Origin of the sequence: Bacillus sp. EB01, from assembly GCF_000613125.1 — a bacterium.
GTDB lineage: Bacteria > Bacillota > Bacilli > Bacillales > Cytobacillaceae > Bacillus_D.
Genome location: NZ_HG964497.1, coordinates 1,001,746 through 1,100,678, shown reverse-complemented (window position 1 = coordinate 1,100,678; position 98,933 = coordinate 1,001,746). Strand labels below are relative to the sequence as shown.

Sequence of the window (98,933 nt, the reverse complement as noted above, 5' to 3'; positions counted from 1 at the left end):
AGCCAACGTACCTTTTCCAAAGAATGTGCAATCCTGCGAATAAGCGAGTATTCGGGAGAAAATTGAATTAAACCGAGGGAGATTAATCGGCACCTGGAGAAAGCAGATTAATCCAAGAGAACCCGTCTTATAGATTAATCGGTGGCTGGAGCAAGCAGATTAATCTGAGAAAACCCGTCTCATAGATTAATCGGTATCTGGAGAAAGCAGATTAATCCAAGAGAACCCGTCTCATAGATTAATCGGCACCTGAAGCAAGCAGATTAATCCAAGAGAACCTGTCTCATAGATTAAACGGCTTCTGGAGCAAGTGGATTAATCCAAGAGGTTTGATTGGCTGTTCCCGTCCCCACAAGATGCAAAAAGGGTGTCCCAATTTACTGGGACACCCTCAATATGTTATTTAAATGACGCCTTGTGCGACCATGGCATCGGCAACTCGTAAGAAACCGGCGATGTTTGCGCCGACTACGAGGTTGCCTGGATGGCCGTATTCTTCTGCGGCCAGAACAGATTTTCTATAAATGTTTTCCATGATTTGATGCAATTTGGCATCGACTTCTTCGAACGTCCAGGACAGGCGGGCGCTGTTCTGAGACATTTCCAGTGATGAAACGGCTACGCCGCCTGCATTGGCAGCTTTTGCCGGTGCAAACAGAATATCGCTTTCTAGGAATACCTCGATTGCTTCAAGGGTGGAAGGCATATTTGCCCCTTCACCAACGGCTTTGACTCCATTAGAAACCAGAACTTTAGCCGATTCTTCGTTTATTTCATTTTGTGTTGCGCATGGGAGGGCAATGTCACAAGGAATTGACCAGATGCCCGTTGAACCCTCAACGTATTGGGCATGCGGGTGTTCTTTTACATACTCGCTGATTCGCTTGCGATCGACTTCTTTGAGGCGTTTAACTGTATCAAGGTTAATGCCTTCCGGATCGTAAACATAGCCATTGGAGTCGCTGCAGGCTACAACCTTCGCGCCAAACTGCATAGCTTTTTCAATCGCATAAATAGACACATTTCCGGATCCGGAAACAACCACTGTGCTGCCATTGAAGCTGTGTCCTTTGTCTTTTAGCATTTCCTCTACAAAATACACAGTCCCGTAGCCGGTAGCTTCAGTTCGGCCCAGGCTGCCGCCGTATCCAAGTCCTTTTCCTGTAAGGACACCTGCTTCATAAGCTCCTGCAATCCGCTTATATTGGCCAAACATATAGCCAATCTCTCTTGCGCCAACACCAATATCTCCAGCTGGCACATCAATATCAGGCCCAATATGTCTGTAAAGTTCGGTCATGAAGCTTTGCGTAAATTTCATGATTTCCATATCGGACTTTCCTTTAGGATCGAAGTCCGAGCCTCCCTTGCCTCCACCAATTGGCTGGCCAGTGAGGGAGTTTTTAAAAATTTGCTCAAATCCAAGGAACTTAATGATGCTTGCATTTACAGAAGGATGGAATCGCAGGCCGCCTTTATACGGACCAATCGCGCTGTTAAACTGGACGCGGAATCCACGGTTCACTTGAACTTTTCCCTGGTCGTCGACCCAGGGAACCCTGAAGGTAATTAGTCGTTCTGGTTCAACGATTCGCTCAAGGATGCCGAGATTTCTGTATTGAGGATTTTTTGCAAATACTGGTGTTAACGAATCGAGGATTTCCTTAACTGCTTGGTGAAACTCGCTTTCATATGGATTACGCTTTACTACCGTTTCAAAAATCTCATTTATATACTCTTTTGCAGCTGTTTCAGCTTCGTTCAGTTTCAGTGATATCGTCATGCTGAGTTAACACCCCTTTGTTTCGGCTATTGGACACTTCCTATTATTTTCATTCCTGATTTTTTTATTTTATAATGGAATAATTAATCGAAACAATATGAGTATTAGATTAAATCGATGCCGAAATGAGATGAATTGGAGATAGAGGAATGGAATTGAGGCAAATTCAGTATTTCATCGAAGTGGCCAAACGGGAACATGTAACCGAGGCTGCAGTTTCTTTGCACGTTGCTCAGTCCGCTGTCAGCAGGCAGATCGTTAATTTGGAGGCTGAACTCGGGGTTGATCTTTTTATAAGAGAAGGAAGAAATGTGAAGTTAACCCCAATCGGGAAAACCTTTCTGGAGCATATGGAGGAAGCGATGAAGGTAATCGATAACGCGACGCGGGAGGTCCAGGAATATCTCGATCCTGAGCGTGGAGTAATCCGGATTGGTTTTCCGAGCAGCCTTGCAGCATATACACTGCCTACTGTTATATCTGAATTTCGGGAACAACATCCTCACGTCAAGTTTGAGCTGAAACAGAACTCCTATACAGAATTGATAAATGCGGTAGTTAAAGGCGATCTTGATATGGCACTGGTTGGACCGCTGCCAAGGCACGAAAAAAAGGTCAAAAGCCATATTTTATTTACAGAAAGTATCGTTGCCTTGCTGCCAGCTGGCCATCCACTTGCAGGCCAGCGTTCCCTTACTTTGAATCAATTACGAGATGATTCATTCATCTTGTTCCCACAGGGTTATGTGCTGCGGCAAATTGTTGAGACTGCTTGCAAACAGCTCGGCTTTCAGCCCAAGGTCTCATTTGAAGGCGACGATATTGATGCAATTAAAGGGCTGGTTTCTGCTGGCCTTGGGGTGACGCTCATTCCGGAGATTACGTTGATTGACAACCTGCCGCGCTCGACGGTCCGGCTGCATGTGGTAGAGCCACAGGTCACCCGTACGGTAGGTGTGATTATTCCAAGCGAACGACAACTTCTCCCCGCGGAGAACCTATTCTTCGAGTTCATCCGGGACTTCTTCAAAGTGTTGGATCGGTATCAGGATTAGCGGGTGCATCCACATTACTCAGGGATTCTTGATGACCCTGAGAGTAAAAATATAGGGGCTGCGGTCGTCAATAGAGGTTCTTAACGACCCGGCGAGTAGAAAAATAGAGGCCGCGGTCGTCAATTAGTATTGTACAACTCCCTTTTATTGGTTAATATGGAAGTCTAGGTTATTCCATGGGGGATGAGAAAATAATGAAAAAAGCGATGCCAATTATTTTATCTGCTGGACTGGTCTTTGGATTCTCTTTAGCTGCCGTAGACAGCGTTGAAGCAAAGCCGAAGGTCTACAAGAATTGCACGGAGCTAAATAAGGCGTATAAAGGCGGAGTTGCCAAGTCTTCCTCCGTTAAGAACAAAGGCGGAAAGACAAAGTACAAGCCGTATGTTTCCAAGGCGCTTTATGATGCCAATAAAAGCAAGGACCGCGATAAAGACGGAATCGCATGTGAACGTTAATCGTGGCTGACTTAAAGACCCACAAGATGAACGGGTTCTGTCACAAACTTAATTTTTAAGACAAATAGACCATCAAAGTGCAAAGGCATTTAATGGTCTTTTTTTATTGATAAGGCACATTAATTCCACTATATAAAGATTTGATATCCATTTAATTAACCCCTAATTTACTTTTTAGCTTGCCTTGTTTCTCCAATAAGATTTCTTCGCCTTCAAAGTTGAACTCTATATAATCACGAACAAAAGTTACTTGGCCCAGTTCAGATTTTTTTATCATATTCAAATACATAATGATCTATCGTCCCTTCAGCAAAAGTTATTAACCAACCCCTGCGTAAATAAAATGAAGTGAGCCGAACTAAGTTAGCCGGATCAGAAGCTTTTGCCCAACTATTAATGCAAAAGGAAATATGTTGTACAATTCCAATGTTTTGCACCCGTTCTCCTTTTGCCTGTCCAACCTTTTTTCTGCAATTCTTTTGCTATTAGCATATTAAAAAAGCCGTGTCCTACTAATGCTACCGATTTATATTCGTCTGCATATTCAACTAATAGCTGGGCTGCATTTTTTACCCTTGATTTCGCATCAGTAAAAGACTCACATTCGTTAGAATAACCACAGAACCATAATAATCTTAATATAAAAGACCACATACTTGGACTTAATTTAAGACCTAACTTTTTTGAACAAGTTGGGAGTTCTACCTCTCGAAATAATGGTGAAGAAATGGTCCCTTTTTCTGTGTTTATATACATAGCTGACTGAACAGACCTTTTTAAATTACTAGTAATAACTATTCTTGCATTTGTTACTTTTTCTACTGTCCCAAAAGGATATGCTGTCTCTTCAAATACTCCATTATAATCATATTTTTCTATCCACTTCTTAAAATCCGAACAAGTTATTCGACCATTTTCAGTGTGTCGTGATTTTCCGTGTCTTATCAACGAAATTTCCATGAAAATCTCCTTGGCTCTACCAATAACTTTAATTTAAACTCAAAAATTAATAATCCTTCATACCCCTAAACTGCACCGTTTGTGAACAGGAAAAGTCACTCTAAATACTCCTCACTTAGATCTGGATTTAAATAACGCGCCATTCCAGTTTTAAGCTTTTTCAAACCGAGTTTTTGATACAATCCTTCATTTCCTGTTGTAGATTTTAAACGAAGACAAGAAACAGTACTTAGCTTATCAAGTAAAAACTCCATTATTTTTTTAGCTATACCTTGCTTTTGAAAATCCCGATGAACTATTACATCATAAATTGCGGCATTAAAAACGCCATCTGTTATCCCTCTTCCAATCCCAATAATTCTGCCATTCACTTAGACTAGTGCTATGACATTACTTATTTCGAATACTTGTGTAATTATTTCATTTGTATGCTTAGTCCACCCAACAGAAGTATATACTTCCTTTATTTCATCCAGATTTGGTTCAGAGAAATCGCTATGAATTTCTATATTCATATATCCACCTGCTAAAAAACACATAACCAACGTCCTCGTTGTTTTATTAGGAATTCAACATTAAGACTCTTAATCCTCCTTGAATCAATCCGCCTATTTTTTCTCTATTAAACTTAAAACTCAACCATCTGAAAAAATCTAGTAATCATATTACCAAATGATAATTATTGATATGTAAGGACTATGTCTTTATAATAAAACCATAACGTTATAGTTTGGAGGGGTTGCATTGGGAACGAGAAACTAAGAATTGGGAAATTAGCTGAGTTAACAAATGTTACTAAAAGAACCATCGATTATTATACAACTCTTGGTCTTTTAAAAGCAGAACGTTCCCCTTCCAACTATCGGTACTACGATAGGGATTCAATTGAACGCATTGAGTATATTGAACAGCGTAAAAAGCAAGGCATTCCTTTGGAAGAGATAAAGAAAGAGATTATAAATAAATATTCCGAAGAAGTTGATATCCTTGAAATTCGTTTAAAGATCAAGGATTTAGATGCAGATTTAACAAAAGCTATATCTAAACTTCAGGAATCTGACCACGTTAAACCAGAGGATATAAAAAGAAATCTTTCTCAGGAAAGTATATCTTTAATCCAGTCATTGCTTTTATTACTCAATAACTCTTAGGGGAATATGTTAAATCTCAGCCTATAAATTTGGGCTTTATCACATTTAACAAAAATACTAGGAGGTGTATGTCTTACTTCGGTAAGACTGCTCGTTGACAACCATTAACTTACTGCTCATTACTTTATTGATTGCTTTAACTGCTTTTTTTGTTGCCACAGAATTTGCGATGGTAAAGGTAAGAACTTCAAGGATTGACCAGCTTATTGCTGAAGGGCGAAAGGGTGCCGTAGCAGCAAAAAAGGTAACAACCCATCTTGATGAGTATTTATCTGCCTGCCAGCTCGGGATTACCATTACTGCATTAGGACTAGGCTGGCTTGGGGAACCGACGGTGGAGAGAATCTTGCATCCCGCGTTCGAGTATTTCCATTTAAGCGAAACACTTACAGGAATCTTGTCATTTGCAATTGCCTTTGCACTTGTTACCTTCTTGCACGTAGTAGTTGGTGAATTGGCTCCTAAAACAGTTGCGATTCAAAAGGCCGAAGTCATAACCCTGGCGTTTGCAGGCCCAATTATTTGGTTCTACAAAATCATGTATCCTTTTATCTGGGTATTAAACGGTTCTGCCCGTGTCCTTGTAGGTGTATTTGGTTTGAAGCCGGCATCTGAACACGAAACCGCCCATTCGGAAGAAGAGCTTAGAATTATATTATCCGAAAGCTATGAGAGCGGTGAAATCAACAAGAATGAATTGAAATACATGAACAACATTTTTGAATTTGATGAAAGAATTGCAAAAGAAATTATGGTTCCCCGTACAGAAATGGTGACCATATCTATTGATAACTCCTTGGATGACATTCGGACGTTAATTGAAAAAGAAAATTACACCCGTTATCCCGTTGTAGATGGGGACAAGGATAACATCATTGGTTTTATTAACATGAAGGAATTTTTAACAGCAAACTTCACGCAGAAATTAAATCCGGAACAAATCAATCTTCAAACGTTCGTAAATCCGGTCATCTATGCAATTGAAACGATACCGATCCACGACTTACTCTTAAAGATGCAAAAGGAACGGACACATATTGCCATACTTGTAGATGAATATGGCGGTACATCAGGTGTTGTGACTTTAGAGGACATTATTGAAGAAATTGTAGGAGAAGTCAGGGATGAGTTTGATGAGGATGAAATCCCGGAAATCCGGAAACTAAGTGAAGACCATTATGTTTTCGATGCCAAGCTCTTAATCGAAGATGTGAACAAGCTGTTATTAACAGACCTTGCTCATGAAGATGTTGATACCATTGGCGGCTGGTTCCTGTCTCAAACCACCGATACGGATAGCATAACCGAAATTGAATCAGAAGGATTTAAATTCAAAATCCTCGAAATGGATGGCCATCAGCTTCGCTATTTAGAAGTTGTAAAAGTATAAAACTTTGTGATGAGCAATCCCAAATATAAAGCAAAAAACGCCCAGAACCCTGGGCGTTTTTTATTTTTCTTAGATTAAGGAATAACCGGGATTAAAAACTCGTTATCCACCCATCTTAACCTGCTACCATTAAAATCAACACTTTTTCTTATCCCCAATTCTTATAAACTTTCGCATGTATTTACCGATATTAAAAGGGTCAATAACTAGTTTGTTTTGTTTTTCAGTTAGTTACTCAGCAATGAGGTAACTCCATCACGAAACGGAGGATAACAATGTCAGAAATCCTGCAAGACGAAGATACTCAAGCAGGAATGTATTTAACGTTCATGTTGGGAAGTGAAAATTTCGGTCTTGATATTAAGTATGTTAGGGAGATTATCGGAATTCAGAAGATAACAGAGGTTCCCGAGGTACCGGATTATATCCGCGGAATCATTAATCTTCGCGGCAAAATTATACCGGTTACGGATGTACGTCTGCGGTTCAAAAAGGAACTCAAAGAGTATAATGACCGGACGTGTATTATTGTCATTGAAGTCCAGGATTATTCGATTGGGCTAATAGTTGACAATGTATCAGAGGTTTTGACCATTGAGCCGGAAAACATCGTAACACCACCTGACTTTGGCCATCATTTGAATAAGTATGTAAACGCCATTGGCAAGGTTGGGACTGAAGTAACTCTATTGCTTAACAGTGAGATGCTGCTGAATAAAGATGCTGTAGATGAACTAGTACATAAATAATAAAGATAAAACAATACAAGGAAAACAACAGGAGGATATAAACATGAAATGGATTCACAATATGAAGATTGGCCGCAAGTTACTCTTGGCTTTTATGATCGTTTCGCTTTTCACAGGAGTTGTCGGCTCAATTGCTATTTTCAATATGAAATTGATTAATAACGATTATACAGAGTTGTATAAGGATTATGGTGTTGCCACGGCTGATATCGCAAATGTCGGTATTGATTGGAATGATTTTCGGGCAACAGCACGGGCATTGTTATTGGCAGATAACCAAGAGGCTAGGGAAACAAATAAGGCTAGATTGGATGAATTGATGGTTTCCATCGAGCAAAGCGCAAAAGAGTATGGGAAATCAATAGATAATGAGGAAACGCGTCAAACATATGATGCACTTCTCGTTGCAATCGATAATTATAATGCGTGGTATCCAAAGTTAATTGCCCTTGGAATGGGAGGTAAGGTTGCGGAAGCGAAAGTAATCAATTCTGCTGAAGGAGTTCCACTTGCAAACGAAATTGACAAGAATATTGATGAATTATTTACACAATCCAAAGAAAATGGTCAGAAGAAAGCAAATCTAATAGAAAAACAGACAAACCAAACTGTCACCACTCTTATTTTCACCGTAATTGGTACTGTAATTGTTGCTATGTTACTGGGTTATTTTATGTCTATGCTAGTTAAAAAACCAGTAATAAAAATGGTTCATGCCGCCGAACAAATAGCAGCTGGAAATCTGGATATTACTATAGACATTGATACCAAGGATGAAATTGGTTCCCTTGCCAGCGCTCTTCGTAAAATGAATGACAAATTGAATGAGCTGATCCATGAAGTTCGATCTGCATCTGAGCAGGTTGCTTCTGGTGCAAAACAGATATCAGAGACTAGCATAACGTTATCTCAAGGTGCTACAGAGCAAGCGAGTTCAATTGAACAATTGTCTGTTACTGTGGAGGAAATTTCGACACAAACAAAACAGAACGCCGATAGTTCGAATAATGCTAACCTGTTGGCAAAGGAAGCCATGAAGCGAGCTGGTGAAGGAAATTCCCAAATGACCGATATGCTAAAAGCTATGGACGATATTAACGTATCCTCCGAAAGCATTTCAAAGATAATTAAAGTAATTGATGAGATTGCTTTTCAAACAAATATCCTTGCCTTAAATGCAGCAGTCGAAGCCGCACGGGCAGGTCAACATGGTAAAGGTTTTGCGGTTGTAGCTGAGGAGGTACGCAACTTGGCAGCGAGATCGGCAAATGCTGCCAAAGAAACGACTGAAATGATTGAAGGATCAATCCGCAAGGTAGAAGGCGGTACTAAAATTGCCAACGAAACGGCAGCGTCCCTTACTAAAATCGTTGAGGATGTAGCCAAGGTAGCAGAGCTTATCAATGATATATCTTTTGCATCGAATGAACAATCCGTTGCCATCAGCCAAATTAATCAGGGAATCGTCCAAGTTTCACAAGTAGTTCAAGCCAACTCCGCAACCTCGGAACAAAGTGCTGCGGCGAGCGAGGAACTATCCAGCCAGGCAGAGACCCTGAAAAATAAGGTAAGCCAGTTTAAGCTAAAAGACTCTCCTTCTTTAAGCAGCTTAAATCTTGACCAGAATGTACTTGAAAAACTGGCACAGGAACAATTAACAAGCTCTTACTCCCAAGCGGCAGCATCCCGCCAGCAAATCGTATTAAGTGATGACGAATTCGGTAAATACTAAGTAAAAATTAGGCGTATTATCACCCAACTCAATATCCATTCAAAAACGGCCCTCGTTCTTTATTTTTTGGGGCCGTTTTTTTACGTTTCTGTGTATGACCAATACTCATGAACAACAATAAAATAAATTCTATTGTTGTTCATGAGTAGTGTGTTTAATAAGTTTTAGTAAGAAAAGCTTGATAATATTCTTTCTAAGAAGTGCTGTTTTAGTAAATGTTGCTTTTAAGTATAGTTTTCTTACCCGTTAAGTAGTTCTAATATTGGGGCTGTAACGTTATCAAATTTACCCTTATCATCCACTGGAATCCAAGCTACATCAATAATGTCTGCGTTAGCTTCATTATCCGAATCGAGGTAAAGTTCTCCGCCAATAATTTCCCCAACGAAAGTATATTTAGTAGAGTTTTTAAATAGTAATCTATTTATTTTCACATCGTATCCAGTTTCTTCTTTAAATTCTCTAATACAAGCTTGTTCAGGAGTTTCGGTTTCTTCAATTCCGCCACCAGGATAGTTCCAAACGATATCTCCCCTTTGAACGTATTGTTTGACCATTAAAATTTTGTTTTCTTGAATTACAAGGGCTTGCGCAATCATTACTTCACCTCCAATTAGCAAGTACACTAACCATGTATGATGGGGGATTGTTCATGTTCTTCCAAAGAAAACAGTAGACCTACAAGTTCTTCCCTAAGTAAAAAGGTTTTGCTTTTTCTTATCCCGGGTATATTTAGTAACGTATGATTATAATCGATCGATCTTGCAAGAAATCATATATAGGCGGATAGCATGCGTGGCTATCACGGTATTTGGCGTAGGTGGGGCCAAATACCTTTTTTGTGCAATTAGAGCTTTTCTTACTTGCCTGTTAAAAGATAAAATTTTTTAATAACAGAAAACCAACTAGTAAAACACTACCAATCACAATAAACAACCCAACCAGTATAAATCCGTAAACAAAGCCTTTCCCCATTGCAAATAAATCTAAAAACATGTTTCTGAAGGTATCAATCACTTTATACATAGCTCTCCCCCGACCAATTTTTTGCCGCAAAAAAACACATATAATTTGTCCATATCTTATCTAGAACTCCAGAAAATTGGTTATATCTGTATTATAAATGATTCTTCGTCTTTGGAACAAATTTACATAAACTTTTTTGTTGTTACCATTCTTCATTACTTATTGTGGTGAATGTCTGTAATATTCCCCTACCAGTTTTACAAAATTTTTGGCAGGCTTAGAGACAAAATGATGTTCAAGCCAAATGACTCCTAAAGAAGAGTTCATATTGCCATTGGTGATTGGCGCCCCGTAAAGTGTTTTTGCCCCATACACATCAAAAACAGATTTTGGTACAATCGTTACCCCCATTCCAGCGCTAACCAATTCCATCAATACATGCATATCAGAGCATTCAGCAATCTTTGTCAGTTGAAGCTTTTGACTAGTAAATGCTTCAAGAATAGTGTTGTATATCCCCAAGCCTTCTGTGCTAGGAATAATAAGAGGCATGCGTGAAACTTCTTCCAAGGATATAGTGTCTACCTCCATTTTGCTCACGAAAATGAAAGGCTCATTAATAAGAGGATGATATGTCAAATCTTGATGTTCCAGTGGAAGACGTACAAATGCGATTTCAATCGCCCGCTTTTTAACCATTTCAGCTAAATAAATTGAATCATTTTGAACAATTTTTAATGACACAAGGGGATAATTTTGGTGAAAGGATTGAAGCATTTCCGGAAATCCTGAAACCGATAATGTATTAATTCCTATGTTTAGCGCGCCCTTTTTCCCCTCTTCTGTATCCTCTATTTCATTTTTAATTTCTTCAAAACTATTCACTACTTGCCTAGCCCGTTGATAGAGTATATGTCCCTTATCGGTTAACTCCATACTCTTTCCATTTCTCTCAATCAATTTCACACCCAGTTCATCCTCTAATTGCTTCAACACTATGCTTAGAGGCGGCTGAGACATATGAAGTCGATTTGCAGCGGCTGTTATGTTCCTTTCTTCAGCTATCGCTATGAAATATCGTAATTGCTTAATATCCATCGTCTTCCTCCACTATTTAAAAAATATATAGTTTTTATATAAATTATATATTTTTCATATAGAGATGTCCATGTTACGATTACGAACGGAAAACAATTAAAGGAGACAAACATGGAACGTCTATTTAAATTTCAGCAACATGGCACGACACTTTCAAAAGAATTTTCTGCTGGTTTTATTTCGTATATAACCGTTGTCTACATTATTATTGTCAATGCTACGATTTTGGCTGAAGCGGGTATTCCGCTGGAGGCAGGAATCATTGCGACAATATTAACTAGTTTCTTCGGGTGTTTACTTATTGGGTTTTGGAGTAACACTCCTATTCTTCTGATTCCTGGTATGGGGCTCAATGCGATGTTTACTTATACAATCGTTCAATCAGGGGGATTTACTTGGCAGGAAGCATTGGCGATGGTTTTCGTGACAGGGTTGATTTTCGTGGTCATTGCCTTTACACCGATAGCAAAAGTGATAACAACCTCAATTCCTAATTCCTTAAAGGAAGCCATAAACATTGGAATCGGAGTCTTATTGATATTAATTGGGTTTGACAATGCTGGTATTATCACGAGTTCCGAGCACACCCTGCTGGCAATTGGAGATTTAAGCAGTCCCACAGCAATTTCTACAATTATTGGTTTGATCATCACGGTACTATTATTCATCAAAAATGTACCTGGAAACCTTCTTTTAAGTATTTTAATTACATCGGTGTTATCAATTTGGATGGGACAATCCAACCTCGAAGGCATTTCCCTTACAACGCCATCGTTTGAAGCATATTTTGGCGTGTTTGGACAACTATCTTGGGCACAAGCAGGGAATATAGTCTTTTGGCTAACTTCACTATCTCTTGCCATGGTGGTTGTGTTTGAAAATATTGGTTTAATCCATGGACACACCAAGATGCTAAACAGATCTCAGGGAAGTAAGAAATCACTACAGGCGACAGGCATTTCGGTTCTAGCTTCCGGAATATTTGGTACAAGTCCCACTGTTGCATCAGTAGAATCGGCAGCTGGTATAACAGCCGGTGGAAGAACAGGGTTAACTTCCATAGTGACCGGACTATTGTTTCTTGTCTCGGTTTTGTTCATCCCAATTATTAAAATTGTTCCATCAAGTGCAGTTTCGCCGATTCTGATTTTAATAGGTGTTATTATGCTGCAAAACATTGTTCATATTTCAATGGAAGACTTATCAGAGAGCTTTCCGGCACTTTTAATTATTGTGCTGATTCCTTTAACTTATAGTATTGCAGACGGTATGGCAATCGGCTTTGTCCTATACCCATTGTTGAAGCTTTTGTTGGGAAAAGGAAGGGAAGTTCACCCAGTGCTTTATTGTATTGCCATTCTGTTTTTTAGCAATTTTGTTATTCAATACGTGCTTACTTAAGAAAGTAGAGACAGATCGTTCGTAAGTTTGAAGGGAGGCTTGAATAGTGTACGAATATAAATTCGTTCAAGTTAAACTAAGTAGATGGAACAATGCACCGAAAGAGAATTATCATGAGATTATTGCCAGCCATGCAAAAGATGGGTGGAGATTCGTTCAATTATTTGCGCCGGTTACTTCAGGAAACGGTTATTCTTCTTTTTTTGAAATTATCTTTGAAAAATCCTTAAATTAATCAGGCAATTAGAAAGCCCCTCCCATTCACTTCACAGGGAGGGGTTTTTCATTATTCTTAATAAAGCCTCTTTGAATAACCCTCTTGAAGCCTTTCCTGAATGGATTCTACACTTATATTAGGGAGTTTAGCGTGCTCAAATATTGCTTTGGCAGCCGATGGCAACACTGCTTTATCTAGCCAGGAATCCCATTCCCATAACCCCGATCGTTTAAAGGCTTTTGCACAATGAATAAAGCACTCTTCTACCTCGACACCAATACCCAAAAGTGGTTTTTTTCCATTGAATGCGATCTTCTGAAGTAGATCATCATCTGTTACCAAAGTGGCTTTACCATTCACTCTCAATGTTTCACCCAGCCCGGGAATAAAAAAGAGAAGGCCGATTCTTGGGTTGGATAAGATATTCCGCATTGAATCGATTCTTTTATTTCCCGGTCTTTCGGGTATCACTAACTGATTCTCGCTTAAAATATGTACAAATCCAGCCTGATCACCTCTTGGAGAAACATCGCAATAACCGAATTCATCCGAAGTTGATATAACCAAAAAGGGTGATTTCAATATAAACTCCACACAATTTTTATCAAGATATGTAATGGCTTTGTTATTTACCAATTCACTCGGAAAACCAATAAGTGCTCGTAATTCGTCTTCTGTTTTAATCGTATTTTTAAAGCTCAAGTGTAGACCTCCACTTATTGTGAAAACAGGGTTATTAACAACTTTCTTGCCTGATCAAAGATTTTATATTCCTGAAAAAACTCGTTATAGTCTTCAATTTTATTCTCCAAAAACTTGTATTGATTATAGAAATCAAAAAAAGACTCCCTCAGCATCTCAATTTGACCTTGTGGGATTTTATTTATTTTACCTCCTAAAACATAACTTAGAGTTCCAGCTATATTCATTAAATAACTATTAAAATCACCAATTAGAAAGTCCTCGTCGTCAGATAAAGCCAAAAATTCCTTTTCAAAATCTTCTAGTATTTTATAAATATCGCTATATGGAAAGGGATTGCCTAATTCATTTTTTATTTCAGCTAGCTGATTTAAGATAGTTTCCATCTCTTCACACCTTTAGGTGCCTGTCACTCCCCGATTTTTCTTGTTTCACGATGAGTTGTTCCACGCTCGCGGCAGGTGAACGCTACATTTATAGCCCTGAACAAAAAATTTATCGCCCTTATCTGCAAATTTATCGCCCATAACTAAAATTATATCGGACTTAACTAAAATTATATCGCCCTTATTCACAATACTGCCACATTTATAAACCCTACAACTAGATAGAAAGATTTATAACAAGTAGGACATTTACTAATATTACGGATATCCCACTCGTTTATTTTTCAATATATCTAGTATTATCTAAATAGAAATGAAACCACTTTAACCCAGGGACAGAAGTTCTTGAAACATAGCCCGAAAATTGCACTTGGCCGTTTTCATATAAAAGAGGACCGACAACTTCTATATCGTGGCCTAATTGATTAACCAAAACAAGAGCTTCAAATATTGCTTTCTCTGGCTCACACACTTGAAACGAAGACTCACAAATCATCTCAAAGAGTGTGTCATCTTTCCAATATCGCTCTACTGAACCGACTTTTTGCCAGTGATTTTTTCAATTCTTTTTATGACAATCTGAGCTTTTTCTTTACTGGTTGCATTTATGTAAAACCGCCAACTAATAGTCTCAAACATTAGCAAGTTCGCCTTGTTTGCATTTACACTTAACACCTTCGATAAGAAAATACTAGTAATAAAAAAAGCGAAAATATAGCGCAATGAAATAATTGAGAATAAATACTACACAGTAAATTTTGGGGATTAAAAATAAGCATCCTTTGTCTTTGCGGGAATAGATTAAAAAGCCAATACAGAATATTAGTTTTATAATATACAAGGGAGCTACCGCAAGATGGTAGTATAATTCAGGAAACGACATGTCCATAGGATCCACTTTATTTCCTCCTAGCTGTTTAGCTACTGGCCTTGCCGCCACTGTTTCAGTAACAATTTCAGGAGATTGGCGTACTCCAATTCTTTAAATTGAAAGTTTTTTAGAGATCAAGAGATTAATCTAAATTCCGATTTGTTTCATTGAACCGGAACCCATATTTCCATCTCATATTCTTCGCTTTCTTCTTTTCCAATCATATTGGTTTTCACAATTTCAATTTCAGGCATGCCCTCTTTTATTTTATATCCTTCCTCATCGAAAACCTTCCACAACTCCCAATAGGTGTTTGGAATTTTTTTGGAGGGACCCATATGTTTAAATACAACATATTTTTGTTCGGGAAAGGTATGAACTGTCATCCCCTTCTCTATTTTGAAGAAATCAACAGATTCAATTTCAATTCCACATGTATAAAAGTAATGATCACTTCTTGGAGGCAGGCACACCCCAACTATTTCATTGATATTGTCATTAATAAAGTTTTTAGCCATATCCCATAATTGCGGAATCGGATAGACAATATCACCATCCCACTTTCCCGCCGCACTGTAACCTACTATTACAAATGAACTCTTTATAACTTCCTTAAACTCCATAGGACCCTCCCTTTTTTTATAAAACTCTAGGCCACTATATGGTCGAGTATAGGAAAAAAATTCGACCTATCTTTTACTAATCAAAAGTTAATACAACTACGATCAACGAAAATATTGCTGCTGTTATTGCATCGTGTTTTGATGAAGTTTTTATAATTGGCATCCAGCTAATTTTACTAGCTAAACTAACAAGCCTTGCAATAATAAAAAAAATAACAAAATAACTTTTAAAGGTAGCAACCATAAAATCCCCCTAATTAATTTATACTCCTTATCAACAAACCTCCCCAAAAACAAAGCATTGTTAGTTTGATAATGCAGGAAGATAACCTCGCCATTGTTTCCAAGCTTCCATATAACCACTTAAATCGTGCGGATGAACTTTAATACATACTCCAATACGTGTATATAACTGAAAAAGAACTTCATCCAAAAGCCGCTCCTTAGTAAAAGAAGCATCACTGTTCCATGATGAAAACAATGAAAAAAGTGTGTGCAAATCAAGACTATCTGGGGAAGAACAAAACGCATAGGTGAAATCGTATATTTTGGGACCTATTAATGGCGAGGGGTCAATAACACCCTTTAATTGGTTATCTTTAAATACGAAGTTATGAACACCAGTATCTCCGTGCAGATAATACTTCTTCTCTTGGAGATGGTAAGAATTTAATTTAGTTACCAATCTCTCAATCCTTTTGTGGTCCTCGCTTGGCAATAAATCGGCAATGTTTTCTTGGGCAAACCCCAAGCTCGCCTGATTAAAATCCACCCAGGTATTTCTTTGAATTCCGTTCACTCTACCCCAGGAAATGTCCGAGACCGCGCTTTTGTATTTATTGAACAGCTCTCGTATAAAAATTGTCATCCATTCTAATTTTTGCCCTCGATTAAAATGGGTCTCTCCTGAAATGTAAGAGTAAACAATAAACTCTTGTTTTTCGTCTGTATAAAGAACATCGGGCAGCAACGTTACATCTTGATAAGCCAGTAGGAAGTCTTGAGTCGGCTTTATAATCTTAGGACTATCTACTTTTATTACATAAGCAGGTATTTTCCTGATTAGGAGGGTATATAAAACACCACTGGTAGTCCCCTTTTTTATTTCCTTTAATTCTAGGTCATCATTCAATAACAAGCCGTTAGTAATAAGTAAATCGATAATCTCATCTATCTTTTCCATCTTTTCAATCCTCTTTAGTCTAATTAAAATTACACATTCTTATAAGTTTAGTTCGCCCCTTTCTTCCAGTATCCTGCAGCGGTTTGGACAATAAAAGAAGCTGTCTTCACCACAGCTAGGTTTTTGCGCCAGCTAGTGCAAAATTAAAGACAGGTAAAATTAAATTCTTCACCTGCCTCTGTTAGCATTCACCCGTTCGGATTAAATCTCTACTTTACCTAGAATTGTATCAATCCGATTACTTTCTTCCTTCTTGTCTATGTACTCAAATAAACCAATACGATTTCCCCAGGGATCAGAAAAGGTGCACCACTTTACTGGAACTTCCTCCCGAGAAAAAACTTCAAAGTCTTCAACTTTTAACTCACGAACTAACCTTAACTTTTCCGCTTCTAAATCCTTAACGGCTAAGCGGAGAGGACCACTGCCTGAAGAAGGTGTTCCTTCCGCCACCTGTAACCAACATCCAGGCACAACTTCCCATTCCACAAATCCATCGTGCGGGATAAAATCAGGTGCCTTTTGCAAAAATGTTTGATACCACTTATGTCCTTCTATCATATCTGTAACCCGAACCTGATAAGTCATTTCAAAAAACATAATAATCCTCCCTAAACTGACTTGGGATTAAACTTCTATATAAAGTTATTTTTGTTATTTTAACAGATGAATAAAATTGACTCTCACTCAAATCTATTTCTGATGTAACCGGTCTTTACACTCTTTCCAAGTTGGAATAGTTTCTGCTTCCCAATTAATTAATTCTAATTTATCTGCGATATTTCGTGATACTTTCATTGCTTTTAAATGATCACCTTTATTTCGATAGACTTTCATATGTTCCGTGCTTTCCCATACTGTCAGAGTCCAGTATGTATCGCCATCCTTCTTTGTTAAAAGAAGAAAATTTTAATCCTTCTGCTTTTTTTGACTGATTAATTGATTTAATTGTATGAAAAAAAAGCTAGGTAACTTTCGCTTTCCTTTTAAATGCAGCCTAGTAACTGAAATAAACATATCGTATTCGTCCTCTCACATAAAAACTATGATAGTAATATTCCATTTAAGGTAAGCAATACCTTCTGCCCCGTTAGTTTAATAAGTAAAAGTCGCCATGTTCGGCAGCACATCGGAGTGCTAGCACCCGTTAGTCAAATCATTTATTAAGGACAGTATTGATTTATTATGTCTAAAAGTCGTTCTGGGTTCTCAGACGGTACAATTTCCGACAGCCTTGCCGCCGCAATAATTGGTGCCCATTGCAACACTTCATCTTTTACCAAACCACTTTTTCCACAATAAAGACCCAGATACATCTCAGCTAACTCATTTGAAAACTGGGAATATAAAAGATATGTACGATAAACATCAGCACGAAAATCCCCCGCACTGGCATCCACCCAATCAAGTATGGTTACGTTGTTATCCGACAAGATCAAATTAAACAAATGGAAGTCTCCATGACACAACTTACTCTTAAATGTCATCCTATTCAATTTTTGTATTAAAGCCGACTTATATCGATTATCCAAACTAGTAGCTGAATCAATTTGACGGCTTAGTTTTTCAGTCATGTGTTCAATAGAATCAGCCTTAGCCTCAACATCATGTATTTTTTGTTGAATATCAACGGAAATATTCAAGTAGTATTCTGCTTGGTCCATGTTTTCAGAAAGAATATCACCTATTGTTCTACCCTTGATAAATTCCATGATAATTGTTTGTTTACCATCTATTTTAGTAACATCTATTATTTTGGGTACAGAAAGCCCACATGAATAAGCATATTTATGCTTTTTGGATTCAATGAAAGATACTGTATCGGGCAAGTAGTCATTAAATACTTTGTAAATCCTGTTATTATAAAGATAAATTTTTGCTGTATTTCCTATTGCTATCGGAGTACCTAAATTCATTAGTTTCTCTCCTTAATTTTTTCCCTAAACTGTAGTAACCTTGATACTAATATTCGCCTTCCTATCTTTGGAATCTTTGTTCGACTAAACTCCCGTTTGTTCAATATGAAAAGCAGCGTATTCAAATTTAGAAGTGTTTAAAACCAACTAAATTAATTTAAATAATTCCATACTGTTTTAATGCGTATTCGATCCCATCTTCACTTGATGGTTTGGTAACAAAATCTGCAACATTTTTCAATTTTTCATTTCCATTCCCCATTGCTATACCTAACCCTACTAATTCCAACATATCAATATCATTTTCACCGTCACCAAAAGCGATTGCTTCCGACTTATCGAAACCAAAGAAATCTAAAGTTTTCATAATAGCTAAAGACTTTGAAACATCCTCCTGCAAAACATTCAACACATAACTATGCCATCTTTTAAATGCTAGGTGCGGAAACTTTTGTTTATACTTTTCAACTGTTTCATCATTTGCAAACAAACACAATAAGAATACGTCTTCGTTATGGATAAAAGGATAAGTCTCGGGATACTCATTTAGAGACAACGTTTCTTTTAAGGCCGTTAAAATCTCTGCCTCTGTTACGCCATTCATACTAAAACCTTCTGTATAAAATGACAAACCGTTATTCTCTAATTTTGCATATTCTACAACTTCTTGAATTATCGTTTTATCCATCGGTACTTTATGAATAACCTCTTGAAGATGTTTCACGTAACCGCCATTCGCTGTAATAAATGTTTCAATTCCTAACTCTTGCAGTTCCTTACACATTGAGAGCGGCCGTCCTGTTGCAGCCACAACCTTTAACCCTTTACGTTTTAAAGTTTTTATAGCTTCAATTGTAGAGAAAGGAATGCTACCATCCTTGTGATTTGTAATAGTCCCATCCACATCGAAAAACACAATTTTATAACTCATATAATCTCCCAAATTACTACCAAAATAATTAGTACCTTTTTAATATTCAACCTTCAGACAGGGAATCCTTCTTTAACCTGCCCCGTTAAACAAAAACGGCATTAATCCTTTTTGGATCAATGCCGCTGTTAGTTCAGAAACAACAATTAAATATCGACCTTCTCAAAATGTTCAACTATCGGAAATGGGTCATAAAAATGATGTAATTGTTTTTTCCATTCTTGATACTCATTTGATTGTCTAAAACCAACTGTATGGTCTTCTAATGATTCCCATTGAACCAGAAGTAAATATTTCCCCTCTTCTTCAATACAACGTTGTAAATCGTGGGATATGTACCCTTTCATTGAAGAAATAATTTTTGAGGCCTCACAAAACGCTTTTTCATATTCCGCTTCCATTCCTTCCTTAACTTGCAGCATAACAGCTTCTAATATCATTTAACTTCCCCCTTTTTAAAAGTATAACAGTAATACCCTTCCAGATACTTTTGTTGAACTCAAATTAATCAATACCAACCTATTGTTAAGTCACCATCATGAAAGTTTTCAATTACATATTTTGATTTAGGGCAATAAATGAATTGATCCCAGCCAATCCAAGACAGTTCGGGGAGGTTTGAAAGAATTCTTTGAACACTTGTTTTCACAAAAGGGTAATCTCCGGATGAGTATAATAAATAAGCCTCCTGAGTGAGATCACAACCTTGGGATCTTAAAACATTACTGATTGCCTCTGGAGTCCAATCATCAACTTTAACTTTGTTCTTCATCTTTTCCCAATCAATTCTACCCCACCACGCTACTGGAAACATTTGAACAAATTCATCCATAATCTGATCTCCTTCCTCTTTTGTTAAAGGAAAGACATCTTCTCTTCTATCAAAACAATTTAAAACCTCAGCTTCTGAACGCATTCGGTCTAGTTCTTCAATTTTCTGTTTTTGTTTTTGTAATAACATGGCCAACCTAGCCTTTTGTTGCTCGTTCATTGTTCTTCGATCTTTATTCACCCTGGCTCACCGCCCCAGACATTTATATACGCAACAAATTTATTTAGTATTCACCCAGTCCGGAATTAAGACACCGAAGTATTTGCCTATCTTCTCCACTTCAGTCATAGTTCGGCTTATTCCTACTTCAGATAAAAACCAATTTTCTTTAGTAATTCCATACCTATCTATAACAGGAGAAACAAGAAACTCTGTTTCTATCGGAAACTCATGCTGATAACATAATAACGCTCTCCTTGAATGTCCTGCTTTACAAACGATTATAGCTTTTTTAAAAGGAATTTCCTCTTTATTAAGAATAACCAATGAAAAACGGGCATTTTCTAATGTGTGTTGTGCTTTGTCTTCCTTTAAGATTGCTTCCTCAGGCACTCCATTTTCAATGGCCAAATTCCTTAAGTACTCCCATTCGGTAGTACCTACGTGCGGTTTATACCCACCCGATGGGAGTATGTACGGTGCTAATCCTTGATGATACAGAGCTGCTGCTTTTTCCATTAGTGGCGGATGGTTCGCTCCAGGAACCAAAATCACGTCAGCTGGGGAGAGTTCAGATTCTACGAAAATAAAGTCTGTAATACAATCAAACGGATAACTCATAAGATATCCCCTTTTTTTTCAGGTACTTTTTAATTGTTTGGAGGCGACACGGGTGTGTTTTGACCGATAAAAATTTTATTGGACTGATATATTTTTTATTAGACCGATAAACTAGAAAATTGTTCTATTAAAAGAACAAACAGAACCCTGAAGGCTATTAGTCCTTCAGCAAAAGCCAACCACAGAGTAACCCATAATTATTACTCCATACCACCATTCTAATTAAGCCTTTCTTATAATAGCAAAGGAAATTTGACGTATTCCACTGGGACTAAATATGCCCACCGTAAAAATTTTATAAAAAACGCATTGTTTTTCTACAAGAATAGATACTAAAAAGAATTAATCAAATGAAGGTGATTGACAATGAATTATCAAAGTAAGGTTGAAAGCATTCTTGGTGTGGATATCCGTGTTCGGTCCCGAATTTGTGATAAGGAAAATGGAACTTATGACCCTTTTAGCAAACCCTTAATTCATAAAAAAATTAATGGGCAAGTAATTACCCCGCTGGATGTAGGAAGGTTATGGAGAAATAATTATTAAATGGACTTTTAATGCTTCACATGTAACACAAACTTGTCCGACCAGTTCAGATAGTCTGATTTGTTTTCCGTCGAAATAATGTTGTTTGGGAATGAACAAAGTAAAATGGCTTCAACAAAAAAGCGTCAATCCTGCTTTGGACCAACGCATCTGTTTCAATTAAGAACATTACTTATTCAGCTCTCAATCACCTTACTCTTTTCATATTGTTTCAAGCTGCTTTTTATACTCATCTTTTAGTTGTCCCTTTTCATAATGGGACAATGGATGAAATGAGAGTACTGGTTCATTCGGAATATTTAACAGCTTTTCTCGATACTCATTAAAAAGTTCTTCTTTTATATCATCCTTTGCACTTGCATGGAATATGAACGGTTTAATCACATCCATTCCACAAAAGAATAATTTTTCATGCTGGATATTAAAAAGCCGCTCGTCCAAATCGCCTTTTAAGCCATGTATACCGTAATTGGCCAAACTGGATGCACCATGGGTGATTGATAACATTGCTTTTTTTCCACGTAGGTTTCCCTGGTCATAATGCCCTGGCCCATAAGCAAAGTTATACGCTAAAACCCTATCAAACCAGCCCTTAAGAATGGCAGGGGACTCTGTCCACCAAATAGGGAATTGAAAAATAACAATTTCTGCCCAGAGCAAGTTGTCTTGTTCTTCGAGTATATCGTTTGTAAAGGTCCTGTTTTTTGATGCGTGGTATTGTTCCATTATATAATTCAGTTGTTCTGGATTATGTAATACAGTGAAGTCATTCCGGTCGGCGACAGCTTTAAAATTTTTCCCATAAAGGTCCGATACAATCACATCATGTCCCGCTGCTGAGAGCGTTTCGACTGCGAAGTCTTTTAAAAAGCCATTCAAAGACTTGGGCTCCGGATGGGCAAACACAATTAAGATGTTCAATGGGTTTCCTCCTAATACAAATCTGCTGACTAATCCCCGGTAATAAGGATACTCTCTACTCCTTCCGTACTTAGGCTATCAATTAAGAATTTAATGGCTGCAAGTATTCTTTATCTATATGTATTCTGTAATTTTTTAAATCCTGAATAAAGCCATTAAGCTCTTCTGTCTGCCAGTATATATTGGACGTATAATAGTCCTTTACGTTTCTTAAATATTTATAAGTTCCCCAATTTTTCGTATCAAGAAAAATAGCATGGTGCAACTGGGGCTCGATTTCAACTATACGAAGCTCATTTCCATCTCGATCAAAAAGCTGTACGTCTAACATTTTTTCGTTCCCCTTTAAGAAAGCACCCTCCAGCAAGAGCTGCGAAATCTCTCTCAGAAGGGTGCCTTTTGCATTTATTGAACTTTTACAGTAGCTGGTTTGCTTTTGTTTTTCGATGCGTCGACGGCGTAGACTGTCAGGATTGTGCCTAGTTTTTGCTTTGGAATCGCGATTTTGAATGTACCTGTAGTTGTTGCTTTTCCTGAAGCAATTTGTTTTGTCCCGACATTGACCAAAATCGTGGCACTCTTTTCGGCGGTCCCAGTTACATACACACTGGAAGTTGTAACCTTATTGACGACTGGAGTGGCTGGCGCTATTTTATCCGATACCTTCACTGGAAGGCTTGTGAAATTCTTGCCGCTGACCGATGTCTCGACTACCTTCATTATTTTTCCTGCGGCCTGCCTCGGAATGGTGATTTTATAGTTTCCATAGGAATCTGCGTATCCAGTCTTGATTAGCACTCCATTAGAGTAGACTTTTATCTTGCTTTTTGAAAATGATTTTCCAGTCACATAGGTTGAAAGATTGCTGACTGGATCCAGGCCTGGCACATACAGCACTGTTTTTACAGAAGCGCTGCCGACGTTTCCTGCCCGGTCGGTTGCCTGGACGGAGATTTTCGTTCCGTACCGCTGTTTAGGGATGCGGACCGAGAACTTGCCGGTTGCGTCCGCTTTGCCTTGGGCGAGATACACACCATTTTTTGAAATCTTCACAGTCGAGTAGGCCTCGGCTTTTCCAGTGACCGCTACGGATTGACTGTACACGTTATTGAGGACAGGTGCGGCTGGCGCGATTTTATCCGACACCGTGACCGGAAGGCTTGTGAAGTTCTTGCCGCTGGCCGAAGTCTCGACTACCTTCATCACTTTTCCCGCAGCCTGCCTTGGAATGGCGATTTTGTAATTTCCGTAGGAATCTGCGTACCCCGTCTTGATAAGCACGCCGTTTGAGTAGACTTTTATTTTACTTTTTGAAAAAGATTTCCCAGTCACGTAGGTTGATAGATTGCTGACTGGATCCAGGCCGGGCACATAGAGCACTGTTTTTACAGAAGCGATGCCGGCATTTCCGGCCCGGTCGATTGCTTGGACGGAAATCCTTGTTCCGTACCTTTGTTTGGGGATGCGGACCGAGTACTTCCCGGTTGCGTCCGCTTTGCCTTGGACGAGATACACACCATTTTTCAAAATCTTCACAGTCGAATAGGCTTCAGCTTTTCCACTGACCGAGACTGACTGACTGTAGACGGTGTTTAGAACAGGTGCTGCTGGTTTTACCCGGTCGATTATGAACTTTACCGTTTTCCTGGCTGCACCCGGCGTGCCGCCTGTGTTTGTCGTTAGTTGATACGTTCCGTCCTTTGTCACAGTTGTTGCCGTGAAAATGGTCTTGATTGTGCTGCCGTCCCAGAGGCTGACCGAGCTGTTTGGCGGAAAATCGATTTTCACGTTTTCGTTAAAATAAGTTGGATCGGATGCCTGGTGGTCATTGACGGTCATCCACCTGTAAGCACTGTAGGTATCCATCGAATATGTCAGCAAGTAAATTCCGTTAGTATTGATGTCGAGCGGGCTCTTCACAGCGATGTCCTTTGTCCTGTCGCCCTCTAGATTGGAAAAAAATTTAATCCCTGCCATCGGGTCAAACGCAGCGCCCTTTTTAATTGCTCCTGCAGTAATCCCAGTAAACACTGGCAACACTTTTACCGTCGGCAAATTGTCAGTAACCTCAATATTAGTTGTATTCCCAACTCCATCTCGCAGGGAAATTAATTCGATATAATAGGTGCCTTCTGTCGCACTTTTGGGAACCTGCAATGTTCCTTCCCATTGATTAGTGGAGGTGGTGGGAGTCAAGTTACCCCAAAATATATCATGTGCGTTATGAAATTCTTTTCCTGTGAATTGCACCTGTACACGCGCAATGCCAGATCCAGAATCCGACCCATTCACAACAACATTCAAGGAATCGCCAGGGTAAAGCTCTTTCTTGTCGACAGTAATAGAATGGAATACCGGTCGGGTAGTATCTGTACTTGCACCTGAAATCGTCAACTGGGCTTCAGCAAGCACGGGGAATGATGGAGCCCAATAAGTTCTCTTGTTGCCGGCATTATCTGCCAGAGACAGATTTCCGATATCGTAAACGCCGTTCTTCGTATACTTCGGAATAGTTATTTCTGCCTCATATTTGCCAGTCGCACTGTTCAAATAAATATCACTGGAAAGGTTATAATCCAATGTTTCAATGTGTCTAAGAGTTAAAGTACCATGAGACAAACCGCTTCCTTCTTCTTTATACCCGATGGTGACAATGACTTTGTCCCCGGGCTTGGCGGCCGTTGTGTTGAGGTTTACCGAGGTAAGTTCTGGGGCAGTGGTATCGGCACCTCCTTCAAGCATCCGGAAGCGCAATTTGGATATCAAAGGTGAACTGGTGTCATAGGTTTGTAAATTGCCTGCTTTGTCATACAGGCTTATGTCCGATACATACCAGTCTCCCTGGAGGAGAGAATTATCGGCACGATACGAAAATTCATACGTATTATTTTCGCCGGTATAGCGCATCATGCTGTTGATTTCCTGGCCGGAGCTGTGCATTAAATTAATATTGGCATCATCCGCAGGGCCCGACTCAAAATCGTCTTCAACCGTAAACTGCATTGTGATGATGTCCCCTGTGCGGAACTCCGTGCCAGTAATTGAGGCATCTTTTAAAATAAGCGGCGTTGTATCATTATCCGCCTTAGCCGGAACCACACCGGCCAGACATACTATAAGCACCAACAGCCCTATTAATCCCCTTTTCACCATTTACCTAAAACTCCCCCTTCAGATAAATTTTCCCTATTTTCCTAATTTTATAGTAAGCGATGAGGAAGGAAAAATATAGAGGGTAAAACGCAGATATAAATAGTATTTATTTCCGATTTAGAGGATGTTTACCATCTCATTTACATATCATACGGTTCACCGTTCTTACTTAGGTAGCCAGCAAAAATAAACGAAGATTTTCCGTTTATTTTTAAATTGGAGCTTGACTTGAGATAAATAAGGGGAGTTTTTCCGGAAGCCAAAGCAGGTTTCCCCATATTATCGTTTTTTGATACAATAGCCGGAATTTCTCCGTCTATTTAAGCTATTTTTTATCCTACTTACTCATTAAACGGAATTTTTCCGTCTAAATGAGTTAATCTAATGAGTTTCTGAAGAAAGAATCCTTTATTGATTGGAGCGGAAATCAAAGAAGAACTTTAGTTTAATCTATATAGTAATGCGATCACATATTCATCAAGTTCCTTCTGGTTAACCTTATTGTATCTATCGGATCCAGATATCCAAGCCTTAACTAGGTTTCCTCGCCATTGCTGTTTTACTAAACCCCTATAGGCCTCACTTTTTATGGACTATTTCTTCTGATTAACCTAGATTCCTCGTTTTTTCATTTTCGGCCGGGCCTACTATCCGATAAGGGTTTATACAAAAACAAGCCAGGAACAAGTCCTGGCTGAAATTTTTATATAACAGATTATTTTAGTCTTCATGTTTGGTTACATGGTTCATTTGTTGTCATGGTCGCCTGCTATTACCTCAATTTGACTTATTTACCATTGTAAACATCTCTTACATTCCAATTTTAACAACATTATACATTCCTCCGCTAGTCCACTTTCTAAAACCATAAATAGTTTTAAGACTGTAGCTCCCAATTAAACCGTTAGGAAATTGGAGAACATTTGCAACACTACTATTGGAAACCTTATATTGGCAGTCGTAGTTTCAAGACAGGGTTCGATTTAAGTTCATTTCCATCTCGGCCAAAAAGCTGTACGTCCAATCTCCCTTTAAGAAGGCACCCTTCCGCAAGGGCTAAAGAGCTCTCTCCGAAGGGTGCCTTTTGATTATTATTGTACTTTTACAGTAGCTGGCTTGCTTTTGTTTTTCGATGCGTCGACGGCATAGACTGTCAGGATTGTGCCTAGTTTTTGCTTTGGAATCGCGATTTTGAATGTACCTGTAGTTGTTGCTTTTCCTGAAGCAATTTGTTTTGTCCCGACATTGACCAAAATCGTGGCACTCTTTTCGGCGGTCCCGGTAACATAGAGACTGGAGGTTGTAACCTTATTGACGACCGGGGCGGCTGGTGCGATTTTATCCGATACCTTCACTGGAAGGCTTGTGAAATTCTTGCCGCTGACCGATGTCTCGACTACCTTCATTTCTTTCCCCGCGGCCTGCTTTGGAATAAGGATTTTGTAATTTCCAGCGGAGTCTGCATAGCCAGTCTTGATGAGCGCCCCATTGGAATAGACTTTTATCTTGCTTTTTGCAAAAGATTTTCCGGTCACGTAGGTGGAAAGATTGCTGACAGGATCCAGACCAGGTACATACAGCACTGTTTTTACAGAAGCGCTGCCGACGTTTCCTGCACGGTCGGTTGCCTGGACGGAGATTTTCGTTCCGTACCGCTGTTTAGGGATGCGGACTGAGAACTTGCCGGCTGTGTCCGCTTTGCCTTGGGCGAGATACTTTCCATTACTCAAAACTTTCACAGTCGAATAGGCTTCCGCTTTGCCGGTTACCGCTACCGATTGGCTGTAGACTGTATTCAGGACTGGTGCTGCCGGTTTTACCCGGTCGATTACGAACTTCAGTGTTTTCTCGGTTGTGTTTTGAGAAAGCGTACTTTTCTGGGTCAAAGACAAGAGACGGTTGGCGCTCGATGTTTGGGTTGTACCTGTGCTGATTTGATAGGAGCCATCCTTTGTCACGGTTGTCGATGTTGAAATAGTTTTCACGGTGCTTCCATCCGACAGGCTGACTGGGTTATTGGCCGGGATTCCTATTTTCACATTTTCATTAAAATAAACCGGGTCCAACGCCTGCTGGTCGTTTACGGTCATCCATCTGTAAGAGTTGTAATAAAGGGTGCCGGACCCATTGGAACTAGGAAATTGATTACTTTTAACCGAGTAGGAAAGCAAATAGAGACCATTGGTTCCGGAATCAACTGTACCCTTCATTACTATATCCTCAGTCCGGTCTCCTTCTGCATTTGAAAAGGCTCTGACTCCTGCTTTCGGATCAAAAGAAGCTCCTTTTAAAATCGAGCCTGATGCAACACCGGTGTAAAACGGCAGGACTCTTACAGTTGGAAGGGTTTCATTATCCAGGACAAACTTGCTATTCCCGACTTGGTCGGCCAAATAGATTTGTTTGATCTCGTATATTCCCTCTTGGACATGGGCAGGAACTTGCAGAGTCCCCTTCCATTCCTTATTTGAGCTTCCTTCTGAGAGGTTGTCCCAAAAGTAATTGAACGTGTTCTCGGAACCTTTCTGCCTGAAAGAGATCTGTGCTTCTTTAATACCCGACCCGCTGTCATATCCCTTCACCACAACGTCAATTGTGTCACCGGGATAAAGTTGGGTTTTGCTAAGGGTCACTTCTTGGAATACAGGTGCAGTATAGTCAGAACTGGCTCCTGAAATTGTCAGCTTAGTGTTTGCGAGCAGCGTATCTCGGACAGCCCAATAACTGATCTCGTTTTCTTTTTTGTCAGTAAGAGAAACATACCCCACATCGTACGTACCGTTTCGTACATACTTCGGAATCGTTATTTCGGCCTGGTACTTTCCAGTCGTGCTATTGAAACGGATGTCTGAAAATAATGGATAATCATCGGTTTGGATATGGCGTAGGCTCAGGGAACCATGGGAAAGCCCGCTGGCATCTTTATATCCGATTGTTACAATTACCTTGTCGCCAGGAACGGCGGTCGTTTTGCTTAGGTTTAGAGATGTAAGGACTGGAGGATCCGTATCAATCGTTGTTTCCCCGTCCAACATACGAAACTTCAGTTTGGATATCAGAGGTGAACTAGTGTCATAGGTCCTGCTATTCATGGCATTGTCATACAGCCTGATATCTTCAACATGCCAGTCCCCGTAAATAAAATGGTCTGCCAGCGCTGAAAACTCATATGTGTTATTACCGATATAGCGCATCATGCTGGGAAATTCTTTCCCAGAACTATGCCTTAGATTAATATCGGCATCCTCAAACGGCCCCGACTCATAATCTTCTTCGACTACAAATCGAATGTTAATTCTCTCTCCAAAATGTAATTCTGTCGCGCTTATAGAAGTGCTTTTCAGAATAAGCGGAGTTGTATCATTATCCGCCTTCGCTGGTGCGACACCCGCCAAACATAAAATGACGACAAACAGCCATACCCAACCCTTTTTCATCACGATGTGAAAACTCCCCTTGTTTGATAATTTTTTACTGTTTTTACTATTTTTATAGTAATCGATGAGGAAGGAAAAAAATAGAGTCTAAAATGAAGAATGAAGTAGTATATATTTCCATTTCCTAGGTTGTTTTAAGTTTGTTTTTTGATATGTCGAAGATTTTAAATACGGGGTGGAAATTTCTATTTGGCAAGGGTTTTCACTAAGGGCTTCATAAGCCGGATTTGTTGTGTTCTTAGAAAATTAAAAAGGCGAAGTGGTTTCATAACCTCGATGGGTGACATTTTTACAAATAATAGAGGCGACTGTCATTCATAACCTCGATGAGTGACATTTGGACAAAATTAAAGAGACGAAATGTCATTCATTTACCTGATGAATGTCATTTTTCACAAACTTATAGAGGCAAACTGTCATTCATAAGCCGGATGAATAACATTTCCATAAACTTATTAAGGCAAACTGTCATTCATACGGTTCTCGGTTGCCGACTTTGTCGATTACATATTGATTGGGCAGACGAAAACCACCCCTAGTTTGCCTGTTTAAATTTTTCGTAGTTTTGTTTAAATTCTTCTTCCGTTACAGCGTAAAAGTCTAGTTTTTTCTCTGTTGTCCAAAGTGACAGGGTTAAGCTGGTGGCTTCGTTATTAAAGTCACCTTTTAGCCGGAACCTTTTTCCGTCTACATAGGTGTATAATTCCAGCATATTTCCGTCTGTAATGCCGTTTAGAGCATAATTGGTTTCTTCATACGGGGTCCCTGCATTACCTGTGTCAGACACTATGAGAAGTGAGGCTGACAATTCGCCTTCTAGAAGCGCTTCGTCAATTTTAATGAACAATAACTGATCGCCGTCAAGCGGAGTATGAAGATATCCGTAAACATTACGGATTTCAGTTAACTGTTCCCTGATTCGGTCTTTTTCATTTTTTTCAACGTTATAGTCTAGTAATGCGGTCACATATTCATCAAGTTCCTTTTGCTTAACTGGATTGTATAAAATAGCTTCTTTCTCTCCGTGTCTTTGCACTGAAAGATGTGGTCCGGAAAACGCTACCTCATATGTGATCTTGTTTCCATCTTTGTTTACGGTTAATTCATATCCGTTCTTGGTCTTCTTTCCAGTCAGAGGATATCTCTGCCTCTCAACTAAAGGCGGTTCATCGTCCTCCTCGATGAGTTTTCCTTCGTGAAAGTACCCTTCCACCTTCCCTTTTCGGCTATTCAGCTCAAACCAATGTATCATAGCGTTGTTACTGTAAACATAGGCGTCATGCTGATTCAGCGGTTCGCTGCTGACCTTCGCCTCGGTTGTTGCCCACCAGGCTGTAAAACCAATCAATAAGCCTATTAGTACAACAGCCATCCCCTTAAATTGGGACTTGTTCATTATTGGTAGCCCTCCTTACCATATACTTATCGCCCTAATATTTGATACCTTACGGAAAGAGATTACTAATTTCATCGTAAGGGATAAGGAGAAAGAAATATAGAATGTTTACGGAAAAGGATTTGAGATTTATTGAAAGATATTGTCGGATTAAAAGTTTGGTTTTTAGAGATGTACATCCTATTCCAGACTCTTCTCTAAAGATTATGTAAACGCAGCTCAAAAACTGTAGCATCTTACTTGTTTATGGGATACGCTTTTAATACTGATAATTTTTGGGAGGCGAGAAAATGCTAGCTAAAATTAAAGCATTACCTGAGAAAGTGGCATTCGCAGTCGGATTAACCTTACTATTAGTTAGTGGAGTTTTGTTGTACTTGTTGCAACTTTTCTTACATATCGGTAATTGGTTTACGATAATTGCTGGAGGCATTATTTGGTTTATTGCTTTCTTATTTATTGCAAGTGCAGCTGATAAAAGAAATACACGAGTTGAAAAGAACTAATAATTTCACTTCATGTTATAGACCATTTTCTAACCTATCCGATTGGTTTTTTACCATCTTAACATTAAACTTGTTCAATTTTTTAAAATTCCATAGTAACGACTAAAGAGGTAATGAACAGGAGGCGATTCTCACGGAAACGGTCAATTTTATTAATAGTAATGATCTTACCAAAAAGGCTGAAGAAGCTTTTTTGCGCCACAAGGCTCTAATCACAAAGGTACTCCCAGAGGCAGATATTCAGCATGTTGGCAGTTCAGCTATTCCAAATAGCATGACAAAGGGAGATTTGGATTTGCAAGTTCGAGTTGATGCTGAAAACTTTCCTAACGCAGTCCACGAACTTTCAAGGTTATATGAGCTTAACGAAGGGAGTACAAAAACCCAATCGTTCAGAGCTTTTAAAGATGATTCGGAAACCCCTCCTTTAGGTGTACAACTAACCGTCATAGATTCGGAATTTGATTTCTTTTGGGAAATACGTAATGTCTTACTATCGAATGAGAAGTATAGAAAGAAATACGATGAATTAAAAAGGAAATATGAAGGAAAAGATATGGAGCTTTACAGAGAAGAAAAAAATAGCTTCTTTGAAAAGTTAATGGAAACTCCTGAATTTTTAAGTCTGAAAACACCTAACAGATCGCAAATGGAGGAAGAAGAGTAATTAAATATATATCACTTTTAAGAGGAAATTGATGATTGTACTAGCTGAATGGACTAGACAGGACAAAATTTTGGGGAACTAACAACTACTCAAGGTTATGGAGAAGCAATTTTGTTAAGCCCCTCTCCAATAAAGAACAAACCCTGCTATAAATAGAATTGGGAACATAATGACAAGAACCCCTATCATTGCAAATCCACTGCCCTCGCTTATTCCATAGAATCTTCCAACTAACCATGAGAGCAGCGGAGCAATGAAAAGCATGGTGGTGATTCCCCAAATTCTTAATTTATTATCTTTTGGTTTATTGTAGCTAAACAAAATTGTGAGTGTTACTGCCACGGCTAGAATGGTCATTGCAACTGTTTCGTATAGCATTTCCGCTCTCCTCACTTTCACTACAGTTCCAAGTCCGGCCCTTTGTCTCTAAAAACCCTTCAAATCTACTTCCACATCCATTTAAATATTTCAATAAAATAAGAGCGTTATCCTTCTTGATTAACCCCAAACTGCAATAAATTTGCTGTACATATTTCTAATTAAAAAAACAGTCTGTTATGCACTATGAATTAAAAGTAAAGTTACAGTATTATCTTTTGAAAGGGATGGATATTCATGTTCGTTAAATTAACAAAAGAGCAACATCAACTTATGATTTCTAATATTCAAGAGTTCTTTTCCGAGGAAAGAGACGAGAATATTTCTGAGTTTGCCGCGGAAAGGGTCCTGGATTTCATTAAGGAATCTATCGCACCTCATTTCTACAACGCCGCTATTTCCGATGCGATCTTCGTAGCTCAGCAGCAGTTCTCGTCACTTGAGGTGGAGATGTCCTCACTAGAGCGACCGATCAAGAAATAATAATAGTTTATTAATATGCCGATTTTCCGCGATAGTTTTGGATCCCCATTACAACTGCAGTGCCAAATGGTTTCAACATAAGGCTTCTTCTGGATTGCTTTTATAGATCGGTTATTTTATGGAATTAGGCTATAATCACCTGCCTCAAGGAGAATGGCACCTCTTTGGGGCTTTATTTTTGACCTCCTCACTCCAGGAAATGATTGCATTTATACATTTTCGAAAGTTCCACCAATAGTACCTTCATATAATATTCCTAAAATAAAAAAATACTGCCGTTGAAAATGGCAGTGGGCATAATGCTATAAGTTGAAGAAGTTGAATGTTTTTGAACAATTCACTCTTAATAAACGGAAAATTCGGAGTATTTTTTAGGAGAAGTACTACATTACTCCTCAACAGAAACTTTTTATTTGATTTTCAGTGATCCCTTTAATTAATCCCAGTTCACTAATCAAAAATTCATGTGCATTTTCTAACATTTTCTTTTCGCTCGAATTAAGTGCTTTTTCTTTCTTCATACGCATCAAATCACGTACAACTTCAGCACCTTCTTGTATTTTACCTGTTTTTATTTTGTCCGTGTTCACTTTATACCTTTGTTTCCACGGCAGTAATTTATCTGATTCTCCATGCTGAAAAATGTGTATGAGGTGTTTTAATGCCATTATGTCAGTAACTGGGCGTATCTTTGAACTTAATATTTTCCCAGTAGGAATCATCACTTGCATATTACTGATAAACATTTTTATGACATAATACTGTTGTTTTTCTCCAGAGATTTCCTTTTCTTCAATGGCTTTAATTATACCTGTTCCGTGCATTGGATAAACAATGTTATCGCCAATTTGAAACAAATAATCCACCTCCATATATGATACATTCTTAAGTATACCATATATGTAGCTTTTTATCAAATATTTAATAATATCACAAATTTATTTTAAACGTCAACTATTTTTTCTTTAAAAATAAAGGAAAATAAAAACAGTAATATTTGTGTCGGATTACCTATAATGGGAGGTTATTTCCCCGCTTATATTCAAACTTCTACTATTATCGCAGTCCGGTCTCCCTTTGAACTATTAATCAATTTTCAATCTTGTTTGATACTCAATAATTTCAATTCTTTTTTATAGAGGTGAAATAGGTCGTAAGATCTTTTAGTTGTAGCACACCAAAAGAGTGGCAATTTAGCTACTATAGAATCACTTTAAAAATATTATTCAACAGTAATTAGGAGAATTCGTGATTATATGTTACACTTTGTACACCATTTGATTTACTAGTTTACATGTGCCCCACTCAATCTTGAGTGGGGCCTCCTTGTTTTATTAAAAGAAAAAATAAAAAAACAGACTCTATAAAGAGCCTGCTTTAGTTAGTTCCTATTATTAAGCTTTACGAACGTTAGCTGCTTGAGCTCCACGTTGGCCTTGCTCTACGTCAAAAGTAACTTCTTGACCTTCGTCTAAAGATTTGAAACCTTCGCCTTGGATTGCTGAGAAATGAACAAATACATCTTCTCCGCCTTCGCGCTCGATGAAACCGAAACCTTTTTCTGCGTTAAACCATTTTACTTTACCTTGTTCCATTTTGTTTCCTCCTGCTGTGTGCTTTGCACACAATGTGTTACTATCCTTGCACTCAGTGATCATCAAGACGAGAAGTTAATCTTAGACTATGCTTTACACCGAACAAAAATAATTCTTCTAAAGCTTAACATTTTTTATAAATATTTGCAAGAAGATATAAACTCATCCTTTTTTTCAACTTCTGAACTTTCACACCTACTTTTGGATTCTTAAGTTGTTCTTATTCTAGTATAGGACCCGATAGTTGAATAAGAAAAGCGTAATTTATCCCTTAGGAAGCCTTATTTAATAGGTTCTTCTTTACCATAATCCCTTTCACCAGTACCCTCATTTATTGCGTAAGAAAACTCAATTCCATCTGATGTTCTTCCATAATAATAAATGTAATTTGTTTCTTCGTTGAAAATGATTTCTATGCTTGCTACTTTAAGTCCCTTCATAACTTCTTCTTTAACATATTTAGGTGCAGAGTATTCTTCAGGCGTAAATCCTTTATTGTTTAAATAATCTACAACTTCATTTTTAAAATCTTCTACTTTTTTATATTCTGAATACCAAAAAAATCCGATAAATAAAAATAAAAAAACAAAAATAATCGAAATATATTTTTTCATATGACACCTCTTTAGTTAAATTTTTCCAAATTAGATTGCCAAAAATAAATGCAAAGGAAGTAAATTTTAACGAACAGCTCAACAATTGTTCCTCTTGAAGTAACCTGCCCCGCATACTCAATAAGGAAACAGACTTTAATCCTCAAGTGAAGAGAAGAAGCCTACACTTGTATCCAAAACCTTTTTATTATATTCCCATTCTCTTCAATAAAGTCCCTATCTGATATTCCGCCATTATTTAAAATTGTTTTTGCTGAACCTATATTGCTACTGTCACAAACAATAAGAACCTTTTTTATTCCTAATTCTACTGCTTTTTCTAATGCTAAAGACAAAAGTTGTGTAGCAAATCCTTTTCGTCTTTCAGAAGGTCGAATGCCGTAGCCGATATGTCCACCGCTATTAAATAAAGTATCTGTTAATCGGTGGCGGATATTAACAACCCCAATTACTCTTTGATTATCATCTAGTAACCAAAACGTGGAGTCAGGCACCCAATTTACGGGCAAATTTTCTCCTTTCTCTGAATCAAGCAAGGATTGAACCATTCCATTGAAATCCGATGGATCCTTACTAATAACCCACGGTATCATATCCTCCCCACTTTCTTTCCACTCTTGATAAAAGGATAGATATTCAGATTTTAATTCAATTGTTGGTTTTGTTAAATAAACGACTGATTGCATTTGACTCACCTTCTCATATTTTTATTTAATTCATTCAATATGGATAAAAATCCTTTCCCTCTTCAACTTTAACTCCCCGGTAGCTTAATAACGTATTCAACAAAAAGGACGTTAATCCTCTACTGGATCAACGCCGTTAGTTAAGTTGCTTCAGGTTAATTGTTCATTTCACTCAGGATATTTAACAAGCCATTGTCGTTCATATATTGAAACTTCGTGATTTTTTCTTCTTCTTTTGTTTTTGTAGAAAAGGAGACATCACCTTCTACATTCGCTATTTTTTCTTCACCGCCATTTTTCCGATAACCGACCTTTGCGATGAAGGTATAACGATATGGAATTTTCTCGTTTTGCTCAATCGTGACCTCCTTAAGGCTTAACTTATAACCAGCGTTGGAAGCAAAAGTATGGTATTGAGTACCACCATATGCATTGATAAAGGTAGAGAGCCCATTCTCTGTAAAGTAAGGTCCGTATACCTCCGTTAAATATTTATCTAACTCTTGGTTCTCTTCTTTGTTATTCACAATAGTCCTATATTTAGGATTCCATAATAGGTCCATAAGCTCTTCATTTGGACCATTAAGTTCTAACTCAAGAATCTTTTGTATGGCGGTGATATTTGAACCCGTATCAGGTTTCGGATGTGCCTGATTCAATTTAGTTGTGTCTGTAACCATCGACAATATAAACACTGCTGCAACACTTATAAAGATGGCCACTAAAAAACTCGTTCTTAAAGTAGTAAACCGATTCTTCTTTTCGTCTGATCTATCCAAGGCTGACAATTCTTTCACTATTTTATCCTCTAAGGAAACTGTAAACCGAGGTTCATTCCCAACGAAGTTATCAAATCTCTTTTTAAGATTGTTCATTTAAGATAACCTCCCATTCTGTTCCATCCAAATTATTCTTAAGAATAGATTTTGCTCTTGATAAACGGGTTTTCACCGTATTCTCGGAACAGTTGAGTATTTTACTAATTTCAATAATTGTAAATTCCTGATAATAATAAAGCAGAATAACATCTCTGTATTTTATCGACATTTTTAATACTTCCTGAATCAGCAAATCATTCTTATTCTTATCGATTATTATTTGTTCAGGTGAATTCTTCTTAGAGCCAGAATTTCCAAATAGCTGATTAGAGTAAAGGTGAATTTTATTTTTCCAGCTGCGTAAATAATCATGGCATTTGTTTACTGTAATCTTAGCCAGGTAAGTCCTTATAGAGGATCTATTTTCAAACTGGTGTGATTTAAGAAAATATGTTACAAATACCTCCTGTACGATATCCTCCGCAGCAGACCAATCTTTCACATAAAAGAAAGCTAAGCGGATTAAATATTCTCCATTATCCTTCATTACATTTCTGAACTGGATGGAATCTATCTCTTCATTCATAGCTGCAACAATTCCCCCTTCCCAAAACTCCCCTTATTGACGCAACCATGTTAAAAAAGGTTTCAAAAATTTAAAAATAACCAAAAAATAAGCTGTCCCAAAAGGTCGATGAAATCAATGACCTGTCGGGGCAGACTTTTTGTTTTTGCATTTTCCTATAAAATTTCCACTATATTTTCTTTCAAAAGGTATTTTCCTTCCTATTTATTTTAACTTCACAGTACTTATGTCTTGTAAATCCTTTTTCTCGACGAATCTCACTCTGCTGGCCCTAGTTCCGTCTAGTAAATCCTTTTTCTCGACGAATCTTAATCTGCCGGACCTAGTTCCGTCTAGTAAATGCATTTCTCGACGAATCTCACTCCGCAGGCCCTAGTTCCGTCTAGTAAATTCTTTTTCTCGACGAAGCACACTCCGCAGGTCCTAGTTCCGTCTAGTAAATCCTTTTTCTCGACGAATCTCACTCTGCCGGCCTTAGTTCCGTCTAGTAAATGCCTTTTTCTCGACGGAGCACACTCTGTCAGACCTAGTTACGTCTAGTAAATCTCCTTCTAAACACTTCTCACAACTACTAGATAAACGAGGAAGCTTGCCAAGGACGAAAACTGGCTAGGCTCCGAGTTGGACTGGCCCCATGCCGCCATAAAGTACGCGAGACTCCTCGTGACAGGCAAAATGGGCCTGTCTCTGCGATGATGATTCTCAGGAGCTTCCCTTTGTGTTGCGGAAACCATAGAGCCAAAAAGAGGGTGTCCCAAGCAAACTTTTGGGACACCCTCAAATATTTTTTCCCTCCAAAACGGAGAGGCATGAAGCTGATGTATTCCGAACAGTCCCTAGTTTGCTTCGGCTAAAGAGAGGTGCTCCTCTTTGCTGTGCGCTACCATTTCAATGAAGTGTCTCATAATTCGAGTGTCTTCTGTTAGTTCCGGGTGGAAAGAGCAGCCGAGGAATTGGCCGTCTTGAGCCAGGACGATCCGGTCTTCGTGTTTGCCGAGAACTCTAACATTTTCCCCAACGGACACGATGTGCGGTGCCCGGATAAAAACCGCTGGGATCTCTTCACCTACGCCCGGAACCGATAGTCCGACTTCGAAACTATCTACTTGCCGTCCAAATGAATTCCGTTCAACCACTACATCCATTAACCCTAGGTGCTGGGTATCATAGCCAACGATTTCTTTTGCCAATAAAATCAGGCCCGCGCATGTTCCGAACATCGGAACTCCGTTGGCAGCCAAATTACGTATTGGCTCCAGCAGCTCGTAGCGGTCAAGCAGTTTCCGCATTGTCGTACTTTCTCCGCCCGGCAGTACGAGACCATCAAGTTCACTCAGATCCGCAACTGATTTGACAGGAACTGCCTCGCAGCCAAGCTCTTCAATTTGCCTGATGTGCTCTCTGACTGCACCTTGTAATGCAAGAACTCCAATTTTCAGCATATTACCAGCCACGTTCCTGCATCCGTTCGGTTGCATGTAGTGTTGAAATGTCGATGCCTTTCATCGGTGTTCCCAGCTCTTTTGAAATTTCGGCAATCAGTTTGTAGTCTTGATAGTGAGTTGTTGCTTCAACGATTGCGCGGGCAAATTTTTCAGGATTGTCAGATTTGAAAATTCCTGAACCGACAAATACACCGTCTGCTCCGAGTTCCATCATTAGAGCTGCATCAGCAGGTGTCGCCACTCCACCGGCAGCGAAGTTTACAACTGGCAGGCGACCGAGTTTCTTGATTTCCAAGAGCAACTCGAATGGCGCTCCAAGGTTTTTCGCTTCTGTCATCAGTTCATCCTCGTTCATGCCGACAACGCGTCGTACTTGCGCATTCACCTTTCGGATGTGGCGAACGGCTTCAACGATATTTCCTGTTCCTGGCTCACCTTTTGTCCGAAGCATTGACGCCCCTTCACCAATCCGGCGTGCTGCTTCCCCTAAATCGCGGCATCCACAAACGAACGGCACAGTGTAATTGCTTTTTAAAAGATGAAATTCTTCATCGGCAGGTGTTAATACTTCACTTTCGTCTATATAATCGACACCCATTGCTTCTAATACACGCGCCTCTACAATATGGCCAATACGCGCTTTTGCCATTACCGGAATAGAAACAGCGTTCAGCACTTCCTCGACGATGCGCGGATCCGCCATCCGGGCTACTCCGCCATTTTTGCGAATATCTGACGGCACTGCCTCGAGGGCCATAACTGCAACTGCCCCTGCAGCTTCAGCGATTTTTGCCTGCTCTGCATTGATGACGTCCATGATGACGCCGCCTTTTTGCATTTCGGCCATACCACGTTTTACTCGTTCGGTTCCAACCTCTTTCATGAAAAAAACCTCCAATAAGTTAATAATTTTCAGTATAATAGAAATTGACCATATAAAAAGGCTCAGTTTTTTAAAAAACGATAAGGTCAGGGTTGGAGGTTTGCAAATGGATATGCTTATGTTTAAATTGGATAAAAGTACAGAAAAGCCCTTATATGACCAGCTTTATTCAGGGATTAAGAACGCGATTATCCATAAGCAAATCGGAGTCGGAACGAAATTGCCATCAAAAAGAAAGCTGGCTGACTTTCTGAATATCAGCCAAACGACAATTGAAATCGCCTATGCCCAGCTTCTTGCGGAAGGCTTTATTGCCTCAAAACCGCGTGTTGGTTTTTTTGTCGAAGAGATTGATGAATTACCTTATGTTCAAAAAGAAATACTTGAGCTGCCTGAAGCTAGGAACGTGAAAAGATCATTTGAATTCGACTTCCATCCAGGAAAAATAGATGGGGACTCCTTCCCTTTCTCACTTTGGCGGAAATATGCGAAGGATTTATTTGATACGGGTTCAAAGGAGTTTTTACAAATCGGGGAACCTCAAGGGGAATACGCCTTGCGAGCTGAAATTGCAAACTACCTTTATCAATCAAGGGGGATTGTCTGCAGACCGGAACAAATAGTGATTGGTTCGGGGACGGAGCATTTGCTGCCGATGATTTTACGATTGCTGGAGAATGATTCGAAATTCGCCCTTGAAAATCCGGGATATTCAGCAATTCCGAGAATACACTTGCAGGAAACAGCTATACCGGTTCCGGTAGATGAAGATGGTTTAGTAATCGATGAACTTGAAAAAACAAACGCCAATGTTGTTTACATTACACCTTCACACCAATTTCCTACCGGTGCCGTTCTATCGGCAACAAGAAGAACCCAGCTTTTGAAGTGGGCCGCGAAAGATGAAAATCGCTATATCATTGAGGACGATTACGATAGCGAGTTCCGTTATACAGGTAAGCCGATTCCTGCATTGCATGGCTTGGACCAGAATAACAAAGTCATTTATATAAGCACGTTTACCAAATCACTGATGCCTTCCTTGCGGGTAGCTTATTTGGTATTGCCTCCAAGATTACTTAGGAAATATAAAGAAACATTCAGTTATTACTCGGCAACCGTCCCCCGATTCGATCAACATATTTTAGCCAGCTTTATGAGGGATGGACATTTTTCAAAACACTTAAACCGGATGCGGAAAATTTACAGCAAAAAGCATGATAAAATCACTCAGATTTTTGCGGCAGATTACCCTGACGTCCGGATTACAGGCGACCAGGCCGGTATGCACATTCTGATATCTGTCCCTCTAAGAAAAGGCGAAGATGAGTTAAAACAGATGGCAGCCGAAAATAACATTGCCATTTATCCAATAAGTGATTACCTTTTAGGGCCAATCGATTATGAGGATCCAACCTTCTTGTTAGGCTTTGGGGGTATTCCTCTGGAGGGAATCGAAAAAGGCATCCACCAATTGATGGCGTGCTGGGGGGTAAAAAAGGTTGAATCTCGTTTACCTTAAAAACACAGTAAGGCCCGGTCATCTTAATCTGACCGGGCCATTTTTATGTTATTGAATGGTCTCTATCTGCCAAGTATTTTTACGTCCTCAATTGGCCAGAAGACGATGTTGGTTTCACCGATGACTTTGTCCATGGAAATTGGGCCAATGTGACGGCTGTCCATGCTTTTGCGGCGGTTGTCTCCCATGACAAAAATGGTGTCATTCGGAACGGTGGCGGTGAAATTGTTTGTGAGTGGGCCTGTATCGCCATATGAATCCAGTTCTTTTTTGTATTCAGCCAAATAGTGTTCCTTGTACTGTTTGCCGTTAATGAAGAGTTTATCGTTTTTATATTCAATCTTGTCACCAGGCAGGCCGATGACGCGTTTGATGTAGTTTTCTGTTTCGTTTGCGTGGAAGACGACGATGTCAAAGCGTTCGAGGTCGCCGACTTTTGTAACCATCATTCGTTCGTTATTATGCAAGGTCGGCATCATGGACGCCCCTTCTACAATGACAGGTGTGAACAGGAATGTCCTCACCACAATTACGATTATGAGTGCAATCACAATTGATTTGAACCAATCCCAGACTTCTTTTTTACTCGCCATTCGATTCACCCTTTCAGCGTGGCTGTCCTTAGGATTATTTTACCACACTTGGCAGCGATGATGTATAGCAAGGCAGCTTGGCAAATTAGGGACAGTTCTTGTACCGGAAGACTAAGAACTATCTCCAGTTTGCCGCACTTATCTTTTTGGGAGATTGAGAATGTCCCTTGTTAGCGGCTGGAGGTCCCAGCAGAGTACTTTAGCTGGTTCGTTTTGTTTTAGTTTGTAGACTTTACCGGTGGCGGTGATGATATCACCGGTTTCGTAGTTCCACTTGCGGTGGATTTTCCGGAAGTAGTGGTATGGCAGTTCGATGTTGAAGGTGCCGATTCCGTCGTCAATCTGGATAGAGACAAAATGACCTTTGTCGCTCTCTGTTTCTAGCCAGTTTTTTGAGATGACAATTGATTTGATCATGCCGGCAACGGTGACTTCCGAGCCGTGCGGGCATTCGGTGCCGAGCTGGGCACTGATTGCTGTTACTTTGCTGTGGATTAGTTGGTAAAGTTCGATGTTGGTGATATAAATGTATTTTTCTTTGATTTCGATGCGGTTGACGGTTTTGCCGAAGAATTTGTAGGTTACTTTGTGCTGAGTCAGAATGGAAAGCGGCAGTTTGTAGAGGATCGCTTCAATTGAAACGACGTCCCCTTTCCGATAGCCTTCCAGCAGGCTTCGTGAGTTGTAGTCTGTAAATTCTATTGGGTACTTACTAAATCCGTCGTCAATCATCACGATTGCCCGGGTCTTTTCATAGTAAGCGAGCTCGTCGTCAAGGAAACTGATATTATCAATTCTGCCACCGATTGTGATTTGTTTGGCGGTGTCGTCATAGCGCTCGATGTGTTCATGGATTGGCGGAAGAATTTGTTCCCTGCCCCTGTAAATGTCGAGATAGCTCCGATAAAGTGAGAATTCATGGGTGAAAGGCTTGATATTCCGGCAGATTAATTTAATCTTATGACCGGTTTCCTCTATTAAAATTCCTTCTGCGAGGATAAGGGTTCCCCTTTTATATGGCGTGTCGTTTTTGGCGAAATTCTTGGTTGCGGCTTCTAGGAGGAGTGAGCCGTGGTAGTTGCTGATTGAAAGAGTCTTGATGCCGGGTTCGGTTTCCTGAATATAGTCGATGATGCCGCCGACGCGGACCAGTTTGCCAAGATATTCTTTTTTGCTGATTTTATTGAAGTCTTCATCAAAAAAAGACAGGTAATGGAAGTCAGCCCATTCATCTATTAATTTGGTCATATTGGAATAGTTATACAAACCGTTTATCCTCCTTTTTTTATACATATATGTATTGGCGGACTTGTTCATACTCCCATTTATACCCGGATGTTGTGGATTTTAGTTCTATTTTTCTAAAAAAATGCAGGGGATTAGGGATAAACAATAGATTTGTTGTACTATTTTGCCTTCTTTACCACGGAAAAACGAATCCTTCCTAAGGGGAATCGTCCCTTATTGCTATGAAAATAATGGCTGTTTCTTTTTCAGGTAATGCGGGAATTGAGAGGTAAGAGAATGTAGAGGATGTGTGCCTAATATGAATTCGCCTTCGAAAGCGCTGGCAATGGATAAAATGGAAGAAGTGAAGCCATGGGTGCGCCGTTTTGGCCGCTTTGGTTATATTGCAAAAGGTATCGTGTATGTATTGATTGGGGTGCTCGCCGCTTTGGCTGCTTTTGGGCCCAAAGGTGACATTACCGGAACATCTGGTGTTCTCCGGTCAATCGCCGAAAAACCGTTTGGCGAGGTTGCTTTATGGTTAATTGGAATTGGCTTGGTCGGGTATATCTTATGGGAACTTATTAGAGCGATAAAGGATCCTGAATATGATGGGACCGATGCGAAGGGCCTTGTTAAAAGAACCGGCTACTTTATCAGCGCGATAATTTATGCGAACGTGGCCTATGCCGCTTTCAAATTGGCCAGCCACACTGGTGGTGCGGGCGGCAATTCAGAAAAAACTATTTCCGCCAAGTTGATGGAGCAGCCTTTCGGCGTATGGCTGGTCGGATTGGTAGGCGTTATTATCATTGGATATGGTGTTCATGAACTGTATAGCGGTGTGAAAGAAAAATTCATGTCCAGATTCAAAACGTATGAAATGAATGCAGAGGAGCGGAAAATCGCCCGGCTGTCAGGTAAAATCGGGCTGAGTGCGCGGGGGATTGTTTTAAGCATGGTAGGATATTTCTTCATTCGGACGGCGTACACCCATAACCCCAACGAATCCAAAGGCCTGGAAGGAGCTTTAACTGAATTGGCAGCACAGCCATTCGGGCGCTTTCTGCTGGCGATTGTTGCTGTTGGACTAGTATTGTATGGAGTCTACCAAATTATTCGAGGACGCTACCAGCATATGAATTTTGGGAAATAGGTTAGGATTGCAGCTGCCACGATTAGAGTTTCGTGGCAGCTTTTTGAGTGAATTAGAGCAACGACAATATGCCCAACTTTGGGCGTAGATATGATGCGGAAGTTCGGCCGGGCGTCGACCAGTTTTCCCACAAAAAAGATTTCTGAAAATTAAGTAAACATTTGTAACATTATTTCCTTGGAAATTGTCGAAACAAATAGTTATGGTTGCGTCCTTTTTCGCTTTATCCTCTTCCCTCTTAGCTGATGACCAGCAGCATTGCCTGGTTGTTTTCGGCGGCTGTTTTGTAGTAGTTGACGAGGAAATCGTAGTTTTCGATTAGGAATTCCTTGTCGTCGGCGCTCCAGCGTTTACCCATTGGGTAAATATTGTTTTCGTTGAGTGTCTGGATATCGTAGCGTTCGGCGAGTTGGCTTGCGGGAATTTGTTTCAGTTCACTGTATAGTTGAGCTACTTCGTTTGGTTCGAAATAACGTGCTGGCCCATTGCCTGAGAAATCGTCGCCGATTTCGGTTCCGCCCAGGATGGCTTTGCCGATGTTGTCTGGGACTTGGTCTTTCGGTGTGTCACCGGTGAGCAGGAAATAGATGCCGTGCCACGATGTGTCGATGTCGAGTTCTAGTTCCTGGATATCGTCGGAGTTGTCGAAGATGTCATAGATGTCGTCCGGATTGGCTTTGATTTCATTGAGAAGTTCTGGCTGGATTCTGTAAAAGCTTGCGATCATGCTCAATGGGATTATCTCCTTTTCGTATGTGTTGGCTTTGAGCCTATCAGGTATGTACATCCAAACCCTGTGACTGCGATGATTGCAATCAGTGCAATGTACGGGATTTGCGGAAATAGCGTTACGGTGGTGACGGCAACTGCGGCCACGATGGCGACTACCAGAAAGGAATAGAAAAGCCCCTTCCAGGCTGGTTTTTCGTCTATGTAGGCCGACAGGTAGGCTATGAAAAACAGGATAACAAGATAGGCTATGTCTGTCCAATTGTACTTGTCTGGAAGGACGAGTATAACGAGAAACAGGAAAATCATAATCGATTTGCTATTTTCCTTCAGTTTAGTTTTCAAGTTGCTAGGTTGGGCTTTTTCTTTAGTTTGCCCAACATTTTGTTCCTCTTTCATCTGCTTCCTCCCTGCTAGCTCTTTAGTTGGGTGTGTTATTTATTCTCGGTTTGAGGGCGGATTTCCTTCTTTGAGAGGTTTCTACGGGTTTGTTCCAATAATTTCCATTCAACATTGGCAATCAGGGGGATTGTTTTAATGTGTTTCGGGAAAATAATTGAAAATGTTGTCAGGAGGGATAACGATCGACTTCAATAAACTGGAAAAGCTGGGCGATGAGCTGCGCGAGGCCGGGCACAAAAGGCGGCAGCTGGTCGAGCAGATTTATGATGAGGTAAAGCAAGGTGATCCACAGGCTTCTCAGGAGCTGTACCAGGAGTTAAAGGATGTGTCCAATCAGGCGATTGACATTATCGAGCGGCAGAAGGAAATTGTTGATAATGAGTTGGGTAAAATTTAGCGGGTTCGAGCATGCTACTGTGTTTTTAGTTTTGGCTCCGTTTAAAGTTTACTGTTGATATTTAGGGTAAGAAAACCGAAATTCCCAATTTTATAGGAGTTTCGGTTTTTTTATTAGCTTATTCTACTAACGTATAAGTACAACAGTTCACAATCTTTCTTATTGAAAACATTCAGGAGACAAATAAAAGAAAATCAGACACTACATTTTTTTAGTGTCTGATTTTTAGTAAGTACATTTCCTTCAACAACCAATTATCCTTATTTTCTTAAGGATTTTAATACACCACACCTCTTAACTACGGCTTTTACATATGACTCGTATATAACTAGCTTTTATGAAGGAGGTAAAACTCTTCGCTTATTATTGAATACATTTTTAAATCTTGATGTTTTCCTTTGACGTACAGCCTCTTCCTAATTACACCTTCAAAGGACATCTTTGCCTTTTCCATTACGCGTGCAGAACCGATATTTTCTAAGTAGCATCTTGCTTGAATACGAACCAAGTTCATATTGTTAAAGCCATACTTTATTACTTCAGTTGCTGCTTCTGTGGCGATTCCCCTTCCCCAATAATCCTGAGATAGAGCATATCCGATTTCAGCAACTTTATGTTGTGTATCCCATGTGACAAATTCAATCGTACCAATTAATTTTCTGTTTTCTTTATATTCAATTCCCCAATGAACCAATTCCTTATTTTCCCATTGATTTATTATCCTTTCAATAGTCTCCTTTGTTTCCGCTAAAGAATTGTGAGCGTTCCAAGAAGAGTACTTTGGCACTTCCTCATTAGAACAGTATGAATACATATCTTCTACATCATCTAAAGTTATCTTTCTAAGTTTAAGTCTTTCGGTTTCTAAGTTCGGAAAATCGCTAAATAGCTTATCAATCACCAAAAAAGCCACCCTCCTTAATGGGAACTATCATCAGATATTGAAAATGGTTTGTACAGTATTTCTCTTCAGGAGGTACTAATTCCTTCTTCCACTAAACTGCCCGTAGTATCCTTCTTAGTATCTCTCAATAAAATATGGTACGGCTCCTCCGTTAATTCATAACAAAAAAATCCCCAGTTAAGTTTTACTAACTAGGAATTTTATAGAACCTATACTTTAGATTTTTTTTTATCTAGAGCATTTATTCATATTATTAGATACCTGTTATAATTAAAACCTGCACCCAGCAAACAATGCTGTTTTTTAAAAAAATACCTACTCTATACTTTTTTTCTTGAATAAAATAAAGGAATACACAATAGGAGACAGAAGAATTACTAAGATAATTAGAAAACTGATATCAACAAATCTAGCGGGCAGGAAGATTGAAAGTATCAAAAGTAACCCGCCAATAATAAATGTCTTTCCTCCGAAACGATGTGTCTGTTTCCAGTTATTTTCATCATTAAGTGTCCATGGTGTTTTTATACCGACAAAATAATTCGGCTTCATTTGGGGCATATAATTTCCAATGACTATGAAGGTAATGCCTACTAAGATTGGCATGACTATGCTCACATTTACTTTATAATCAAGACCGGCTAATAGCATTAATATATTAATTACAAAAAACAACAGTAATGTTGAGAGATTTATGATGGAATAACCTTTTGAGAAATATTTATAATTGCTTTTTTTCGGATCAATTCTAGGGATAAACACCAGAACTAAATAGATCAAAACCATAGTGCCAAGTGACATTAACATTGCATTAAACTTGGTAGCATATCCATCTACTTCACCACTTGAATTCCAATGTATTGGGACTTCCCCAGGAAGCTTGTTATAAAAGACAAGCCATAAAATGATGGTAGAGGCAATAATAATAATCGGTAATACACGTTTTTTCATATTCAATCCTCCCCTTTTCTCCCACTTGTTTGATCAGCAAAATGCAAAGCCCAGCTAATAATTTCCTGAAATACCGTTGTATTAAGAGAATATACTACAAATTGACCCTTTTTTTCGTCATGCACAAGGTTGGCGTGTTTTAATATTTTCAGATGCTGAGAAATGCTCGGTTTAGTCATTTTAAAATGGTCGGATATTTCCCCTGCGGTTAGGTCCTTTTGCTTTAAAAGATCCAATATCTTACGCCGGGTGGGATCTGAGAGGGCCTTAAATGTATCTTGCATAATTAACTCCCCATAATATTTAAGTATTTAACTAAATATTACATTGATTATGTGAATAAGTAAATATGATTTTAGCAATTTATATAGACACCCTATTTTTTACCTTGCTTGCATTTTTGGAGTGTTAATTTACCCTGTCCCGTTAAGGTCCGCGACAAAGATAGGATTACCGAATTTTGCACAATGACCTTCCTTCTCGGTATAATGAAATTTCTTTATTTCCAGAGGTTTTTGGACTTCTTTAAGGTTGGTCCGTTCTCAGTTTATTGGGTTGGAATGGAGTTTGTCCTGAAAAACTGAAAATCTGTCCTGTATTGTTTAGGAAATGTCCTGTATTTTTCGGGAAATGTCCTGAATATCGAAAAATGTGTCCTGAATATCGAAAAATGTGTCCTGAATATCGAAAAATCCGTCCTGAATCATTAAACAAGTTCCAGATCAAGGACCTGATGAACCGGCCAGTTTTTCCAAAAAAGAGGGTTTGAGGGGTTTATTGTTGAATTTTATAAGATGATGCCGTTTTGTGGCTGGAGTAGATGAATAAAGGGGTTATGTTGTATGCAAGGGAATTCGAAGTTTAAGGTGTTGATTGCGAATTTATTGAAGGCGCGTTTTCCATATTTGTATATTTCGACGTGGGAAGAGGAGCGGGCTTTGTCGGTGATTCGTTCGGTGGTAAGTGATGAGAGCTTGATTAAGACGACGCGGACGGTGTTTACGTGGAGTGTGACGAATGGACTGGCGGAGTATGGCAAGAAGGGCTCCGGGGATACGAAGGATCCGATTAAGGCGCTTGATTACATAGGGAAGTATGAGCATCCAGCGATTTTCATTTTAAAGGATTTTCATGTGTATTTTGGGGCGAATAATCGTCCGGCGAATACGGAGGTAATTCGGAAGATCCGGGATTTGCTGCCGTTTTTGAAGCAGAGCCCGAGTCCGAAGAATGTAATTTTTGTGAGTCCGAACCTGGTGCTGCCGAACGATTTGCAGAAGGATTTTACTATTGTTGATTTCGACCTGCCTTCTTTTTCTGAGATTAAATATGTGCTTGAGGAGATGATTTATGCGAATCAGCGTGGCGGGCGGATTACGATTGATCTTGAGGATGAGGAGAAAGAACGGCTTGCGAAGGCGGCGCTTGGGCTGACGCTGCATGAGGCAGAGAATGCGTTCGCGCGGGCGATGGTTGAAGATGGCCGGCTTGATGTGGATGATGTTGAGGTCATCATTGAGGAAAAACGACAGATTATTAAGAAGTCGGGTATCCTTGAGTTCGTGAAGAGCGATTTGCGGATTGAGGATGTCGGCGGGCTTGAGAATTTGAAGCGCTGGCTAAAGAAACGGAATAAGTCGTGGCTCGATTCTGCTCAAAAGTATGGGCTTCCTGCACCTAAAGGTGTGCTGATTACCGGTGTTCCGGGCTGTGGAAAGAGCTTGATTGCAAAATCGGTGAGCGCGATGTGGCACCTACCGCTTTTGCGTCTTGATATGGGCAAGATTTTTAGTGGCATCGTCGGTAGTTCCGAGGAAAATATGCGCAAGGCAATCCAGACGGTTGAGGCTATCTCCCCCTCTATTCTTTGGATTGATGAGATCGAGAAAGGCTTTAGCGGATTGTCTGGGAGCGGTGATTCCGGGACTTCGAGCCGAATTTTCGGGACGTTCTTAACGTGGATGCAGGAAAAAACAAAGCCGGTATTTGTTGTTGCGACGGCGAATAATATTCACTCGCTGCCGGCGGAGCTTTTGCGGAAAGGCCGGTTTGATGAGATTTTCTTTGTTGACCTGCCTACAAGGAAGGAACGGATGGATATTTTTAAGCTTCATATGGAGAAGCGATTAAAGAATCCTGAAGTTGTTGGCGATTTTGTGGTGTCGGATGATGTGATTGAGAGCCTTGCGGATATGACCGAGGGCTATGTCGGGGCTGAGATTGAACAGATTGTAATTGCTGCGCTGTTCGAGGCGTTTTCCGAGGACCGCAGTATCGCTTTTGGCGATTTTGAGAAGGCCATTTCAAATACGGTGCCGCTGTCGGTGACCCAGGCTGAGCAGATTACATCGATTCGTGAATGGGCGAATGTCCGGGCTGTGGCTGCAACTCCTAAAGAGGACCGAGCTGAGTATATTAGTGCTGCCAAGGAGCCGGTTGTCGCTCCACCACCGAAGTCAGATGATGATGTTCGCTCTGCGCGCGGCGGCCGGGCTGTGGATTTCTAAATTTGTCTTTTTAAACCTAGCCAGTTTGCGAAATGCGGGCTGGCTGTTATGATTTAATTATATACACAGTATGAGAAGATTTTTAAAAGGGGCGGTGTTGATCTTTGCCAAAACAGTTAAAGGTTCAGATTTTCAGCGATGGCCAAATTCAGGCCGAGGTCCTTGGGATAAAGGGTAAGAAATGCACGGATTATATTAAGATACTTGAGGAATTGCTTGAGGCCGAGGTGGTTGATTCCGAGTATACTTCCGAGTACTACGAGAAAGAACAGGTTGAGCTGGAAGGAACTGAATGGACTGTCAACCGCCAAATCGCAAAGGAGGAACGGTAGGATGTCAGTGTCTTTGGCTTTAATTCCTCTCGCGCTTGCGTTGCGGGCTGTGATGAGCAAGGATAAACTCGATGATTGGGTCGATTCGATGCAGGTGAAGGTGGAGACGAAGTTCGAGAACGAGCTCGATTTGGTGCGGACACTTCAGCTTGCAGGCTATGATGCGGAGAAATATGGCGGCAACATCAAGACGCATATTAATGGAGAGAATTTCTTTTACTGGGAGCAGATTGACGGGAAATGGCATGCGCTCTTCAGCAAGCAGGATGATGTTGCGCTTTTGGAGCAGTTCATGGGGGATGTGGAGCTTTCTGCCGGACGCAGGCTGTTTGTTCAAGGAAGTGACGCGATTCAGGAACAGTTGCAGCAAGATTCACTGAAGGTGTTTCCAACGAATTTCCGGGATGGCGGTGTGCTCGTTCGGACATTGAAGGAATTTGGGGTGAATGCATACGAGAAAGCGGATGGCGAGATTTCCTGTGTTGTGCAGGGGACACCTTTGACGTTCCGCCAAAACGGTGATGCCCCTTTTACGGTTGAGATTAAATCGAACCCGAATATGCATGAAATGTATGCTTATCTTTCTGATATTGATGAGGAATACAAGCGCTGCCTGCAATCGGTTGTGTATGAGAAACTGAAGCAGCGTGCCGCCGAGAAGAATTTGTCGATTGAGTCGGAAGAAGTGCTTGAGGACAACTCGATTGTGATTACGCTGAATATTCAGGGGTGATGGATTGTTGCTTGCTATGAGACTAGTTTCGTCTAGTAAATCCCTTTTCTCGACGCTTCGATGCCTCACGTGACTAGTTTCGTCTAGTAAATCCTTTTTTCTCGACGCTTCGATGCCTCACGAGACTAGTTTCGTCTAGTAAATACTTTTTCTCGACGCTTCGATGCCTCACGTGACTAGTTTCGTCTAGTAAATCCTTTTTCTCGACGCTTCGATGCCTCACGTGACTAGTTTCGTCTAGTAAATCCTTTTTTCTCGACGCTGCGATGCCTCATGAGACTAGTTTCGTCTAGTAAATCCTTTTTTCTCGACGCTTCGATGACTCACGTGACTAGTTTCGTCTAGTAAATCCTTTTTTCTCGACGCTTCGCTGCCTTACGAGAGCAGTTTCGTCTAGTAAATCCTTTTTCTCGACGCTTCGATGCCTTACGAGAGCAGTTTCGTCTAGTAAATCCTTATTTAGATATTTCGTTGCTTTAAGGAACCGAGATTATCTTCTCTCCTGTTTCCGCAGCTTGAGTGCGGAAAGAATTATAGATTTATAGGGAGGAATTTGTAAGATGGGAATAGAGAATAAGAGCGCTGCCTGGAAAATTGTCCATTCCTGGTGGGTCTTGCTGACGATTACAATCATGTTCAACTGGGCCGCGTTTTTTTATGTTGGCTACCGGGTGAAGTACAAGAAATGGTCATTATACGGAATTTTATATGCTATTCCTTTTATCTTATTGTTTACATTGGGAGAAGCTTACGATACAACTGCGTGGCAATATGATGTGATCACGCTGGCGATGCTTGTCGGCTGGATATCGTCGGTGGTTCACGCCTTCAAAATACGGAAGGAATATTTGTGGCGCCTTGAAGCTATCCAGGCAAGAATGCCTGAAGAGGAAATGCGGCTGCGCGGACAGATTCAATCGGAATATGGTGTCAGGCTCAACCGGGAATCACAGGACGGCTTTAAACGTCCGGCTGTCGAGGATTCGGTTGTAAGATCAAGGACAGTTGATGGAAATGGTTCAGCTTCAGAAACGTTTACTCGTAATCTTTCAAAGGGTGATAGACAGCGGCCAGAAGAGACACGCGCTGCGGAACTTCGAGGCCGGGATTCCTCTGCATACAGACCTCGGACCGTGGAACACGTTGGTGCTGCCGAGACTTCAGCAGGTAAGGCAGCTAGTACGGACAATCCTTCTTCCCCCTATTTGGTTGACATCAATCGGGCTGATGAAAAGGAGCTTGCCCAGCTTCCTGGCATTGGGATTATTTTAGCAAAAAAAGCTGTTGCCGAGCGTTCCAAGACCGGTGGTTTTAAGTCATATGATGAATTTAGTGAACTGCTGGGGCTCAAGCCGCATATTGCTGAACGGGTGCGCCCGCTCGTAACCGTATCTAGTGTTGGGGAATTTACTCCTAATCGGGGTGGACGGATGGTTGATTTTTAATGAAGCTGCGTATACACCAATTCATTCCGTTTACCCGTGTTGAAGGACCAGGCAATCGGGCTTGCCTCCAGGTACAGGGCTGTCCGATTCACTGTCCGGGATGTGCAGTTCCGTTCACGTGGTCGACGAAGGGCGGATTTGATGTTGAGGTTGACGAGCTTTTCCAACGGATTATCGATGGTCCTGATATTGAAGGAATCACCTTTCTCGGCGGTGAGCCGTTCGAGCAGGCTGGTGCGTTGGCGGAGCTCGGCGGGATGCTGAAGGCTGAAGGGCTTTCGGTAATGACGTTTAGCGGATATGTTCTTGAGAAAATAAGGGCGGCTGACCGGGATGATTGGAATGCGCTGCTTGGGGTGACGGATTTACTGATTGATGGCCCTTTTGTGCGGGAACGACGGGATTTAAGCCGTCCCTGGGTTGGGTCAGCCAATCAGCGCTATCATTTCCTGACAGAGCGGTATGCCCATTTGAAGGATGTTTTGACGAATACTCCGAATCGGCTTGAGGTTAAAATCAAGCCGGATGGCCGGGTGTTTGCGAATGGAATGGCGACTGCTGAGGACATGGAGGCGCTATTCAAGGATTTAATTTGATGTGGAGAGGCTGTCTCCAAAGAGTCATTAATCAATGACCTCTTGGGACAGCCTTTTCTATATGTTCAGGGAATTCTTCTGCCAAGAACCGTCCTCATAACCTAAAGAAGCCTGCTTCTGCAATCTATCAACCAAGATTGCAGGAGCAGGCCGCTTTCATCCTTCAAACTATAGCATTTTTTCAATAACGGAATTGGCCGTTAGTTCCTTATTTTGTGCCGATTCTTTGAAGGTTCTTTTAAAATACTCAACATATAAAAGGTCGAGCAGGTATAACTGTGAAATTTTTGCGCTTAAGCTGCCACCTTGCAGCGGACCTTCATTGGCCCCGCAAAGCAGGGTAATATCCGCATAATTAGTCAATGGCGATTTGGCGAAACGTGTGATGGATATAATCTTTGCTCCCCGTTCTTTTACAATCTTTGCGACATCAATGGTATCCTTTGTTGAACCTGAATAAGAAATTAACACGGCTACATCCTTCGGCGTCATTAATGCGGCTGTCATTATCTGCAGATGTGTATCAAGCGAACATTCCGTTTTATTGGTTATCCGGATAAACTTATTCTTGGCTTCCATAGCCGTCATAAGTGATGCTCCGACTCCGAAAAAGTGAATTCTATCTGCCGAAACCATATAATCGATAGCTTCCGAGATATCATTCTCATTTAGCAGGTTGCGAGTCTCTGTTAAAGCACTTACGGTTGTGTTAAAAATCTTCGAAGACAAATCCGCAACTGTATCGTCCATTGTAATCTCCCCTGATAGCTGAGGAGTACTTTCGTCTTGTGATGATACGCTGTGGGCCAAGACGATCTTAAATTCCTGATATCCTTTAAGATTCATTGTTTTACAAAATCTAAAAACACTCGATTCACCTACATTGCATGCATCTGCAAGGTCAGTTATCGACATGTATAGAACGGTTCTTGTATTTTCGATGATGTAGTCCGCGACTTTTTTTTCGGTATTTGTAAAAGCATTATATCTCGAGCGGATAAGTGAAAAAATGTCTACATTTGCCATGACGCCCCCCTATTTATTCTCACTTCGCAAATGAAGCGATATTGCGCCGAGCATTCCAGCTTTATTTCCTAACGAAGCTTTAATTATTTTTACATCGGAAAAGCTTTCCATAATTAATTCTTGAACCTTAGCATTAACCTTTTCCACCAAGAATTCTTGTTCCATGACCCCGCCGCCAACAATAATCGCTGGAGGATTAAAAACATGAATCAATGATGCCATCCCAAGTGCGGCTTCCTCAACCCAATTATTAACGACGTTTTCTAGCGCAGGATTCCCTAATTTGATTTTACCAAAAATAACCTTCCCATTTGTACATTCTGGATCAATTTCACTTGCTTTTCTTACAAGGGCCGTTGTCGAGGCATAAGTTTCATAGCACCCTCTTCCGCCACAGTTACATTGATTGCCGTGGGGATGTGTTATCATATGGCCAAATTCACCGGCAACGCCCTTGGCTCCTTTGTATACCTTTGAATCCAGGATGATTGCGCCCCCTATCCCAGTTCCATATGTTAAACAGAGAAAGTCTGAAAACTCCCGGCCGGCGCCAAAGTATTTTTCCCCCAGCGCAGCTGCATTGACATCGTTTTCCACCTTAACAGGCACTTTGAATTTTCCCTCAAAAATCTCTTTTAACCTCGTTCCAGTGTAATTCGGGATATTTTCATTGGCATACATAATAGATCCTTCTTTACTGTCAACCTGCCCGGCAGTACTTATACCGATCGCATCAAAGTCAGTAAACCCTGAAATAATCTGAATCAATTTCTCTACTATATAGGGCCCGCCCTTTTTACTTTCAGTATCATACTCGTTAACTAACTCTATATTTCCTAATTCATCAGAGAGGCATGTCTTAATTGAAGTCCCCCCGATGTCGATGGCAACTATTTTCACTTTATTCACCCTCTCGCTTTTAACACGTTAGGAGCCAAAATCCCGCGAGATACTCGAGGGATTTTGGCTTGGAAAAAATTTTCTCCATTATTGAATCGCGTTGACAAACCTTTTCGTAATTTCCATTGGCCTTGTAATCGCCGTGCCAACTACGGCTGTATGAACTCCAGCTTCAAAAACAGTCTTTAATTCCTCAGGTGTCCAAATGCCTCCCTCGGCAATCACCGGGACTGGCAGCTCACTAGCCAATTTACGAAGCATCTCCGTATCAGGCAGTGTTTTTCCTTGCGTGTAGGAAGTATAGCCACTCAACGTTGACCCAACACAATCAAAGCCAAGTTCATATGCCTTCTTTCCTTCTTCAAAAGTAGAACAATCCGCCATAAAGATTTGGTCTTTATATTTTTCTTTTATAACAGGAAAAACCTCTTCGATTGTCTTGCCATCAGGCCTGATCCGATTGGTTGCGTCCAGGGCAATGATATCGACACCTTCCTGGTATAGAAGGTCAATTTCCTCGATTGTAGGGGTGATAAACACATCCGAACCATCATAGTCACGTTTAATAATCCCGATGATCGGCAAATCAACTGTTTTCTTGATTTCCCTTATATCTTCTACACTATTAGCACGAATACCCTTTGCTCCGCCAAGTTTAGCTGCATATGCCATTCTTCCCATAATAAATGGGCTGTGAAGCGGCTCCTCCGGCAGAGCTTGGCAGGAAACAATTAAATTTCCTTTAAGCTGGTCAAAAATCTTAGTCTTAATATCCATTTAAAGCAACTCCAAGTTGAATTTTATCCCTTTTCTGCACCAATTGCCAAACCTTTGGTAAAGTATTTTTGGAAGAAAAGAAAGATTACGATCATCGGTATTGCTGCAACTGTGGCCCCCGCCATCTTATAGGCAAAGTTTGGATTTAGATCCTGCATTAATGAAGCAATACCAACCATTAAGGTTTTCGATTCCGCACTCTGGCCAACGACGAGCTGCCATAGGTAATCGTTCCATACCGTTACAAAGTTCAGAATAAACAATGCACCAATACCAGGTTTTACAATCGGCATAATGATTTTGTAGAAGGTATAAAATTCACCTGCGCCATCAATCTTGGCGGCTTCCCGCAGTGAGTCCGGTATTGAATCAAAGAATCCCTTCAGCAAAAATACCCCAAAGGCTGTTGCTACGTTCGGCCAAATCATCCCCTGAAGTGAATTGACCATGCCGAAATCTTGAATAATCCTGAACAATGGGACAATCATAACTTCTTTAGGAATCATCAAGCTGGAAATAAAGATAATGTAGATGACGTTCTTCCCTTTAAACTTGAGCTTTGAAAATGCATAGGCCGCCATAGAGCTGACAATAATCACAGCGACCGTTGTCACAAGCGATACGTAAATACTATTAAATGTCCATTTCAAGGCCGGCTGGTTCTGGAACACATCTATATAGTTACTCCAAGTAAATGTTGTCGGGAACCAATCTGGCGGCATTTTAATAACATCGGCACTATTTTTAAATGAGCTGGTAACTAACCAGTAAAGAGGAAACAGATTTAGGATTGCAAAGAAAATAATAATCACGTTTGCAACGACGTCAACCGTTTCTCTTTTTCTCTTGTTGTTATTCTTCTGTTTCAACATGACTTGTCACCTCAATCCTTCTTAAACATTGCTCTTAATTGTGGAACGGATAGCACCAAAGTAATCAAGAACATAATGACGCCAACAGCAGAAGCTATTCCCAGCTGGTTGTACTTAAAGGCGTTATTATATAGGAAGTACATCAGTGTCGTTGATGCATTGTTTGGTCCTCCGCCAGTTAAGAGCTGGATGACAACGAAGATTTTTAAGACTGCAATAATATTAATGATCGTGATATAGATCGTAGTAGGTTTTACCAATGGAATCAGAATTTTAAAGATGATGGTCTTACGGCTGGCACCATCAACTTCTGCCGCTTCAAAAAGCTCCTTGGGAACCCCGATCATCGAAGCTATATATAGAATGATCGCTTGGCCAACGTTGGTTGCAAAAGTCACGAATATAATAACGGGCAAAACTGTTTTAGGATTACCCAAAAGATTTATCGATCCCATATCCATCTCTTTCATTATATAAGAGATCAATCCGTTTGCCGGATTAAGCAAAAAGCTCCAAACCATACTCATAACAACCATTGAAACCATTACTGGAATGTAATAGCTTCCTCTAATAAACGAAACATATTTTGCGTTTTTATCAAATACAGCCGCAGACACAAACAGAGCGAATCCTACTGTCAAAGCTACAATAAAAACAACGAATATGACGGTATTAATCGTCGATTGAACAAAGACAGGGTTTGCAAACAGCTTTTGATAGTTTTCAAAACCGACAAATACTTCATTTGTGTAGTTAATTTTGTATAAGCTTAAGCGAATTCCTTCAATTATTGGATAAACAAGGAATAGTAAAAACAGTATCAGCTGTGGAGAAATAAACAAGTATCCTGTCATATTCTCCTTAAAAACATGCTTGTTAAACTTCATAACGATCCTTAACCTTTCTAACATTAAAGCCCCAAAGGAGGGGCTTTAATGATTGATGTTTTAACGCAGAAGGTTATTCAATGGCTGAGTTATCTTTTGCTTCTTTTATAATTCGGTTGCCATTCTTCTCATAATCTTTTACCGCTTGTTCTGGTGACTTTTGGCCTGTATAGAGCGCTTGCAGTTCAGGATATAACGCCTGTCTTAACTCGCTGTAACCAGGTACGCTGCCAGTAAAGTTGAACAAGTATGGCGCGTTTTTATCATAGGCTTCAAATAATGGGTTTTCTGACTTAAATTCGTCTACAACAGACGTTCTGACAGGTACACCATTTTTGGATGCTTTAATGAGTTCAGGATCAGTGGAGAAGAATTTGACAAAATCCTTGCTGACTTTGATTCTAGTTTCATCTCCCGTATTGAATACAGCAGCACCGGACACATAAGTGAACGTTAACGGGTCGCCGCTCTCAGATGGAATGTTTGCTAGTCTGATATCGAATTTAGGTGCTTTGCCTTCATTCATTTCCGCTTTGGTGTTATTAAATAAAACAGAGTTTGTGAAAGCGATCGCAATTTTTTGGTTTTTAAACATAGCCAGTACGTCGTTAGAAGAAACTGATTCCGCACCAGGATTGCTTAGGCCGGCATCATATGTTTTCTTTAACCATTCAGCTGCTTTTGCACCTTTCTCATCACCAAGGATAATATTTCCCTTTTTATCAAAGAACTCATTGCCGAACATCCTTAAATAAGCGAGGTTCCATGTATCACCTTGATTATTCAGAGCATAAAGGCCCATTGGATACGAATCCTTTGGCAGCTTACTCTTCAACGTTTTTAAAATAGTTTCATATTCTTCTAGAGTCCATGTTTTAATTTCATTCTCATCGCCGATATATTGTTCAAGGCCTGCTTCTTTAAACATATCTGCGTTATACGATAAAGTTCCCGGCATATGGGAGAATGGATAGAAGTAAATATCTTCGCCAAATGTCACGCTGTCCCAATAATTTTGGGCAATATCCTTCTTTGCATCCTCTTCGACAATATCATTTAAAGGTACCAATGCGCCTCGATGAGCGTAGTCACCCATTGCAAATGTACTTTCAAAGAATATATCCGGAGGAGTGCCGCCGTTTAGTTTAACGTTTAACAGTTCATCGCGCTGGTCACTGGCAATGACTTCTACGTTTACTTTAACGTCATGCTCCTTGTATTGCTCAGAGAATTTTTCCGCTGCATGCTTGAAGAAACTGTCATAATCTGCCCCTTGTTCAGAAGAATCCATGACACCCTTCCATTGCGGCGTCAGCATCAGGGACAATTCGATTGTCTCTCCGTCTTTTGAGCCGCCAGCCGATTTGCCTGACTCTTCACCTGAACATCCAGCCAAGAAAACGGATGCTGCCAGAACACCGGATAAAGCGGTTGCAAGAAAACGTTTTTTAATCATAGCTTTCTCTCCCTTGATAGAATAGTTTTCACTTTATTGAAGACAAGCTCAGCGAGAAGCCTGTGTCCTTCCTCATCTAAATGCATAAAATCAATCTTATTCATTGGAATTTTTCCCTTGGTGTCCAGGAATTCCGTGTTTTGCAGTTGCATTAGTTCTTCTAAGTAAGTTGATAGCTCTGCCGATTTGGTGTCACAGCCTGTTCCCATCGATTTTCCCACGTCCGTTTTGAAGTATTCTTTACCAATCGGAGGCGGGGCAATCACCAGTACTTGAGGACATTCACCATTTACACCTGCTAGTGTGGTTTTCGCTTTTTGTGAAATCCTGGCTATCCCTTGTGCAATGTTATACGAAGTTAGATGAAACCTTTCTTTCGTATCATTTGTACCTAGCATGATAATCACCAATTCAAGCGGTGCATGGCTCATTAAACACGGATGGATATATCGATAGCCATTCAATCCTTCAAAAAGCGGGTCGTCGATTACCGCAGTCCTTCCCGAAAGTCCTTCTTCGACAACCTGGAACTCTTCGCCCAACTTTTCAGCAAGTAGGCTTGGCCATCTAACGCCTTCCGGGAACCTCTTCTGTAATTTCGCATCAAAGCCCCAAGTATTCGAATCACCAAAGCATACGATTCTTCTTTTCATTTTTACATCTCGTATTTACGGATTGCATTGTCGATCATGTCCTTGATTTCCGCTACCTTATTCAAGTCCTCGCCTGTTACAGGCTCAAGCGGGCCTCTTACACTGCCGATATTTACGCCTCTTAATTTCAACAACTCTTTAATAGCGGAATACATATGGCCATTTAACGAACATAAAGCAATGATGATATCGTTAATATCGCGCTGAATCGATTTTGCTTGTTCAAAATTCCCTGTTGCTACAAACTCTTCTGCTTTTAAAAGCAGCTCCGGCATTGCCGCATATGTACCGCCAATCCCACTGTCTGCGCCAATCAATCTTCCGGATACATACTGTTCATCAGGGCCATTGAACACGATAAAATTATCTCCGGCAGCAGCCTTGAATCGTTCAATATCCATTACTGGCATCGAGGAATTCTTAACACCGATTACCTTCTCATTTTCAATTAACTTCTTGAAGGTTGAAATTGATAGATTATATCCAGTTGTCTGCGGGATATTGTAAATAATGAATGGCAGGTCTGTTGACTCCATGATTTCCGTCCAATACTTGATTACCGAGCTGTCAGGCAGCTTAAAGTAGATTGGCGGAATAGCAGATAGTGCATCATAACCAAGCTCTGCTGCATATTTTGCCAGGCTTACACTTTCTCTCGTTGAAGGTGCACCAACGTGGGCAATCAATGTCAATTTTCCTTTAAGAGCTTCAGCAACATATTTCAACGTTGCCTTTCTTTCTTCAAGATTTTGATAGATGCATTCCCCAGAGCTTCCACCGACATAGAGACCTTTGACACCCTTTTCCAAAAGGTAGTTACAGAGATCCTTTGTTCTATTTTCTGATACTTCTCCCGACTCATCGTAACAAGCATAGAATGCAGGGATAATACCTTTATACTTTTCTAGATTCATGTCTTTCCCCACCTGATCGATTATTTTTGATAACGTTTACAATCAGAATATAACATAAACAATTCGTTTTGTAACTAATTTTCTTCATTTTTTGTATTTTTGGAAAAAATCTTCACCTTTTAAAGAAAACTAGTTTCTAGTTTTTTCAAAATAAAGGGTTAGATTGTCTTTTTCCAGTGAGACAAATAACCTTTTGTTATACGATTCTTGCTCCACCGGATAGTCCTCACGATAATGTGCCCCTCTGCTCTCCTTTCTTTCTAGCATTGCTTTTAGCAATAGTTTTGAAAGAATCAGGAAGTTTCTAGCCTTAAAGGCACTTTTTCGCTCTTTTACCGAAGTGACAAAGTATCCCATATTAAATGAGGATTTTAGTTCGTCAATTTTTGCCAAGGCCACTTGGAGATTTTTTTCATCACGGATCACATTGCCATGGAACCACATGATTTCTCTGACTGCATCCATGACTTCGTTCGGTGTCAGCGAAGCTTGTACTTCTGTTGAAAACGGTTCAATTATACTAGTCAGGTGATCCGTCACTTCCGCACGATCGATGCCTTCCCTTTTTACGCTGTTTACATATTCCAGGCAATCCTTGGCAGCTCGTTTCCCAAACACCATGCACGCTCCAGTCGAATTTCCTCCAAGCCGATTAGCTCCTTCTATTCCTCCGGCCAATTCACCGATAGCATAAAGTCCGGGTATCCCGGTTCTGCCGTTACTGTCGATTTTTACACCGCCATTGCTGGCATGGGCGAAAGGTGCAATCTTCATTTTATCCCTGACCAGGTTGATGCCCCGGTTTTCCAGCCAATTCAAATAGATGGTATAGAATTCGCCTTCATTTTTGTAAATGTCTTCATCATAGATTAATTCGAAGCCATCCTCATTTTTCGTTTTTAAAATTTCCTTCATCATCGCAATATCGAAATATTTGGATGGCAAAGAGTTGGTAAATGGACCATGGGTACTTCGGTTTTTAAAGCACTCCTCCTTGGTCAACCCTTCAGGCAGCACTTTATCTAAAATACTGTTTCCTTCCGCATCGACAAAATCCCGGCAATAATTGAGGGTATGCTCCCCCCATAATGTCTTATATTTTGGCGAAGTAAAGCCAGGGATAAACTGGATGAATTCCATATTGACGAGATCAGCCCCTGCCTCAAGAGCAAGAATATGCCCCGAACCATCCACATCATTTGGATTCAAATTATGTTTATAAATATTTCCGAATCCGCCCGTCGCAAGGACGACAGCCTTACAGTTAATGATGATAAAATCATTATCATGGTTCAGCAGAATGGCCCCAATAATACTTTCGCCCCGCTTCAATAAGGAAACGACAGCTGTTCTTTCCATCAGATGAATGTTTGGATAATGCTCGATGATTTCTGTAACATTTTCTCTAATCTTGTCCCAGTCCTTCAGCATGTAAATCGTTCTTCCGTGGTTGGCAAAGCAGGCTTTTCTGTCATCTGAAAGCTTATAGGGATCAATTCCGATTTCAGGAAATTCCGCAACTCGGTCCTGAATCTCTTCAATATATATTTTCGCCATTTCCCGGTCTTGCATATTATGGCTGACGGCATCAATATCCTCTAAAAACACTGCCTTATCTTCCTCGTTTTTTGTTACCTGTGTTCCTAAGGATGCTTTTAAAGGAAAAAAGCTTGAACCCGAACACAGCTGGGTTTTCGTTGACATTATTATGTTCTGTCCGGCCTTCGCCAATTCCATACTTACTTTCAAACCGGCAATCCCGCTGCCAACAACCAAGACATCTGTTGTTACGATCTCTTTAATCATTTGCACTGCACATCCTAGATCAAAATTTTAAAAACAACTTTCCTTACCTTTTCTGGACCATCCACTTTAATGCCTGTCATATGCCCATCGTTCGGAAATAACAGCATAAAATCGCCTTGTTCCAGCTTTACCTTGGACCGCACTTTGCCATCAAGGATGTAAAAATCATCCTTTGGCTCGTATTCCTGTTTTACGGTCATTCTGTCAACATGCTCATGGGCGATAAATTCTTTGCCATCCAGAATATAATGAAGATCCAGATACTTTTTGTGAGATTCCCAGAAGCGCTCTTCCACAGCTTTTGTCTCATATTCTATTAAGTTAAAATAAATCTCTTGACCCTCTACCTCGTGCATACCTGTTTGCAGGCCTGCGAAAGTATGGGTTTGAATATACTCAACTGCCCAATCTACTCTTTCATTCATGCCTTTATACAACACATAATTACGAATTTGATCTGCTATCATTTCTTTGTGCTCCTTATTCACTTGTTGTAAAACGCTTTCACAGAAACTATATCACAATAAAGGTAAAGAGCAATTTTTTTCTCTTATTTTTATACTTTCGGAAAAAATTTTCACCGAAAACGCAAAAAGGCGCCAACGATTATTTTATCATTGGCGCTTTCTGTCTCTGACATTCTTTGTTTTTTGGTGGTTGATGCCCTCTCCACAAACGAAAGCTTCTTGTTCGTCGTGAAAATACTTTATTTCCGTCTCCCAAGGCCGCCCAAATTATCATTCTCCAGAACGGTTCATTAGCTCCTCGTGCAAAACAACCGCATGGTTATAGATTTGGTCCTTTGCTCCGTACAAAAGTGTTACCTGCTCATTTGCCGCTGTATTAAGGATTTTATCGATCAATTTTTGTTTTTGTTCGTCGGTACGAAGCTCGTACATGTACCGTTCGCGGAACTCCTCAAACAGTTCCGGCTTATGACAAAACCACTTTCTTAAATCACTGCTCGGTGCAATATCCTTAAACCAATAGCGCAGCTTGGCAGCCTCCTTCGAAATCCCACGCGGCCAAATGCGATCCACCAAAATTCGGCATCCATCTGTTTCATCATACGGCTCATAAATTCGCTTTAAGAAGATGCTCCCCATTCAATCACCTATTTCCTTTTAAAATTATCTTAGGTGCCCCAAAAGACAGCCTTCAGGATTCATTGACTAAAGAATACCATACTATTCGGACTTCCCACTTTTATATACGATTGCTCGGCGTAAAAGAAAGGCAATAAGTTAAAATAATCAGGTGCCCACATGCTACTTTTTATTTGGGACCGAAGAAATTTTCGGAAGCAAGCTTTTTAATCCTGCTGGAATATGGAAATAGTATAGGTATGGTTGATTTTCAGGAGGATTTATATGGATTTGCATTCTGGTACGTTTTATTGGCCGACGACTTTTCCCGATACCCCTTCCTACCCTGCTCTTGAGTCGGATATTGAGTGCGATGTGGTGATTGTTGGCGGCGGGAGTTCGGGTGCGCAATGTGCGTTTTATTTGGCAGGAACCGGACTGGATGTTGTGCTTGTTGAGAAGGCTCGAATTGGCGGCGGGACGACAAGTGCGACATCGGCGCTGATTCAGTACGCGGGCGAAACGATGTATACCGAGCTGGTCGGCCGGTTTGGCAAGGAGTACATACGAAGGCATCTTGGCTTGATGAAGGATGCGATTGATGATATTGAACAGGCGGCCAGAGCTGCAGCAATTGATAGTGAGTTTTCGCGGCGGGATACGCTGTATGCAGCAAGCTCCGCGGATGATGTCGGGCGGCTTTCGGCTGAGTACGGTCTGCTGAAGGAGTTCGGCTTTGATGTTGAGTTTTGGAGGAAAGCTGAGATTCAGGAACAGTTTGGATTCAACAGGGAGGCTGCGATTTATTCGTTTAATGACGGGGAACTGAATCCGTTCCGGTTTACTCATGCGCTGATTGATTATGCTGCCGGAAAAGGGATGCGGGTGTTTGAGGAAACTTCGGTGGTTGGGTGTGAGTTTGAGGTTGGAGGTTCCAAAGAGGATGCTCGTGGTGACCTGGCAGGCGGCGGCAGTGATGCCGAACTGGGGAGCGTAGTGTTGCGGACTTCTGCCGGTTATACCATCAAGGCGCGTCGACCCATTTTTTCCACAGGATATGAAGGTTTGGATATTAAGGCTGAGCAGAAGGCATCGATTTCGAGCACGTATGTGGTGACGACGAACCGGATTGGGGGTCTGACCCCTATGCTGTTGTGGGAGACGGCGCAACCGTTTTTGTTTCTGCGGACGACGGCGGATGGGCGGTTTGTGATTGGCGGGCATGATGTTGATACGGCGGATGCGAGTGAGCGCGATGAGAAACTGCATGAGAAGCGGGATATGCTGATGGCTGAGCTCGGGAAGCTGTTTCCGGATATTGAGGCCGAGGCAGAGTATTGTGTCGGGGCGTTTTTTGCATCGGTGAGTGATGGGCTGCCGATTGTCGGTGTGTATGACGAGTATCCAGGCTCCTATTTCTTGTTTGCGTTTGGGGATAATGGCATGGTGTATGGGCAGCTGCTGGCGAAGTTGATTGTGCGGGATATTGTTGAGGGTGGATGCGCGGATTTGGGGTTGTATTTGCGGGAGCGGCCGCTGATTGGAAGGATTTAGATTATTTGGACCGGGCCTGGTTGGGGTCCGGTTTTTTATTGGATGGATCTTTTGTTATTGGGTGGTGTTGGTGGTTGGTGGTGGTTGAGGTTGGTGATGGGTTCGGTTTCTACTATAATAGGTGTGTTGGTATTTTAATAGAAGTGGAGCCGGTGGCCGGTGATTCTAGTAGTTGATAATTATGATTCGTTTACATATAACCTGATGCAGTATATTCGCGAGATTGGCGAAGAGGTTTTAGTGGTGCGGAATGACCAGGTGTCGCTCGAGGAGATTGAGCGGCTTGGGGCTAATTGTATTTTGTTGTCGCCCGGTCCTGGGAATCCGGATACTGCTGGGATTTGTTTGGATGTGGTTGAGCGGTTTAGTGGTGTGGTGCGGATTGCCGGGGTTTGTCTTGGGCAGCAGGTGATTGCGCAGGCGTTTGGCGGGATTGTGCGGAAAGCGCGGCGGCCGATGCATGGGAAGGTTTCGAATGTGGCGCATGATGGGCGCGGGGCGTTTCGGGGTGTGCGGTTGCCAGTTGCTGTTGCGCGGTATCATTCGCTGGTGGTGGATGAGGAATCGCTGCCTGATTGCCTTGAGGTGAGTGCGCGGAGTGAGGATGGCGAAATCATGGGTTTGCGGCATAAGGTGCTTGCGGTTGAATGTGTCCAGTTCCATCCGGAAGCATTTTTGACAGAGGATGGGAAGTTGATGGTGAGGAATTTGGTGCAGGTTTAGGCTGGGTTATGGGTTCGAGGTACAGGAATGGGAGTTGCTTACAAAGCTAGTCGCTGTTCTTTTGAATTTTACGAAACAAGTTTTTGAGTTTATGCATACATTTTGGGTTTTACGAACACTTTTTTTGATTTTATGCATACTTTTTGGATTTTATGAACACTTTTTCGATTTTATGCATACTTTTTAAGATTTACGCATACTTTGTTGTTTGGGTTTGCTTCTCCTGGAAGTTACAGTTCAATTTAATAGCATTCCGGCGCGCCGGAATGCAGCAGCCAGTTACGTGCAGTTTGCGAAACAGAATGGATGGCCCTTTGGTACTCATAGAATTCAGGAATGTGCCCATAGGAATCAAGAACGTGTGGATTAGGTATAGGTTATTCATTTTAATATGGTTGGGAATGGGAATATGGGATCTTTGTTGTCGTTTGAGTTTGAGGGTCGGCCGGTTACATTTCGGAACCCGGTGCGGGTGATTGCGGCGCACACACTAGATGAAGTTGTGCCGGGGTTGCAGGCAGTTGAAGATGCGGTCCGGGATGGTTTTTATGCGGCGGGGTATGTGTCGTATGAGAGTGCGCCTGCGTTTGATCCTGCGTTCCGGGTGGTCAGCGGAGCGCGGATGCCGCTGCTGTGGTTTGGGACTTTTGAGGCACCGGAACATGTTGGGTTAAGGGGTTCTAGTAGGTATCAGCATTCCGAATGGCGGCCGTCGGTTGGGATGGATGAGTATCGGGCTTCGATCCGTTATATCCGCCAGGCAATTGAGGCTGGGGATACGTATCAAGCGAATTATACGATTCAGCTGAAGTCCGAGTTTTCCGGGGACGATGTTGCTTTTTTCAATAGGCTGAAGAAGGCTCAAGACTCGAATTATTGTGCGTACTTGGATATCGAGGGCTTTCGAATCTTATCAGCTTCACCTGAGTTATTTTTTCATAAAAAGGGCTCGAAAATCACCACTCGGCCGATGAAGGGCACGATTATGCGCGGCCGCTCATTCGCGGAGGATGTGGCGAATGCGAAGTGGTTGTTTGAGTCGGAGAAGAACCGGTCTGAAAATGTGATGATTGTGGATTTGCTGCGGAATGATTTGGGGATGATTGCTGAGCCAGGCACGGTTGAAGTGCCGAAGTTGTTTGAGATTGAGCGGTATCCGACGGTTCACCAGATGACGTCGACGGTGACAGCGCGGGTTTCGGAGGATGTTGGGCTTGTTGATGTGTTTCAAGCGCTGTTTCCGTGTGGCTCGATTACCGGCGCGCCAAAGGTTAGCACTATGGGGATCATTGCTGAGCTTGAGAACACGCCGCGCGAGGTGTATTGCGGTGCGATTGGCTATATTACTCCGGAATCTGAGGCGATTTTTAATGTGCCGATTCGGACGGTGGTCATTGATTCAGAGTCGGGTGTTGCAACGTATGGAGTTGGCGGTGGAATCACGTGGGATTCAACGGCTGAGGATGAATATGAGGAAGTTGTCGCGAAGGCGAAGTTACTGGAGATGGACCGGCCGGAGTTCGAGCTGTTGGAGAGTTTGCTGCTTGAGGATGGGAAGTACTTTTTGTATGAAGAGCATTTGGATCGTTTGGGAAGGTCTGTGAAGTACTTTGGGTTTAATGTGGATAGGAGTACTGTTGAGAAGGCTTTGGCGGAGTTTGCTGAGTCGAACCCAATTGGCTCTTTGAAGGTAAGATTGTTGGTTTCGCGGGATGGTGCTGTTTCTGTCGAGGGTCAGGCTGTGTCGGCGATAGCCGGGCCGCTCAAGGTGCGACTTGCCGGAAAACCTGTTGATAAAAACGACCCCTTCCTCTACCACAAGACGACAAACCGGGCGGTGTACGCGAACTTTTTCGAAGAGCGCGGCGATGCGTTCGATGTTTTACTCTGGAATCAGGACGGTGAACTGACTGAGTTTACGAATGGAAATGTGGTTGTAGAATTGGATGGTGAGTTGTGGACGCCGACAGTTGCTAGTGGATTGCTAGCGGGAACCTATAGAGAAAAACTACTTTTGGATGGCGTGGTTCGAGAACGGGTTTTAAAGGTTGAGGATTTGAAGAGGTGTACGAAAATCTGGTTTGTGAACAGTGTCCGGAGATGGGTTGAGGTCCAGGTGGCCGAGAAATATTAGAGCTATCCGTGAAGCGAATGAAAAGCGTGTGCCGATTTAGCACACGCCATATTCAAAATGGACTTGTCTGTGTAATGTTGGAATTGCCTTCATGCAGGTTCAAGTCCGCACTTGTTCATCCGATGGGAAGATGCACATGTTCACGAGCAGGATGTAAAACGGGTAGAAGAACAGTGCTCCGAGCATGAGAAGCCCAGTTGCCGGGCTTGGGTTATCACCCTCGTAAGAAAACGGTAAAAGATTCGAAGTTAAATAGATGAGCAATATGTGATACGGCAGCCACAAGAGCATTGTCCAAAAACGAATGTAGCTGTCGCTGAACCATTTTTTCGTTAAAAAGTAGACTAACCCTGTCCCCACTATTGCTACTGTACCAATGCTGACAAGACTGATGATATCAAGTGTTTTGAAACTCCATCCGGTGATTCGCTGAATTCGATACGTGTTCAGTATAAATTCAGCCGGAATGAGCATCATGATGGCGTAAATCAGACTAATGGCATTAAGTTTAAGAAACCGAATACAGACCCCTCTCCCTATTAACACAATTTGGAACTATTTTACCACAGGTAGTGAATTTGGCAAGTTAGGAATCGTCCCCAACTCGCCAAGAAAAAAGTCGAGCGAATCTGCTCGACTAATTACTGTTCCCCAATAAGTTCGTTAATTGTTCCCGTCTTTCCAATCTTTGATAAGCCACTTTCCATTAATATACTCAAACCAGACTTGAACCTTATAATCATCGCCATACATGTCTGAATCGGTCACCTGGGTGAACTTATAGGAGGTTTCCGTCAGCTTCTCTTCTACATACGTGGCAGTCGGTTCAATAAAAAACGGGCCCTCATGAACAACGAGGTACAATCCATCTGGTTTTTCAGCAAAAAGATAATCTAATCTCTCTTCCAGCATTTCCAGCACAGCATAATCCCCCAGATGCTCATAAAATTCCCGCTTTGTTTTATAACCAGGAAGTCTAAAATCTTCTAACATTGTTTCATATATCGCACTCTGGGCATCTTTAAATTTCATTATAAGGTCCATCAAGTCAGGTGCGTCAATCTCATCGGATGCTGCTGGCTGTTCCTGATCCGGTTTCGGCTTTTCCTCAATATCAATCGGTTTATCCGGAGTTGCTTCTAGGTTCCCATCCTTAGGGGTTTGTTCCCCAGAATCGGCAGGCGTATCACCTACCCCGTTATCATCACCTGCAGGAGCCTGTTCCTTTATAGATTTCTGTTGATGTTTAAATTCCTGAACTACCTTGAATATCCTTGAAAACATGTCCTGTATATTTTCATCGTTTTTAATATCATTGTACAATCCGAAATCCCATGCTTTTAATCCACCGGTTTCGGTTGGCTGCAGGATACCGGCCGTATAGCTCATACCAGTTGTCCATCCCCATTTTTCCTTGTCGAACTCCATCCCTTTTTCGGTAAACGGGATATAGCTATTCGCACCAATGAAAAAGATCGGAATAGCAGCGTTTGTGTAAATATCCGCGTATTGGCTTTCAGAGGCTTTGACCAAACATTCTTCGGTGATAAACACAGCATCATATGGTTTCAGAATTTCCACAGACAGGTCTTCAAAGGGGATTGCAGTGAACGTTACTTGTTGCTCTTTGAGTATTGGCACGTCACCCAGCAATGCAATTTTAAGCGGTTCACCCTTATACTCCTCGAATGCGGGGACGGCCGTTTGGAGTTCTGTTTCCCCTGTACCGCTGTTCCCGCTCGCATTTGGGTTGATTACATACTGATAAAGCCCTCCGAAAAACAGGATAATGAGTGCCGCACTGATTAGTGTTGGCATTATTTTTTTTAAAGAATAGCGTTTTGGTGTGCGTATTGAGTGCAGGACGTTTTCTTTCATTTCCGGTGTGAACCTGAAGTCAGCCAATTCGCCCTTTAACATCTCGGTTTTTGCCTGTTGTAATTTCTTCTCCATCGTTCCCTCCCCTTTCTGTTATGGATTGTTTAAGCAGTTCCTTGGCCCTGGCAATCCGGGATTTGACTGTGTTTGCATTGACTTCGCAGACAGCGCTGATTTCGTTCATCGTCATGTCATGGAAATAAGCGAGGATAATAACCTCTTTGTACTTCAATGGCAGCTGAAGGATTGCGGCAGACAGCTCCTGGCGGCCGGCCTGGTCAAGGTATTCAGCCTCCGCGGCTTTTTGCTGTCCTTTGAGTAAGCTCGTGAAAAAATGGCTCGTGTGGACCTTCCGGTAATGCCAGCTTTTGACATGGTCCTTGCAATGGTTGATTGCGATCCGGTACAGCCAGGTTTGGATGGCAGACTCGCCCTGGAACGTATCGAGCTTCTGATAGCATTTGATAAAAATCTCCTGGGCCAGGTCTTTTGCTGTCTCATGGTTGCGGACATAGGAATAAGCCAGATGGAGAATTGACGTTCCGTAGCAGTCCATCAATTCTGATAATGTATCCTCTGTGTTCAAAACTGCTCCCCCTGCTTTCTGTATCTCTGTTAGTTATTAGACGATTCAAGTTTTGTGCTGGTTGATAAATTTGAAGATTTGTTTTTTAAAAAAGTAAAAGATTTGTCGATAATAAAAGAAGAGGTATTGATATATTTTTGAAAGCATTGATAAAAGTGAAAAAATGTCTTGATATATACGGGAATGTCTTGGTAAATACACTAAACTCTTAATAAAAAGATTTCGGGTTATCACGGGTTACAGTTGGATTGTTTTAAAAAGGAGAAACTTGACCCTTTTTACTAGGACTCGATAAGGAAGAAAATGTATTGATATACTCTTTAATTGTAACAATCAATAAATGGAAAGTGAGCGGTTGAAGAGGTTTTTTAAAAGGCGAAAAAAAGAAAAACTCGCAAATCCGGCGAGTCAGCAATTGTTTTACTGTATGTGCAAACTTGGTGTCCCCTCCTGGCTACTCCTCTGCTCCCTTAAAAAACACGTCTTCGATAATTATGGAGGCGGCTGCAAATCCAAGCGCGGAAAGGATTTGGCTGGCCAGGCTGGTTGTTCTGTTAAAAATGGGATCAAGGACGAAGCTGGCGAGTAACAGAAAGATGAATAATTTGATGAACAGGATATATCTTCGCCGCCGGTCCTTTTTGGTTGTTTTGCGATGCCCGCTATTCCTGCCGTTAACAGGTACAAGGCGTAGGCGAGTATGTAGATGATGAAGCCTATGATAAATTTGAAGGTAAAGAGATTTTGCACGTCTATAAGGACAATGGCTAAAGTAGCGGCCAGGCCTATGAACAAAATAATAGTGAGTATTTTGGTGATTCGAAAATCCATTGGACACCGTCTGTGAATAGTGGTCTTTAAAGCATCTGATAGGACAGATAGAAGAGTCCCAGCGCGACGGCCAGGCAGAGGAACTTGGTAACCCAATATGGCAGGATATCGAGCACCCAAAGGAATGCGATAAAAATGAATTCAACGATGATAGAATCACCACCGATGCTGCTAGATGCCAGCTCGCCATGGTGTTTCTTTTTATAAAAAATGCTGATTGACAGGAATAATAGGCCGAAAACGGCTGGAATTGCCCACATGATGTTAGGTCCTTTCTCTTTGTGATCGGCGGACGAGCACGAATTCAAGTCCCATCAGGATAATACCGAGACCGTAGAATATCATGAACAGCAGGGTCAGGAAGGCTGTATCCTTAGAAGGTTCAAGCCCCAGGCGGCTTGTGTAGTAGTTTGCCGCCCATCTTGAGCCAAGGACCATGATCAAAAGCTGAGTGAAGTTGACGAATATGATCGTCAGGATGTAGGCTTTTTTATGTTTCATCGCAGGTCCTCTTTGTTCAAGTTATCTTCTATGAACTCCCTGAACATTGCTTGCGCATTTTTTAACTTGATTAAGGTTCCTGTGGTTTTGCTGCCCGGGATGTTCCGTTCCACTGGAATTCCAAGGAACTTTCTTTCACATCTCCAGATTGGGAGCACGATATTAATATTGTACTTTTCTTTGTGAGGCTCGATATTGATAGAAACATAGGATGTGTAGCCAGGCTGGAACAGGTCTGTTTTGGTTTTTACCACATCAATTGAAATTCTTTGGTTCTTACTCGAAAATAAAGGCTTATATTCCGCTAATAATGCGCTGCAATGCTGGATGAATTCTTGTTCAGAAGCCTTGACCAGTTCCTTTACTTCCTGTGAAAATTGGCTTTGTGTACATCTCATTTCCAGATCGTTATTTAGTAAAGTTTCCATGTTATTCCTCCATCGGTTTGCACTTTTCAATTCAATAGAAGCAACAATTTCTCCGCTGCCCCTAAAACGAGCATGGCGAGGATAAGTGCCGTTACAAAAAGCAGCAGTTTTGTCCGCAAGCGCATGGTGCTGTATCGGTTGGAAAACTTTCCTGCCAGTTTGAAAACCAGTACCAGCAAGGCAAGGAATACTCCTAAAACGAGAGCTTCGATATAATTGAATGGTTTTGTTATATATAAGTCAGAAAGAATGTTAAAAGTCGCCAGGCTGAGAATGGCTGCAGTTTGTATTATTAAGAATTCCAGGTATTTCATGGGTACTTGTCACACCTCTCTGGGCCGGATGGTGGGCGTTGGGATGATGTTGGTCTTGAGCGCGTCGGCAGCTTTTTTTTCAAAAAAAGTCCTGCAAGAACGATTGCGCCCATCCAGAAGAGGCCTGCGCCGAAGAAGGCTGAGAACAGGTTGGTGAGCAGCATTCTATCTTTGACGGTGATATCGATTTGGGTGCGGCCGATGAAGTATTCGGCTGTTTTGTCGGCTGCCAGATCAAGGCCGCGGGTTTGGATGAATACGAGCAGCATGATGCCAATTATGTAAGAAACTAGTTTCAGTGGAATCACCCCCCTGTATGCCAAATTTTAGCATACAGGAGTGACTGGAGTTGTGAACAGTTTTGGACAATGGCGGGGCTGGGGAGTATAACTAATGAACTTCGTAAATGTAGTTTATTGTAGTCCATATGATAGATATCAAATTAAATAATCTTTCAGATATTTTTCTAGTAATTTAACGGATTTTTTATATTTTCTCTTATTTACTTTCTTCATAATGACGATCCAAATCATAAACAAGATTATCAAGCCGACAACAGTCAAGCCACCCTTAGCGAAATTATTTTGGATACCATCCCAGGGAGCTAATAAAACAAGAAAAGACAAAATAATAGCCATTAAACATATTAATATTGCTTTCTTCTCTACTTTTAACTTTAGTGAATTAATTTTCACCGTGCCTATTTTTATAAGAAAGAGATATAAAAGGGTAATAAATACATTAAAGAACACGGAAGCCATTCTTTATTTCACTCCTTTAATCCGGAATGTAGCTGGTCAATCTCCTTTGTGTGGTTGGTAGGATAAACCATAAACGACGTATTCGTCTGATTCCTTCCTTGGTCGATTAGAGTGCTTAGAAACGGCCGCCGCCCCGGAAAAATGAGCCGTCCCCCATTTGCCTACTCTTTCCTAGTGAAGACTGTGTCGAGGAAGGTTAGTCCGAGAGCGAAGCCAAGTGCTGGGAATATATTTCCGATGAGGTTACTGGATTCTGGCTTGAAGAGCAGGTCAAAAATGGAGTTGGCGGCAAAGAATAGGAGAAATAAAAGTGCGAATTTGATTGTTCTTTTGCGCAGTTCGGTTTTTGGGATTTTTCTAAGTTGCAGGGTGGCTGTGATGGTCAGGTACAGGGCGAATGCGAACAGAAATATGACATAACCTAATACCATGTCGGCAGCAAAGGGTGTGTCAATATTTTTGTAAATGATGAAGAATACCGCTAATGTACTGAGTACAAAAATGGAATATAGAAAGATGTTTAGATAAAAGCGAGTGTTATTCATAGTTACCCTTCCGTTCATAGTACTTGTAATAGAAAGTATATAGAGTTTTTAGAAAAAAGGCGAGGGGTGATTTACATATTTAGGTAAAAACATTATGCATAATGCGGTTCTGTTTGGCGGCAATGCAGTGTTCTTGTCTGCAGCTGGTACGGTTGTCAGAAAGTTTATTTGGCTTTAGTCGATAGATTGGTTGGATTCACTTCGCCAGGGCTTTATAATAATTGTAAAAGTCTGGGGGATGATGTAGTGATTTCAGGTGGGGCAGCTCTTTCGAGGGGTAAGGAGATTGCGTATACGTTGTTTAAGCATAATGAGTCAGCGGGTGGACTGGCGATAGTTCTGCCGGGCATGGGCTATACTGCTCAGGCTCCACTGCTGCATTTTGCGACAGGGATTTATTTTGAAGCGGGGTCTGATGTGCTGCATGTGAACTATAAGTATTCACGGGATGAGATGGAAGCGCTGAGTGGCGAGGAGTTTGAAGGGGATGTTCGGGCGGTTATTGATCATGTTCTGAGCGAGTCTACATATCACGATTTTTCTCTTATCGGCAAGTCGATTGGTACGAAAGCGCTGTGCTATTTACTGAAGGATGAAAGGTTTGGGTCGGCACGTACGTTGTGGCTGACGCCGCTTCTTCACTCGGATCATGTTTTTGAGATGATGTCGTCGGGTGGCCGCGATGGGTTGGTTGTGATTGGTGACCAGGATTCCTTTTATATGGAAGAGAGATATGCAGAATTAAAGCGCAAGCCACATTTGGAGTGCTATTTGGTTGAAGGCACGGAACACAGTTTGCAAGTTGAGGGTGATGCGCTGCGGTCGATTGATGTGCTGAAGGATGTCATGGTGCTGGTGGATGGGTTCTGTAAGAAAGGAAAATGAAATGCCAGCGACCGTCACTTAAAATCGAGCCATAGGGAATTTACTTCTCTGTGGCTCTTATTTTGTGATATCTCACAATTTGAGTTAAATAGCTCTCCTTTTAACCGTTACATTTCCGTTTCTTCAATTTCCGTATATAAAATATCCTCCCGCATAATGAGCAACCCGTAGTATGTATTTTTACTATCGCGTTGGCAATGTTTTTCTAATGGTTGCTCTACTGAGTTTATTGGGTTGGAATTGAGTTTGTCCTGAAAAATTGAAAATCTGTCCTGCAACGGTTGGGTAATGTCCTGTATTTTTCGGGAAATGTCCTGAATATCGAAAAATCTGTCCTGGAAATTTCAAAACTTGTGCTATTCATTAGTTTGGATTGGTGTTAATTAACCCGGTTGCTTCTGTTTTTGCGGGTTCGGGCAGGTTGGCTAGGATCTGGTGGTCGATGCGGTTGGTTCGGAGCCAGATTTCGGCCAGGGATGTGCCGCAGCTAGCTTTGATTATTTCGGTGGTGTTTGGATCGTGAATGGCTTGGATTAGAGCGGCTTCGACTTCTTGGTCATCATATTGGGCCAGGCCGATGGCTGCATCATCGCGCTCGTCCTCGCGGGCAGTTGGGTCGAGCAAGAGTTTAATTAGCAGTTGTTTGGACATGTATGGTTCCTCCTGTTCTGGCTGGACCCTACGTGCCAGGGGTGTCGCCCTTTAAGTGATATGGATATGTTTTACTTCTGTTTTTTGGCAAACGGTAGGCTTCCCCCATTTAACTTGTAACATAAAGTATATAAAACCTTTACAAAAAAGGCGATTGCTTTTTACATAGATTTCCTAAAATTCAGTTAAGGGCTCACTGAATGGAGGAGTTTTTCTATGAAAAATGCGGTTCTTTTTTGTGTGTTGTTCGTTGGAGGCAGTGCAGCGTTTTATACAGCGGTTAGCGTCGTTGCCGATGATGTAATTGGGCAGGTTGGTCATTTTTTCTGGCATTAGTAAATGTAAAAAACATATAATGAGTTTCATCCTATAATATCGATGAAAGCAGCATTTTTATAGTAATAAGTAAATGTTTTAAATTGGTCCGTTAATACGTCCTTGTTCCAAGAGGCCGGAATTTTACTTCTTCGTCCGGGAATTCCTCGGGGAATGCCTCACAAACCATTTCCCTTGTTAAACATTTTTCCAGAAACTCTGTCATCGACAATGGATATTGATAATTGTCCGTCGACCTTGTTTCATATACGACTATTGGCCAATCATTAGGGTCGCCTTTGGTTAGCCAGTATAGTTCATCACCATTGTCTGTGAATCCCCAAGGCAGTAACCCTCCCTCCGCAGGGAAGACAGTATAGGGATAATCCTCTGGAAAATTACTTTGGGAAACCAGGTATGCATCCCTAAGAGCTTTCCCCGTTTCAAAGAGATTGAGATTTTCATTTTTTTCAAATGGATTAAGAACCCATAAAAAGTTATCAATGCTTCCTGTGCCATATACCTTTATGAAACTTTTATAATCATCGGGCAGCCTGGTACCTAATCGAGTTTCAACATGCTCCCATTCACTATCTGCTCCTGCATTTACAGGAACAGCAGGTGGAATCAATACATTGCATTTCCATCAGCCCCTACTAGTATCCATTATTCCTTCTATGAAATTCTTTTTACAAAATCCACCCAGGGAATTATTCTCCCCCAGGATTTTCACGGGTATATTCTCTTACTTATGTCTTTAAATATGTACACTATTTTTCCAACAATATAGTTATTAATATCTCATTGCCTACTTGTTTTGCAAAATCCAAGGGTGACTTTCCTGCTTTATTTTTATTGTGGATATCAGGATTGTAGGTCATAAGCAATTCAACCATTTCATAATTTCTGCCCTTACAGTTAAATACAGCCGTCCATATAGCATTATTTCCGTATTTACCCTTTAAATTTACGTCTATCCCTCTTTCCAACAGCTGTTTTGCAACAGTTAAATCCTGATTTACACAAACAAGGTGTAAGGCGGTTTGCCCATCGGCATTTGTCATATTCACATCTATTCCTTGATCAATAAGAAAAGAGGCAATATCAAATCTGTTTCCGGAAATAGCATAATGCAATAGTCCAGAGCCACTACTGCTTTTTTTATTCATTTGTTTCTTATCAAAATTTCTCATGAAACTTTCCAAATCACCAAACTTGGCTAAAGTATAAATATCAGCATTCTCTGTTGGCATTTTTTCATCCCCCACATTTAATTTCAAACAGTCAAAAGTAAGTATATAACCCCTTTTTGTATCAGTTAGTTCCCTCCTGTGTCGCTTTACGCTTTGGCATTCTCATGTTTAAATATTGTTCGTGAAGTTAGTGTGTTTGTTTTATGTAATTTCAGCAACTAATCTTGTTAATTTTCCTTCAGTTATGGCCTATTACTATTAAATTGTATTTAATAATACAAAATCAAGAAAACTTAAAAAGCGATAAAGCCAATCAAGGTTTAGTAATTTCAAGTTTATATGAATACTTTAATTCAGCCTATTTTTGGTCTTTTTAATGAATGTTAAAGGTTTGGTCATAATTTGTTCATATTTGAGCGTTATGATAAATACGTGGTGAAAGAGACCCCATTCTTTTTCATAACTCACTCCCCCTTTTATAATATAGATATATACCATCAAACCCCTTATTTTTTCCGGCTTTCGAGCCGGAACTTTTTTTGTACTTTCGGAAGGAGGTTGCTTATGGACAAGCCTGATAGAATGAACCTGGTTGAATTGCAAAGATATATTGAGTTCTTACGTGGTGAACTAGTTGCGAAGGGTTTGGAGTTTGGGTTTGCCCATGAGACAACGATTGAGGCGAGTCATAAATTGGACCGTTATATTCTGGAGTTTCAGCGGATGATGGCGAGGAAGAAGGGTGCGACCTCTATGGCCTGAAGATTATTCTTGTGAATTCTTTTAATAGACGGAAATCCCAAGTTTTCGGATAACAAACAAGTGCAATTGGAAGCGCTGACAGTCCTGAAAAGTATTTCTAGTACAATTTGAAGTGATGAATAGGGAAAATGTACTTGAAAAGAGGTTTCGAGTACATTTTAATGCTGACGAATAAGTAAAATGTCCTTGAAAAGCAATTTCAAGGACATTTTGGTGTGCTGCCGACCGAAAATGTCCTTGAGGTTAGAAAAATTGTTGATAAAACCTAACTCTGCTAAGCTGCATCTTTTTCAGGCTTCCCCTCTTCTCTTTTCCCCAAAAAAGTTTGTTCCTAGTACTCCGAGAATGATTAAAATCGATCCAATTATATGATAGGCGCGGATTTCTTCATTAAGGAAGATTGCGCCGGCAGCGATTGAGATGACTGTCGACATATTTCCAAACACACTCATTCGTGAGGCGGAGATTTTTGAAATTGCGAAATTGGATAACAACGATGTCACGAAGGACGCCAGGATTCCAAGGAACAATATCGCGATGATGTAGTTCGGATCGAACATCGGTTTTGCAAAGCTGGACAGGGTTCCGTTTGCAAGGTGCATCGTGATGGCGGCTCCGTTGAAAACGAGAAAGCCGACGCCGAGCATGAAATAAGTGATTTCCATCGGTTCGAATTGCTTTGTCAGTTTGCGGGCCATGACGGTGTAGCTTGCGATTGCCAGGCATGAAATCATCATGAAGATGATTCCTTTCCAGTCGGCGAATGAAATCGAGCTGCCTTTCATGATAAAGATATAGATGACGCCTGCTACTGAGACAATGATGGACAGCTTTTGGCGCAGGTTTGTCTTTTCTTTTATAAAAAGTGATGCAAGGATCAGCGTCAGTATTGGGATTGTCGCCGACAGGATTCCTGCTTCCGATGACGAGATTGTTTGAAGTCCGTATGCCTGGAACGCAAAGAAAAAGGTTGGGTAAAACAGCGTCAGTGGCAAGACCTTTAAGTAGTGCTTGAAGTTGTCGAAATTGGTTTTAATGACTTTCAGGGCCATCAGGATGCTGACGGCAAGGAATGCTGCAGTGAAGCGAAACGCCAATGTGTCGATTGGGCTGGACGCTTCGACAGCTGTTTTGGTGAATAGAAATGAAAGGCCGACGATTAGCGCGTTTAGCATGGCGCTCATGTAGGCCAGGTAGGTTGTTTTTTTCATGGGTACACACTCTCTTCTGTCGGGGCCATTTGTCTTAGTAGGTTTCCCGTGTTTCGTGATGTTGATTTAAGAAAAAGTTAATCATTTATTTATGGTGAATTTATATTTTTCCTTTATTCTTGGAGATGTAAAGGTGCTCTAATTATGTTTACCTACCCCCTTTGATTAGTATCTAATCCCTTTCCCCGGCCTGCTTTGGCCGGTTTTTTTTTGGTGAATTTTGGGCGTTGCGATGAGACGGAAGCTTGAGGGCGTCGACCGATTTTTTCAAAAAAGAATAGGGCAGGATAAGTAACGGGGTGATTTTTGATGGCGAAGCTGAAGAAGGATCCGTCGGATGCTGGGGTCAGCGCGGCGAGTGTGAAGGGCAATGCGGGGCCGCACAATATCCGGCACAATAAGAATAAGGTTAACAGCCAGAATAATCAGTTCAAGAAGCATTGATGTGAGGGGCGCCCTGGGTGGGTGCCCTTTTGTTTAGTAGGTGATAAAGATGTCGATGAAGAGGTAGATCATCATGAGCAGCATGACGGTGATAAATGTGAGGAAGATGTAGTATATGCCTTTTGGGAGCACGTTCTTGAATCGGGGTGCAAGGAGGAGGATTGCGATGCCGATCAGGATTTGGGCTGCGATTTGGATCAGGGCGCGGTAGATCCCTTCTGTTGTGAAGGCGTAAGCGATGATTGCCAGGCCAGCTATGGTTAGGATGATTGGGAGTTTTTTCATAGTAAGCACCTTTCATTTTTTCCTTTATCTTATCACTAAATGCTCAATTAATGGACAGGCTGTTTGCTGTACAATGGGGATAGATGGTTTGGGGAGAGTGATGGTATGACGGGAAAACGTTGTCCGATTTGTGGTGGAGAGAATGACTGTATGGCAGGTGAGCGTGAAACTTGCTGGTGTGCGTATGAGGAGTTTCCGCAGGGGATTTTTGAGCTGGTGCCGCAGGAAAGCTTACGGAAGGATTGTATTTGTAGGAGTTGTCTACAAACATTTAAGGTTGAGCTTGAGGCGCAGGGGTGATGGGTCTAACTAATAAAAGATTGACGTACGGATTCTATTTTCAATAAAGAAACTCGCCAATTTTTCTGAATGGCGAGTTTTGCTTTTATTTATAAATTTCGCGAAGTATGTTTTATAAAAACACCTTATGACCGAGTTCCTGTTTATGGATTTAAATTTGGCTTACCTATCATTTTCCTTATTATGAACTTAGGCAAATTATAATGAGCTGTTAAGAAAAGTAAATACAGGTCTAAAAGCCAATTATTTGTCATTAAATCATAATCTTCTTTATTTATTTTCTTTTCAATTTCGTTCATTAAGCCTACCGATAAAGAACAAGCAAGAAAATATAAATATTGAGTTAATGGTTTAATCCAATCATTCTCGTTCCCGACTAGTGCAACAATCGCCCAAAAGGCAGCTGCTATCAAGAACCATATACTTAGTAATATCGATATCATTACTATTACAAAGCGAATAAATCCAAACATATATAAAGCCAACGTTTTTATTTTAATCACCACCGTTTGTAAAATAAATCACTTAATTATATAACATTTTAACAGAATATTCCATTAATTTAGTGATGACCTTAAAACGAATCGTTGTCAGTTACCGAGCGGAGGCATCCAAGCCTGACCGAACAGGGTGTCCCTCCGCTTCTTTGTGAAGCAATGGGTGGAGGTCCCTTCTTCTGTGGCAAAGGAGAAGCGTCCTTAATCTGCCCTATTGTGTCGCATAATGCGGTTTGTTTTGGGGATGTTAAGGGTGCAGGAATTTTTTGTTTTGGGAGGTTTGGTTATGCAGCAACAGAATCAGGGTATGCAGGGTCAGCAGCAGTTTATTCAGCAGCCGCCGGATGTATTGTCGGGGAAGGATGCGCTGTATTTGACTGATATGCTGACATGGAATTTGCTGGCGGCGAAGAAGGCTCATTTCTTTGCCCAGCATTGCCAGATGGAGTCAATGCGTGCGGAGGCGGAGAAGGTGTGCGAGATGCATACGCGGCACTATGAGACTATCCTTGGCCACTTGAACTCGCATGAAAACCAGAATGCACAGCAGTATATGCAGCAGTAGGAGGTGCGGAAAATGAGTAATTCGATTTCGAATCCAGAGACAAAGGTTGAGAAGAATCCGTCAATGAATGATCGTGATTTTATCAATGATTTGCTGACGACGGAAAAGTATATGACGGACGGGTATAATGTGTTCATGAATGAGGCTTCACACAGCGGGCTTTACAATGATGTGCTGCAGATTTTCAAGGAAACGCAGGATTGCCAGCGCCATTTGTACAATGTGATGTTCCAGGAAGGCTGGTATAAGGTCGAGCCTGCGCAGAATCAGGCGCTTCAGCAGAAGGCCCAGCAGTTTGAGGGATATCGGAACCAGCTGCCAAATCATGGCGGCGGGCAGATGCAGTAGGATAAGGTTAGGAAACGGCCTCCCCATGTTGTGGAGGCCATTTTATTTGTATGTGCGGGCTCTTAATCCTTTAGCCAGATTAATTCCACAAGCAGAAGGAGGAAAGCTAGTGCCACGATAATACTAGTTGCTATCAATACTTTTTTGGTAGTTTTTTTCTGAAGGTAGGCGTTAATGCAGGAACACTGTAGTGCACCGAGGAAGCAAATGTATCCGAAGTTGCGATAATCACCATAGTTCATGAGAGTAATGATATAAAGTAGGATGCCAACGATAATTAGTACGATACTCGACAGGTGTAAGTTTTTATTCATGGGAACCTCCTTTGCGGGATCAATTTCTGCTGGTTTCTTTCCAGCCAAGGTAGGAGTAAAAACATGTCCCAAGGAAAAACAGGAATCCGCCAATCCAGAGTTCATACCATTCAGGTTCTCTAGCTTGAAGGACTGGAATATCGAGAAACCTTTCTCCAAGGAGGACTAGTATGAAGCCTACAGTTAAGAAGGAAAGTTCTCTTAGTGTGGCTGAGGTTTTTAGAGTGCCTTTGTCCATTTTAAAAAGTATCCGGCTGACGGCAAGCAGAATAATGAAAAAAGATATTTTCAATAGTCCCCCCTCCCTCAACTGAGCTAATTAGCCGCTCCTTTATTTGCAAGCGCCCTGCTGACGGCATCGAATGCCTGATCGATATCCTCGAATATATAATGTTTTTCTCCAGTTGCAAGAGTAATGTGAAGTGCTTCTTTCCGATCATTTTCTACACTCAGCCAATTAATAATTGCAAAAAATACAGCTATGGATGCCACGGAAACCGCAATAATAGACTCTTGATTGAGGCTCCATGCGAATAAGAACACGACTGCTATCTTCAGAAAAAAACCTGCTGATTTGTTTTCTGTTAATCCGATTGAAATTGAGCTTACATGCTGAAGTGGAAATAATTTGTCTCTTGTTTTAATAAGTAGGTTGCTGACGACGATATTTTTGGTCTCAAGGTAAATTTGCTCCTCCATGGCGCCTCCTGTGGGGTGTTTTGGTAATTACCTAATTTTACCATATAGGTGTTTTCAATGTGTGAGAATTTTTTGTAAAATATTTTTGTGAGGGTATGTGTTTTGACGAGGTGCTAGCATTTTGCTATCTTTTATGAATACTCTATGAGATTTATGAACACTTTTGGAGATTTATCAATACTATTTGGGATTTATGAATACGATTTGGGATTTATGAACACTTCGGGAAAGGAATAGTTACTTTTAAGCGGCGCTATCTACATATTATTAATTGAAAAAGAGACAGCGAGAAAGAGTTTGCAAAAAGCACAAACTTTCTGGCCGTCTCTTATTTAGTTTTATAGATAGACCCAATCGCAGGCACCCGTTTTACCAGAGCATTAGGTCGCGTGCTTCTTCCCTCAGCTGTTCCCGGAAGTCTGGGTGAGCGATTGAGATAAGCATGTCGACGCGCTCGCGGATGGATGTGCCGGTCAGGTGGGCGACTCCGTATTCGGTGACGACGTAGTCGACGTCGTTCCGGGATAGCGAGACGACCGCTCCCTGGGTCAGTCTTGGGACGATTTTTGATATGGTCTTGCGTTCATTGCTGCCCGGGACGCGGACGTTGGCTGTCGAGTAGAGGGCGATGAATGATTTTCCGCCTGGTGACAGTTGGGCGCCGATTGCGGTGTCCGCCTGGCCGCCTGTGCCGCTGAATTGGCGGTGGCCGATTGACTCGGAACAGCATTGGCCAGTCACGTCGATTTCAAGTGTTGTGTTGATCGAAATCATCTTATGGTTCTGGCCGATTACGTACGGGTCGTTGACATAACTGCCGTTCAGTATCAGCACACCTGGGTTGTTGTTGATAAAATCGTACAGCTTTTTAGTACCAAGTGCGAAGGTGGCAACCATTTTTCCAGGGTGAAGGGTTTTCTTTTTCCCAGTGATAGCACCTGCATTAAAAAGGTCGACCATGCCGTCTGTGAACATTTCGGTATGGATGCCAAGGTCCTTCTTGGTCTGCAGCTCGTAGGCAACTGCGTTCGGGATGCCGCCGATGCCAAGCTGGATTGTTGAGCCGTCCTCAATCAAGTCGGCGATTTGCCTGCCGATGATTCGGTCCTTCTCGTTCGGTTCCGGTGATGGAAACAGCGGCACCTCGTAGTTTGCTTCAATCAAATAGTCGATTTCCGAGATATGAATTGTTGTGTCTCCGAATGTGCGCGGCATATTCGGGTTCACTTCAAGAATCACAAGGTCTGCGACTTCAGCGAGTTCTTTTTCATAGGTTGCGCTTAGACTTAGGGACAAGTAGCCATGCTCATCCATTAGTGAAGCCACACCTGCGAAAATATTGACGTGCCGGTGTTCATGGCGCCTGTTTCCTGCAAAATGTAAGTGGTTTGGGATGTAGGAAACCGTCCCGGCCTCGTGCATTTTCCGGACGGCCGGCATGTAGAACCAGCCTTCCATCAGGAAGCGTTCCTTGTAGTCGGTGTCGCTGAAATAAGGATATTCAAGGATTGGCAGACAGGTTGAAACATGAATGTCTTCGATATGCTCCGGAAGCGTGTGCAGCTTGGACAGGAAGCTGCGCGGTTCGGCAGCAGCCAGTCCGGAGACGATGTGGTCACCGGTTTTCACGAAGCTTAGCGCCTTCTCGACTGAGATTTTTTTTGCCGAATAAAGGTCGTTGTATTTATTCGATGTGATTGTCGCCATGTCCAATCGGCCCCCATTTGATGACGTTTGCTGCCCATGCATAGCCAATTCCGGCGGAAATCATGGAAATGACGGTTCCGTCCTGAATCTTGCCTTGCTCCAATGCGAGATGCAGGGAAAGAATCTGGTCGACTTGCCCTAAATGGCCGTAGTTGCTTAAATAGATTGATTGCTCTTCAGTCAGGCCAAGCGTTTCAAGCATGAACTTGTGCATCGAGTATTTGAAGTGCAGAACTGCCAGGTAACCGAGCTCTTCCTTGGCAATGCCGGATTTCTCGAAGGCCCGGTCAATGCAGTGGAACCAATTCGACATCGAGACTTCGTTCAGGCGGTCCTTCATATGCTTTTCGTCAAATAGCCTTAGAGATTTATAGGCTTCGTTGTAATTTTCAGGCGTGATTGGCTTTTCGGTGCCGCCGAATTCGACGCCAGCATCGCGCGCCATTGAGCCGTCGGTCATGATGTGTGAGCCGAGCAGGATATTGCGGCCAAGGTTCTTTTTTAAAATAATTGCCCCGCCTCCTGCTGCCAGGTTATACATCATCGACATCGCTTTGTCTGTGTAGTCGACGAAATCGCCATTACGATAGCCACCGACAATCATAACGGTGTTAAGATCGGGGTCTGACATCATCATGTCTTTGGCAATTTTCATAGCCGAAACGGTTGTGCAGCAGCGCTGCTGGAGATCGATGCCCCACGCGTTTGTCGCGCCGATTTTTTCCTGAATGTAGATGGCGGAGGTGGTCAGCGGGTACTCCTTCCATTCCTCGCCGATGGAGATGACCAAGTCAATTTCCTTCGGGTCGATTCCGTTGTTTTTAATGGCATCGAGGCCGGCGCGGACGCCCATTTCCTGAGTTCCGTCGTTTTCTCCAGGGATTGGTTTTTCCTTTAGTCCGAGCTTGTTGATGATGGCTTCTTCCGTCCAGATCCCGTTTGTTGCTTCAGCAACTTGCTTCGCAGTCATTCTTGGTTCGGGGATATATATCCCGGTTCCTACTATTCCAATGTGGGTTTCAGTCACCTGTATCTCCTCCTTTGGAAGGATTATTCACCTTAGTGTAGGATTTTGGAGTTACACTTGAGTTGCAAGCATTTTTAGGAGAAGTAAGTATCCCGGGATTAGCCTGGTTTGAAGTCGGGCATCAATTTACCTTATTTGAAAATAGTTAGTGGTAATGCCTATAATAGTTGAAGTGAATATTTGAAGGAGTGGTAATATGTACAGAACTGTCGGTGATTTTCTAGCGGAATGGTCTGGGGCATCAAGCGGAACAATTCAGGTACTTGAGTCTTTGACGGATGAAAAATTGAATCAGGCAATTGTTGAAGGGCACAGCACACTTGGCTGGCTTGGCTGGCACCTGGCGACAAGCGTTCCATTTTTTGCGGGACAGGTTGGCCTTAAGGTAGCAATGCCTGGGGATCCTGGTTCGGTTCCTTCCAAGGCAAGCGAGATTGCCGCTGCATATAAAAAAGCTTCAGAGGAATTGGTAAAAGCAGTGGAAGCAAATTTGACTGATGAAAGTATCGTCGAAAGTGTGGAAGCTCTTGGCCAGATGATGCCAAGAGGCGCTGTTTTGAGGATGTTAGTTGACCACCAGACTCACCATCGCGGGCAAATGACGGTATTGCTTCGCCAGGCTGGACTGAAAGTGCCGGGAGTTATGGGTCCAACTAGGGAAGATCAGATGAAATAAGTATGTTAAAAGCACCTCGGAAAAATTTCCGAGGTGCTTTTTGTATGAAAAATTTATTGGAATACTTTATCATGCGAGAAAGTTGTTTTACAGAGGCAGGGCGGTTCTATGTTACCTTTTGGCACCCGCTCCCCTTTGAAACCTTCCTTTTTTAATGTCACACTTACAATTTAGTTCTCGTCATCTTTATATTCGAGAATGTCTCCGGGCTGGCAATCGAGTGCTTTACAGATTGCCTCCAGTGTGGAAAATCGGATGGCTTTGGCTTTGCCATTTTTTAAAATGGAGAGGTTTGCCATGGTGATTCCGACCTTCTCGGAAAGCTCGGTTACGCTCATTTTCCTTTTCGCCAGCATTACGTCTATATTAATAATAATCCCCATTGGTTTCACCCCTTAGACTGTTAAATCATTTTCGGATTTGATATCAATTGCTTCTTTTAAAAGCCTGTGGAGAACTGCGGCAAACACAGCAATGACCAGCCCGGCGAACACTGGGACCATTCCCACTATGACTAGACCTGGGGCATCGTCCAGTTCAGCCACCATAAACACAAATGGCAGAATAACAACATAGATACCGCTGAAGACCATGGCCGAAATTTTAATTTTTCTCAAAGCGTGTACAGACAAATCAGAGAATGCCTTGTTTTTGTCAATAAATCCTAATAATTTAAAAGCCTGATACAACGCGGTGAAAAATGGAATTGCCGATACATACATGCCGATTACAATCGGATACAGAATATGGGCATACTCCGGGTTTGCCGGATTTCTCATTAACCAATACAACCCGAATGAACCAAACGCAAGAACTGGAGTTCCAATAAGGAAAAGCGCCAGCCTTAAAAATAATGTTGAGCCTCGTTTCATAAAAAGCACCTCGCCTAATTAATTTATAAGATGATTTTATCAGGTTATTTATCGATTATCAATAATTAATTATTATTTATCGTTGTTTTATTATTGATTTGCGTTTTGATTCCCTCTTATTTCCAATGTCATTGTGCTAATATCGAAAGCCTTATCCCTCTCTCGCTTGCACTCTCTTCTAAAATGGAATTCAATTAAACTAGGTATTGTGTGTGGGGTTTACTGAGTAAAAATGGAGTTGTAACAGACTTGTAACTGGGGATTGCTATTATGGGTTTGAGAGTTTGGCAACTGTGGTGAAGCGCAGTTTGAAATGGGTGTGCGAGAGTATTGCTGAAGGATTGCTGGATTATTGGGGTTGCGTGGGTCTTCCGTGTGTTTGCTGGATTGTGGTGCAATCCAAGTGATTGTGCTTCAAAGGAAAATTTGGCGTTTGCCAGAGCCCGGTAGCTATGCCATGGGAAGGCAAACTGGTGTCGGATTTCCGGACAGTGTCTGTTGTTTGCTACACAGCTGGCGGCGACCCCTTTTTCCAAAAGTGGGGTTGGGGGTAGGGTTTTCAAGTTGGCAAGGTTCTTGCATAGTAAATGTGTGATTATTTATTTAGGAGGTTTGTAGAATGAGGTTGATGGATAAGGTTGCAATTGTGACTGGCGGTGGCCGGGGGATTGGCGAGGCGACGGCGGTGAGGTTTGCTGCTGAGGGAGCGAAGGTGGTTGTGGCGGATGTGAACCGCGAGGATATTGACCGGACGGTGGCGATGATTGTGGAATCTGGCGGCATGGCTGTCGGGATGGTTGTCGATGTGACGGACGGCGGCCAGGTTGAGAAGATGGTTTCGGATGCTGCGGAGCAATTTGGAAGCGTTGACATTGTGGTGAATAACGCGGGGATTACGGCTGATGCGACGCTTTTGAAAATGGAGGAATCGCAGTGGGAGCGCGTGATTGATGTGAATTTGAAGGGTGTGTTCCTGGTTGGCCAGGCTGCGGCGAAGGTGATGAAGGAGCAGCAGGGCGGCGTGATTTTGAATGCGTCTTCGGTTGTCGGCTTGTATGGAAACTTCGGGCAGACGAATTATGCTGCGACGAAATGGGGCGTGATCGGGATGACGAAGACGTGGGCGAAGGAGCTTGGCCGGTACGGTGTGCGGGTCAACGCGGTTGCTCCTGGGTTCATCAACACGCCGATGGTGGCGAAAATGCCGGAGAAAGTGCTCGATATGATGAAGGGCAAGTCGGTGCTTGGAATACTTGGCGAGCCTGCTGATATCGCGAATGCGTATTTGTTCCTGGCGAGCGATGAGGCGCGGTATGTGACAGGTACTGTGTTGAGCGTCGATGGCGGGGTTGTGCTGTAATTCACAAGGGGTCTGACCCCTACCCCCTGTGGGTATCTTGGTTGTGTGGTTAGGCGGGGCGGATTCTAATTTGGGTTGGCCCTTTTTTTACATAAGATAGGAGGTGTTGTTGATGCCGGTTATGACGATTAATGGGAATGAGTTGTTTTATGAGGTGTTCGGGCCTGAGGATGCCCAGGAGACGGTGATGTTTTTAAACGGGGTGATGACGACGACGAGTTCGTGGGCGCTGTATTATCCCCTGTTTGTGAAGCTGGGGTATCGGGTGGTGCTGCACGATTTCAAGGGACAGATGAAGTCGGCGAAGCCTCCTGGGCCGTATTCGTTCCGGGAGCACGCCGAGGAAGCGGCTGCTTTGCTGGATGAGCTTGGTGTTAATGGCCCGGTGCATTTAATTGGAACGTCGTATGGCGGCGAGGTTGCGCTTCGGTTTGTTATTGATTATCCGGATCGGGCGGCTTCGCTAGTGGTGATTGATTCGACGAGTGAGCTGGATGAGACGACGAAGCTGTTTGTTGAGGGTTGGAAGCAGCTCGCGCTTGGACCCAAGGGTGAGGCCTTCTTTTGGGGCGCAGCTCCTTCGCTTTATTACAATGCGTTTGTTGAACGCAATAAAGAGTTTTTGGCGGAGCGGGCTCGGATGATGAATGACATTGATGACGAGTATTTTGCGGGCCAGGTTACGCTGTATGAAACGTTCATCCGCGATGCGAATTTTACGGATGAGCTTGGGAAGATTGCGTGCCCGACGCTGGTTGTGGTCGGCGAGAACGATATTTTGAAGCCGCGGCGGTTTTCGGGCATTTTGGCTAATGGGATTGCCGGGGCCGAGTATATTGTGATTCCGGAGTGCGGCCATGTGGCGATTTTCGAGAAGCCTGAGGTGTTGAAGTCTGCGATGGTTGGGTTTGTGGTCAAGAATAGTGAGCTGGGAAAAGAGTAGTTGAAGCAGGGTTGGTTCCCTGCTTCTTTATTTTCCAACTCTTTGCTTCTGCTTTAAATTTCTTTTAAAAAGACGTGTCCCATTTATTAGGAACATGTCTTTTTAATGATTCTCCTGCACTCTAAAGATCCTCAATTGTATTACTGTCTATTAGTTCAAATATCCGGTCATCCAGTTCTTCTTTCGAAAAATCCCCTAATATTAATTCAACCTTTTTTCGTTTATTTTCTGATTGAAGATTAACCATAAGGATTTCTTCTTCAACCAATTTTTTAATAGCTTTTGATACTTCAGATTTACTAAGGGAAAGTTCATCTGCAATAGTTTTCTGATTTACTTTTACAAATTCCTCGCTGTTTACCTTTGGCATTATATAGAGCAGCACTTTGTAATCCCTGCTTTTTAAATCCAATAACGAAATATATTGAAGCAGCGAGTATATCCCCTTTTTCTTCAGCATGTAAAATCCCCTTCTTTGTTTCCTATTGGGAAACTTATTGAAATTATAATGGAAATATTTTATAATAATTATACCATATAGAAACTGAAAAAGAGAGGGGTATTTTTATGCTTAAAATCAGCGATAAAGCAATTTTAGAAACACATGGGAGTTGTATCCTTGAAGGGTACTATGACTTTATTACCCAGAATAAATCGGAAAAAGCAGCTGTAATTAGCCAGATGACGCATCTGAGGCCTCTTATCGAATACTATCAAAAGACAACGCTTGATTTAAAAGGTGAGCGACTGGACTTTATAAGCGACAATTTACGAACCCATTATTTTTCAGCCAGTAAAATGATTCACCCAGAATCGCATTCTTCAAATTATTGCCCTAAACAGCTTAAAGATGACTTTAAATTACTCTACAAGTCTTTGTTTGGAAAAAAAGAATATAAAAAGTTGAAGAAAAAAGTAAAGCTGACCCATTTTAAACCCACTTCTCTATTATCCTTGTAAGAAAAAAGAGCTCCTGGCATTTGCCGGGAGCTTTCTTTATTATTGAGTTTTTGACTTTGAATTGCGGTGCTGTTCGTTAAGTTGTTTGATTTCGAGCATGAGTGCTTTCATTTCGTCCTTAGCGTCTGGGTAGAGAGTGTTCCAGTGCTGGGCGAGCGGCGGCATGGTCTTGGCAATGTGGGTGTACAGCGCGTACATTTTCACTTTTTCGGTTGTCTCTTCGTCAGATTGGCCGACAAGAAGCTCCGCATATTTTTCAAGTAATGCTTCGAACTGCTTCGCAAATGTTGTCTGTTCCATTGGCACATTTCCCCTCCATTTCGAGCTGACGGCATGGGCATGTTTTGCAGCGTTTATCTTTATCGCCTGTTAAGTATGAGAAGCAGCAGGTTTTGCGGACGCGGACCATTTCGTCCAGGTCCTCCTGGTAGGTTTTTTCGGTAAAGAACTTTGTGAGTGGATTGCGTCGGTATTTGCCGAAGACCGCTCCCTCTGTTTCGTTGAAAATAAAATTGAAATCGTCATCGGGGGGGGCTTGCCCTGCGAGTTCGGATTCGTATAGCCACATAATATAGATGGCAACATTTTCCCAAAGGATTAGCTTGGAAACACCGGTGACCTTGCCTAGCAGGTCAATGAGCGGGAAGATGTGGCCTGCGAAAAGCTCGGTGATTGCTTGTTTGCGCCATTGGTTGTGGTCTCCTCCATCCCATTTTTCCGCTTCCGCTTTTTCTAAAAAGAACTTCGGCAGCCAGCTACCTGTACCAATCGGGGCTTCAAAGAAGACGTTGTCCGCTTGGATGTTAAGTTTCTTGTTCAACGCGGAAATGCTGTATAGAGACAGTACTGCAATATAGGCATAACGCTTCATGAACACCGAGGCAGCGACTTTCGCCGAATCGGTCTGAAGCGTCGGCATAATTGATTCGATAAATGCCTCCAGCGCATCGTGGTCAAGCAGAGATGATGCCTGAATCATGCCGATTTTCTTCATATCGGTGTATCGGTAGGCTTTCAATTTTGTTTTTTCCGCGATAGTCAGCGGTTGGGTCCGTGTCTCGAGCTTCATTGAATACACCGTCCTTTACGGGATGAGGATTGGAATGATCAGGTTGGTTCTAGTTTAAAACCCAATCCCTAGCCCTTCTAGTAATTCACAATTTCACAAGGGGTCTGACCCCTACCCCACTGGGTATCCCTAGTTGGCGAGTGCGTTTTTTAGGATGCAGCGGCCTTTGCCGTATGGGATGCAGAGTGGTGTGCCGAAGAGCGGGTCGATGGTGACTTCGCAGTCCATGCCGAAGACGTTTTTGACCAGGGAGCAGTTGATGACGACTTCGGGACGGCCCTGGGCATAGATGGCTTTATCCTTGATGGCGACGATGTTGTGGGCATAGCGGCAGGCAAGATTCAGGTCGTGGAGAACCATGACGATTGTCCGTCCTTCGCGCTCGTTGAGTTCCCAGAGAAGATCGAGAATTTCGATCTGGTGTGTCATATCAAGGTAGGTTGTTGGTTCATCCAGCAAAAGGATATCGGTATCCTGGGCGAGTGTCATTGCTATCCAGGCGCGCTGACGCTGGCCGCCGGACAGGGAATCGACTGGACGGTCCTTAAGATCCTCGAGACCCGTTGCTTTCAAAGCGTCATTAACTTTACTCTCATCTTCCTCTGACCATTGCTTTAGCCAGGTTTGGTACGGATAGCGGCCTTGTTTGACAAGCTGGAGTACGGTCAGTCCTTCAGGCGCAACGGGTGTCTGCGGAAGGATGGCCATGTTCTTGGCGACTTCCCGTGTTGATAGTTTTGAGATGGCTTTTCCCTCTAATAGGACGCTGCCTGATTGCGGCTTCATGAGGCGCGCTATTGAGCGAAGCAGCGTCGATTTACCGCAGCCGTTCCCTCCAATGAAGACGGTGATTTCACCTTTTGGGATGGTGAGATTCAGTTCGTTTATGATAAGCGCATCTCCGTAGGACAAGGTCAGGTCTTTCGTTTCAATAGCAGTTGCATGCGTCAATTCAGACAGCTCCTTCGTTTTTTTTCAGTCGGTGTGTATTGCATACCTTAAGTTTTATCGGAAATCGGGGGGTGGCAGGCACGCCCGGAAGTTTGTCGAATGTCACTGGTTTCTAGTTTTAAACAATAAATATATAAAATAAGGCGCGCCGATGCCGGCGGTGAAGACGCCTGCTGGGACTTCGAGCGGCGAGAACATCGTCCGGCCGATCAGGTCGGCTGCCATGACGAGGATTCCGCCGAGGACTGCCGATACCGGGAGCAATGCCCCGAATGATGAGCCGACAAGCCTCCTTGCCATGTGTGGGGCCATCAGGCCAACAAAGCCGATGCCGCCTGCGAATGCGACTGATGTTCCAATCAACCCGGTTGCGATTGTTAAAAGTACAAGCCTCTGTTTCTGAACGCGCGAACCGAGTCCGGTTGCGACGTCGTCACCGAGTTCCTGGATGTTCAGGTTCCTGGCGGCGATGAGTGCAAGTGCAATTAAGATTAGTGTTGCCGGGAGAGCGATTCCAACGTTCGCCCATGTTGAACCATAGACGGTTCCGGTGAGCCAGATGTTGGCCTGGCTTGCTTGGAAAATCGGTCCGAGAATCATCATTAATGTTGTCAGTGCTTTCATGAGGGCCATCAGGCCGATACCGATCAGGACGAGCCTGATTGGCGAAACGCCATTTTTCCAAGCCAGGATGTAGACAAGGAAAGCGGCTACCGCTGCACCGATGAAGGCTGCGACTGGCATCCAGGCAATCGGGACGGTCAAGGCGTTACTTTCATCGCTAAAAATAGCGAGGAAGCCAACGACGGCAACCGATGCACCGCCGGTGATGCCGAGAATGTCGGGCGATGCGAGCGGATTGCGAATCATGCCTTGCAGGATACCGCCAGCGACAGCGAGCCCCATTCCAACGACTAGTGCAATGATGATGCGTGGAAGCCGGAATGATGTAATAATAAGCCGGTCCATTTCAGTTCCGCCGCCAAAGAAGGTTGAGATGACGGTAAGCGGACTGATTTTCATTTCGCCAATCCCGGTACTTATGACAAACAGTGCAGCTGTGGCGAGTGCCAGGCCGAGAAATACGAGCACTGCTTTGAGATCAAGAAGGAATGAGATTCTTCCTTTTAGTATGCGAAAATTTTTAAATTGGCTCATCTGTTGTTGAACCCCCTTCTTGCGATGTAGATGAAGAATGGGGTGCCAATGATGGCCGTTGTGACGCCGACCGGTACTTCCTGCGGCATAAGCATGTAGCGGCTGGCGATATCAGCGACAAGCAGGAGCATGGCTCCAAACAGTGCCGCAAAGGGAACCGTCCAGCGGTGGTCGATGCCAACGATGCTTCTTGTCACATGCGGGATGACAATACCGATGAAACCAATAGGGCCTGCGACAGCGACAGCCCCTCCCGCAAGCAGGATGACGAGAGCTCCGAGAGCAATTTTTACAAAAGCGGTGTTAAGTCCGAGACCTTTGGCGACGTCCTCCCCCATCGCCAGGACGTTCATCTTTCCGGCGATTAAAAGCGAGCCAAGCCAGCCAACAATAAGATATGGCAGGACGGAGGTCAGGTTTTCAAGTTCGCGGCCTGAAACGGAGCCGGCGAGCCAGAACAGGACTTGCTCGAGTGCCGCCTCGTTCAGGACAAGAAGACCCTGGGTGAGGCTTGCGAACATAGCTGTCAATGCTGCCCCTGCGAGTGTCAGCTTCATCGGAGTCAGCCCTTCGCGGCCAAATGAACCGACTGCATAGATTCCGACTGCGGCTACTGCTGCGCCGAGGAAGCTTAGCCAGGTGAATGCCTGGAGGCTATCGACCTTTAGAATCGTGACGGCGATGACGACCATCATTCCCGCTCCGGCGTTGACCCCGAAGATATCAGGTGAAGCCAGCGGGTTTTTGGTTAGCGTCTGGAGAAGAACACCTGCAATCCCCAGGCTTGCCCCTACTGCTGCTGCTATCAGCGCGCGCGGGAGGCGAACTGATTCTATGATGATATGTTCATTGGATCCATTGAATTTTGTGAATGCATCAATGGCCATTTTAATGGTCGTATCGGTGTAGCCGAATATGATGCTTGCTCCCATTAGTATAAGGAGCAATAGGATGGCGGCGAACAAGCCGGCCCATTTTAAAGCTGTATTTTTCAGAACCATGATTGCTGTTCCGGCCTTTCCAACATGGGTAGTTTGTTAATGTTTCTATAATACTAGTCTAAGTTGATAAAACAGCCATGTCAATGATTCTGATAATCATTTTCATTTAGAAAGTATCATATTTCAAAAAATTATCACACTTGCTGAAGCAGCTGATTTTTAATTGACTGCTTTCACTTCGGGGAGCTAAAAAGCCCACAAGCTGCAAGTAAAATTTGACACCTTTGTGAATTGAGAATTATTTTCAATTAAAGCGTTGACATGTTGGTTGTATCATTTTATGATGAAGTAGTCATTGAAAATGATTATCAATTACTTATTTCAGGAGGAACTGAAGGATGAAAAGATTTAAATCGGTATTTGCGCTACTCTCGATAATTACGCTGGTTTTCCTCGCGGCTTGCGGGAAGGGCAGCGATGAATCTGCCAAAAGTGGCGGAGACGAAACTGCGAAAAAAGAGAATACAAGCTACACTGTGGAGCATGCGATGGGCTCTACTACCCTTGAGAAAGCACCTGAGCGTGTGGTCATTTTAACAAACGAAGGAACTGAAGCCTTGCTTGCACTTGGTGTGAAGCCGGTTGGCGCGGTTCAGTCATGGACAGGCGATCCATGGTACGACCATATTAAGGACGACATGAAGGATGCCAAGGTAGTAGGCGTTGAAAGCCAGGTTAATGTGGAAGCAATAGCTGCGCTTAAGCCTGATTTGATCATCGGCAATAAGATGCGCCAGGAAGAAATCTACGAACAGCTGAAGGCAATTGCACCAACTGTATTTGCTGAAACGCTGCGTGGCGATTGGAAGGAAAATTTCAAGCTTTATGCACAAGCGGTTAATAAGACAGCTGAAGGCGATAAAGTGCTTGCGGATTATACGAAACGGATTGAGGACTTGAAGGGCAAGCTTGGCGATAAGGTGAATATGGAAGTTTCGATGGTCCGCTTTATGGCTGGCGACGTCCGGATTTACCATAAAGATACATTCTCTGGTGTAATTCTTGAGGAAATCGGCTTTAAACGCCCTGCGGAACAGGATAAACCTGATTTTGCTGAGAAAAATGTGACGAAGGAACGGATTCCTGCGATGGAAGGCGACATCCTCTTCTATTTCACATATGAGGAAGGCGACGGCAAGGCATCCGAACTTGAAAAGAATTGGATTAATGACCCGCTTTTTAAGAACCTTGAAGTTGCCAAGGCTGGCAATGTCCATAAGGTTGACGATACCATCTGGAATACAGCTGGCGGCGTTATCGCAGCAAACATGATGCTGGATGAACTTGAAAAGATTATGGTGAAGTAAAACACTAGCCTTGAATTTTGAATAAGATTCCCTTTAGTATTGAATGTTTACCCTCCCCTATTATATATTTTCGGCACCTGCTAAATCGCAGGTGCTTTTTTAATACGTAAACGTGTCCACGCTGTCCGCCGTGTCCACCCCATAAAGACACATTCCCCAAGAATGCGGGTTTGAGAGGAAGAATGTCCACGGCAGGGGTCTGACCCCTATTTGACCCCAATTAAATACATATTCCTCCAGGGTGTGGAAATAATAAGGCTGATATGTTTGGGTTTGTGAAGACCTGAGTTACTTCGGGTGTTTTGTATAAATAATAATGGGTTTGGTTTGGGGTGAGGGTGATGAGGAAGAAGCCGGGTAAGGAGGAGCAGGTTCCGATTGAGGAGATTATTACGCGGTCGACTGACTTTTTGCAGCGGCAGTACAAGAACATAAAGACTGGCGTGACATTCCATCTCTCCTATTTTTCGACGTTAGTCGATGAGCGGATTGTTCAGCGGGATGTCCTTCCCTATTTGCTTGAGCGGAATTTCGAGTTTATTAATGATGTAACTGCGTTGGTACCGGCGGCTAACATGAAAGTCGAGACCGATCCTGCAAAGTTGGAACTAGCGCTGATGACAGGGAATATTCTTTTGACAGTCGATTCGGATCCGGGTCAGTATGCGCTAATGGAAATCAAGACTCCAAATGTCCGCACCATTTCAATTCCCGAGGTTGAATTCAGTGTCATCGGGCCCAAGGAAGCGTTCGTTGAATCACTTGTCCTGAATACGAATATGGTTCGCAGGCGCCTGCCTATAAAAGAGCTGGTCACCGAGGAAATTACTGTTGGTTCGCTATCGAAGACACGCTGTTCTGTTTTATACATTGAGGGAATTGCAGACCCGGAAAATGTGAAAACAATTACCGACAGAATGAATTCCATTAAAATCGATACAGTCATCGACAGCTCGTACATTGTCCAAATGATTTCCGACAACCAGCATTCGCCCTTTCCGCAACTGCTTGATACGGAGCGCCCGGACCGGGTTGTTTCGGCCTTGACTGAGGGAAGTATAGCGGTCCTTGTCGACGGCTCCCCCCATGCCATCATCGGTCCGACGACGCTCGGCGAGTTTTTCAACGCCTTCGATGATTATTTTCTGAATTGGGTGCTGGCGTCTTTTTTTAGGATTATCCGGCTGTTTGCAATCCTGTTTTCGTTTTTGATCACGCCAATCTATGTCGCGGTTCTTACCTTTCATTATGAATTGATACCAAAGGATTTGCTGAGCACGCTTGTCAGTTCAAGAAGGCTGATTCCCTTGCCGCCTATCTTAGAAGCGCTGTTTCTTGAATTGACGATTGAGCTTTTGCGCGAAGCGGGGGCAAGGCTTCCGACAAAGGTCGGCCAGACAATTGGCATCGTCGGCGGTATTGTTATCGGGACAGCCTCTGTTGAAGCCGGATTGACTAGTAATGTTCTGCTCATTTTCGTAGCACTTGCAGGTCTCGCTTCGTTTACGGCGCCTGTTTACAAAATGGGCAACACCATTCGGCTGCTCCGCTTTCCTTTTTTACTCTTCGCTGCCGTTTGGGGCCTGCTCGGAATCGTGTTTTGCTTCTGTATCCTACTTACCCACCTGATTAGGCTAACGTCACTCAACCGGCCGTACCTTGAGCCCTATTATCCTCCCAGGCTATCGGATAATAAGGACGCGGTTATCAGATTACCCTTTAATATGCAGAAAACCAGGCCGAAGTTTTTGCGGCCCTTGAATCCAATCCGATCAAATCCAAAGAAAAACAACAAGGATATCGATGAATAATTGGAGGTGGAGACACTGACTGTATCAATACCCGAAAAGGCCAAGGTCTCGTCCTTCCTCACCTTTTTTCTTGTCCATAAAATGCAGTGGGGAGTAGGGATCCTTGGCTTCCAGCGCATTATTGCGATGTACGCCGGCTATGACTCCTGGATTTCGGTACTTCTCGCTGGCTTGGCAATCCACCCATTGATTTGGATGGTTTATAAGATGGCTGCGATTAGCGGCGGCGATATTGTCTCAATCCATGAATACACGTTTGGCAAAAAAATTGCAAAATGGGCCTGCCTCCCTTTCGTTTTGTATTTTTCGTTATTGAGCGTAACCGCCCTTAGGACTTTTATTGAAATTATCCAGGTCTGGATGTTCCAGGACTTGAGTACTTTCTGGTTTGCGCTTCCTTTCATGTTGTTAGTAATTTACATTGTTAGCGGTGGCTTCAGAACTGTTGCCGGAATCGCCTTCTTCGGCGTGATACTGCCTTTTTATATGATTTTCGTCTTTTTCTATACGATTCCATACGCTAATTTCAATCAACTCCTGCCCATCTTGGAGCATAGCTTCAAAGGGCTAGCCATGGCGTCCTTTAATATGGCATTGACCTATATCGGCTGGGAGATGCTGTTGACCTATTATCCGTTTATAAAAAATCCTGAAAAATCCCAAAAATTCGCCCATTGGGGTATCTTATTCACTACCTTGGGTTATACGTTAATCGCTATTATGAGCTTTGTTTATTATTCAGAGGGCCAGCTAGAACGGACTGTTTGGGCCACTCTGTCAATATTCAAAATTGTTGAGATGCCTTTTGTTGAGCGGTTTGAATTTGTCGGCCTGGCTACCTGGAATTTGATTATCCTCCCAAATGTATGCCTAGGGCTCTGGGGTGCGTCCCGGGTACTTAAACGGGCATTCCGCGTGAAACAAAAGGTCGGGATATATGTTATTTCCATATTGATTCTCGTTGCTTGTTCCCTAATTTCCGGGCGGGCAGACATCGACATGCTGAATACCATTACTGGAAGAGCTGGCTTTTTCCTAAATTTCGGCTATCTTCCGCTTTTGTTTGCGGCAACTTTGATTTCAAGGAAGGTGAAGAATCATGGCAAATCGTAGCAGAATCCTTCTTTCTGCTTTCATTTTGCTGACCGGCTGTGTGCAAAGGGAAGTTATTGACGATGTCCGCCTGATTACCGGACTGGGTTATGATGCAAGGGAGGGGTCAAAGGTGGAGGGTACCGCCCTGATTCCCTACCACCTTCCTGACCAGAAGGTGGAGAATACAACGTTAAGCGCTATATCCTCGCCAAGCCGGAATATTTTCAGGATTTTCCAAAAAAAATCCCAAGATCCTATTGTCACTGGCGCAACGGAGGTGGTCCTTTTTGGCAGGGACTTAGCTGAAAAGGGGATTTCCCCAACACTCGATTCACTTGAGAGGGATCCTGCTATTGGTACGAACAATTATTTCGCCGTTGTCGACGGCAAGGCCAAGGATATCCTCCAAGGAGATTATGGCAAAAAGGGGAACTCAGCCTATATTGCTGATTTAATTAAACAAAATACAAAAAATTTGGACTTGCCCAAAACAAATATGCATACATTCCTGGCCGATTTTTATATGGTCGGGAAAAGCCCTTACCTCCCTTTTATTAAAAAAAATGGCAATAAAGGAGTAGAACTGATCGGACTTGCTCTATTTAAAAACGATAAAGTAATTGATATTCTTCCGCCAAACAAATTGTTCTATTTCAAGCTAATGGTTGAAAGATACACCCATGGCGGTGTTAGAGTGGCCATGGGTAAGAACGAAGCCGTCGTCCGCAGCATTAATTCTAAACTGAAACCAAAGCTGACTGGACGAAATCCATATGAACTTACCATCAATGTCGAAGTCGAGGGCCTCCTTGAGCAATATACCGGAGGGCCTCTTAACAAAAAGATCAGAAAGCAAATCGATGCAGCCCTAAAAAAGCAAATCGAAACAACCTGCATGGAACTCTTCAAGCGCTACCAGGAAAAAGATATCGATCCTATCGGTCTCGGCGCCTTCGTCAGATCCCGGACACGCAACTTCGACCAGCAAAAATGGCGCAAAACCGACTACCCAAACATGCAAGTCCACGTCAACGCCAAAGTCAAACTGCTCGAAAGCGGCGTTGTTGAGTAGATAGAGGGGTAGTAGGGGTAGTAGGGGTAGTA

Annotated in this window: 116 protein-coding genes and 2 pseudogenes; 38 read left to right on the top strand and 80 right to left on the bottom strand. The window is 42.0% G+C overall.

Annotation, left to right across the window (positions count from 1 at the left end; all coding sequences use genetic code 11):
• Nucleotides 1-403: 403 nt before the first annotated feature.
• Nucleotides 404-1,783, bottom strand: a complete 1,380-nt coding sequence (gene gdhA / locus TY16_RS05015; protein WP_043930681.1) for an NADP-specific glutamate dehydrogenase — start codon at nucleotides 1,781-1,783, stop codon at nucleotides 404-406.
• 149 nt (nucleotides 1,784-1,932) lie between these two features.
• On the opposite strand from gdhA, the gene TY16_RS05010 reads away from it, so the two are divergent.
• Both TY16_RS05010 and TY16_RS05005 read left to right on the top strand, forming a co-directional pair.
• The gene (locus TY16_RS05010) at nucleotides 1,933-2,838 is read left to right on the top strand and encodes a LysR substrate-binding domain-containing protein (RefSeq protein WP_043930680.1); all 906 of its coding nucleotides are present in this window, start codon (nucleotides 1,933-1,935) and stop codon (nucleotides 2,836-2,838) included.
• A gap of 194 nt (nucleotides 2,839-3,032) precedes the next feature.
• The gene (locus TY16_RS05005; protein ID WP_043930679.1) at nucleotides 3,033-3,296 is read left to right on the top strand and encodes an excalibur calcium-binding domain-containing protein; all 264 of its coding nucleotides are present in this window, start codon (nucleotides 3,033-3,035) and stop codon (nucleotides 3,294-3,296) included.
• A gap of 393 nt (nucleotides 3,297-3,689) precedes the next feature.
• Here TY16_RS05005 and TY16_RS05000 read toward each other — a convergent pair whose 3' ends face one another.
• Both TY16_RS05000 and TY16_RS04995 read right to left on the bottom strand, forming a co-directional pair.
• Nucleotides 3,690-4,256, bottom strand: coding sequence for a histidine phosphatase family protein (locus TY16_RS05000; RefSeq protein WP_043930678.1), 567 nt, complete (start codon nucleotides 4,254-4,256; stop codon nucleotides 3,690-3,692).
• A 95-nt stretch (nucleotides 4,257-4,351) separates the two neighbouring features.
• Nucleotides 4,352-4,627, bottom strand: coding sequence for a GNAT family N-acetyltransferase (locus tag TY16_RS04995; protein ID WP_442853205.1), 276 nt, complete (start codon nucleotides 4,625-4,627; stop codon nucleotides 4,352-4,354).
• 354 nt (nucleotides 4,628-4,981) lie between these two features.
• Between TY16_RS04995 and TY16_RS27180 the strand changes: the two are divergent.
• The 5 genes and pseudogenes from TY16_RS27180 to TY16_RS04975 form a co-directional block, all read left to right on the top strand.
• Nucleotides 4,982-5,146 (top strand): annotated as a pseudogene (locus tag TY16_RS27180) (MerR family DNA-binding transcriptional regulator); the annotation flags it as partial.
• 42 nt (nucleotides 5,147-5,188) lie between these two features.
• Nucleotides 5,189-5,407: a hypothetical protein gene (locus tag TY16_RS26810; RefSeq protein WP_231505561.1), complete on the top strand. Its 219-nt coding sequence runs from the start codon at nucleotides 5,189-5,191 to the stop codon at nucleotides 5,405-5,407.
• Between the two features lie 94 nt (nucleotides 5,408-5,501).
• On the top strand, nucleotides 5,502-6,797 hold the full coding sequence (locus tag TY16_RS04985) for a hemolysin family protein (protein WP_043930676.1): 1,296 nt from the start codon (nucleotides 5,502-5,504) through the stop codon (nucleotides 6,795-6,797).
• Between the two features lie 275 nt (nucleotides 6,798-7,072).
• A complete protein-coding gene (locus TY16_RS04980) occupies nucleotides 7,073-7,546 on the top strand; it encodes a chemotaxis protein CheW (RefSeq protein WP_043930675.1) in 474 nt (157 codons plus the stop codon).
• Between the two features lie 43 nt (nucleotides 7,547-7,589).
• The gene (locus tag TY16_RS04975) at nucleotides 7,590-9,278 is read left to right on the top strand and encodes a methyl-accepting chemotaxis protein (RefSeq protein WP_043930674.1); all 1,689 of its coding nucleotides are present in this window, start codon (nucleotides 7,590-7,592) and stop codon (nucleotides 9,276-9,278) included.
• A gap of 239 nt (nucleotides 9,279-9,517) precedes the next feature.
• Here TY16_RS04975 and TY16_RS04970 read toward each other — a convergent pair whose 3' ends face one another.
• The 3 genes from TY16_RS04970 to TY16_RS04965 form a co-directional block, all read right to left on the bottom strand.
• Nucleotides 9,518-9,877, bottom strand: a complete 360-nt coding sequence (locus TY16_RS04970; protein ID WP_043930673.1) for an NUDIX domain-containing protein — start codon at nucleotides 9,875-9,877, stop codon at nucleotides 9,518-9,520.
• A 271-nt stretch (nucleotides 9,878-10,148) separates the two neighbouring features.
• Nucleotides 10,149-10,304 (bottom strand): hypothetical protein, encoded by a 156-nt coding sequence (locus TY16_RS26515; RefSeq protein WP_197028362.1) that lies wholly within the window; start codon nucleotides 10,302-10,304, stop codon nucleotides 10,149-10,151.
• Nucleotides 10,305-10,463: 159 nt separating this feature from the next.
• Nucleotides 10,464-11,342, bottom strand: coding sequence for a LysR family transcriptional regulator (locus TY16_RS04965; RefSeq protein WP_043930672.1), 879 nt, complete (start codon nucleotides 11,340-11,342; stop codon nucleotides 10,464-10,466).
• A gap of 111 nt (nucleotides 11,343-11,453) precedes the next feature.
• On the opposite strand from TY16_RS04965, the gene TY16_RS04960 reads away from it, so the two are divergent.
• Nucleotides 11,454-12,743 (top strand): NCS2 family permease, encoded by a 1,290-nt coding sequence (locus TY16_RS04960; RefSeq protein ID WP_043930671.1) that lies wholly within the window; start codon nucleotides 11,454-11,456, stop codon nucleotides 12,741-12,743.
• 46 nt (nucleotides 12,744-12,789) lie between these two features.
• Nucleotides 12,790-12,978, top strand: coding sequence for a DUF4177 domain-containing protein (locus TY16_RS04955; RefSeq protein WP_043930670.1), 189 nt, complete (start codon nucleotides 12,790-12,792; stop codon nucleotides 12,976-12,978).
• 57 nt (nucleotides 12,979-13,035) lie between these two features.
• On the opposite strand, the gene TY16_RS04950 is transcribed toward TY16_RS04955, so the two are convergent.
• The 12 genes and pseudogenes from TY16_RS04950 to TY16_RS04900 form a co-directional block, all read right to left on the bottom strand.
• A complete protein-coding gene (locus TY16_RS04950) occupies nucleotides 13,036-13,662 on the bottom strand; it encodes a pyridoxamine 5'-phosphate oxidase family protein (RefSeq protein ID WP_043930669.1) in 627 nt (208 codons plus the stop codon).
• A gap of 14 nt (nucleotides 13,663-13,676) precedes the next feature.
• Nucleotides 13,677-14,048, bottom strand: a complete 372-nt coding sequence (locus TY16_RS04945; RefSeq protein WP_043930668.1) for a YxiJ family protein — start codon at nucleotides 14,046-14,048, stop codon at nucleotides 13,677-13,679.
• Between the two features lie 1,035 nt (nucleotides 14,049-15,083).
• Nucleotides 15,084-15,542, bottom strand: a complete 459-nt coding sequence (locus TY16_RS04935; RefSeq protein ID WP_043930665.1) for a GyrI-like domain-containing protein — start codon at nucleotides 15,540-15,542, stop codon at nucleotides 15,084-15,086.
• A gap of 76 nt (nucleotides 15,543-15,618) precedes the next feature.
• Nucleotides 15,619-15,786 (bottom strand): hypothetical protein, encoded by a 168-nt coding sequence (locus tag TY16_RS26070; protein WP_155922146.1) that lies wholly within the window; start codon nucleotides 15,784-15,786, stop codon nucleotides 15,619-15,621.
• Between the two features lie 60 nt (nucleotides 15,787-15,846).
• Nucleotides 15,847-16,725 (bottom strand): phosphotransferase, encoded by an 879-nt coding sequence (locus tag TY16_RS04930; protein ID WP_043930664.1) that lies wholly within the window; start codon nucleotides 16,723-16,725, stop codon nucleotides 15,847-15,849.
• A gap of 201 nt (nucleotides 16,726-16,926) precedes the next feature.
• Nucleotides 16,927-17,325: a VOC family protein gene (locus tag TY16_RS04925; protein ID WP_043930662.1), complete on the bottom strand. Its 399-nt coding sequence runs from the start codon at nucleotides 17,323-17,325 to the stop codon at nucleotides 16,927-16,929.
• A 93-nt stretch (nucleotides 17,326-17,418) separates the two neighbouring features.
• Nucleotides 17,419-17,592 (bottom strand): annotated as a pseudogene (locus TY16_RS26805) (hypothetical protein); the annotation flags it as partial.
• 296 nt (nucleotides 17,593-17,888) lie between these two features.
• Nucleotides 17,889-18,641: a phosphotransferase family protein gene (locus TY16_RS04920; RefSeq protein WP_043930661.1), complete on the bottom strand. Its 753-nt coding sequence runs from the start codon at nucleotides 18,639-18,641 to the stop codon at nucleotides 17,889-17,891.
• Nucleotides 18,642-18,798: 157 nt separating this feature from the next.
• Nucleotides 18,799-19,572 (bottom strand): Cof-type HAD-IIB family hydrolase, encoded by a 774-nt coding sequence (locus TY16_RS04915; protein WP_043930660.1) that lies wholly within the window; start codon nucleotides 19,570-19,572, stop codon nucleotides 18,799-18,801.
• A 146-nt stretch (nucleotides 19,573-19,718) separates the two neighbouring features.
• Nucleotides 19,719-20,012, bottom strand: coding sequence for an antibiotic biosynthesis monooxygenase family protein (locus tag TY16_RS04910; RefSeq protein ID WP_043930658.1), 294 nt, complete (start codon nucleotides 20,010-20,012; stop codon nucleotides 19,719-19,721).
• A gap of 68 nt (nucleotides 20,013-20,080) precedes the next feature.
• On the bottom strand, nucleotides 20,081-20,584 hold the full coding sequence (locus TY16_RS04905) for a CDI toxin immunity protein (protein ID WP_043930657.1): 504 nt from the start codon (nucleotides 20,582-20,584) through the stop codon (nucleotides 20,081-20,083).
• Nucleotides 20,585-20,623: 39 nt separating this feature from the next.
• Nucleotides 20,624-21,184 carry a YdcF family protein gene (locus TY16_RS04900; RefSeq protein ID WP_043930656.1) on the bottom strand — a complete coding sequence of 187 codons (561 nt, stop codon included), beginning with the start codon at nucleotides 21,182-21,184 and terminating at the stop codon, nucleotides 20,624-20,626.
• A gap of 366 nt (nucleotides 21,185-21,550) precedes the next feature.
• On the opposite strand from TY16_RS04900, the gene TY16_RS04895 reads away from it, so the two are divergent.
• Complete coding sequence (locus TY16_RS04895) at nucleotides 21,551-21,730, top strand: hypothetical protein (RefSeq protein ID WP_043930655.1); 180 nt, start codon at nucleotides 21,551-21,553, stop codon at nucleotides 21,728-21,730.
• A gap of 201 nt (nucleotides 21,731-21,931) precedes the next feature.
• On the opposite strand, the gene TY16_RS04890 is transcribed toward TY16_RS04895, so the two are convergent.
• The 5 genes from TY16_RS04890 to TY16_RS04870 all read right to left on the bottom strand — a co-directional run bounded on the left by TY16_RS04890 (nucleotide 21,932) and on the right by TY16_RS04870 (nucleotide 30,637).
• Entirely contained in the window at nucleotides 21,932-22,651 is a 720-nt protein-coding gene (locus TY16_RS04890) for an NAD(P)H-dependent oxidoreductase (RefSeq protein ID WP_043930654.1), read from the bottom strand.
• Between the two features lie 82 nt (nucleotides 22,652-22,733).
• Nucleotides 22,734-22,982 carry a hypothetical protein gene (locus tag TY16_RS04885; protein WP_043930652.1) on the bottom strand — a complete coding sequence of 83 codons (249 nt, stop codon included), beginning with the start codon at nucleotides 22,980-22,982 and terminating at the stop codon, nucleotides 22,734-22,736.
• Nucleotides 22,983-23,056: 74 nt separating this feature from the next.
• The gene (locus tag TY16_RS04880) at nucleotides 23,057-25,804 is read right to left on the bottom strand and encodes an Ig-like domain-containing protein (protein ID WP_043930651.1); all 2,748 of its coding nucleotides are present in this window, start codon (nucleotides 25,802-25,804) and stop codon (nucleotides 23,057-23,059) included.
• 1,091 nt (nucleotides 25,805-26,895) lie between these two features.
• On the bottom strand, nucleotides 26,896-29,241 hold the full coding sequence (locus tag TY16_RS04875; protein WP_231505681.1) for an Ig-like domain-containing protein: 2,346 nt from the start codon (nucleotides 29,239-29,241) through the stop codon (nucleotides 26,896-26,898).
• A gap of 535 nt (nucleotides 29,242-29,776) precedes the next feature.
• The gene (locus TY16_RS04870) at nucleotides 29,777-30,637 is read right to left on the bottom strand and encodes a hypothetical protein (protein WP_043930648.1); all 861 of its coding nucleotides are present in this window, start codon (nucleotides 30,635-30,637) and stop codon (nucleotides 29,777-29,779) included.
• A 290-nt stretch (nucleotides 30,638-30,927) separates the two neighbouring features.
• Here TY16_RS04870 and TY16_RS04865 point away from each other — a divergent pair, with 290 nt between their 5' ends.
• Entirely contained in the window at nucleotides 30,928-31,143 is a 216-nt protein-coding gene (locus TY16_RS04865; RefSeq protein WP_043930647.1) for a hypothetical protein, read from the top strand.
• 127 nt (nucleotides 31,144-31,270) lie between these two features.
• Nucleotides 31,271-31,810: a GrpB family protein gene (locus tag TY16_RS04860; RefSeq protein WP_043930646.1), complete on the top strand. Its 540-nt coding sequence runs from the start codon at nucleotides 31,271-31,273 to the stop codon at nucleotides 31,808-31,810.
• A 114-nt stretch (nucleotides 31,811-31,924) separates the two neighbouring features.
• Here TY16_RS04860 and TY16_RS04855 read toward each other — a convergent pair whose 3' ends face one another.
• Nucleotides 31,925-32,188 carry a hypothetical protein gene (locus TY16_RS04855; protein WP_052342599.1) on the bottom strand — a complete coding sequence of 88 codons (264 nt, stop codon included), beginning with the start codon at nucleotides 32,186-32,188 and terminating at the stop codon, nucleotides 31,925-31,927.
• 237 nt (nucleotides 32,189-32,425) lie between these two features.
• Here TY16_RS04855 and TY16_RS04850 point away from each other — a divergent pair, with 237 nt between their 5' ends.
• Entirely contained in the window at nucleotides 32,426-32,671 is a 246-nt protein-coding gene (locus TY16_RS04850; RefSeq protein WP_043930645.1) for a DUF2164 domain-containing protein, read from the top strand.
• Between the two features lie 395 nt (nucleotides 32,672-33,066).
• On the opposite strand, the gene TY16_RS04845 is transcribed toward TY16_RS04850, so the two are convergent.
• The 8 genes from TY16_RS04845 to pdxS form a co-directional block, all read right to left on the bottom strand.
• Nucleotides 33,067-33,528, bottom strand: a complete 462-nt coding sequence (locus TY16_RS04845) for a CarD family transcriptional regulator (protein WP_197028361.1) — start codon at nucleotides 33,526-33,528, stop codon at nucleotides 33,067-33,069.
• Between the two features lie 537 nt (nucleotides 33,529-34,065).
• Entirely contained in the window at nucleotides 34,066-34,266 is a 201-nt protein-coding gene (locus TY16_RS04840) for a cold-shock protein (RefSeq protein ID WP_043930642.1), read from the bottom strand.
• A 281-nt stretch (nucleotides 34,267-34,547) separates the two neighbouring features.
• A complete protein-coding gene (locus tag TY16_RS04835) occupies nucleotides 34,548-34,880 on the bottom strand; it encodes a hypothetical protein (RefSeq protein ID WP_043930641.1) in 333 nt (110 codons plus the stop codon).
• A 161-nt stretch (nucleotides 34,881-35,041) separates the two neighbouring features.
• On the bottom strand, nucleotides 35,042-35,566 hold the full coding sequence (locus TY16_RS04830) for a GNAT family N-acetyltransferase (RefSeq protein ID WP_043930640.1): 525 nt from the start codon (nucleotides 35,564-35,566) through the stop codon (nucleotides 35,042-35,044).
• Between the two features lie 155 nt (nucleotides 35,567-35,721).
• Entirely contained in the window at nucleotides 35,722-36,441 is a 720-nt protein-coding gene (locus TY16_RS04825) for a hypothetical protein (protein ID WP_043930638.1), read from the bottom strand.
• The gene (locus TY16_RS04820) at nucleotides 36,428-36,970 is read right to left on the bottom strand and encodes a sigma-70 family RNA polymerase sigma factor (RefSeq protein WP_043930636.1); all 543 of its coding nucleotides are present in this window, start codon (nucleotides 36,968-36,970) and stop codon (nucleotides 36,428-36,430) included. Before TY16_RS04820 ends, TY16_RS04825 begins: the two co-directional genes overlap by 14 nt.
• 836 nt (nucleotides 36,971-37,806) lie before the next feature.
• A complete protein-coding gene (gene pdxT, locus TY16_RS04815; RefSeq protein ID WP_043930635.1) occupies nucleotides 37,807-38,412 on the bottom strand; it encodes a pyridoxal 5'-phosphate synthase glutaminase subunit PdxT in 606 nt (201 codons plus the stop codon).
• A gap of 1 nt (nucleotide 38,413) precedes the next feature.
• Entirely contained in the window at nucleotides 38,414-39,298 is an 885-nt protein-coding gene (gene pdxS, locus TY16_RS04810) for a pyridoxal 5'-phosphate synthase lyase subunit PdxS (protein WP_043930634.1), read from the bottom strand.
• A 106-nt stretch (nucleotides 39,299-39,404) separates the two neighbouring features.
• Between pdxS and pdxR the strand changes: the two genes are divergently transcribed.
• On the top strand, nucleotides 39,405-40,820 hold the full coding sequence (gene pdxR / locus TY16_RS04805; RefSeq protein ID WP_197028360.1) for a MocR-like pyridoxine biosynthesis transcription factor PdxR: 1,416 nt from the start codon (nucleotides 39,405-39,407) through the stop codon (nucleotides 40,818-40,820).
• 62 nt (nucleotides 40,821-40,882) lie between these two features.
• Here pdxR and lepB read toward each other — a convergent pair whose 3' ends face one another.
• Both lepB and TY16_RS04795 read right to left on the bottom strand, forming a co-directional pair.
• Nucleotides 40,883-41,413 carry a signal peptidase I gene (lepB, locus tag TY16_RS04800; protein WP_043930633.1) on the bottom strand — a complete coding sequence of 177 codons (531 nt, stop codon included), beginning with the start codon at nucleotides 41,411-41,413 and terminating at the stop codon, nucleotides 40,883-40,885.
• 138 nt (nucleotides 41,414-41,551) lie between these two features.
• Nucleotides 41,552-42,679: an OB-fold nucleic acid binding domain-containing protein gene (locus TY16_RS04795; protein WP_043930631.1), complete on the bottom strand. Its 1,128-nt coding sequence runs from the start codon at nucleotides 42,677-42,679 to the stop codon at nucleotides 41,552-41,554.
• Nucleotides 42,680-42,959: 280 nt separating this feature from the next.
• Here TY16_RS04795 and TY16_RS04790 point away from each other — a divergent pair, with 280 nt between their 5' ends.
• Entirely contained in the window at nucleotides 42,960-43,796 is an 837-nt protein-coding gene (locus TY16_RS04790) for a DUF1206 domain-containing protein (protein ID WP_043930629.1), read from the top strand.
• A gap of 238 nt (nucleotides 43,797-44,034) precedes the next feature.
• Here the strand turns inward: TY16_RS04790 and TY16_RS04785 are convergent, their stop codons facing one another.
• A complete protein-coding gene (locus tag TY16_RS04785) occupies nucleotides 44,035-44,523 on the bottom strand; it encodes a YfbM family protein (RefSeq protein WP_231505680.1) in 489 nt (162 codons plus the stop codon).
• Nucleotides 44,524-44,534: 11 nt separating this feature from the next.
• Nucleotides 44,535-44,924, bottom strand: coding sequence for a hypothetical protein (locus TY16_RS04780; protein WP_043930626.1), 390 nt, complete (start codon nucleotides 44,922-44,924; stop codon nucleotides 44,535-44,537).
• Nucleotides 44,925-45,087: 163 nt separating this feature from the next.
• On the opposite strand from TY16_RS04780, the gene TY16_RS04775 reads away from it, so the two are divergent.
• On the top strand, nucleotides 45,088-45,324 hold the full coding sequence (locus TY16_RS04775; RefSeq protein ID WP_231505679.1) for a hypothetical protein: 237 nt from the start codon (nucleotides 45,088-45,090) through the stop codon (nucleotides 45,322-45,324).
• A 328-nt stretch (nucleotides 45,325-45,652) separates the two neighbouring features.
• Here the strand turns inward: TY16_RS04775 and TY16_RS04770 are convergent, their stop codons facing one another.
• The 3 genes from TY16_RS04770 to TY16_RS04760 form a co-directional block, all read right to left on the bottom strand.
• Nucleotides 45,653-46,228, bottom strand: a complete 576-nt coding sequence (locus TY16_RS04770) for a GNAT family N-acetyltransferase (RefSeq protein ID WP_043930625.1) — start codon at nucleotides 46,226-46,228, stop codon at nucleotides 45,653-45,655.
• A 315-nt stretch (nucleotides 46,229-46,543) separates the two neighbouring features.
• On the bottom strand, nucleotides 46,544-47,179 hold the full coding sequence (locus tag TY16_RS04765) for an SdpI family protein (RefSeq protein ID WP_043930624.1): 636 nt from the start codon (nucleotides 47,177-47,179) through the stop codon (nucleotides 46,544-46,546).
• A 2-nt stretch (nucleotides 47,180-47,181) separates the two neighbouring features.
• Nucleotides 47,182-47,463, bottom strand: coding sequence for an autorepressor SdpR family transcription factor (locus TY16_RS04760; RefSeq protein ID WP_043930623.1), 282 nt, complete (start codon nucleotides 47,461-47,463; stop codon nucleotides 47,182-47,184).
• 558 nt (nucleotides 47,464-48,021) lie between these two features.
• On the opposite strand from TY16_RS04760, the gene TY16_RS04755 reads away from it, so the two are divergent.
• From TY16_RS04755 to TY16_RS04735, 5 genes are all read left to right on the top strand, one after another.
• Nucleotides 48,022-49,686 carry an AAA family ATPase gene (locus TY16_RS04755; RefSeq protein WP_043930622.1) on the top strand — a complete coding sequence of 555 codons (1,665 nt, stop codon included), beginning with the start codon at nucleotides 48,022-48,024 and terminating at the stop codon, nucleotides 49,684-49,686.
• Nucleotides 49,687-49,790: 104 nt separating this feature from the next.
• Entirely contained in the window at nucleotides 49,791-50,018 is a 228-nt protein-coding gene (locus TY16_RS04750; RefSeq protein ID WP_043930621.1) for a DUF2997 domain-containing protein, read from the top strand.
• A 1-nt stretch (nucleotide 50,019) separates the two neighbouring features.
• Nucleotides 50,020-50,751, top strand: a complete 732-nt coding sequence (locus TY16_RS04745; protein WP_043930620.1) for a hypothetical protein — start codon at nucleotides 50,020-50,022, stop codon at nucleotides 50,749-50,751.
• A gap of 560 nt (nucleotides 50,752-51,311) precedes the next feature.
• Complete coding sequence (locus TY16_RS25080) at nucleotides 51,312-52,196, top strand: ComEA family DNA-binding protein (RefSeq protein ID WP_052342598.1); 885 nt, start codon at nucleotides 51,312-51,314, stop codon at nucleotides 52,194-52,196.
• A complete protein-coding gene (locus TY16_RS04735) occupies nucleotides 52,196-52,792 on the top strand; it encodes a 4Fe-4S single cluster domain-containing protein (protein WP_043930619.1) in 597 nt (198 codons plus the stop codon). Before TY16_RS25080 ends, TY16_RS04735 begins: the two co-directional genes overlap by 1 nt.
• A 168-nt stretch (nucleotides 52,793-52,960) precedes the next feature.
• On the opposite strand, the gene TY16_RS04730 is transcribed toward TY16_RS04735, so the two are convergent.
• From TY16_RS04730 to TY16_RS04680, 11 genes are all read right to left on the bottom strand, one after another.
• Nucleotides 52,961-53,818 carry a MurR/RpiR family transcriptional regulator gene (locus TY16_RS04730; RefSeq protein ID WP_043930618.1) on the bottom strand — a complete coding sequence of 286 codons (858 nt, stop codon included), beginning with the start codon at nucleotides 53,816-53,818 and terminating at the stop codon, nucleotides 52,961-52,963.
• Nucleotides 53,819-53,827: 9 nt separating this feature from the next.
• Nucleotides 53,828-54,718: an ROK family protein gene (locus TY16_RS04725; protein WP_043930616.1), complete on the bottom strand. Its 891-nt coding sequence runs from the start codon at nucleotides 54,716-54,718 to the stop codon at nucleotides 53,828-53,830.
• Nucleotides 54,719-54,805: 87 nt separating this feature from the next.
• On the bottom strand, nucleotides 54,806-55,495 hold the full coding sequence (locus TY16_RS04720; protein ID WP_197028359.1) for an N-acetylmannosamine-6-phosphate 2-epimerase: 690 nt from the start codon (nucleotides 55,493-55,495) through the stop codon (nucleotides 54,806-54,808).
• 23 nt (nucleotides 55,496-55,518) lie between these two features.
• Complete coding sequence (locus tag TY16_RS04715; RefSeq protein ID WP_043930615.1) at nucleotides 55,519-56,367, bottom strand: carbohydrate ABC transporter permease; 849 nt, start codon at nucleotides 56,365-56,367, stop codon at nucleotides 55,519-55,521.
• Between the two features lie 11 nt (nucleotides 56,368-56,378).
• The gene (locus TY16_RS04710) at nucleotides 56,379-57,254 is read right to left on the bottom strand and encodes a carbohydrate ABC transporter permease (protein ID WP_043934509.1); all 876 of its coding nucleotides are present in this window, start codon (nucleotides 57,252-57,254) and stop codon (nucleotides 56,379-56,381) included.
• A gap of 73 nt (nucleotides 57,255-57,327) precedes the next feature.
• Entirely contained in the window at nucleotides 57,328-58,710 is a 1,383-nt protein-coding gene (locus TY16_RS04705; RefSeq protein WP_052342597.1) for an ABC transporter substrate-binding protein, read from the bottom strand.
• Nucleotides 58,707-59,363, bottom strand: a complete 657-nt coding sequence (locus tag TY16_RS04700) for an SGNH/GDSL hydrolase family protein (protein WP_043930613.1) — start codon at nucleotides 59,361-59,363, stop codon at nucleotides 58,707-58,709. Before TY16_RS04700 ends, TY16_RS04705 begins: the two co-directional genes overlap by 4 nt.
• Before the next feature lie 2 nt (nucleotides 59,364-59,365).
• Nucleotides 59,366-60,277, bottom strand: a complete 912-nt coding sequence (locus tag TY16_RS04695; RefSeq protein WP_043930612.1) for a dihydrodipicolinate synthase family protein — start codon at nucleotides 60,275-60,277, stop codon at nucleotides 59,366-59,368.
• 129 nt (nucleotides 60,278-60,406) lie between these two features.
• A complete protein-coding gene (locus tag TY16_RS04690) occupies nucleotides 60,407-62,083 on the bottom strand; it encodes an FAD-binding protein (RefSeq protein ID WP_043930611.1) in 1,677 nt (558 codons plus the stop codon).
• 14 nt (nucleotides 62,084-62,097) lie between these two features.
• Nucleotides 62,098-62,550, bottom strand: a complete 453-nt coding sequence (locus tag TY16_RS04685) for a YhcH/YjgK/YiaL family protein (protein ID WP_043930609.1) — start codon at nucleotides 62,548-62,550, stop codon at nucleotides 62,098-62,100.
• A gap of 270 nt (nucleotides 62,551-62,820) precedes the next feature.
• Nucleotides 62,821-63,189, bottom strand: coding sequence for a DUF488 domain-containing protein (locus TY16_RS04680; protein WP_043930608.1), 369 nt, complete (start codon nucleotides 63,187-63,189; stop codon nucleotides 62,821-62,823).
• Nucleotides 63,190-63,453: 264 nt separating this feature from the next.
• Between TY16_RS04680 and TY16_RS04675 the strand changes: the two genes are divergently transcribed.
• The 3 genes from TY16_RS04675 to pabB all read left to right on the top strand — a co-directional run bounded on the left by TY16_RS04675 (nucleotide 63,454) and on the right by pabB (nucleotide 67,579).
• Nucleotides 63,454-64,722, top strand: coding sequence for an NAD(P)/FAD-dependent oxidoreductase (locus tag TY16_RS04675; RefSeq protein ID WP_043930607.1), 1,269 nt, complete (start codon nucleotides 63,454-63,456; stop codon nucleotides 64,720-64,722).
• Between the two features lie 159 nt (nucleotides 64,723-64,881).
• Entirely contained in the window at nucleotides 64,882-65,445 is a 564-nt protein-coding gene (locus tag TY16_RS04670; protein ID WP_043930606.1) for an anthranilate synthase component II, read from the top strand.
• A 409-nt stretch (nucleotides 65,446-65,854) separates the two neighbouring features.
• On the top strand, nucleotides 65,855-67,579 hold the full coding sequence (pabB, locus tag TY16_RS04665) for an aminodeoxychorismate synthase component I (protein ID WP_043930605.1): 1,725 nt from the start codon (nucleotides 65,855-65,857) through the stop codon (nucleotides 67,577-67,579).
• A 99-nt stretch (nucleotides 67,580-67,678) separates the two neighbouring features.
• On the opposite strand, the gene TY16_RS26065 is transcribed toward pabB, so the two are convergent.
• From TY16_RS26065 to TY16_RS04615, 11 genes are all read right to left on the bottom strand, one after another.
• Nucleotides 67,679-68,125, bottom strand: coding sequence for a hypothetical protein (locus TY16_RS26065; protein ID WP_155922145.1), 447 nt, complete (start codon nucleotides 68,123-68,125; stop codon nucleotides 67,679-67,681).
• 117 nt (nucleotides 68,126-68,242) lie between these two features.
• The gene (locus tag TY16_RS26510; RefSeq protein WP_197028358.1) at nucleotides 68,243-69,532 is read right to left on the bottom strand and encodes a hypothetical protein; all 1,290 of its coding nucleotides are present in this window, start codon (nucleotides 69,530-69,532) and stop codon (nucleotides 68,243-68,245) included.
• Nucleotides 69,477-70,043 (bottom strand): sigma-70 family RNA polymerase sigma factor, encoded by a 567-nt coding sequence (locus TY16_RS04655; RefSeq protein WP_052342595.1) that lies wholly within the window; start codon nucleotides 70,041-70,043, stop codon nucleotides 69,477-69,479. Before TY16_RS04655 ends, TY16_RS26510 begins: the two co-directional genes overlap by 56 nt.
• 492 nt (nucleotides 70,044-70,535) lie before the next feature.
• Nucleotides 70,536-70,874, bottom strand: coding sequence for a hypothetical protein (locus tag TY16_RS26060; protein ID WP_155922144.1), 339 nt, complete (start codon nucleotides 70,872-70,874; stop codon nucleotides 70,536-70,538).
• 26 nt (nucleotides 70,875-70,900) lie between these two features.
• Nucleotides 70,901-71,134, bottom strand: coding sequence for a hypothetical protein (locus TY16_RS04645; protein WP_043930603.1), 234 nt, complete (start codon nucleotides 71,132-71,134; stop codon nucleotides 70,901-70,903).
• A gap of 4 nt (nucleotides 71,135-71,138) precedes the next feature.
• Nucleotides 71,139-71,375, bottom strand: a complete 237-nt coding sequence (locus TY16_RS04640; RefSeq protein WP_043930602.1) for a hypothetical protein — start codon at nucleotides 71,373-71,375, stop codon at nucleotides 71,139-71,141.
• Complete coding sequence (locus TY16_RS04635) at nucleotides 71,372-71,803, bottom strand: hypothetical protein (protein ID WP_043930601.1); 432 nt, start codon at nucleotides 71,801-71,803, stop codon at nucleotides 71,372-71,374. The genes TY16_RS04640 and TY16_RS04635 overlap by 4 nt, the downstream gene beginning before the upstream one ends.
• 26 nt (nucleotides 71,804-71,829) lie before the next feature.
• On the bottom strand, nucleotides 71,830-72,117 hold the full coding sequence (locus tag TY16_RS04630) for a hypothetical protein (protein ID WP_043930600.1): 288 nt from the start codon (nucleotides 72,115-72,117) through the stop codon (nucleotides 71,830-71,832).
• Entirely contained in the window at nucleotides 72,114-72,425 is a 312-nt protein-coding gene (locus tag TY16_RS04625) for a hypothetical protein (protein ID WP_043930599.1), read from the bottom strand. The genes TY16_RS04630 and TY16_RS04625 overlap by 4 nt, the downstream gene beginning before the upstream one ends.
• A 129-nt stretch (nucleotides 72,426-72,554) precedes the next feature.
• Nucleotides 72,555-72,878, bottom strand: coding sequence for a hypothetical protein (locus tag TY16_RS04620; protein ID WP_043930598.1), 324 nt, complete (start codon nucleotides 72,876-72,878; stop codon nucleotides 72,555-72,557).
• Between the two features lie 161 nt (nucleotides 72,879-73,039).
• The gene (locus TY16_RS04615) at nucleotides 73,040-73,423 is read right to left on the bottom strand and encodes a hypothetical protein (protein WP_043930597.1); all 384 of its coding nucleotides are present in this window, start codon (nucleotides 73,421-73,423) and stop codon (nucleotides 73,040-73,042) included.
• A 246-nt stretch (nucleotides 73,424-73,669) separates the two neighbouring features.
• On the opposite strand from TY16_RS04615, the gene TY16_RS04610 reads away from it, so the two are divergent.
• The gene (locus TY16_RS04610; RefSeq protein ID WP_052342594.1) at nucleotides 73,670-74,308 is read left to right on the top strand and encodes a hypothetical protein; all 639 of its coding nucleotides are present in this window, start codon (nucleotides 73,670-73,672) and stop codon (nucleotides 74,306-74,308) included.
• 363 nt (nucleotides 74,309-74,671) lie between these two features.
• Here the strand turns inward: TY16_RS04610 and TY16_RS04605 are convergent, their stop codons facing one another.
• The 3 genes from TY16_RS04605 to TY16_RS04595 all read right to left on the bottom strand — a co-directional run bounded on the left by TY16_RS04605 (nucleotide 74,672) and on the right by TY16_RS04595 (nucleotide 76,527).
• A complete protein-coding gene (locus TY16_RS04605) occupies nucleotides 74,672-74,959 on the bottom strand; it encodes a hypothetical protein (RefSeq protein WP_043930596.1) in 288 nt (95 codons plus the stop codon).
• Nucleotides 74,960-75,386: 427 nt separating this feature from the next.
• Complete coding sequence (locus TY16_RS04600) at nucleotides 75,387-75,905, bottom strand: SMI1/KNR4 family protein (RefSeq protein WP_043930595.1); 519 nt, start codon at nucleotides 75,903-75,905, stop codon at nucleotides 75,387-75,389.
• Nucleotides 75,906-76,044: 139 nt separating this feature from the next.
• The gene (locus tag TY16_RS04595; protein WP_043930594.1) at nucleotides 76,045-76,527 is read right to left on the bottom strand and encodes an ankyrin repeat domain-containing protein; all 483 of its coding nucleotides are present in this window, start codon (nucleotides 76,525-76,527) and stop codon (nucleotides 76,045-76,047) included.
• A 504-nt stretch (nucleotides 76,528-77,031) separates the two neighbouring features.
• On the opposite strand from TY16_RS04595, the gene TY16_RS04590 reads away from it, so the two are divergent.
• Entirely contained in the window at nucleotides 77,032-77,229 is a 198-nt protein-coding gene (locus tag TY16_RS04590) for a Spo0E family sporulation regulatory protein-aspartic acid phosphatase (protein ID WP_043930593.1), read from the top strand.
• A gap of 290 nt (nucleotides 77,230-77,519) precedes the next feature.
• Here the strand turns inward: TY16_RS04590 and TY16_RS04585 are convergent, their stop codons facing one another.
• Nucleotides 77,520-78,440, bottom strand: coding sequence for a DMT family transporter (locus tag TY16_RS04585; protein ID WP_043930592.1), 921 nt, complete (start codon nucleotides 78,438-78,440; stop codon nucleotides 77,520-77,522).
• A 309-nt stretch (nucleotides 78,441-78,749) separates the two neighbouring features.
• Here TY16_RS04585 and TY16_RS25540 point away from each other — a divergent pair, with 309 nt between their 5' ends.
• Entirely contained in the window at nucleotides 78,750-78,884 is a 135-nt protein-coding gene (locus TY16_RS25540) for a YuzL family protein (protein WP_081772884.1), read from the top strand.
• A gap of 33 nt (nucleotides 78,885-78,917) precedes the next feature.
• Here the strand turns inward: TY16_RS25540 and TY16_RS26055 are convergent, their stop codons facing one another.
• Complete coding sequence (locus TY16_RS26055; protein ID WP_155922142.1) at nucleotides 78,918-79,169, bottom strand: hypothetical protein; 252 nt, start codon at nucleotides 79,167-79,169, stop codon at nucleotides 78,918-78,920.
• A gap of 105 nt (nucleotides 79,170-79,274) precedes the next feature.
• On the opposite strand from TY16_RS26055, the gene TY16_RS04575 reads away from it, so the two are divergent.
• Entirely contained in the window at nucleotides 79,275-79,469 is a 195-nt protein-coding gene (locus tag TY16_RS04575) for a cysteine-rich CWC family protein (RefSeq protein WP_043930590.1), read from the top strand.
• Between the two features lie 143 nt (nucleotides 79,470-79,612).
• On the opposite strand, the gene TY16_RS04570 is transcribed toward TY16_RS04575, so the two are convergent.
• Complete coding sequence (locus TY16_RS04570; RefSeq protein ID WP_155922141.1) at nucleotides 79,613-79,882, bottom strand: hypothetical protein; 270 nt, start codon at nucleotides 79,880-79,882, stop codon at nucleotides 79,613-79,615.
• A 370-nt stretch (nucleotides 79,883-80,252) separates the two neighbouring features.
• On the opposite strand from TY16_RS04570, the gene TY16_RS04565 reads away from it, so the two are divergent.
• Nucleotides 80,253-80,531 (top strand): hypothetical protein, encoded by a 279-nt coding sequence (locus TY16_RS04565; RefSeq protein WP_043930588.1) that lies wholly within the window; start codon nucleotides 80,253-80,255, stop codon nucleotides 80,529-80,531.
• 12 nt (nucleotides 80,532-80,543) lie between these two features.
• The gene (locus TY16_RS04560) at nucleotides 80,544-80,879 is read left to right on the top strand and encodes a spore coat protein (RefSeq protein ID WP_043930587.1); all 336 of its coding nucleotides are present in this window, start codon (nucleotides 80,544-80,546) and stop codon (nucleotides 80,877-80,879) included.
• Nucleotides 80,880-80,941: 62 nt separating this feature from the next.
• On the opposite strand, the gene TY16_RS04555 is transcribed toward TY16_RS04560, so the two are convergent.
• The 5 genes from TY16_RS04555 to TY16_RS04535 form a co-directional block, all read right to left on the bottom strand.
• On the bottom strand, nucleotides 80,942-81,193 hold the full coding sequence (locus TY16_RS04555; protein WP_043930586.1) for a hypothetical protein: 252 nt from the start codon (nucleotides 81,191-81,193) through the stop codon (nucleotides 80,942-80,944).
• Nucleotides 81,194-81,212: 19 nt separating this feature from the next.
• Nucleotides 81,213-81,485, bottom strand: coding sequence for a hypothetical protein (locus TY16_RS04550; protein ID WP_043930585.1), 273 nt, complete (start codon nucleotides 81,483-81,485; stop codon nucleotides 81,213-81,215).
• A gap of 23 nt (nucleotides 81,486-81,508) precedes the next feature.
• On the bottom strand, nucleotides 81,509-81,892 hold the full coding sequence (locus TY16_RS04545; RefSeq protein WP_043930584.1) for a DUF6232 family protein: 384 nt from the start codon (nucleotides 81,890-81,892) through the stop codon (nucleotides 81,509-81,511).
• A gap of 369 nt (nucleotides 81,893-82,261) precedes the next feature.
• Nucleotides 82,262-83,599 (bottom strand): acetyl-CoA hydrolase/transferase family protein, encoded by a 1,338-nt coding sequence (locus tag TY16_RS04540; RefSeq protein WP_043930583.1) that lies wholly within the window; start codon nucleotides 83,597-83,599, stop codon nucleotides 82,262-82,264.
• On the bottom strand, nucleotides 83,577-84,626 hold the full coding sequence (locus tag TY16_RS04535) for a 3-oxoacyl-ACP synthase (RefSeq protein WP_197028357.1): 1,050 nt from the start codon (nucleotides 84,624-84,626) through the stop codon (nucleotides 83,577-83,579). The genes TY16_RS04540 and TY16_RS04535 overlap by 23 nt, the downstream gene beginning before the upstream one ends.
• 196 nt (nucleotides 84,627-84,822) lie before the next feature.
• On the opposite strand from TY16_RS04535, the gene TY16_RS04530 reads away from it, so the two are divergent.
• Nucleotides 84,823-85,302: a DinB family protein gene (locus TY16_RS04530; protein WP_043930581.1), complete on the top strand. Its 480-nt coding sequence runs from the start codon at nucleotides 84,823-84,825 to the stop codon at nucleotides 85,300-85,302.
• Between the two features lie 170 nt (nucleotides 85,303-85,472).
• On the opposite strand, the gene TY16_RS04525 is transcribed toward TY16_RS04530, so the two are convergent.
• Both TY16_RS04525 and TY16_RS04520 read right to left on the bottom strand, forming a co-directional pair.
• Nucleotides 85,473-85,685: a helix-turn-helix domain-containing protein gene (locus TY16_RS04525; RefSeq protein WP_043930580.1), complete on the bottom strand. Its 213-nt coding sequence runs from the start codon at nucleotides 85,683-85,685 to the stop codon at nucleotides 85,473-85,475.
• A 12-nt stretch (nucleotides 85,686-85,697) separates the two neighbouring features.
• Nucleotides 85,698-86,174, bottom strand: coding sequence for a DUF2975 domain-containing protein (locus TY16_RS04520; RefSeq protein ID WP_043930579.1), 477 nt, complete (start codon nucleotides 86,172-86,174; stop codon nucleotides 85,698-85,700).
• A 619-nt stretch (nucleotides 86,175-86,793) separates the two neighbouring features.
• Between TY16_RS04520 and fabG the strand changes: the two genes are divergently transcribed.
• Together fabG and TY16_RS04510 are read left to right on the top strand one after the other, a co-directional pair.
• Nucleotides 86,794-87,534 carry a 3-oxoacyl-ACP reductase FabG gene (gene fabG, locus TY16_RS04515; protein WP_043930578.1) on the top strand — a complete coding sequence of 247 codons (741 nt, stop codon included), beginning with the start codon at nucleotides 86,794-86,796 and terminating at the stop codon, nucleotides 87,532-87,534.
• A 112-nt stretch (nucleotides 87,535-87,646) separates the two neighbouring features.
• On the top strand, nucleotides 87,647-88,477 hold the full coding sequence (locus TY16_RS04510; protein WP_043930577.1) for an alpha/beta fold hydrolase: 831 nt from the start codon (nucleotides 87,647-87,649) through the stop codon (nucleotides 88,475-88,477).
• Between the two features lie 121 nt (nucleotides 88,478-88,598).
• On the opposite strand, the gene TY16_RS04505 is transcribed toward TY16_RS04510, so the two are convergent.
• On the bottom strand, nucleotides 88,599-88,937 hold the full coding sequence (locus TY16_RS04505) for a MarR family transcriptional regulator (RefSeq protein WP_043930575.1): 339 nt from the start codon (nucleotides 88,935-88,937) through the stop codon (nucleotides 88,599-88,601).
• Between the two features lie 107 nt (nucleotides 88,938-89,044).
• Between TY16_RS04505 and TY16_RS04500 the strand changes: the two genes are divergently transcribed.
• On the top strand, nucleotides 89,045-89,437 hold the full coding sequence (locus TY16_RS04500; protein ID WP_043930574.1) for a hypothetical protein: 393 nt from the start codon (nucleotides 89,045-89,047) through the stop codon (nucleotides 89,435-89,437).
• A 39-nt stretch (nucleotides 89,438-89,476) separates the two neighbouring features.
• Here TY16_RS04500 and TY16_RS04495 read toward each other — a convergent pair whose 3' ends face one another.
• The 5 genes from TY16_RS04495 to TY16_RS04475 form a co-directional block, all read right to left on the bottom strand.
• On the bottom strand, nucleotides 89,477-89,737 hold the full coding sequence (locus TY16_RS04495) for a DUF2573 family protein (RefSeq protein ID WP_043930573.1): 261 nt from the start codon (nucleotides 89,735-89,737) through the stop codon (nucleotides 89,477-89,479).
• A complete protein-coding gene (locus tag TY16_RS04490; RefSeq protein WP_052342593.1) occupies nucleotides 89,694-90,506 on the bottom strand; it encodes an IucA/IucC family C-terminal-domain containing protein in 813 nt (270 codons plus the stop codon). Before TY16_RS04490 ends, TY16_RS04495 begins: the two co-directional genes overlap by 44 nt.
• A gap of 129 nt (nucleotides 90,507-90,635) precedes the next feature.
• Complete coding sequence (locus tag TY16_RS04485) at nucleotides 90,636-91,457, bottom strand: ABC transporter ATP-binding protein (RefSeq protein WP_043930571.1); 822 nt, start codon at nucleotides 91,455-91,457, stop codon at nucleotides 90,636-90,638.
• A gap of 102 nt (nucleotides 91,458-91,559) precedes the next feature.
• The gene (locus tag TY16_RS04480) at nucleotides 91,560-92,615 is read right to left on the bottom strand and encodes a FecCD family ABC transporter permease (RefSeq protein ID WP_043930570.1); all 1,056 of its coding nucleotides are present in this window, start codon (nucleotides 92,613-92,615) and stop codon (nucleotides 91,560-91,562) included.
• Complete coding sequence (locus TY16_RS04475; protein WP_043930569.1) at nucleotides 92,612-93,616, bottom strand: FecCD family ABC transporter permease; 1,005 nt, start codon at nucleotides 93,614-93,616, stop codon at nucleotides 92,612-92,614. The genes TY16_RS04480 and TY16_RS04475 overlap by 4 nt, the downstream gene beginning before the upstream one ends.
• A 338-nt stretch (nucleotides 93,617-93,954) precedes the next feature.
• Here TY16_RS04475 and TY16_RS04470 point away from each other — a divergent pair, with 338 nt between their 5' ends.
• The 4 genes from TY16_RS04470 to TY16_RS04450 all read left to right on the top strand — a co-directional run bounded on the left by TY16_RS04470 (nucleotide 93,955) and on the right by TY16_RS04450 (nucleotide 98,901).
• The gene (locus TY16_RS04470; RefSeq protein WP_043930568.1) at nucleotides 93,955-94,923 is read left to right on the top strand and encodes an ABC transporter substrate-binding protein; all 969 of its coding nucleotides are present in this window, start codon (nucleotides 93,955-93,957) and stop codon (nucleotides 94,921-94,923) included.
• Between the two features lie 341 nt (nucleotides 94,924-95,264).
• Entirely contained in the window at nucleotides 95,265-96,734 is a 1,470-nt protein-coding gene (locus tag TY16_RS04460; protein WP_043930566.1) for a spore germination protein, read from the top strand.
• Between the two features lie 6 nt (nucleotides 96,735-96,740).
• Nucleotides 96,741-97,847 carry a GerAB/ArcD/ProY family transporter gene (locus tag TY16_RS04455; protein WP_331281076.1) on the top strand — a complete coding sequence of 369 codons (1,107 nt, stop codon included), beginning with the start codon at nucleotides 96,741-96,743 and terminating at the stop codon, nucleotides 97,845-97,847.
• Nucleotides 97,834-98,901: a Ger(x)C family spore germination protein gene (locus TY16_RS04450; protein ID WP_043930565.1), complete on the top strand. Its 1,068-nt coding sequence runs from the start codon at nucleotides 97,834-97,836 to the stop codon at nucleotides 98,899-98,901. The genes TY16_RS04455 and TY16_RS04450 overlap by 14 nt, the downstream gene beginning before the upstream one ends.
• Nucleotides 98,902-98,933: the final 32 nt, after the last annotated feature.

Bases quoted from the DNA above. Each gene is read 5' to 3' on its own strand.
- gdhA (WP_043930681.1), bottom strand. From the start codon at position 1,783: ATGACGATATCACTGAAACTGAACGAAGCTGAAACAGCTGCAAAAGAG.
- TY16_RS05010 (WP_043930680.1), top strand. From the start codon at position 1,933: ATGGAATTGAGGCAAATTCAGTATTTCATCGAAGTGGCCAAACGGGAA.
- TY16_RS05005 (WP_043930679.1), top strand. From the start codon at position 3,033: ATGAAAAAAGCGATGCCAATTATTTTATCTGCTGGACTGGTCTTTGGA.
- TY16_RS05000 (WP_043930678.1), bottom strand. From the start codon at position 4,256: ATGGAAATTTCGTTGATAAGACACGGAAAATCACGACACACTGAAAAT.
- TY16_RS04980 (WP_043930675.1), top strand. From the start codon at position 7,073: ATGTCAGAAATCCTGCAAGACGAAGATACTCAAGCAGGAATGTATTTA.
- TY16_RS04975 (WP_043930674.1), top strand. From the start codon at position 7,590: ATGAAATGGATTCACAATATGAAGATTGGCCGCAAGTTACTCTTGGCT.
- TY16_RS04970 (WP_043930673.1), bottom strand. From the start codon at position 9,877: ATGATTGCGCAAGCCCTTGTAATTCAAGAAAACAAAATTTTAATGGTC.
- TY16_RS26515 (WP_197028362.1), bottom strand. From the start codon at position 10,304: ATGTATAAAGTGATTGATACCTTCAGAAACATGTTTTTAGATTTATTT.
- TY16_RS04965 (WP_043930672.1), bottom strand. From the start codon at position 11,342: ATGGATATTAAGCAATTACGATATTTCATAGCGATAGCTGAAGAAAGG.
- TY16_RS04960 (WP_043930671.1), top strand. From the start codon at position 11,454: ATGGAACGTCTATTTAAATTTCAGCAACATGGCACGACACTTTCAAAA.
- TY16_RS04945 (WP_043930668.1), bottom strand. From the start codon at position 14,048: ATGGAAACTATCTTAAATCAGCTAGCTGAAATAAAAAATGAATTAGGC.
- TY16_RS04935 (WP_043930665.1), bottom strand. From the start codon at position 15,542: ATGGAGTTTAAGGAAGTTATAAAGAGTTCATTTGTAATAGTAGGTTAC.
- TY16_RS26070 (WP_155922146.1), bottom strand. From the start codon at position 15,786: ATGGTTGCTACCTTTAAAAGTTATTTTGTTATTTTTTTTATTATTGCA.
- TY16_RS04930 (WP_043930664.1), bottom strand. From the start codon at position 16,725: ATGGAAAAGATAGATGAGATTATCGATTTACTTATTACTAACGGCTTG.
- TY16_RS04925 (WP_043930662.1), bottom strand. From the start codon at position 17,325: ATGTTTTTTGAAATGACTTATCAGGTTCGGGTTACAGATATGATAGAA.
- TY16_RS04920 (WP_043930661.1), bottom strand. From the start codon at position 18,641: ATGAATTTAGGTACTCCGATAGCAATAGGAAATACAGCAAAAATTTAT.
- TY16_RS04915 (WP_043930660.1), bottom strand. From the start codon at position 19,572: ATGAGTTATAAAATTGTGTTTTTCGATGTGGATGGGACTATTACAAAT.
- TY16_RS04910 (WP_043930658.1), bottom strand. From the start codon at position 20,012: ATGATATTAGAAGCTGTTATGCTGCAAGTTAAGGAAGGAATGGAAGCG.
- TY16_RS04900 (WP_043930656.1), bottom strand. From the start codon at position 21,184: ATGAGTTATCCGTTTGATTGTATTACAGACTTTATTTTCGTAGAATCT.
- TY16_RS04895 (WP_043930655.1), top strand. From the start codon at position 21,551: ATGAATTATCAAAGTAAGGTTGAAAGCATTCTTGGTGTGGATATCCGT.
- TY16_RS04885 (WP_043930652.1), bottom strand. From the start codon at position 22,982: ATGTTAGACGTACAGCTTTTTGATCGAGATGGAAATGAGCTTCGTATA.
- TY16_RS04880 (WP_043930651.1), bottom strand. From the start codon at position 25,804: ATGGTGAAAAGGGGATTAATAGGGCTGTTGGTGCTTATAGTATGTCTG.
- TY16_RS04875 (WP_231505681.1), bottom strand. From the start codon at position 29,241: ATGAAAAAGGGTTGGGTATGGCTGTTTGTCGTCATTTTATGTTTGGCG.
- TY16_RS04870 (WP_043930648.1), bottom strand. From the start codon at position 30,637: ATGAACAAGTCCCAATTTAAGGGGATGGCTGTTGTACTAATAGGCTTA.
- TY16_RS04865 (WP_043930647.1), top strand. From the start codon at position 30,928: ATGCTAGCTAAAATTAAAGCATTACCTGAGAAAGTGGCATTCGCAGTC.
- TY16_RS04855 (WP_052342599.1), bottom strand. From the start codon at position 32,188: ATGCTATACGAAACAGTTGCAATGACCATTCTAGCCGTGGCAGTAACA.
- TY16_RS04850 (WP_043930645.1), top strand. From the start codon at position 32,426: ATGTTCGTTAAATTAACAAAAGAGCAACATCAACTTATGATTTCTAAT.
- TY16_RS04840 (WP_043930642.1), bottom strand. From the start codon at position 34,266: ATGGAACAAGGTAAAGTAAAATGGTTTAACGCAGAAAAAGGTTTCGGT.
- TY16_RS04835 (WP_043930641.1), bottom strand. From the start codon at position 34,880: ATGAAAAAATATATTTCGATTATTTTTGTTTTTTTATTTTTATTTATC.
- TY16_RS04830 (WP_043930640.1), bottom strand. From the start codon at position 35,566: ATGCAATCAGTCGTTTATTTAACAAAACCAACAATTGAATTAAAATCT.
- TY16_RS04825 (WP_043930638.1), bottom strand. From the start codon at position 36,441: ATGAACAATCTTAAAAAGAGATTTGATAACTTCGTTGGGAATGAACCT.
- TY16_RS04820 (WP_043930636.1), bottom strand. From the start codon at position 36,970: ATGAATGAAGAGATAGATTCCATCCAGTTCAGAAATGTAATGAAGGAT.
- pdxT (WP_043930635.1), bottom strand. From the start codon at position 38,412: ATGCTGAAAATTGGAGTTCTTGCATTACAAGGTGCAGTCAGAGAGCAC.
- pdxS (WP_043930634.1), bottom strand. From the start codon at position 39,298: ATGAAAGAGGTTGGAACCGAACGAGTAAAACGTGGTATGGCCGAAATG.
- pdxR (WP_197028360.1), top strand. From the start codon at position 39,405: ATGGATATGCTTATGTTTAAATTGGATAAAAGTACAGAAAAGCCCTTA.
- lepB (WP_043930633.1), bottom strand. From the start codon at position 41,413: ATGGCGAGTAAAAAAGAAGTCTGGGATTGGTTCAAATCAATTGTGATT.
- TY16_RS04790 (WP_043930629.1), top strand. From the start codon at position 42,960: ATGAATTCGCCTTCGAAAGCGCTGGCAATGGATAAAATGGAAGAAGTG.
- TY16_RS04785 (WP_231505680.1), bottom strand. From the start codon at position 44,523: ATGATCGCAAGCTTTTACAGAATCCAGCCAGAACTTCTCAATGAAATC.
- TY16_RS04780 (WP_043930626.1), bottom strand. From the start codon at position 44,924: ATGAAAGAGGAACAAAATGTTGGGCAAACTAAAGAAAAAGCCCAACCT.
- TY16_RS04775 (WP_231505679.1), top strand. From the start codon at position 45,088: ATGTTGTCAGGAGGGATAACGATCGACTTCAATAAACTGGAAAAGCTG.
- TY16_RS04765 (WP_043930624.1), bottom strand. From the start codon at position 47,179: ATGAAAAAACGTGTATTACCGATTATTATTATTGCCTCTACCATCATT.
- TY16_RS04760 (WP_043930623.1), bottom strand. From the start codon at position 47,463: ATGCAAGATACATTTAAGGCCCTCTCAGATCCCACCCGGCGTAAGATA.
- TY16_RS04755 (WP_043930622.1), top strand. From the start codon at position 48,022: ATGCAAGGGAATTCGAAGTTTAAGGTGTTGATTGCGAATTTATTGAAG.
- TY16_RS04745 (WP_043930620.1), top strand. From the start codon at position 50,020: ATGTCAGTGTCTTTGGCTTTAATTCCTCTCGCGCTTGCGTTGCGGGCT.
- TY16_RS25080 (WP_052342598.1), top strand. From the start codon at position 51,312: ATGGGAATAGAGAATAAGAGCGCTGCCTGGAAAATTGTCCATTCCTGG.
- TY16_RS04735 (WP_043930619.1), top strand. From the start codon at position 52,196: ATGAAGCTGCGTATACACCAATTCATTCCGTTTACCCGTGTTGAAGGA.
- TY16_RS04730 (WP_043930618.1), bottom strand. From the start codon at position 53,818: ATGGCAAATGTAGACATTTTTTCACTTATCCGCTCGAGATATAATGCT.
- TY16_RS04720 (WP_197028359.1), bottom strand. From the start codon at position 55,495: ATGGATATTAAGACTAAGATTTTTGACCAGCTTAAAGGAAATTTAATT.
- TY16_RS04715 (WP_043930615.1), bottom strand. From the start codon at position 56,367: ATGTTGAAACAGAAGAATAACAACAAGAGAAAAAGAGAAACGGTTGAC.
- TY16_RS04710 (WP_043934509.1), bottom strand. From the start codon at position 57,254: ATGAAGTTTAACAAGCATGTTTTTAAGGAGAATATGACAGGATACTTG.
- TY16_RS04705 (WP_052342597.1), bottom strand. From the start codon at position 58,710: ATGATTAAAAAACGTTTTCTTGCAACCGCTTTATCCGGTGTTCTGGCA.
- TY16_RS04700 (WP_043930613.1), bottom strand. From the start codon at position 59,363: ATGAAAAGAAGAATCGTATGCTTTGGTGATTCGAATACTTGGGGCTTT.
- TY16_RS04695 (WP_043930612.1), bottom strand. From the start codon at position 60,277: ATGAATCTAGAAAAGTATAAAGGTATTATCCCTGCATTCTATGCTTGT.
- TY16_RS04690 (WP_043930611.1), bottom strand. From the start codon at position 62,083: ATGATTAAAGAGATCGTAACAACAGATGTCTTGGTTGTTGGCAGCGGG.
- TY16_RS04685 (WP_043930609.1), bottom strand. From the start codon at position 62,550: ATGATAGCAGATCAAATTCGTAATTATGTGTTGTATAAAGGCATGAAT.
- TY16_RS04680 (WP_043930608.1), bottom strand. From the start codon at position 63,189: ATGGGGAGCATCTTCTTAAAGCGAATTTATGAGCCGTATGATGAAACA.
- TY16_RS04675 (WP_043930607.1), top strand. From the start codon at position 63,454: ATGGATTTGCATTCTGGTACGTTTTATTGGCCGACGACTTTTCCCGAT.
- pabB (WP_043930605.1), top strand. From the start codon at position 65,855: ATGGGATCTTTGTTGTCGTTTGAGTTTGAGGGTCGGCCGGTTACATTT.
- TY16_RS26510 (WP_197028358.1), bottom strand. From the start codon at position 69,532: ATGGAGAAGAAATTACAACAGGCAAAAACCGAGATGTTAAAGGGCGAA.
- TY16_RS26060 (WP_155922144.1), bottom strand. From the start codon at position 70,874: ATGGATTTTCGAATCACCAAAATACTCACTATTATTTTGTTCATAGGC.
- TY16_RS04645 (WP_043930603.1), bottom strand. From the start codon at position 71,134: ATGTGGGCAATTCCAGCCGTTTTCGGCCTATTATTCCTGTCAATCAGC.
- TY16_RS04640 (WP_043930602.1), bottom strand. From the start codon at position 71,375: ATGAAACATAAAAAAGCCTACATCCTGACGATCATATTCGTCAACTTC.
- TY16_RS04635 (WP_043930601.1), bottom strand. From the start codon at position 71,803: ATGGAAACTTTACTAAATAACGATCTGGAAATGAGATGTACACAAAGC.
- TY16_RS04630 (WP_043930600.1), bottom strand. From the start codon at position 72,117: ATGAAATACCTGGAATTCTTAATAATACAAACTGCAGCCATTCTCAGC.
- TY16_RS04620 (WP_043930598.1), bottom strand. From the start codon at position 72,878: ATGGCTTCCGTGTTCTTTAATGTATTTATTACCCTTTTATATCTCTTT.
- TY16_RS04615 (WP_043930597.1), bottom strand. From the start codon at position 73,423: ATGAATAACACTCGCTTTTATCTAAACATCTTTCTATATTCCATTTTT.
- TY16_RS04605 (WP_043930596.1), bottom strand. From the start codon at position 74,959: ATGTCCAAACAACTGCTAATTAAACTCTTGCTCGACCCAACTGCCCGC.
- TY16_RS04595 (WP_043930594.1), bottom strand. From the start codon at position 76,527: ATGCCAACAGAGAATGCTGATATTTATACTTTAGCCAAGTTTGGTGAT.
- TY16_RS04590 (WP_043930593.1), top strand. From the start codon at position 77,032: ATGGACAAGCCTGATAGAATGAACCTGGTTGAATTGCAAAGATATATT.
- TY16_RS04585 (WP_043930592.1), bottom strand. From the start codon at position 78,440: ATGAAAAAAACAACCTACCTGGCCTACATGAGCGCCATGCTAAACGCG.
- TY16_RS25540 (WP_081772884.1), top strand. From the start codon at position 78,750: ATGGCGAAGCTGAAGAAGGATCCGTCGGATGCTGGGGTCAGCGCGGCG.
- TY16_RS26055 (WP_155922142.1), bottom strand. From the start codon at position 79,169: ATGAAAAAACTCCCAATCATCCTAACCATAGCTGGCCTGGCAATCATC.
- TY16_RS04575 (WP_043930590.1), top strand. From the start codon at position 79,275: ATGACGGGAAAACGTTGTCCGATTTGTGGTGGAGAGAATGACTGTATG.
- TY16_RS04565 (WP_043930588.1), top strand. From the start codon at position 80,253: ATGCAGCAACAGAATCAGGGTATGCAGGGTCAGCAGCAGTTTATTCAG.
- TY16_RS04560 (WP_043930587.1), top strand. From the start codon at position 80,544: ATGAGTAATTCGATTTCGAATCCAGAGACAAAGGTTGAGAAGAATCCG.
- TY16_RS04555 (WP_043930586.1), bottom strand. From the start codon at position 81,193: ATGAATAAAAACTTACACCTGTCGAGTATCGTACTAATTATCGTTGGC.
- TY16_RS04545 (WP_043930584.1), bottom strand. From the start codon at position 81,892: ATGGAGGAGCAAATTTACCTTGAGACCAAAAATATCGTCGTCAGCAAC.
- TY16_RS04540 (WP_043930583.1), bottom strand. From the start codon at position 83,599: ATGGCGACAATCACATCGAATAAATACAACGACCTTTATTCGGCAAAA.
- TY16_RS04530 (WP_043930581.1), top strand. From the start codon at position 84,823: ATGTACAGAACTGTCGGTGATTTTCTAGCGGAATGGTCTGGGGCATCA.
- TY16_RS04525 (WP_043930580.1), bottom strand. From the start codon at position 85,685: ATGGGGATTATTATTAATATAGACGTAATGCTGGCGAAAAGGAAAATG.
- TY16_RS04520 (WP_043930579.1), bottom strand. From the start codon at position 86,174: ATGAAACGAGGCTCAACATTATTTTTAAGGCTGGCGCTTTTCCTTATT.
- fabG (WP_043930578.1), top strand. From the start codon at position 86,794: ATGAGGTTGATGGATAAGGTTGCAATTGTGACTGGCGGTGGCCGGGGG.
- TY16_RS04510 (WP_043930577.1), top strand. From the start codon at position 87,647: ATGCCGGTTATGACGATTAATGGGAATGAGTTGTTTTATGAGGTGTTC.
- TY16_RS04505 (WP_043930575.1), bottom strand. From the start codon at position 88,937: ATGCTGAAGAAAAAGGGGATATACTCGCTGCTTCAATATATTTCGTTA.
- TY16_RS04500 (WP_043930574.1), top strand. From the start codon at position 89,045: ATGCTTAAAATCAGCGATAAAGCAATTTTAGAAACACATGGGAGTTGT.
- TY16_RS04495 (WP_043930573.1), bottom strand. From the start codon at position 89,737: ATGGAACAGACAACATTTGCGAAGCAGTTCGAAGCATTACTTGAAAAA.
- TY16_RS04490 (WP_052342593.1), bottom strand. From the start codon at position 90,506: ATGAAGCTCGAGACACGGACCCAACCGCTGACTATCGCGGAAAAAACA.
- TY16_RS04480 (WP_043930570.1), bottom strand. From the start codon at position 92,615: ATGAGCCAATTTAAAAATTTTCGCATACTAAAAGGAAGAATCTCATTC.
- TY16_RS04475 (WP_043930569.1), bottom strand. From the start codon at position 93,616: ATGGTTCTGAAAAATACAGCTTTAAAATGGGCCGGCTTGTTCGCCGCC.
- TY16_RS04470 (WP_043930568.1), top strand. From the start codon at position 93,955: ATGAAAAGATTTAAATCGGTATTTGCGCTACTCTCGATAATTACGCTG.
- TY16_RS04460 (WP_043930566.1), top strand. From the start codon at position 95,265: ATGAGGAAGAAGCCGGGTAAGGAGGAGCAGGTTCCGATTGAGGAGATT.
- TY16_RS04450 (WP_043930565.1), top strand. From the start codon at position 97,834: ATGGCAAATCGTAGCAGAATCCTTCTTTCTGCTTTCATTTTGCTGACC.